The organism is Lysinibacillus sp. NPDC096212, from assembly GCF_044763105.1.
In the GTDB taxonomy this organism is placed as follows: domain Bacteria; phylum Bacillota; class Bacilli; order Bacillales_A; family Planococcaceae; genus Lysinibacillus.
This window is the reverse complement of sequence record NZ_JBIWFQ010000006.1, coordinates 57,672-171,160: the sequence shown is the minus strand read 5'-3', so window position 1 is coordinate 171,160 and position 113,489 is coordinate 57,672. Positions and strand designations below refer to the sequence as shown.

The window sequence follows — 113,489 nt, the reverse complement described above, 5'->3', positions numbered from 1 at the left end:
AAATCAGCATCTTGAATGGCTGCATAGGAAAAATCAACATTCCCTAAGCTACAATCTACAAAACTAGTACCGACGCAAACGCTTTGCTTCAATGAAGCCCCCTCTAAGTCACTGCCATTGAAATTCGCATAAGAAAAGTCCATTTGGTTGAAGTGTTTTTGCTGTAATGGTAGGCTCGAGAAATTTTCAAATGTATAAGATTTATCCGTCTCGTTTTTCTCTAACCATGAGAGAAGATTTTGTTCCTCTCGTTCCCGGTCATCGATGACCCCAACATCTTCACTAAATCCTTTATATTCCCCGACACGAAATCGCAAGCAAACTGCCCGTTGAAAGTCTATTTCAGGCACTCTTTCTTTTTCATAACGGAAGAGATAGCGTACCAATTGAATAATATACTGATGAAACAGAATCACAGTCTGTTGAATAATTCCTCGAACGTCAGCTGCTTGGATAGCGAGATATGGTTTTCTTTCTTTTTCAAGCGTTTTGTGTAAATCTATAATCGCTTCGCTGAGCCATTCCGCTTCATACTGTGCCGTACATTCTCCCCAGTCGTAGTACCATTTTTCTCCATACGCTTCTAGCAAATACGTACACTTGTTATCTAGTAATGATGTTCGTAGCAATGAAAAATGAATAAAGGCAACTGGCGCTAACCTTCCTTGCTCTTGTTGATTTCTAATATTTTCAAACAGCTGCTCAAGTGAAGTAATGATTGGTTGTAGCAAGACTTCCTTCTCTTGGCGAAACTGTCGATCAATCTTCTCTTGTAATCGGCTGACATGAACCGACACGCATTCATCCATAAAATGCTGTAATGCTTCTTCTCGTTTCATGCGTCCACATCCTCACTAATTTGCTCGTACTTCTGTTCCTTTAATCTCCATTTTGTCTTCCATCTTGATTGAACTGTCTTTACAAGTCATCTCTATTTTCTCGCTCGCATTAATCATAATTTGCTTCGCATTGATGGCGACTTTATCTGTTGCTTGTAAGGTAATATTTTTATCACTTATGATGGAGATTCCATTATCATCCATAAGCGAAATCATTAATCCTCCACCAGATATGACAATCCGATCAGGTGCAAGTAGAATTTGTTTACCGTGCTTCGTTCTGAGCGTTTTGACATCTGGATCAGCCATCCTCGCTGGATCTTGGCGACTATCCTCTGGTGGTGCAGGTCTTGATCCGCCGCCACCTCCGCCACCGCCACTAGCACTTCCACCACCGCTTGGACTAGGCGGATTCGTCGCTGCTAACATCGAACCAGATTGTGGAGGCGCTTTTGATACGGAACTAATCGCAATCCCTTCATCCTCACGATTGCCTGGGAAATAGATTCTAACGTTATCAGAGAGCTCTGGCATGAAGTACCAGCCTGTATTATCTTCTGATGCATAGATCGTTGAATACGGAAACCAATACGCTGTATCTTTATCTTGACCTTCGTCGAAATCGACATGAATACGAATTTTATCCCCCGCAACATCAATTACTTTGCCTTGAATGGAGGCACCAATAATAGCTTGATTATAAGTAGTGTGAACACTGAAGCCGTTCTGAGGTGTTAACGTGTAGATGTGCTTGAACAAGCCATCTTTTAAAGTTGAGAAGATTTTATAGACAAATAATTTTTTTGATTGGAACGTCACTTCATTGCCTATTTTGAATAGTTGAAACGATTCTACTTCATAGTACATATAGTCACTATCGGTAATACCGTCGAGATGATTTTTACTGGACACAAGGAAATTGCCGATCGCCTTTTTAACTCGATAATTAATGGCCTCCATTTTCTGCGTACCCCCAGCTTGAAATGGTACGCCGAAGTAAAACTTTGCGGCTGGGTGAACCGTATCTGGCACCAGACCTGTATGGAATCTTGATGCCATACGTTTAAGAAACTCCCAATCTGTCTCTATATATTGCATCGTGAAACGGCCAATAGTAGCGCCCTTTGAGGCATAATCCATGAAATCTGCACCTTTTTGATCGGCAATACATGCATTTATTAATTCACTATAGGGCATACTCGCATTTTGATAGGTTTGGTTTATCTTCTTCACATCTAACACATACGTATGTGAAACGGCTTTAACCTCCAAATAATAGGTACCCAAAACCGATTTCACTTGTACATCTAACGCCAGCCCATTAAAAATAGGAATAGTTTGTCCACCACTACCGATTTGCAATACTTCAATAGCCGTTTCGGCATCGGTCATATATACATAGGAATCTTCGAGTTCATCTGGAATCACGCCCGTTAAATGCAAAGTAGCATGCTCATTCATTTGTTGCGTAATTTCGATTTGATTGACGCGAATATTATAGGGCATCACGATGATATCTTTATACGTTAAGGCTGTTTCCTTATTCATTCGACAACACCTTCTCCATCTAATAATTTGTTTTCAACCAAGATAGATTCCATCATGCCGTAAGCAATGGGTTTCCAAATATTCATCTCTTTTTTCAAACAATTAACCGAGCCCATCGTCACATTTTCGCCTACAATAAACAAAAACATTAAATTATAAATCTTGTTATCTAGTGCTGGCGAAATAAAATCAAAGTAACCAATTTGTAAACCGTTAACTTCATTCATGCCGCTATCCAACATTTTCGTAGTTGGCTGCGTTTTTTGTAGGATGTTCCTCATGGCCTCTGTGAAGTCTTCTAATTCCTCTTCTTTTACCTGTTGTTCCATGATTTTCAGCGTGACATTGATGGACGTACTTTCGCTTGTATAAATATAATCGGGTCTACGACTGGAAGGATATTTAATATCCATTAATTCAGTCTCCATCACGTCAAATGTTGCAGGCATGCACATCCGGATTTGATCCTCATAAAAACTTATTTCTTTAAACTCAATCGTTTCATCTTCAATCATGAGCTGACCATCTTTAATCGCTTTCACAATATCAGTATGTAATAATTGGCTTTCGATGTTCTCCATTCGTTTCTTCTGCCTTGCATGTTTCGTCATCTCGATAACTTTTTCATCCATAAATTTCATTGTTTTCGCTCCTTTGTTTCGATTCTTTTTTCTCTATCTCATAGCCCTGTAATTTTTTGCTTTCCTATTAAGGCTAACTCAGATGACATGATCGAAAATAGCTTCGGCGTTCAAAACGAAATCTTTCCTTCCATGACATGCTGAATCAATGACTGAAATATCCTGCTCATCTATATTGACAAAGCCCTAGGAAATGCTCCTCATACGGTGTTTATCATTCTTATAAAGCCGCTTCCTTGTGAGCTATTTCACGTTGTCCATTTCTTGAACGTTCTTCATCTACAGACCATCAGCTAGTCAACAATCATGCGCTTTGGTCGCCCTTGACTGTGCCCTGTCATACGACCACCACGCTTTGATTCCACTAAAATACGGTTCAAGTATTTATGAATCTGACTATTAGAAAATGTTTGGTAATCAAGCTCTAGTCGATTGCAAATATAGAAATCGATTGCATCTCGTTGAACGCGCTCCTGATTTAAGCACTCTAAAGCAAAAGCGACATCATACGGATTGGCTGGTCGATTTTTTAACAGCTCTCGTGCAAAATATTGCAAAATGATTGGATGATATGTGCTTTTTTGAAAACCTGCATACTGACAGTGAAGATAATTGACCGTATTGTATTCAGTAGCAAAATCAAGAAAATCAATATACTCTGAACGCAGTTTGGCACCCGATTTTAATTTAAAGCGCGCTAACTCTAGCTCATTATGTGCAAGCTCTAGCGAATCATCTAGGACTATCTCTGTTGTATGGTTTCTAAAATCTAATTCATTCACTTCTTCAGCAAAACGTACTTTTACAATCGTTTCGCTTCCTGTCGCCTCATAAGGAAGCTCATAGCTACTATGCAGCATATAGAGCTTTCCATTATGCTTGATAATGCCTTTTGTAATGATGAGGCTTGTATCTGCTACAATAATTCTGGCACCGGAAATAATGCCATTAGAATAATCTTGGAAATATAAATCTAAAAAATCTCTTGGGTAATCTCGCAAATTTTCTAGCATTTCTCGCTTTAAAATGCGGCCTTTTTGAAAATGTGGATATTGATTGGCAAACAAGCTGTCACCCACCTCTTTTCTTGTTTTTCACTTTTACTTTAATCCATCAAAGAAATCTAGCTCAGACAAATCGGTTTCGAAGGCAAAGAATTCCTTGTGTCCGATAAACAGCTGCTCGTCTTTTCTTGCTACTGGAACTACATGGAAGCCCCAATGATCTTCGCCTGCAAAGACGAAGAACTTCACTTCTCCATTCGTAATGGAGTCCGTCTCGTCCTGCGGAATTTTATCTTGATAGTGCATGGCGATATTCTCATAAAGAACAGGCGCATAATCCTCCTGACGATTAAAGTACGTGTATTTATACGTTGAGTGATTATCACTGCCCGTTAAGTAAAACTCCACCTCTTTTACACCCCATGGGCGAGAAATCGTCCCGTGAATTTGATTCAGTCTTTCTAAGCTACTAATCAGTAATTTTTCCTGACGATTATGTGTAAAGGCACTGACAGCATAAGGGACAACTGGTGCATGATTCGTCACTTTTGTTTCGATCATGCCGATTTTCTTGGCATTTAAATAACGAAGTGCTCCTCTTAAACAAGCAAGCTTTAACTCTGGAACTTTCCCAATATTTTCAGCCTTTTGTCTAAACTCAATGCTGCGTCCTGGTACAAATTCCTTTAAAGCCTCGCGAAATGCGTCTATTTTACAGGATTGTCCCGTCAATTTAATGATGGAATAGTCACTCAGTATGCCAGTCTCATAAAATTCTTCTAAAAACTCTCGTACAATATCATAAATATCAGCCTTAATGAGATGATTGATTTCTTTAATGTTGAAAAAGACATTTGGGAAGTCATAAACTTCTTTAAATTGATTGTTTTCTACTAACGACAGGCACCAGCGATCTACTGCTGTGACATTTAAATCACTATCGTGCTGCATATCGCTATCCGCATAAAAACGACTTCTTAATATACCTGTTTTGCGGAAAAATTCCTTCTTCATCTCTTCTGCCATTTCCCATAAGAAATAATAATTATTGCGGACACGGAGGTACTCATCACGTGTTCGATTTTCATATTCCTTAAAACGGGTAGGGATAATATATTCGGCATCTACAAAGGCTTTTTCGAATTGTTCGTACACTGCTTCAACGCCATGGTCGTCTACATAGCGATAAATATCCTTACCTGGAATGTCAATTAATGCATCGATATCATAATCACTTTTTCCTCGACTATAATAGTTTGCAAAGACGATTTTCATAAATTGGAAAATACGATAAGTAATATTGTTGCCACCAAAATTCGTATCTCCATTTTCATAGGTAGTATGAATATCAATTTTGTAAGAAATATGTCCGTCCTCTATGCGAAACTTACAAGAAGAAAGGTCTGTTGTTCCACCACCACAATCGATTACGAGTGCTTTATATTCCTTGCCATCGAGAAAACTATCATTTTCTATTTGATTGGCGATTGTATTATAAAGAACCGACATCCCTTCATCGAGGGCATGCTCCGTTTCAATTTGATATTCAGGTAAAATCGCACGAAACATATCTAAAAATTGTGTTTTCAGCTTAACGGGACTGGAGATATGTAAATGCTTGAAACGACATTTAAATTGGTGCTCCGCCATTTGAATAATATAAAGTATAAATTCTCTTAAAATTTGGCTCCGTGGAACAAGTGCTGTATTTCCGTTGGCATCCATCACCTCTTCCAGCTTGGCATAATTACTAACCCAGCGTTTAATACCTTGGAATTTCGTAGCCAATGATGTATAGCTATTTTTTTTCATCATTTTTAACGCTTCATAGCCGTAGTGATAGTTTACTTGGTCTGCATTTGAGCAATCTGCGACAGTCATGACCGTCGGCACTACTTCAATCCATTCGTTTTGATGAAGTGGATCTGGAAATTGCACAAAATTGATGCTATTTAGCTGAATTCTGTTATTTAACAAATCATGACTGCAAGGAGAGGACACATAATCGCTCTCTAAATACACACCAGCTGTTGTATTTGTTGTACCAAAGTCAATCGCAAGAATGGCATTCGTTGTTTCCAGCTGTTTCATCTCTAAATCTGGTATTGGAACCTTATAATAATGAAGATTTGTTGGCGGAAGTGGGGTTTCCTGATAATACGTCTTACAGATATACTCGGAATCTTGCTTTCTTAAAAAAATAAAGCTGTAGTTTTTATTGTTTGTCTTCCGAATACCTATTGCTTGATCAGCAGCGAAATAATATTGATTTGGGACTTCGTCATCTTTAAGGATATTAAGAATGCCACAAAGTTCCAGCTGCTCATTGACTAGTAGTACATTGGATTCAACAAGAAAGCCGCCTGTTTCCACGAAATACTGATCGGGTTTATCGATCTTCATCCCGCTATATAAGCTCATTTTGGCAGGAATTTTAATGTCACCATTGTCAGACATCGGTGTTTTTAAATACTCTTGCATGGCCGCTTCTACTCGTTCAAAGCCCCCATCTTTTTTTTCTCTAATAAGAGGGTTTTCTTCAGAGCCACGATATCTTAAAATCTTGTCGATTAACTCGTCTCTTGTCAGTGTATTAATTAGACCAGTTACAAGCTTTTCCTTATAGCAAATATTTCTAAGCTGGAAGGTTGTCATTTCCATTAATTCTACTCGTGTATAGGTCATATATTTCTTTTCTGTATTACGCTTATTGGCATACAGCTTATATGAATATTTAGTTGTCATTGGAATCCCTCCTCTGCTCTGTTTAGTAAAGAGCTATTCGATCTAGCTTCATTGTTTCCTCTGCATCAATAATGCCAAAGTGATATTGCCAATAAACCTCCATATGAAAGCCTATTGGCAGAAAAATTTCTTGTACAAGCTGGACCTTTTGCTGATTTTGTTCTGTCTGCTTTTGACGAATGTATAAAAGCAGCTCATCCTGGTCTTCCGATTTCACATAAATCATGCAATTTTTAAAAAGCCTTTTCAGCGTATCCTTTAATAAGTAAATTTCTTCACCTGTCCGGTACAGTCTTAGCATGTTGAGCGCAACTATTTCTTGCTCCTTTTTCGTAAAGGCATGAATATTGTCACGCACTAATTTACCAAATACATCGGCCTCGATTTCTCTTAAGATAAAACGAATATAGAACTCTCGTTTATTCATGCCCTGCATACGATCAATTTCAGCTAAAAAATGCAATACGGTATCTAAAAGATAATTCCTAAACTCAATATCCGCAAAATTATCTGGATGGAAGAGACCATTAAAAATCCCGTAATAGCGATAATATGGATTTACTTCAACGTGCTGTTCAACATACTGTGCATTTAATAGTTGTGGACTAAGTTCCATATAAGGTGAATAGGTTTCGGCAAGATGAAAATAGATATCCTTTTTAGAAAGGCCTTCATCCTCAGCTTTAATGAGCAAATCCCAAATATAGTTCATAGCCAAACACCTACACATTCATATTCAAAGAAATGCCGTTGCACTTCTGATACGAGGAAGCTTAAAATATCGTTTGCAATAAAGTTTCTCTCCTCATTCGCCTTAAACTTTAGTAGCATCGTTTTTTTATGATTATTTTCGCCTATCATTTCCGTTAAGAAAGTGTTCGCAGAATGAGTAAAGCTTGTTCCAGAATAGGCGTCCACTATTTCGACATCTACAAGTTCAAAGCTGTCAGCAGCCTCGAAAGAATTAATCATACGCGTAATTTCGCCCTTCGTTTTAACATTAGCCGTATACTTGTTAGCGAATTTGTGTATAAAATGCTCAATTCTTCTATTTGATACAAGCTCGTAATTTAATTTCCCGATTTTCTCATCTTCCATTTTTGCAATTTTTATTAACTGCCAAACCCCTGACTTATCTCGGGGTGAAACAATTGTTAATTCATTGTCTGAACGTTTAACGTAACGAACATTATCCTCTTCGGCCTCAACAAGATAGCCATGCTCGTTGCCGATTTTACGTATGGAAAGGACATGTTCATAATTCACCTTATCGATTGCAGGAATGGGAAAACCGACATTTTTGACTTCATGACGTTCAATATTCCATAGTGGAACCATATTCAGTCGTTTTACTTGCTCATACTCCTCTAAGTCAACAATTATTTCTGTAATTTCGGCATCCTCATTTAAAGGTGGACAATCTACTAAATTGATATTAAAAAATTTATAGACGAATGGATGATTAATTGTTTTCCATGGTAAGCCATTTATTTGGAAAAGCGGATAAAGCTTGTTAATCTCTTGTAAATAGTCCGTATTTTGTGTAAGACTGACCTTAATCTCTACTTGTCCTTCTGTCGTTTCTAGCTTTCCACTAAAGAGTCGCTGCTCCGTAAGTAACTGTTGAATTTGCATGGAATCACATTCTAAAAATAATGTGAACAGTTCTGCCGATCCATTGTTTTTAAACGCTTCAAGCATTTTTTTAATACTGATTGAATTACTTTCTAAATCAGCTGGTCGCATCGGGAATAAGCATTCATGAATAGGGTCAACATCCTCCTTAGAACTTAGCGTCACATAAATATCAAACCTATTCTCAACATCATCCATTTCGTTGAATATGCGCTCCTCGAGCCTTTTGTTCATTTCATCCTGATAATCGATTAAATTTACAAAAACGCCACTGACAATATCCTTTAGCAGTTGACGTTGCTCTAAATCTTCTATTTTGCGTAACCGTTCAATCATGAGCTCTTTCATCAATTTATTTTCCCTCTTTCATCACTTCAGCATTAGATGGCTCACTGGCAGCTGTCCCTTCATTCGTAGGCGGTGTTGCATTATCAGCAGTTTGCGGTTGAGGAGGAGGATTTAATTTATCATTGGTATTCATAACCTTTCGCTCAAGACCTAAAACCTTCGACAGTAGCTCTGTTTCCTGATAAATTTCCTGTGCAAGTGTATAATATTCAATCGCTTTCCCAAACTCTTGGCGTGCATAGCTCTGATCTCCGCTTTTTTCTAAGCCCTCAGCCTTTAATTCCTTCTGGGCCTTTTTTAATTCAGCAATTTTAGCCTCTGTATCTTCTATTTTTGTCTTTATTTCAGGTTCCCCAGTATAGGCAATTGTCAGGGCTTTTTTTCTTGCCTTTTGATACGTTTCAAGAGCCCCATTGTAATCCTCTGCCTCAAATCGGAAATCTCCATCTTTCACAGCTTCAGCAATTTGTACAATAGTATCCATATTGGCGATTCTTTGTTCAACTACTCCTTTCCCAAAGTCTTTAATAAGCTTTCCTTCTTTTTTAGCCTTTTCATATGACTCAAGCGCATCGTTAAATTTACCTTCTTCCGCGGATTTATCTCCACTAATAATCAGATCGGTAACTCTTAATTTTCTAGCTAGTATATTTCTATGTATTGGATCCTTCAATTTTTTAGCCGCATTCCTGCCCTCGCTATATTCCAGCAGTGCCTTATCATAAGTTCCATCTTGAAAATACTGGTTTCCGCTCTTTTCATGATCTTTCATCTCTACGGTTAATTCAGCCATTTTTTTAGCTTGTTTTGCCTGATAAAAAATCGTGCCTCCACCTACGACCAAAGCTAGCACTAATGCAGCTGCAATCATTTTGATGTATTTCATTCTTTTCTTATTTGTTTCCTGATAAACCTTGTTAGCAAATATAGCTGCAATTGTGTAATTATTAACAACTTTCTTTTGCCTACTTAACAAAACCTCTTCTAATAAATCAATGTATTGCTCAGGCTCTTTTGCTTCTTCCAACGCATCTGCCATTTCAATTTCATTGACATCTTCCCAAAAGCCGGCTGTACAAAGCACTAGTACATCGTCATCCATTAACTTCATTTTCTTAGAAACAAAAGGCTGAAAATCTTTTGGTTTACCAAGATAATTTAGTAAATTGGTTCTTTCCTCATGCTGGCTAATGTCGAGCGAACGATTCCTATTATTCACGATCTCTTGTGCTAAGCTTTGGTCTGTGCTTTTATACGATAAAGTACCATTACGGAAATGATACAGTCTCGAATTTCCGGCAACTGCCACAATCATCTTTGAGTAATCTGAGACAACCATGACAATACTAGCTTTCAATCTCACCCTTAAGCTTTGAGCTTGAAGTATGTCTTGCGCATTTTTCAAATATTTTTTAATGCTTCTTCTAGACATAGATGGCTTTTCCATAAATTTTTCTAAAATTGCCTTTACAGCAAGCTCTGCACTACTTATTTCCTGATCAGAATCTAACCCTTTTATAGCTACCCAGCAGGCTATATCGTCCAGCTCTGTATAGGCAAAGTAATCTTTATTTTGCAAAAATGAGCCCGCTTCGGATAAAAAGCTTGTTTTAAAGTTGCTATTTTCCTTTCTCATGATTACTCCTCCTTATTTACTGACTCATTTAAAGACGACAAGTAAAATGATTACCATGTTTTTTCTAGAATAACGATGGTTGCATTATCTTGATTTTTTAAGCGTTTATGTTCAACGGCTTTAATAATGTCTTGAGCAATATCATAGGGAGTAGCTTGCTGAGAGAGAATTTTTTCCATTTCAACCTCTGTTAAAGTATCATAGACTCCATCACTAAATAGACATACCTTATCCCCTCTATTTAGTGGAATCGGACTTTTTCCTATATCCATATTTTTAAAGCCTTCATACCCTAAATAATTGATAAGTCTCTTTTTCAAAGGATTTTCCTGCACCTCAAGCTGAGATATTTCACCAGATATATATCGCTCAGTTAACACTGATTCAAAAATATGCTTTTGATTGATTGCCTTAAATTCTCCGTTTCGAAAAATGGTTATGACACTATCTCCAACGGCTCCCCAGTGAAGAAATCCGTTATCATCAATAACGGCTGCCACTAATGTAGTACCACCATTCGAGCCATTTAAATTTTCGACAATCATATGATTACTTGCAAAAGCTGCCTCCTTAAAAAATTTTTCTAGCGTATTTAGACCGCTAAGCTTTTTAAATTCTTCAATAAATGTATTGACAGCAACCGTGCTTGCCATCCTACCATTTGCTAAACCACTGATACCATCTGCCAGGACAGCAATTGTCCCATCATTCGTTTCAGCTGTTGAGAAATAATCATCTTGCTCATCACGTCTGCCAATTGTTTGTCCATTTCCGATTTCTATTTTGTTTTTTTCATTTTGTTGCGCAAGCATGTTTCGAATGATTAATAAGGCAACGAGTACAACGATAAAAATAAGCGAAATTATGTAAGGCAGTAGTTTCGGATCCATTTGTCATCATTCCTCACTGTTGTTGTTTTCCCATTCAAAATGAACACCACATAAGGGAATAAAAAGAAACATACTTCTGCCTAACTGAATAACATCATACGCAGCAAGCTCTGTTGGCGTATAAACCGCTTCATTATTAAGATAAGCTAAGCCTGATGCATCTCCTGGAAGTAGATAAAAGTTTCTTTTTTTAGGATCATAAACAATGACTGCATGGTTACGCTGAGAAATTGAATTATCTCCAACAATACGAATGTGCATATCCTCGGCTCTACCAATAAAGTTTTTTTCCGATAAAATCCGATAGTCTCGACCCATTTGTGGCCCTTCAATACAAACTAACCATCCCGTTACCGGATCAATGCCATCCATTTCTCCGAGATATGGCATTGTTTTATCATCTACCTCAGCTACAGCTACTTGCTGACTGCTTGGTCTTTGCTCTTGTTCCACCATTACATTGCAATATGGACAAACATTTCTATGTCTTCTTGAACTAAACATGTGACCATTTGTACATCTAATCAAACTCATTTTCGCTATCCCCCGTCTATGTTACGAATTTAGTTGTCTCTATTTCACTAAAATTCGCGTATTTGCTATGTATATCATGTCTCCATTACCGATTGGGTAAGGGCTTTCGTGTTGTATTCTATTTTTAACGCGCTTATGAGCTTTTTTTAGTCCAACACCATTTACAGAATCAATATCCTCTATGTACCATACTCCAGAAACATTGTTTAATACGGCATGTTCATAGTTGATAAGCGATTCATATTCTGTACCGCTTAAATCGATATCTGCCTTATTGTCAGCTGAACTTTTCCCAATAAGTAATGATGTTTGGTCATCTATCTCCCATTCATCTATTTCAGCTCCTCGATCATTGAGGAGAACTAATTTTCGAATTTTTTTGTTTGTCACATCATCTTTTTTATCTCTTGCTTCATACTTAACAGAGCCATAAACAATTGCTAGTATGACCAACATAAGTCCAATAATTGTTTTCAACATAAACTCCTGATTCATGACAAATACGTAAAGAATGAAAAAGAAGGCGATTATGACAATAATGATATCCATAACTTTTATAATCATTTGTTTCTTTGCGTTTTCAGTGTATGCATCCATTGAATTTTGACCATACATGGTATCACACTCCTTCATACTAGCTATGGCTTCGTTTTACTTGTTAAAAAAACGTTCAAATAAATCTGTTGTATCTAGTGGATTCTTCTTTGCATTCTTGTTAAGGGTTGATCCCATTTCTTTCGTTTTAGGATTAAAGCCAAAAAAGTGCTCAAAGTTTTTTTCAATATTGCTCATATTAAAATCTGGCTTTTTTTCAGTAGACTGTTGGCGTGTAGACTGTTTTTCATAAGTTTGTCCATTACTCCAACTTTGACCAGCCCCATCTAGTTGAGCATCATATGCTTCTCTTGAAGTTTGATCCTTCAGTACTTTGTATGCCTCTGTCACTGCTAAAAAAATCTTTTCAGATTCTTTGTTTCCACCGCTCACGTCTGGATGATGTTTTTTTGATAGTTTTCGATAAGCGAGTTTTATTTGTTCTGGTGTAGCATCTCTACTGACACCTAAAGTTTCATAATGCGTTTTCATGTTTTTCATCCCCAGTATTAGGATTATTCAAAATTATCTAAGGAACTATGAAAGTCCCTTAGATAATGTGGAGTGTCTATCAAGCAACAATCTTAGACAGCGTAGCCGCCTTCGATTTTCGCCAAGTCTGTTTTGTCTTTCTTTTGCTTAATGAATAAGAAAAATTCACCAATACCTTCTGTGTCACCATATTTTTCTGAATAGTCAACGACAAAAGCATTTGGGAAATTAATTTTTCTTACTACTTGATCAGCAGAAATAACTTCTAATGTTACTTTACGGTAACAGTCAGCTTTTTCAGCTGGTACTAATGACCACAATCCTAATTTCATCGTATCATCAGAATTGTCACCATCAGTTGCAGTAAGGATTTTACCTCTTATTTTTAAAGTTGCTCCTACATCTGTAGAACGTGCGTTAGAGTCATCTGGAGTGTCTGTTTCATACTGAACAGACATAATGCTATCTAACCCTAGTTCAATTGCTTCTGATCCTTCTACTTTTAATACAAAACCCATTTTTAGTACCTCCTAGTATTTGTTGAATCGTCTCAATAAATTGCTTTAGGTGAATTTATAACTAGCTGTATGCATTTCTCCACGCCTAATGCAAACACATTAAACATGAAGAAATATGTAATGTTTTCACCTTGCAAATTTATGGAAGATTCTATTTATGTTAAAAGATTTATGAGTAAATCTTAAACATACTACATCAATTATGCCTCGGCATAATTGCGTCCGGAATCGGCTTTGTGCTTGCACAAAGAATTCCTTTCCGATTCCGTGACATCCGCCGGAGGCTTTAACTTCTTTCAGCGGGTGTTTGGATACTCGCTGAAAAGTAGCTTAAATTCGCATTCATCTCACCACCTATAGAGGTGGGAGACTTCTGTACCTGCCGCTTCGCTTTCGGTACAAAAGAGATATGCTGAAAGAAGTTAAAAAGTTTTTGATTGTCTGTGTAAACTTGTTAGGCCTTAACAGCACTACTTGCCTTTGTAATCATGACTTCAAGATTCTTCACATTACCGTTAAACACTAGGTCAATCTGACATGTGCTTGTTTTTTCATCGATAATGTAGCCGATGTCATCTCCATCGTGAATAATGGAGTTTACATAGCCTTTTTCTTGAAGCCATTTGCTTTTTTGGCTACTTGGATTATTACTAAAGAATCGAACGATATTTTCGTGCTTAAAGTCGCCTGATTGGAATCGTAAAATTCTCTCAATATACGTACTAACTTGTGTTTTGTAGATTGAATCAAATCCATCTTCTTCCATCGCTAGACTTCTAGCTTTATACACAGTAATACGTTTAATATCTTTATCTTGCAGCTGCGCATTTTCCGAAGAGAATACAAAGCCAAAGCTTCTGCTGTTAATAGCATCTTTAATATTATTAGTAAATCCTGAGATTTCTTTTGCCATTGTTGTAACGGCTTTAAGTGAGTTATCACCCGCTTCGATATCGAATCGTACACCAGGATAATTTCTCTGAACATTTCTGAATGAGTCTTTCAAATATTCTGGACATTGATAAGCTGAAACGATACCTGCTGCTACATAGCTAGCACCAACATAGACGCCCTCTATCCAAAGCTTTAAAATATCCTCTTTCTCTTTAGATAATCGTGCTCCATTTTCTGTTGTCTGCATTCTTGTATCAATGATTACACCTGATTTATCTTTAGGAATAATAGTGAAGTTCGGTAAACATGGTATCGCAAACTCACTATAATCTTTTCGAACAAGCACTGAGCATTTATCGATTAGGCGATCAATACCTGCAGTAGCAATTCCACTGAAAGTCGTTTCTTCTTCCGCCATGAAGTTGAAGAAGATCTGTACTTTATAATCTTTCACAGTATCTAAAAGAATAGATAACGATTCCATTGTATTGCCTTCTTGCTTGGCAACCTTATCGTTCCCTTTAAATCTAGCTCTGCTTACTTTCATTTTTCCAGATGCCTCTAGTTCCAGAGCAGGAACAATTCCATACCACACCGTATCTGTAAAGTCATTTTTCGAGTTAACTGTATTTAAATACGTGCGTAATCGTGGTAGATTATTACTTTTAACGAGCATATCTAACTTTGTGTTCGTTACAAGTAACGAAGGCTGCATACCTTTGTTTTTAGTTGCATACTGGTCGAAGTACATTTTTACGCCCAATAGCTTTTCCATTAATGGCTTTACAGTTTTTACAAATTCATCCTTAGCATCCTTATAGAATTCTAAGTATGTATTGTAATTTTGTACTTCAGTCTCTACATCAAATTCTGCCTTCACAGCTGGTAACGGAGAGAAAGTTCTAACGACTAAATCTTTGACATAGGAGGATGGTGATTCTGTAATCGCCTCATAATCCTCTTCAAAAACTGTGCTTAAACCATAGTTACTATTTTCTTCAATAACCATCAGTTCTGAGCTATTATTTTGCGGTGCCTCTATGATTTTTAATTCACCATTATCACCGATAGAAAGTGTCCCAATTTGTAATTTTTCGGATTCATCTTCATCCTGATTAACACCTAACAATAGTCTTGTTTTAATATCCTCAATTGCTAAAGGAAGCATCGCCATGACATTGTTGTAATTTCTACTTGCTACTTCAAACATCAAGTTTAGCTTGTCCCCTGTATCCAATTTTTTTGGATCACCGTCATCTAATTTGTCATATTCACCGTATAGGTAATGGATTTCTTTTCTGACTTGTCGAATGTCGTCCATAACCTTTTTAGGAGAGATCATATCTAGCAAATTTTCAAATTTAAAATCAACATTCGCAATACCCTGACTTCTTTTCGTATCAATTAGAGTAAAGAGCATTTTCAAAAAATCATTATTTTGGTCAATTGCTATTTCAGAAATACAGTCATCTTGAATTCCTTCTGGTTTCTTTAATGTATACATAACCTTTTGGTTAGCAGCATTGTAGAATGAATAAACCGTTGGAGAAAACTTGTCTAAAAATTCATCGAAGCTTTTGACAAGAAGGTATTCATTCATTTCTTTGATCTTTTCATCACTAAGGCTGTCAATTCCTTTTACATCTCCAACAAGCGTAATTAAATCCATTTTTTCCGGATTAATTTCCTCAAAGAGCATGGTTCTGTTTGTTTGACTAATAATCTCCATTCAGTCGGCCGTATGATTATACAGCCATCCCTCCCTTTTGTAACGAATTTCGAGTAAGCATAATCATCAGTGAGCACTAAATAAAAATTGACTATTAAGTAATAAAATGGTAACACAAGATAAAGAATATACAGTTAGAATTGTATTCTTAACCACCTACTTCTACATCACTGATGACAATATGTATCACAAAGTAACTATACAACATCTAATTATATTGTCAATATTTACATTTGAATATTTTGTAAAATAAATGTATTTAATTGGGTGCATGGTAAAAAATAAGCATTGAGAAATTTATGATATTTTAACGAATAAAGTGTATGTATTCATTTTTTTTTATTAAAAAACAGCTTATAGCGTATTTTTTTTACACCATAAGCTGCTTCGTAAGCACCTACCTTTAATTGTAAAATGATAACATAGAATCACATTACCTAAATTATTGGTCAGTTTGAATTATTTTCCTTAAAATGGTTCATTATCCTATTGACAATATCTTCAATAGTAATGACCAATTTCATATATTTTAATGAAGAGCACCTCTTCTTCGCTTGCACGGCCAGCCCCCACATTATAGTTTGAGATAAAAGAGTACTCACCTTATTATTGTATATTCTTACATTCTTAATATTATCCTCTATCAACCGCTGCGATATATCAGGTGGAATAACATCAGTCAAAGAATAATAAAATGTTGCTGCTAAACTATAAACATCTGTATATACACCTTGCTCAGATATAGTCGAATATTGCTCAAGAGGAGAATATCCCGCGCTAGTAAATATTTGATAATTTTCATCTATTTTATAAAAAGTCGCTGAACCGAAATCTAGTAAATATGGATTACCTTCAGAATCAATCAAAATATTATTTGGTTTAATGTCACGATGGAGTATGCCTTTCTTATGTAAATAGCATAAAGCATCAATAAGAGGGAGAAAAATATTAGTGTATAAATGAACTCTATCATTAATAGGATAATCCTTTAAATATTGATCCAATAACGTTCCTTCATAATACTCCATAATGATATAAATCGACTCATTTTCTTCAAAGTGGTCAATATATTTGACCATATTACGATGATTTATTTGCTGCATAATTAACGCTTCATTTAGAAAAATAGCTTTTAAATCCTCGAATTTCTCCTTTGTTGAAGGCAAACGATTAATGACTGTTTTATTATCCAAATCCCGTAAAGCAATGTCATTCGGAAAGAACTCCTTAATAATTAGCTGATTCCCTTCTTGAGTATTTTCTGCAATATAAACAAAGGACAATTTACTAGTAGCAATAACTTCTTTTATTTTATATGTATCATTCAGAACGCTGTTTGCCGGTAAGCCCAATTCAACTTCAGTCGCTTGCATTTTTGATCGATCATCCCTTTCAACACATGAATTACGAACAATTTATTACATCATCACCATAACGTGTGGTTGATTTCGCCTGTCATTTAGTAGGTGTTAGGACACCCACTGATAGGGGATCGCATCCGCACACTTCACCACCTTAGAGATAGGAGTCTTCTACTAGTGAAAGATAAATGGCATACGTTTTAACAACTGTCACCCGCAACTTTTGGTTGCGACCATTATTTTAACTAAAATATAAATTAATGTAAGTATATCAACGTACACCCTTATATTAAATAGTTCTCTTATAGTAGTTCTACATCGTATGGTGGTGTTAGGCACAATGTGAAGCTGTTGCTTTGTTTTTTCCCGGCACTTTGCTGGTGCTATAAGTCACTTCGCCGATTCTAACCATCTTTTTGATAGTTCTATTATAACCGCTAAAATAAAATCAACAGATTTTGCTCATTTCATTTGAACACTTTTTCACCGATAAAGCCAATTCAAGCAAACTAGAATTACCCATTTACAGGGGCTGAACCAATATAGGAAAAGCTTATGTTATACCTAGAAATACATCGGTTACGGGAACGAAAACTTCGAATATCACAGATTGCTAAACAATTGAAATAGCACGAAAAACAGTTTATAAATATATGGCTATGACATTTGAAGAAGCAGTTGAAGAATTTGGTTCAATTGAACGAAAGAAAAAGTTAGATCTTTAGCGCGATTGGATTGTGAACTGGCTTCAAGAATATCCTAGTTTAAGTGGTGCTCAAGTATTTGACTGGCTACAAGACCCACCAATCCCCACATCTATCCAACTATGCTCATCAAAAGGTTTAAATAGTATACTTCATATGCTACTAAACTTCCCATACTATATCCAAGAAGGGCAAATGGTGCATCAGTTAATTTTTCTATAATAGTTATTGCTATATCACTGACCATTTCTTTGAAATTACAATAAAATTCTTTCTCCATGTCCCGAATACTCAAGTGGAATAATTTCAATTACTTCATTGATGTATTTTTCAAGTGAGTTGTACATTACAGCAGATCCACCAGCATAAGGTAAGCAAAACAATTTAATATCTTTCACCATTCATTCCTCGATTCTACTCCACCTTTTGCTTTGTATACATTTACTACTTTTATTTACTCGCTGATACTTTCTGATTGATATCAACTTGTTCAACTGTGCTAAACAATCTTTTTGTCACTAATGCCAATAAGATTGTTATAACTGCTACTGCAAATACTAATGTATATACATAGTCTGCAAATCTATCAATTAATGTACCAAATAATACTTGACCAACAGGTACCGAACAAGTCGAAACCGCTGTTAAAATTGCCATTACCTTTCCTAGCAATAAATTTGGAGTTTGTTGTTGCAGTAATGTAATGATAAATATATTAATAATGGTAATAGCGAACATAATTAGCATTGAACTTAACAAGAAAATAAGGTATTGTAGGGTTATTTCCCCATTATTATTTACAAATTCAGGATAAATGGTAAGTGCCATTGGAATAAATAGAAATCCACTTGCAACAAACCAGAGATACAGATTATTTACTTTAAGTTTTTTTGAAATAATACCAATTGCAATAGCCGCAAATATCATACTCAAAGAAATACCACCTTGGGTTATTCCAAATAAACTATCGCTCATACCTAAAGTGATCTTGATAATATACGGAATCCCTACTAAAAATAGTGGTGTAATAAATAAATTTAATGCTGCAGCTATTAATATTACTTTGGATATAAATGGATTATCCTTTACGATGTATGACACTCCATCCTTAATATCCAGAAGAGTTGTCTTCACTGCCCCATAAGGTTGATCTCTCTTTTCAAATGGGATTTTTATGAACAGCTCTAATACAGCTGAGAGGAAAAAACTGATACAAGTTATAATGACGATCATTTCAATGCCTGAGATACTATATAAAAGTCCTCCCAAAACTGGACCTGCAAAATTAGTTATAGAAGAAACTCCTGACACAACACCATTTGCCCCTAGTAGTTTTTCTTGTTCCACTAATACAGGAATACTTGCCTGTACAGTAGGTTGGTAAAAAGCACTAACTATCATCATTAAAGTCATAACAATCCCAATCATCGGAATAATGGATGTTTCACTAGTAAATAAAAATATTGCCAATCCGCCAACTATGACACTACTAATAACATCAAGTATTACCAACAAATTTCTTCGGTTGGTGCGATCGGCAATAGCACCACCGATAGGCGCTAAAAATATAGTAGGAATTGTTGAAACTGCTAATATTAAGCCAAATATTGTTGCTGATCCAGTTAGATCAAGGATATACAATGATAATGCAAACCTTAAAATGGAGCTTCCAAATAAAGTAATCACCTGACAAATAACTAATACTCCAAAGTTTCTATTTAAAGTAGCCAATTCCAAGAATGCCTCCCAATAATTATTTGTTTAAATTAAGCCATAATTAATAATTGCACTAACAAACGCACAGCATGCAATTATTATCAACCACCAGGCCCACTTGTTGGGTTTCCCGTTCTTCTTACTGACTAATCCAAAAATCCCTACTAACAACACCAATACAGCTACTCCTGTTCCTACTAAAAATGGGATTTCCATGTTTTTTTCTCCTTTATAAAGATGAATTATAATATGTCAAATCAAGTAAAAACTCACTAGACCTTTCTTCTCTTGATACTTACTGAAGTAGCATTCTACTTCAGTTATCACTAGTTGTATTTAAAATTTTTGATATTGAAAAAGAACCGCCTCTAATTTCGGCACTAAATATATTCTTTCCATTTTTGTATATATAAGAATCTCCAGAGTGCATTAAAGAAAAATCGCTTTTAAAGTTTCCTGAAAGTTTTTTTAAATGACACGAAAAACCGTCATTTTCTGGGATCTCTACTTTCAAATTTGCTCCTGTAGAAATCGATTTGATTTTCTGTAACATAGTTGAGGAACTCACTGTAATAGTTCTACCAGTTGCATTGACATTTAGATCCGAAAATTTTCCCGAAAAATCTATTTTAGTTGCTGTCGTCTGTAAGTGTAATTTCTGAATTTCCAAAAAATCTCCCTCTACATTAGATCCGATGGCATGGAAAGTAAATTCCTCCATTTTCCCTGAAAGTTTAGTAGTGCCAGATGTTAAATGACACTTGCATTTTATTGTATCAAGATGATCGACAAACAAATTAACTCCAGTACAGTCAATAGAAATAGAATCAAATTGTTTTTTAGGGAGATATATTTCCAAATTTGTTTTATGAAGATTGAATCCAATTTGTATCTTCTTTTTCCTACCATCTGTAATGGAAAGCTTTCCGTTTTTTACTGTATGATGAAAAAGTTTATGTTCTGGAAACTTTGTATCTGTGATTTGAACAACTTTTATTTCATCATTCTCATTTTCAAAAATATGAATATCACCTGTGATCCAATCTAGTGCAATATCTGATATCGTATGATCTAAACAAACTTTTTTTCTATCAATTAATTCACTATATCCAACCATTTCGTTTTCTCCTTTTCATTTATTTTTTTCATATTTTAGCTATTCAAAAACAATCTTCAACACGTAATAATCAAAATGTCATTTTTTGCAAAGTCATTCCACTTCGATTCTATTAATTTTCCCCATCAAATTCATTGTGGCAATGATTCCTGCAGCTGTAGAAATCGCTAATATAATCAGGCTTAAAGTACTTTTCTCAAAACTGCCTATAACAGCATTTCCAAAGAGAGCACATAACAAGAGAGCTGACACAATGGTGCTAGGAATTGATTTATTGATAAAACCTATTCTCATGGCAATTAAGGTAATTCCATTCATACCTATAGACAAAATAATGATTGTTTTAATGACTGAAAACAGTAATTCTGAGGATAGCGTATCATTAACAATTGGTGAGAAAGATTCAGTAATACTAAAAATAACGATTGGAGGAATATTACTGATAATCATTGAAGCAATTGAAAACACAACAACTACCGCGATTTTAGAAAGTAATATTTTTTTTCGATTGACAGGATAAGAAAATAAAAGTATCATCTTTTTCCCCTTATATTCTTCTATTACAAACCGTGAAAACATAGTTGCGGAGAGGATGGAAAAAAAAAACATACTCATGATACTAGTGAACAAAAAGATATTCGAATAATTTTGAAAATCCGGCTCATTTTCTACTTTTGCTACAATAGCTACAAAATAGATAAATCCAATAAGAAACATACATCCAATCATACTTAACCTCATGTAAGTATTAAGATTATTTCGTCTTAGCTCCAGTTTCATTAATTTAAACAATTTTGACACCCCTATTCATCATTTCAAAGTAGAATTCCTCTATTCCACCAGGATACTGCTTTTTGATATCGGACAACGTTGCTTCTCCTTTAATAACTCCGTCAACAATGATGCTTACTGTATCAGCAATTTGCTCAATTTCACTGAGAATATGACTGGAAATCAGAATGGTCATTCCATAATTATCCACAAGATCCAAAAACAATTTTCTCATATCGCGAATCCCAGAAGGATCTAGTCCGTTTATCGGTTCATCTAATATCAACAATTTGGGTTGATGGACTAATGCTCTTGCAATTCCTAATCGTTGTCGCATCCCTAATGAAAACTTGGAGACTGGCTGTGAACCTGTGTTAACAAGCCCTACCTTTTCTAAAGCTTTAGAAATATCAACCTCTTCTCTGTTCAAATAAGAAAGATGCAAACTTAAGTTTTCTTCTGCTGAAAGATGTTCATAAAAAATAGGCACTTCGATAATACTGCCGATGTTTCTTAAAATCTTATCCCTATTGACAGTAACATCCATACCAAGCACTTCTACTTTTCCTACTGTTGGTGTAAGTAGACCCGTTAAAATTTTAAAAATGGTTGTTTTACCCGCACCGTTCGCTCCCAAAAAACCATAAATAGACCCCTGTCGAACTGTCATATTGCATCCTTTTATTACTTCTACATTAGAAAGTACTTTTACCAGATTTTCTGTTTTTACTACAATTTTATTGTTATTCATTTTGAATGTATCCTCCAATATCAGAATAATGTTCAGATAGTTTATTTATCAGTTGATCACTGACAATATCCGCCCCCAATCCCTTCATCATCTGTTGCAAAAACCTTAAACGATTAACTGTATCATCATGTTCTCGTTCAAATAGAATAGGATTAATCCAAATATTTACTAACAGCATAAAAATTTCTGCACATTCAGTTGGAAAATCCGTATTAATTGACCCATCCTCTTTTCCCTCTAACATGATTTTCGCAATACTAGGTGCATCCTTATTCACACCATTTTTAATTCCTGTCACGACAAATTGGGGATTTTTTATCTGCGTGATCAAGATACTGTCTATGGAATGTGCTTTGGGATCTGCTACCATGTGTTCTAAAATCTTCGTAAGTTTTTCTTTAGAATTAGCTGCTTGAGTATTATTAATCAAATTATCAAACATTTGTGTAGCATAACTAAATTGTTTCTCCATCACTGCAAGTAATATTTCTTCTTTTGATCTGAAGTGGTGATAAATCGCTCCCTTCGACATACCTAACTTGTCAATAATATCTTGTATACTAGTCTTTTCATAACCTTTTTCTTTAAAGAGTACTGTTGATACAGATAGTATTTGTTCTAAAGTTTGTTCTGGATATTTATTTCTTGCCATATTTCTTCCCCCTCTTTAATACCGACCGTCGGTATCTATAACTCATAATACACAACAAATTTTCCCTTGTCAATATAAGGTAATAGCCTTTTATAAAAGGTTAACAGCTACTTCGTTAACAAATTTATCAGCTGATTGCAGGTTATCATGAGGATGATTCGGCAGACTGTTTAACACATGATCTGATTTTTACACAATTGCTTGATACACCTGCACTCACTTCTCAACCGTCGTTATCAAGATTCTTCAAGCGCTTTGACATGCAAGCAACTCATCAATTTCAAATGGCGAATCAGGCGTTACTTGATTGAGTTCATCACATCCGACAATATGGAAAATTTCATCAATGAAGCAAGTATGATGATAAGCCTACTTGCCTATAATTTTACGAACTGAGTACGCTTACTCAGTTTCCAGAAAAAATATAAAGCGATTCAAATCCAAACTATTCGCACACGTCTGATCAAAGTAGCGAGCAAATTGGTGAAATCTGAACGCTCGCTCTATTTCAAAATGTCCTCGAGTTTTGTTTATGAACACTTCTTTTGGAACGTACTGACCTGGGTGCAGCAGCTCCAAAGTGTCTCGACCGTTCCGGTGACGCCCCTCCATTTTGGACGTTTAACCGACATTTCCCCTCTCCTATCCGTCGCTCTCGACTTCCCATCCGTCGATTCGCTGGTTTTGTCCATCACTTTGACACTTCCATCCATCACTATGCAAGTTCTATTCTAAATTCGGCTTTATTGAACCGCCTATTTTTGCCTTTAAAATGGCTAGCAAAAATAAATAAAAAAGCGTCCAACAAGTATTTAAATACTTATCGGACGCTTTAAGGCAGTTAATTATGCTTTTTGATAGCGAAGCACTGGTGTACGAGCAGCGCGTGTTTCGTCAAGACGAGTTACGACTGTTGTATGTGGTGCTTCTTGTACGATTGATGGATTTTCTTCTGCTTCTTTTGCAATTTGGATCATAATATCGCAGAATGCATCTAATGTTTCTTTTGATTCTGTTTCTGTTGGCTCGATCATTAGTGCCTCTTCCACATTTAATGGGAAGTAAGTTGTTGGTGGATGGTAGCCAAAGTCTAACAGACGTTTTGCGATATCTAAAGTACGAACGCCAAGTTTCTTTTGACGACGACCTGATAGTACAAACTCATGTTTACAATGACGGTTATATGGTAGATCATAGAATGGCTCTAAGCGACGCATCATATAGTTCGCGTTTAGTACAGCGTATTCTGTTACAGCTTTTAAGCCATCTGGACCCATTGTACGAATATAAGTGTATGCACGTACGTTGATACCAAAGTTACCGTAGTAAGGTTTAACACGTCCGATTGATTGTGGACGGTCGTAATCGAAGTGATATGTTCCTTCCTCTGTTCTTACTAAAACTGGTTTTGGAAGGAATGGAATTAAATCTGCTTTTACACCTACTGGACCTGAACCTGGGCCACCGCCACCGTGAGGACCAGTAAATGTTTTGTGTAAATTTAAGTGTACGCAGTCAAAGCCCATATCACCAGGACGTGCTTTACTCATAACTGCGTTTAAGTTTGCACCGTCATAGTATACTTTACCGCCAACAGAGTGGATAAGCTCTGCCATTTCGATAATGTTTTCTTCAAATAGACCAAGTGTATTTGGATTTGTTAGCATTAATGCAGCTGTATCAGAACCAACTACTTTGCGTAAATCTTCAATATCTACTAAACCATTATCATCTGATTTAACAGTGATAGTTTCAAAGCCTGCAACAGTTGCCGATGCTGGGTTTGTACCGTGAGCAGAGTCAGGAACGATAACTTTATTACGATGGCCTTCACCGTTTGCTTCATGGTAGGCACGAATCATCATTAACGCTGTCCATTCACCGTGAGCACCTGCCGCTGGTTGTAATGTCACTTCATCCATACCTGTAATTTCAACTAATGAAGTTTGTAGATTGTAAAGAAGTTCCATCGCACCTTGAGCTGTTGATTCATCCTGTAATGGGTGAACATTTGCAAAACCAGAAATTCGTGCAACAGCCTCGTTAATTTTAGGATTATATTTCATCGTACAAGAACCAAGAGGGTAGAAGCCAGAGTCTACACCGTGGTTGCGACGAGAAAGTGCTGTATAGTGACGCATAATATCAAGCTCAGATACCTCTGGTAATTCCGATGCTTCCGAGCGTAATAAGTTTGCTGGCAGTAAATCTGCAAGATCAACCTCTGGTACATCAAGTGCTTCTAAGCTGTAGCCTACGCGATCTTCTTTGGAAATTTCAAAAATGAGTGATTGATTTTCGTTATGCATTAAGAGCCCCCATTTCCGCAACAAGTGCATCAATTTCTTCCTTCGTGCGTAATTCTGTTACTGCGATTAGCACGTGATTTTTTAGAGAGTCATATGTTTGACCTAAAGGATATCCACCGATGATTCCTTTATCAATTAAGCCTTTATTAATTTCTTTCACACATTTATTTGTCTTCACGACGATTTCGTTAAAGTGAGCACCTTGGAATGCTACTGTGAAGCCTGCCGCTTCAAAAGCATTTTTAGCATAGCGAGTTTTCGCGATATTTTGCGTTGCCATTTCACGAACGCCCTGTTTACCTAGAGCAGTCATTGCTACAGAAGCAGCAAGTGCAAGAAGCGCTTGGTTCGAACAAATATTAGATGTTGCTTTATCACGACGGATATGTTGTTCACGCGCTTGTAATGTTAAAACATAACCACGACGACCTTCACCGTCTACTGTTTCACCAACAAGACGACCTGGAACTTTACGCATTAGCTTCGTTGTTACGGCAAAGAAACCACAGTGCGGACCACCGAATGCTTCAGAAATACCGAAGACCTGTGCGTCCCCTACACAAATATCAGCACCTAGCTTACCAGGAGGTGTTAAAACTCCTAGTGAAAGTGGATTTGAAGATACGACAAATAAACTTTTTGCTTCATGTGCAATATCGCCAATTACTTGTAAGTCCTCTATTTGACCAAAGAAGTTAGGATACTGTGTAATAACAGCTGCCGTATTGTCATCAATTAGTTCTTTTAAAGCTTCTACATCTGTCACACCATCTTTTTGTGGAACAGTAACAATTTCAATGGATTGACCGTATGCATATGTAGCAACGACATCACGATACTCAGGATGAACCGCCTCAGATACTAAAATTTTCTTACGGCGTGTATGTCCAGCTGCCAGCATACCCGCTTCCGCTAATGCTGTTCCTCCGTCATACATAGAAGAGTTTGCAAGATCCATACCTGTAAGCTCTGCAATCATCGTTTGGAATTCAAAAATTGCTTGTAATTCCCCTTGTGAAATTTCTGGTTGATATGGAGTATACGCTGTGTAAAACTCTGAACGAGAAATAACATGGTCCACGATAATTGGTTTATAGTGGTTGTATACGCCTGCACCTAAAAACGATACGTTAGCATTTGTATCTTTATTTTTCGCAGCAAGTGCCGTTAATTCTTTTAATAAAGCTGATTCAGATTTTGCTTCTTTAATATCATATAGGCCTTTAAAACGTACTTTTTCTGGAATATCCCCAAATAACTCATCAACTGAGGATACGCCAATTACGTCTAACATTTCTTGTTTATCTTGCTCCGTCATTGGTAAATAACGATGTTTCATAAATGTAGGTCCCTCTTTTCAACTTTTATTTTGAACGTTTGTAAAACGGTGTTTCAACTGTTACTACCTTTAAGTGCTTACCACGAATTTCGATTTCTAATTCAGTTCCGATAGTTGTGAATTGGCTGTCAATTAACGCGTGACCAACATTACGTTTAGAAGAAGGAAGCTGTGTACCAGTTGTTACTTCACCGATTTCCTTACCATCCTTAAACACTTTGTAGCCATGACGAGGAATTCCTTTATCGATCATTTCAATACCTACAATTTTACGTGAAAGTCCATTTTCTTTTTGTTCAGCTAATGCATCATGACCAAGAAAATCCTCTTTATTTAATTTCACAGCAAAACCAATACCAGCTTCTAGAGGTGAAATTGTTGCTGATAGCTCTTGCCCATATAATGGAAGACCTGCTTCAAAACGAAGTGTATCACGGCAGCCTAAACCTGCTGGAACAACGCCTTTGTCTTTTCCAGCCTCTAAAATTTCATTCCATAAAGCTTTAATATCTTCTGGAGAGCCGTATAATTCAAAACCATCTTCTCCTGTGTAACCGCTACGAGATACTAATGCTTTATGACCAGCAACTTCAACGTCTGCTTGGAAACGGAAGTATTTAATTGTTTTTAAATCAGTGTCTGTTAATGTTTGAAGAACCTCTTCTGCTAATGGTCCTTGCAAGGCAATTTGTGCATAAGCATCTGATTGATTGTCAATCGTCACATCATATTGATGTTGATTTTCCATCATCCAATCATAATCTTTTTCAATATTTGACGCATTTACGCACAATAAATAATGATTGTCTGCTAATTTATACGTTAATAAATCATCAACAACGCCACCATCTTCATAGCACATTGCATTATATTGCGCTTGACCTACTGCAATTTTTGAAATATCATTTGTCAAAAGATTTTGTAAAAAATCTAGTGAATTAGGTCCAGTTACTAAAATTTCACCCATATGTGATACATCAAATAAGCCAGCACGATTACGTACTGCATCATGCTCTTCTTTAATAGAAGAGAATTGCACTGGTAATTCCCATCCACCGAAGTCGATTGTTTTACCACCATACTTTGCATATTCTTCAAATAGAGGTGTACGCTTTAATTCATTCGTCATTATTTTTGCCCCCTTAATGGTAGTTACATTTTTTACTGGTAGTAGTTCGTCTGCTTTTATTAATGCATCATGCTTCCCCTGTTTGTTCATTCAATTAAGAAATAGGAACTAACATCATTAGCAAAACATTTAGACATAAAAAAAGACAGACGAACCCCTTTTCGGGATTCTCTGTCCTTAAACCTGAAAGTTACACCAGACTGGCTCGCATTACTACAATGCCAATCAGCCGGCTTTCCCCTTTGGTGGCTGTAGTACTACAGCTCTCTCCAGAGTTGCGTCTTGTACGAGTCCTTTTACCTGAGAGATTCATAACATTTTGTTATTTGCTCCTTCGGTGACGTCTACACGTGCTCTCCCCGCACAATCATCCGCCCAAGATTCATCTTGGTACTATTTAGTATTCAATGAACATTCAGTTACTTATTTGTCTATATCCTAACATTAATTGCATTGAAAAGGCAATCATTTTTTAATCTATATCAAAACACGAACATTCAACTCATTAATTTTTATCAATGTTCGCCTTTTAACCTTTTGACTTGGAATACTAAATACTCAAGAATTTGGCGGAGTGTTCTGCCCTCTGTTAACACTTGTATATGTCCTGTTTCACGATAGAATCTTCTTCTATAATGATACAGCTTCTCTAGCTCCTCTTTCGTTGAACTCTGTACTATTGGTCTGTTCGGATCATGCTGTATTCGTTTGTATATATCTTCGAATGTCGCATCTAAAAAAAACACGAGCCCACTGCGTCTCATTATTTTTCGATTTTCAGCATTGATCGCTACCCCACCACCTGTTGAAATAATACAAGCTTCGTCTCGGAAATTTTTCAAAAATTCTGTTTCTATTTCCCGAAAACGTGCTTCTCCATATTTTTCAAATATCTGTGGAATTGTCATTCCCTGCTGCCGAACAATCTCATGATCCATATCATAATATGGCATCTTTAACAAATAGCTTAAACGTCTTCCTAACGCACTTTTGCCGGAGCCCATAAAACCAACTAAATATATTTTTCGCATTCGAATCACCTTCTTATAACTACGATTCTACACTGTCTGACAAAATTTGTCCTAATAAATTTATCGTAGCTCGAATATTCAGCTTTTCTAGGTCATTATATGTTCGAAACTGAATCTCATAAGACGTACAATACGTAAGAACAAAAGTAGTTACAAAAAATAATAATGCAATTGCGATTAAAAAAATAGCCCCTCTGTCATTTTTCAATAACTGGAACATAGAAAGTTCGCTCCTTTTTGATACCACTTGGAAGTTCAACAGCTACTGTTAACATATCTTTTTCAAATTGGAACCTACATTTATTAATACCAATTAGCATTGGTACATGACCACCATTTACTTGATCACGAATTAAATTGCTATAACAATCAATAGAATGAATAGTAAGTCCTTCCTGGAAGGTTATTCTCTTTTGGTCTTGTCGAATCGTAAATGAAGAAATATCATTTAAATACATATTCAAATCATAAACAAAAAGCTCCCACTTTGATTGTTCATCAGATAGTACTGTTGTTTTCATTTCTGCAAACCAGAGCATAATAAACACAACAAGGTGTGCAATAAGCACAAAAACAACTAATTGAAATAACGCTTCTAATAATGTATAGCCTCGTTCATTCATCTACTTCACCTGTCAGTTGTATACATTTTTTACGTAATTCTCGTGTATTTTGAAAACTTACACATATCCCCTGTCCATTCATAGACCATTGAAAATCTACATTTTCAACGGTGTTAGTGCCTTCCATTTGCTGTAAATAGCGATAACGCTTTAAGCCTTCATAGGCCGTTTCAGCTGCGATAACTTCTAACTTCTTGTTATAAAGAGTCGATTTCATCATATAGCTGATCGGTATTAATGTCGTGCATAATAACATAACAATGACGATTGATAAAATTGTTTCTACAAATGAATAACCAGATTCATTCAACTCTCGATCTCCCTCGCCCTAACGTAATCACAACCTTTTTAGTGCCTTGAGGCGTTTTAAAATAAACTGTCCCTGGGGTCATAACGTTTCCATTGTAATTGTAAATAATCGTGGTAATTGAACTTGAAGAAAGAATGACTTCAACCCCTTTAGGAAAAGGACGTTCATATAATTCTGTATAAAAATCCTTTTTAATGATATATCTTTTTGATGAACTCTCAAACTTCATCGAAATGTATTCCCTTTGGTGCATGCTATACGTTTGTATATATTGCAGATCTAATTGAATTTGTGTAAAAAATCGCTCAAGCTCCCTAGTTTCCTCTGCTTTAACCGAATACTTTACGACAACCGCTGACAAACACATAACGATAAACAAAACAATGATCATTTCAACAAACGTAAAGCCACGCTCACTTTTTATAGTATCCATTAGTTAAGAGCCATTATTGGAAGAAGTCTTCGCCAAACGTACCTCTCCATCATTAGTAATCATTATCTCTTCTTTATTAGGACAAGTCGTTACATTTTTCTTTAAATAGCCTTTTGCTACCAAATCTTCAATTGTTGGATAAGCCATAAAATCTACTCGATAGGCCTCTACCTGCCCCTGCACCATAGAGATATACGCTTTGCAGCCCTTCTCATCGACGGTGGCAAAATGTTTCGTAACATTTGGGATTGTTATTAAAATTAATACCGAAATAATTAGCAAAACGATGAGCATTTCGATCAATGTAAATCCAGCTTGCTGCTTTAGACGTTTCATTATTATCCTCCTATACTAGTTCAATCATGTGATATATCGGTAATAATAAACTTACATATGCAGCAACTATGCACATTGCAATAATGATAAAAAAGGTTGGTTGCACAAACGCAAGGATTCTATGCAATAGTTGCTCTTGCTTTTCTGTCAATAATTCGCTGTACAGTACCAGCTCTTTTCCTAGATAACCACTTTGCTCTCCATGTTCAACAAATGTTGAAAAGTCCATCTGCCAAACCGTCATCAAATGAACAGCTTGTGTTAGCGTATCACCAAAAACAACACGCTCCTTTATACATCGTGCCAGATATTGTAGAAACGGTTGAAGCCGCTGTTCCTCTAAAATTTGTAGACTTGCCTGTAAAGAAAAGCCACTTAGGAGTAGACTTCCTAAATAAGCAGCAAATTGTCTCGTCAAAGACATTCGTATATAAATTCGAATCAATGGCGTTTTTAAAATAATATTTAGCCGGTGAGCAATCGGACGGCGTTTGAGATAAAGGTAAAAAAAGAAAATACTACAAATTACGGCTATGCTTACGACAATTAAAGCATCAGGAAAATGCAATAATACTTTTGACAAAGCAATGCTTGTCTCCTCTGTGCCAGCAGTTCGACTTGCCACCATTTTTTCTATATTAGGAAAGAAAATGGTGCGAAACACTAAAAACAACAGCATCAAAAATATAATGAGCACTACTGGATATAAGAGTAGCTTCATTAATTTTTTCTTCGTCGATTCACTTAAAGCCATTTGCTTTGCCACACCTTTTAAGGTCTCAATCATATGTCCATTATTTTCGGCAACTGCAATAGCTACTAAATGCTGCTTTGGAATTTGTAACGCTTCAAAAACTCCTAAAACACCGACACCCTGCCTCAGTCTTTCATTGACTAGCTTTTGTATTTCTTCATGCGCTTCAATATGATGGGGTAATAGAATAGAAATAGCTTGTGGGAATAAGTAGCCTTCCTGCATTAACACGCTTAATCGACTAAAAAAATGAGCTTGCTCCCTTACTCGCCATTTTGTTGCCTTTTTGTAATTTAATCGAACTCTTTCAATAAACTTTCGTATTCGCATAGATCTGACTCTCCATCAATTCTTTTTGACCTGTAAGCGTTAAATCATGTGGTAATTCAAAGCTAGTTTTTTGCATAATTGCTTTGATGGCCATTTGAAGATGAACATCGCTTAATATTTCAAACAATGCACGGCGTTCTTCTTGAACTATTGGTGATTGGAAAAGTGTTTGAGCAACAATACCGACCACAGTTTGACGAAGTTCTTCAACTGAAACGCCTAAGTCAATAAATCGATAAAGGCAGTTTATCGAATCTTTCGCATGAATAGTCGAAACTACTAAATGACCTGTTAAAGCTGCCTCGATTGCGATTTTTGCAGTCTCTTTATCACGTATTTCACCAATCATAATGACGTCAGGTGAGTGGCGCAAAATAGCCTTTAATCCTGTAGCGTATGTAACGCCAGCTCGTTCGTTTACTTGAATCTGCAAAAGGTTAGCTTGATTATTTTCTACAGGGTCCTCCAATGAAATGACATGTCGATTTAGCTCTGTCGAACAGTAATGGATTAGAGAATATAAGGATGTTGACTTACCAGAGCCTGTTGCACCTGTCACGAATGTACAAGTTCCCAAAAGCATTTCCTTCTATTATATCTGTTATTATCCAAGCCAATTATAGAAAGGCGCATAGTTAATTACAAACACAATTAAGACCACCCATCACGGAGTGGTCTTTTATGGTTGTAGTTTATGATTCTTCCACAATATAAACTTTACTAACTGTATTATCTTCGTTAAAAACATAGATTCTATCGCAATGAATACATCTCCATACTTCTTTCTCAGGATCAGGTATAGTTAACACATCTATTGTGTCGCCCATATTTATAATATCGTCCCATTCCTTGTCTGTATAAACATGCAGTTGAACATCGTTCGGTGCTTGTACAGTAGATAAGGTTTTTCCACACTTACATTTCATTCTAGCCAAATTTTTAATCCTCCTAATTCGTTACTATTTCTTTTATCCATATCTCTACTTTTCCAGGAAGTTGCTTATCAGGGTAGGTTCCTTTAGCACGTGTAAGAATCTCTTGCGCTTGTTCTCTCGTAAGCCCTGCCTCTCTAGCATCAATAATAACTGCTTCAGCATTTTGTTTAAATGCATCTTTTATCCTTCCTACCCCAGTATTGACATTCGGATTTTTAAGAGTTTTAAGTTCCGTCAAAACTCCATCGACTTTAAAATCAGGTGTCTTTTCCCCTGGAACAGTTGATCTTGGAATCTGTTCAACTATCTTGCCCTCTGCGACTAATTCATTAACAACTTTTCTTTCATCTGGTGTTAACTCGTTAAGATTTCCAATAAATTTACCAGGCTTATCTATGTCCTCTCTAGCCTTTTCCTCATCTTTTGCTCTAATCAAAACATATTCAGCGGTTGATTCATCAACACCTGTCCCAGATACTATTTCAGGTACTGTAGCATCACGTATCTTTTTACCTGTAGCAACATCTATCCAAGACCCAACAGCCGTATCTAAAACCGCGGTAGTACCATCTACGGTATTTAATAATGGTTGTTTCCAATCAGCTGTTCCTTCCCACGGAATACCGTCAGGGAGCTTTAACAACGTTTGCCCGTCAGTTGATAAACCAAGTCTATAGCCATCCGGTGTATATGCTTGAGCACCAGGATTATAAACACCTAATTGTCCGTTTGGTATAGCACGTTCACGTATCCATTCATCCAAGCGATTGTAAGTACTTGCACCAGGAGTAACAACAGTACCATCACGATATTCCATACGTATTTTAGACCCAATACCAATAGTAGCCCCAAGTGAAATCATATCTGCAGGAGTTTTAACATTCCCTGCTTTTTGCACCAAAGTAGCATAACTAGCATTTGATAATTCACCAAAATCTATGGTACCTCTTGTATAACCATCAACATAAATTTTTGCATAGACAGTGTTATCCCATTTTCCTGTGAGTATAGCAATTGAAAAAGAGCTAAATGCATGATTGTGAAAGTTATCAGAATCGATATATGTTAATAGCAGACTATTAATAGTGGCATTTTCAACAGTTAATATCGCATTACCACCGCTAGATTTAGATATATAATTTACACCACCTATACCAGTACCAGTGTTATCACCAAACTTAGGTTTAAGCGCATCCAACGCACCTGTAATCCAATCACCAACCGTCACAATACCGTCAGCCATTTGATCTAGACTAGATAAAAAATTAGCTTTCATATCAGGGGCCATCGTTTTCCAAGATTCTTTGGCCGTCTGATACATTGCGTCCACATTGTCCAACAAATATTCCTCTGTATGCATTGCTCCAGTAGCCAATGCCATCGTACCCATGACTACACCGGCGTAAGATGCTGCAGCCCATTCTTCAAAAGTTGCAGTCAATACATTGGCATGAGCTTCTGAAGTTTTAAAAGCACCATAGTTCGTATTAAATAAAAGTAACAGTGCCATTAGAGTAATTAATATTTTGTTTAATAACTTTGTACTATGTAACATTTCTAACTCTCCTTTATAAAATTAAACATACATCGATATACCAAAACTACCATATATAACCTTAAAAAGGAATGTACCCTATACAAAAATACCTCATTACGACACAACTAATTACTCATTCTATTATTTTGATTGTGGAAGGCTATCACGCTCGTTTAACCAATTATAGAAAGGCACAGGACGTTCACTGTGCGCTTTGTCCTCCACAGATGATGATTTAGTTGTCTTGCTACTTAAACGCTCTACAGCCTTACTATATGCTCCTACAAATACAGCTCTTAATGTACTAGCAACCGTCAGTACACCTTCTTTAATATCCATAGCGATTTTAAATAGAACGTTCTTAGCTTTGATAAAGTCTTCCGCAGAATTTACATGTGAAGCTATTACACATTTATGTAATTCATCTTTCAATGAATCAGTCAATGGCAAGCTATTCATAAAATCAAACAGCATAATCTGGTACTCATTCATGTATTCTTTTTTCTTTTCAGCTTGCAAAGCCAATTCATTTTCTAGACTCATAATATTATTTGCTTGTTTAGAACTTAAAAGATTAAAAGAGTTAAATGCTTGGTTTTCAGATTGTGGATGGTAAACAGCGTCATTACTGGCTTCATCGACTGTCTCTCGTTGGGACACACTCGATGGGACATAAGGTAATATGCGATAAATACTAGCCCCTTTTATGCCGTTTAATTTAGTAGATGCTACCTTCTCAATGATGCCTAACTCAACCAATTTCTTTACGCTACGATAAACTGTCTTTGTGCTGATCTCCAATGATGTAGCAATTGTGGAAGCTTTTAAATGACAAGCCCCTGGATGTTCCAAAGCGTGACTAGCAAGTTTAAAAACGATGGCACGTTCTGATTCTGTTAGGTCATAATAGTGAGCCGCTATATGGTCCTCCACACTATTATCCATATCTGCTACTGATTCAAATGTTTTGTAAGTTGCTAAGTATTCAAATGCCATCGTTTTCACCTCGCTTTCCAATTCACGAACATTCCGGATCCTTAAATGTTAGTTTTGTTCGTTATTTCATTTTTGTTCAGGAAACTTATCTTCTACAGCTGTTAATCCTTCGTCGATGATGCCCAATAGTTTAGTTGCGAACTTGACAACTTCACTAGATTCGTCGTACTTGATAGTTCCTTTCAAGTAACCTTTTACGGTAGATAATACGAGCGTTTGCTCTAATAAATAGTTAGATCGTTCTTGTTCGAGTTTGAAATAATTGTTCACGAATGTTCCTCCTAAAAAGTAATTTAATAAAACTTATTAGTTATAATATAAACCCTAAAATTTATAAATACAACTCTTTTTATAACTTTTAGGTTATTTTTTATTTCATTATAGGTTTTAATCATATATAATAAGTTCAAGGAGTAATTACAAAGCGAGGTGTATAAATTATGATGGCCGAAAAAATTCGAATGTTATTAGCGAAGAAGGATATGAAACTTACACAATTAGCAGAATTGTTGGGAACGTCTCAACCTAACCTGTGGAAGAAAATGAAGCGTGATAATTTTAGCGAAAAAGAGCTATTGGAAATTGCTGAAGTGCTTGGAATTAAATACGAAGCGAATTTTATCTTAGAGGACGAAACGAAGATATAAAAGCTAAGGAATGAAATTAATTGAACAGATTAGAACAAACAACTCAGGAATTACTAGATGCGGGTTATACGATTGAGGAAATTAAAGCTGCCTTTGAGGAAGTAATTGAAAACGCTAAAGATGATAAGACAGATAACTAATTACAGTTGTCTGTTTTTTATATGTACTTTTATCTTTCGATTCCCTAAAATGGAAATATAGAGGGAGGATTTTGTAAATGAAAAAATTATTCTACATAGGAGCTATGTCAGCATTACTACTTGCTGCGTGCGAAGAAGCTGAAAAGCCTATTCCTGAAAATAAAACTATTGAGTATCCTAAATCTAGCGAACAAAAAGATGCTGAGGAAAAAGCTCTAGCTGAACTGGAAGCGAAAGAGGCGACTGGAGACATATCTGAAAAAGAAATTACGGTAAATGAAGTAAAAGAGATAGTCGAGTACGATGGTATGGGTGAGAATGACAAATTAATTAGTTTAACCATAGAACATGGTGAGATTAAAGCAGTAATAGATTTAGCGCCAAATAAATTCAATTTACCACCAAAAGATATCGCTGTGTCAAAGTATAGCCAAGTGTCTGATGCGTTGCTAGAAGAAGAAGGTTGGAACACATTAATGATTGAATATGTCGGTGTTGGAACAGTATCTATGGATATATCCGAAAAAGAATCAAATGAGCTCGGTATGTATTATTTCCCGGTAGCAACCATAACTGAAAAGTTAAAGTAATAATTTAGTCACTCAAATGAGTGGCTTTTTTCTATCAGCATATAAATCATTTGATTTATATTACATATGATTTATAATTGTATTTAAAAAAGGAGTGTTAGGCATGAAACTTACAGAAAAAGTAGAGGCGGTTGTAATGGCTGCACAGGCTGCTAAAAATGGTGAGGGCGAACATACATCGTATCGAATCTTTAAAGAGTGTGGGCTTACACAAGGAGCGATTAAACGCTATGTAGATGGAGTAAGTGACATCAGTCGTATGGGATTAGGCGTAGCTGAAAAGCTTGGTGAATACTATGATAATCACCTTGCAAAATAAATAAAAAAACTTTTATAAATCACTTGATTTATATACATCACTTGATATATAATAAGAGTATAGAAAGGAGGTGAACAAAGTGGATTATGATAAGATTCTAGCTTATCTAGTAGCTATCGCAACTGTACTTAACTTACTAACAAGTTCAGCAAAAAACATTAGCGATATGAAAAATAAGCCAAAACAAAAGCGACGCCCCCCTCGCAAAGGTAAACGTCGCAAGTAACTCTTAGAAGGAGGTTAGCGCCTCCTTCCCTATAATCTTATCACATCCATTAAATTATGAAAAATATCGGATATGTGGCTGCGTTAGCATTTGCTTTGTATATCTTAACTGACATGGTTAACTGGAATGACCCAAAGTTTTTTGATTACTCAATGATAGTCATTTATTCATTATGCTTAGTTTTAGTCATTGTTAACATCGTTGTATATTTTAAAAAGAAAAGATGCAGCTAAGGAGCTTCAATCGAAGTATAAACCGTATGACGAATAAACAAAAAAGGACCAGGTACTCATATTAAAATGAGCGCCTGGTCAATTTTTATCTTACTTAGTTAAATACAGTTACTTTTACCTGGGAATTTCTTTTCCATTTTTTTAACACAATCCAGATGAATACCAGAAAGTGTTACAACAATTCCTAATATATTGCCTCTAATACCTGCTTTCACCAGATGGCCAGCTGCTAATTTAAATTCCTTATCTGCTAGCAAATTAGCTAACGTAGATAAAACTGTTACAGGTCCATAAGCAGCTTTTATTCCTGCACTTAAACATTTATTCGATGCAGATGTATACTCTGGACTATTTTTCATTAAATGCCACCCACAAGCTGCTAGCCTTGGAGCGATTCTTATGTTATTCTCGTTTTCTTGATCAGCAAATAAATTATTAGCTTCCATACCTTGAATAATATCCTCGTAGATAGGACTATCTTTTAACTCTTGCTCAAACAATTCTTTGTTATACCCAAGAGTCTCACCTTCACTATCAGTAACGATTCCGTTTTCAAATATCAATTCCAAAGCTTTTTCAATATCTGCAATTTCCTCTTCACTTTGAATAACAGATTCATTTTCTATTGCATACACTTGATTAATCGGCACATTTAAGCACAGAAGGCTTAATGTCAAACATACTGCAATGACTTTATAACATTTTTTAAACCACATTTTTACAATCTCCTTTTATAAAAAGTATTTCCACATAAACATCTTAACAAATTTTAGTATATTTGGTATACGAATACATGTAAAATATTGCTCATTTTTCCTATTATCTTGTCAAACTGTATACTCTATATTTTTTTTTAGTATATTATTGCTTAGGAGGTTGATTATATTGAGTAACATAAATATTAAAAAGTTTATTATAAACAGAAAATTATTATCGTTAATTGTATTTTTCTTTGGGTTGTTAATTATCTCATTATTTATTGCAGAAAACCTAAGTACCATGGAAAGGTTATTTTATATTCTATTCTTAACAGGAGTTTATGCTTTTGTTGATTGGGCATTGACATCTAAAAAAAGTTGAAAATAAAAAAGACCAGCTCGGCTAAATTAGCTTCGCTGGTCTCTTAACATGGGTTGTGTTTTCAAATTCTATTTAAAGCATGATCTAATTCATTTAGCCAATGCTTCCCACCATAAACGACAAAGATTGTTTCGTTTGCTTCTTCATCAAAAATATGAATTCTTTGCGTAATAAGTAAATTCAAACCGAGTTCAACTCGATCTACATCCTCCAAACTAACTTCCCAATATAAATTAGGATTTATATTTATAGCATGGGCGCAAAAGATTAACCTTTGATTTGTTAATAACAAACGACCTCCATCAGATTTCGTCGCACTGTAATACATGTTTGCTACACCTGAGCGTATCGGAAATTCATTTGTATTCATTTCAATCTCATGAAAGAAGATTTTTTTATTTGAGAGTTTGAATTCATTAGAATCATAAGTAATTTGTTTTGCTTCTGATGTAATTATATAACTACCACAGTACTCACAAACATTTTCTTTTGGATCAAATGTTGCAGCACAGTTTGGACAATTTAAAGCTTTAACCATAGCTTCATCGCTCCTAATTATGTATATATTCTTTAGTATATTATACTTCCAATTACTGAATATACCAATAAAGACAAAAGAAAAAAGCCCAGGCTCAAAATTAATTTGAGTACCTGGGCTTTAGTATTAGGCTTGAATTGCCTCAGCATACGATAAAACGCCAAGACGTTTCATTTCAGTAATGGCATTATTAGCTACTACATGAGTTGCGTATGTGCCAGTAATAAATCTCCATTTACCACCATCTTGGACAATTCGTACATAATCAGCATTTGCAATTTTGTATTTACCTAATGCTTGTTTAGCTGCATTAACTTGAGTTTGCGTTGTATAGGTGCCGGATTGAACACGATACAACTTTCCATCATTCACGCCTTCCACGGCTTGTCCTTTGTCTTTAACAATAAGTTGAACTTTTATTTTGCTATTACTCGGGACGATAACTGTACCCTCTAACTCGTAGCCTGTAGGAGCTTTCCAATTAGTAGGGATTTCAAAGTGTGGAGCGTCATAGCTACTAATCGGCCAATAACCCCCCCAAGTGATACCAAGCTTTTTAGCAATCGCTCCTACTCTTGATAGAGTAGATATATTATATAAATCTTTAGGAGGTGCCACGGCAATATCCCATGCTCTACGCGAGGTATGATTGCTAGTAAGTGTCCATGTTACCTTTGAGCCTGGTCGAGTACGACCTTGCTCATACAAATAATTTTGGCGTGCTTGTGAACGATATGTTTCTGTGATAAAGATATCATCAATCCCAGCTTTTACACACTCCTGGAATAGCAATCGACACGCTAATTGCGCAGCTGTAGTTAATTCGCTTAAATCTCGACATGTTTCTGTTACGCTAACCATTACAGTTCACCTACCTTTTTGGAAGCCTTTAATAAATCGAACGTCCCGGAAGCTGTTAATCCTGCAATAAATCCAGCCATCAGCATCATATAAAGTGGATACTCTGATAGCGGCCAACAAATAACGCCAACAAAAATACCAATCACAACCGAAGTGATTGGCATGTATCGAGTATTAATTTTGAATGTGTTTTTAAGTACCTCTGCTACCGCTAAAACAATAGCCACCATAACCATTGCAATCATAAAAATGTTTGTTAAATCCATTATTCATCATCCTTTTTTAAGTATTTTTGTTTCTCATCGATACGTTTTTGTGAGCGTGCAATTTTATGCTCAATTTCATCTGCAACATAATTTAGTGCCCAAACGGGTACCCATACATCCCAACCACATCTAACCACATTTGCAGTCATGGATTTCCAAATGTGTAACCCAAATGAAAATAAAACAAAGGCAAATATAACGTTTGGTAAATTCATCATTACATCTGCTCGGTGTGCTAGTGCTGGCACAATTAATAAGAAGGCTGTACGAAACCCTCCATCTATGCCGTATTCACTTGCATAACTTCCATCTCTTTTGCTTGCCCGATACCCTGCAATCCAATCGAGAGCAATTGCACCTGCATAAATCAAAATAGCTCCTATTGCAAACTGTGTGCCACCATAAACATAAGAAAAAATTGCAGTTAAAATAGCTCCAATTGATCCTGCTACTGGGTGCCCAGTCATTAAAGATAAGTAATTCTTTAATTGATCCATAAAGCACTTCCTTTTATCCAAAATAAAAACCATCCACACTGTGGAAGGCAAATTCCCAAACGTTTAGGATTATGACGTTTGTTCACATAATTTCTCTGCAGCATCTTCAATTATGGTTATTGCTTCTATAATTCTTTGATACTGCTCATTATTTTGTAACTCTGGATAACGTTTTTTTATTTTATTGGTAACCCACCAAAGGTCACCTAATTCATTGCTTAATAAAGAATCAATTTTAATTTTTTCGTTTTGACTCACGTTATCACCAATCCTTTGCCTTATAAGTAGCGCTGTCAGAAGCATCGAGAATCAATAACCTGTACCATTGCTCATTTTGATTGCTCTCACAGCGCTAAAAAATCATAAAAAATAACGCTAAGCTTCTGCTCGCGTTACATTTAATTATTCAGCTAAAAAGCCGACTCCTGATTCTACAAGAATTTCTTTTACGCCTTCTTGTAAAGTTGCAGGTACTTCATTAAATTTTGTTTTACCTAAAATTACACGTTGTGCGAAAAACATTGCCATCATAACCTCACCTCCTTTAAAGTACAAAATTATCCATCTTAAAAAACGCATCATTCATACACCTTCATTGCTATTTCCGCAATTAGGTCCTCCATAAATTCCATGCGCTCTGCGTTTGCCTTGTTTTGTAACTTCAGTAATTTGTTTTCTTTCTCTAAACGTGCAGTCGTTTCAGCTAAAGTTTCCTCGTTTCCAAGCTTGACAGGATCGCCAAGTGTGCCATCTTCATTACGCGGTTTATATTCCAAAGCCATTACTCAACCGCCCCCGATATTAGATGTATTTTGTGATTTACAGTTGCGTCTGGTCTAGTCGAAGACAACTTTAATATGATGTTATCCTTTGCCTCTGTAGACTCATGGTAAAAAACATCTTCAACAACTCCGACCATGTTTGTCATCGGTACTGTTTTAGTAGGTTCAAGAGTTTCATATTGCTCTTGTTCACCAGCTAACGTCATCGATAATTCGACTTTTAAATCCATTTCCTCGTCGCGTTCAATGAATAATAAAACGCCCTTTGCGGATCCGGCCGGAGGATTAATTTTGTACCTCGCTACCGAATGCAAAATAGGCGTTTTAACGTTATTTTTATTAAGTTTTATTGTCTTGTTTGTTTTAGCACCATAGTTATCGATGACCTCAACAATAATCGTATTTTCTCCGATTTTGAGTTGGCCAAGTGAAATATCAAACTCCCATTCACCACCTGGGCCACTGTAAATTTCAACGGCATTTCCATTGTTAATACGTCTAGTCACTTTAAGTGTTGAATTAGCATCTTCATCTGATGCTCTACCGCTAATTTTAAATTTATCAGCATCAACTACACCAGACGGAACAACGGCATCCACAGATAAAATTGGCGCTCGGTTAGGAATAACATAGAATGATTTTTCAACGATTGCTGAAGATGCTTTTTCACTGTCCTCAGCCCATACTTTTAATTTGTGGGCTACTCCAGCTGCTAAATCGCCAGTTAAAACGTTGTCACCATCATATAACTTACCACCATTAAATTTGAGTTGTTTTGATAATGGAATCTGTATTTTACTTAGGTTTGTTGCTAATACTTTTTTAGGTTCGTTATTTATTTGATAATAAGCTGTTACTGCTTGGTCTGGATCAGCATCATAAGCTGTGCCTGCGATGTTTAAAGTGTCATTTTCGTACAGTGTTACGTTTTCAGATGGACTGGTTAATGCCACAGTTGGAGCTACATTGTGCTCGATTGTGAAAGCCTCCGAATATACATAGTCAGAATATACATTACTTGTATCTTTTGCACGTACTCGGAATTCGATGGTTTTTAATGCTTTATCCGTTGTAATAGTCAAACTACGAGTGAGCGTGTTATTGTACGCTAATTGAGCCCATGTCCCGCTGTTGTATCTGAAATCTACTTCATAAAGTGATAGATTAGCAGCACTAGAAGCTCCAAAAGCAATATTTGCTACCTCGTTAGGTTTGAATTTCTTACCTTGTGATGGCGAGGTAAATGGTGAAGGTGGCGCGATCGATTGATTTACACGACTACCTCTTACATACCAATAACCATCAGCGTTTTTTGCATCGGTTGTATATGTGTTGTACTCGGCTATAATGTTTGATTGTATTAACGTTCCTTTGTCATAAACAGGACTTCCTTCGACCAATTTATAGACCGTTGAGCTGAATGCTATGTTATACCCATCATTTAATGCAACTGTAGCTTTCGCTAGACCTCCACTATTAGCATCAAAATAGACAAGATTTCCAACACTTAACCCCGCTACTAATGGAACTGGTGACGTAAGCTTAAATTTACCATTTTCGATAGTATAGCTATAGTACACTCTGCCTTCGTAACCTGAAATTGAACTTGAACTAGAACCATCCCATGGATATGAACCAACAAACTGTTCGTTGAAAGGTCTTGTTTCTGTAGTGGAATACTTGCTCCAATAGTATTTGGCCGGTGTAACTGTATAGGCACTACTTTCACGATATGCACTTTCTAAACCGCCTGTGTCGACCGCCTTGACTCGCATTTTTAAGCTTGTTGCCGTGGGAATAGTGTACGTAAAACTAGGTATTGTCGTTTCTCCAACCTTTGAATACGCCGCATTGTTTATAGAAGCTTCCCAAATGTACTTTGATAAATTACCTTCAGCATCGGTTGAAGCACCGATAGAAAATACTTTTGCATCGCCAATTTCTAATGAACCGGACGGCTGTGTAAAGGACCCAGGTTGCGTTGGCGCAGTATTCACAATTGTTCCTTTAACGTACCAATAGCCGTCAGTATGGCGACCGTTTGCCGGGTATGCGCCGTCTTCTGCCGTAATGTTGGATTGTACTAATGTGCCTAAAGTATAGTTTGTCGTTGTTGTGTTTTTTGTCCTTACTTTTTGGTGTAATGCGTAGCTAAGTTCGCTACTAGCTTGACCACTATAGGTTGTTATAAACCTAAAAAGGTAGTTGTCGTCATTCTTGCCATAGGCGACACCATCTACCGGAACCATGTCTGAATAGTTCCATATATCAGTTGGCGTGTACGTATTAGTGGCATTATTGAACGTATATTTTTTATATGAACCTTCAAATTTCCCTCTACTAGTATTAAGATACTCCCATGGCGCGTCGTCGATATATACTTTATTTTCACTAGCAGTAAACTTGTTATAATAATATAAGGCCATCCTTATACCACCTCCACTAATTCAACGTTGTAAGTATGCCAATCCCCGACACCCATTTCAGCATTGACTGTATCGATTTGGACGTTACTACGAGCCACTTTAGCGCCTTTTTTGTATGCGTTTTTAAGAGCTTGTACTTTAATTGTATCTTTACTTACCTCAGTGATAACAACGTCCTCGCTATGCATATCATCAAAAATAGTGACTTGCGTAAATGGTGTGAATCCATCAACACTAGCCACTTTTAAAGTAGTAGTACCTATTGCTACAGCTTCAATAATATCTGTCATCGCTTTATCCAAAACAATTTTATTAGTGTTACCATCGAGCGAATCAACGAATGTTACACTGTTGCCTGGTACACGTCCATCGAGCTCCATTTGGATTTCCATACGTCTAATCTTTGCTTGCATCTCTACAATGAGATCATGGGCCATATAGATACCTTCATCCATATGGTTTAAGCGTTTAGCATTGACACGAGTGCCGTTTTCAAGATATTCATATTCAGGTTGACCTGTAATAGGATTGTATTTGATCTGATCATTTTCATCCCTTTGAGGAATCAACTTGCCATCAGGACCAATTTTCCAAATACGATCCTTCCACTTTAACAACTCATATTTATTTGAGACTACCAAGCTCATATTTGCAACTCTCCTTTCGGAATGCCAGAGATTGTAAAGACAATCATAAGACCCTCTTCACTGGGTTCTATAGATGTGGTATAGCGATCTAATTCAATACCTTGGGCATCTACTAATTTAGCTTTGGTTACTTGACCATGACCATCATCTAAAAAAACATATGTCTTTACTGTGTCTCCTACAATTTCTTGTGAGTGAAAAGATTTAATCACATCTTGGCCATCTATAGTGACAACCGCATTTTTCATCATATCTTTCCAAAATTGAAGTGTTCGGTCTATCATAATACGAGTTACCATGTATCTATCACCTCATTTGGATGAATCTGACCACATATCGGCATATAGACTGGATATGTGAAATTCTCCGTTTCTAATTCAATATTTTTATTTGTGCTAACTCCTGGCATACCTTCACAATAAAGCTCACCACAAATAGGCAAGTAGACAGGATAATGATATTTGTTTGATTCTATTTCAATGTATTGTGTTTGTTTTATTTTGACAGCTACATATTCAAGCCATGAACGTTTGTTTTTTGTGGCTTCAACCATTCTTTTTAGACGTTTCATGTCCTCGTTAGCGATAAATGGCTCTTCTACTTCGATTTTAAATCGATACTCTTCGCCACCATATTCGAACCATTCAAAGACTTGTGCATTTTTATAAATAATAGATACAACATCTTCTACAGCACCTCTTGTACCTTTCTTTCTGTGCCATTTTCTCGATGCTTTCACAAGTGCTCTTTTTTGTTCCACAGGAAGATCTACTTCGTAGAAATCGACATGCTTTTCGTATGCTAATAAATCTAACAGTGCCTCTGGCATTTTATCGATGTCGACTAGGTTATAAATCGCCTCTGCTTCTTGATAAGCTTGTTTCAGTTGTATTTCAGCAGCTTCAGCAATGGCTACAAGTACTGAATCTTGACGTAAACTGTGGGGCAATAATTTTAATAGATCACTAGTCATTCGATAGCCCTTTGAATGTAATTTCAGCTGTCATTTCTTTAGCTACCTCTGTTTCTCCAACCTCGATAAACATTGGTGAACTTGTGGATACACGCGATGCCCCTGCCTGTTTTAAACGCGCTATAAGTTCTGAAAAATCTACGTCACGGCCCATTTTTGAACGCTGCCATACAAGATAATCTTGAAATGCTTGATTGACTTGCTTTTCAATAATTGAGGCAACGGTAGCACTTTTGTTCGAAATCCAATACTCTACTTTCACTGAGTAATTAACAACGGTTGCTGCTTTAGTAAGAACCCTATCTGTAAGAGGTCTTGTCTCTTTGTTCATCAGATTTTCTTCTACTAATGCAAGATCCTCTGCACTCGGTAATTCTCCATTGGCCATCAAAATATATACATCAACTACGCCTTCTTCTGTAGAATCCACTTTAACATCTACAATCTCTTGACTAGCTGCCTTCGCCCAATAAATATAGGCACCCTCAGGACCAGCAACAGAAAAACTCTCTGGTGCAAGTCGAATTCTTTCAGCGTAAGCATCGTCGCTTTCCTCATCCGCACCACCATTTGTTATTGTTGTATTTTGAACAGATTTTACGTAAGGCAATGGCTCCACTAAAGTAGATATTTCACCTGGTAAAAAGCCGTTTCCTATTTCACCTGGTAATTCACAAGTAGCATCTACAGCAAATAAATGAGTTCCTGATGGAATAACATGTGTCTCATTAGTTACAAAATAAATATCACCTACAAGGTATCTTGTTCCTTGGTGAATAGGTAAAGCATCCACACGATCTTCTTCTAATATAAAAGCCATCGTTGTACCTGCATATTTTGAAGGTAGGCGTTCTGTAGAATTTTCTGTACCAAAGTGATCTAACATGTCATCCTCTGCATACGACAAGCGATTTTGACGTAATCCGTGTTCTAACTTGTTTCGCTCAATGGACACGAATACTGCAATAGCCTGTAAAAATTTTAGTCTTGGATCTGCACGTTGCAATGTTAATCCTGTTTTTTCTCTGACATGGAATAACATTTCACTTTCTATTTGTTCTGGTGCCTTTTCTAAAAAATAAAGATCCGGTAAATTAAACCGACTCATTGATTTTCACCTTCACTTTCGGCTTTAAGCTACCAACCAATCCATCTCCGGTTACTTCGATAGACTCTATAAGTGCACGTGGTTCAAACTTGTTGATTGCTTCGGTTAATTTTGCTGTTATTCTAGCTTTTGCAATATTGATAGGTGTATCGATAACGGTCATATCCCATCCAAAATCACGATCTAGTGGGCAACTCATCATAGCTGTAGCCATAATAAAAGCGACATTCTGTAGTATCTCTTCTACACCTGTCGCTCCAAAATCTATATTTTGCATTGGCTCTACATCATACATGCTAATCACCCTTTCTTTAAAGTAGAATACGATTTATTGGATGTAATGTATTTACCACCGCCAAGTGAGTACCAACCATTCTTTTCTTCATAAACCGTCAACTTATCATTTTTCATGGCATAACCAAGCACCTTATTATTTACACCTGGTCCATTTCGGATATGTACCGATTTCACAATAATAGTTAGGGTGCCAAGTGCTTTTTTTGAACTGCCTGCAGCTGCTGTCTGGTTTCCATTTGTAGTTGTTTTTTTTACTGGTGTCTTGCTCTCAACATACTCTTTTAAAGATACAGTCACTTCTATTGTAAAAACATTACCTTGTTGATCAATGTTACGTAGTTTTTCTGTAAGATCCGTTACGACCAATTTATTTATCATTATTGGCTTTTGCCCTAAGATGAAATGATGAGCTTCTCCTTTATTTTGCATCCTTTCTAACCTGGACATTTCTTTAATAGGATTAATACCATGTTCAGCACGTAGCAAAATATTGTAATTTAATTCTGCTAGTCCTGGTCCATCAAATTCTAGTTTTGCCTTATTCCCACTGATCTCATGCTCATTCCACTTAGCACTACTTTTCTTTTCTAAATCATTAAATGTTAGTAATTTGTCTGCAGACACTTCAAAAATGACATCACCAAAACTGCCGATTGTGGCCATTTCAAATCACTTCCTTTATTCCGATGTTGAGTTGTTGCCACCAGGTGAAAGTAATTGCCCATTAACTGTTACAGGACCTTTTGTTTCGATGTTTATTTCACCATCTATGTTTAAATGTAATTTATGTGCTTTAGTGTCATATTCGATAAAGCTTCCATCTTCAAATTCCATGCACCGTTTTTCTGGATCGGTACGTGGTGGAGGTGTTCCATCCGGATAATAGGAACCTAAAATAAAACCTTCGCTCCGTTTTGTGAAAAGGCAAAGTACTGGCTCTCCAATCTTCGGCATCCAATAGTCTTTATTTTTTAACGTGCCTCGATATAAAATGAATAACGGGGCCGATACCTTGTCGTCTTGCTCTTCTATTTTAACGCGAGCTGTCCCTTTTGCTGGATCAACAGTTGTTACTTCACCAACTTGAGTCCGCATTAATATCCCTCCAAACATTTGCGTAAGTCTATGGAAATTTCACTTTTGTTGTGTGTTACTCTCGTTGCGATATATTTGCCATTTAAACGGCCAAATCCAATTAAATCAAAAGTCATTCCAGCATCGATATGCATTTCACTGATGACCGTTAATTTAATTGTCGTGGCGTCTTTATTAGCCTCCCTCAATCGCTTCTTAGCTAATTTTTGAGCCTCTGCAACAGATTTAACTTCTTCCTTCACAACTAGTGTACGGCCTACTTTCGGAGACTTTTTAGGCGTAAAAGTTGCTTTTATTGTTTGCTTTTTACCTGCGTTGTGAGATTGTACACGGCAATCTTTATAGGTGCCTGTGAGTGTTGTATTAAAACTCCAGTCAAGCACCTGTATTTTTGATGTTTTTTTGCTTGTACGCAAAATGGTTTCAACTGTTGGTTTTGCTTCGTAATCTGCTTCATCTAAAACGACTATAGAGCTATTGGACAGTTTGAGACATAAGCCCTCATCTTTACATAATCGATACAAAAAAGCTAAATCTGTTTCAGATTCTTGCTCATAGCGATCATTTTTAGGATCTTCTTTCGTTTCCCAAAATAGCTTTAATTTATTTGCTTTGGCGATATCGCTAACCACTTGTTTAAGCTTCGCCTTTTCCCAGGCTTTAGATTTAAATTGTCCACGTATAGAGGTAGACTCCGGCACAGCTAATGCTTTAATTGTCATTTTTGTAGGCGGACCACTGCCATCTAATTCATCTACTTCAAATTTCCCTAACTTAGTTTTCACATCGTTTTCGGTCCAGTGTTTCCGTACTATTTCAGCCTCTATAAGAGAGCCTTTTGCTGGAAACCAATCATTTATCCAATGGACATCTGCATCTTGTAAAACAAGCTGTAAATCGTCTATTTCTCCACTTAAATTGTCATTATATGTCCAGTCAATTAAGTCCCCACCTAATACTTGAGTTAAAAGCGTTTGATTATAAGTTACATTTAATTCTGTACGTCTGGCTAATGTCATAATTCATCATGCTCCCCAAGCCAACTAGGGCGTTCAGTATAGATTGCTGTATCAATTTCAGGGACGTTTAAAACAACATCACCTGTGAAAAAAATAGTATTGCGATGTTTCTGATTTGCCTCAAGTAAAAGAGGGAGCAAATACTCGCTCCCCCATAACTTATATGCAATTAAATCCCACGTATCGCCTTGTATAGTTGTATAACTATTCATATTGCGTCCTCCTTGATGTAGCTCCTCCGCTATTAGGTATCTGCACATTATCAATACGAGTCTTAAGAATATTTAAAGCTGCTATAACACTTTGAACAGCCGGTTGAATACCTTGTATCGATGCAACCCATCCAGAAGCCTGTCCAATGGTTGATGCTAAACTAGACATATTTGAACTCGATAGATCAGTAGCTGTTTTCAACGAGTAAAAGGACGTGAAAAAGTTTGTACTTACTTGTCCTGAATACATCGTCAAATTATTCAAGTTAGCAGCTGTTGTACTCGTGCTTGTTTGAAGCTCTGTAAATGAACCAAGGATAGTTGTACTTGCGGTACCAATACCAGTCGCTAAGGTAGTCATATTTTGACCAACTAACGGCGCGCTTGTAGATATTGTTGTAAAGGCTGTATTAGTGGTTTCTAAAGTTGTTGCAAGTTTGTTGGCAGATTCATTTAACTTTGTTGTATCGACGGGTTTAGCAGCTTCAGTACTCGCCTGTTTTGTTGGAGCAGATACTGGTGTCGGTTTCGGTGCCAGTGTAGGTCTTGGTGCCAGCGCTCGCATTGGTTCTGGTGTAACCTTAGCAGCTTCACCACTACTTCTTGCTGTATCAACAGCTTTTCCACCTAGCCATTTACCACCAAAATATCCAGCTGCACCACCAAGGACTCCTCCTATTGCTGTACCAATACCAGGAGCGATAGCTGTACCTAATGCAGCTCCTGCTTTCGCACCTCCCCAGCCACCAATAGTACCACCAGCAGTTTCTCCAGTGGTTTTTACTTTGTCTTTCGAGCTAAATATATCCAAACCGCCTGATATTAAACTTAATGGTACAAGGCCTTTGCCGGCCCATTTGCCTGCGGATGATAAAGCTTTGCCACCACTTTTAAAATTTCTTTTCCCTGTTTCCCACATTGATGAAAAGAAAGACTTCTTGCCTCCATTACCGCCTTTGGAGGATGATGTATTCTTGCTAGGACCTTTGTTAGTTCCATTTTTCTTTTTTCTTTTTTCCTTTTTGGATTCCGAAGCTTCAAAAGATGTACCTGATGAATCTTGGTCTTTTGATGATCCTTTGTTGGTACCTTTCTTGCCACGTCTCTCCATAGCCCATCTACCTGCACCAACAGCACCTTTGGCAAGTGTACCGCCACCCATCATCCATGCAGCAGCACCTAGTCCAAGGGCACCACTAAAATTACCTTCTAAAGCACTAGAAACAGCACCACCAGCTGCGCCAGTTAATGCGGCAACAAACGCTTTCCCTGCAATTGTACCGAGTTTTGTAAAAATCCGTCCCATCGCTTCACCACCTGGACCGCCTAACCAGGTTTCTGCTTTTTGGATAGCAGTATCTAACATGTATTCAATTTTTTCACCAAAGCCCATATCATTGAACATGTTGTATTTTTGTAGGTCTTTGCTGTATTGAACCATCATCTTTTGTGTATCTGCAGGGTCCATATTAGGTTTGATTTTTGGTTTAATTGGCTTTTGTGTGCTGAATGGTGCTGTAATTTCACTTAGGACTTTTGCTGTAGCTTCACCAGCTTTTTCAATACCGCCCATATTTTTATCAAGGGTCCCTGTTATACCACCGAAAAACCTTTGAAATACTGGCAAAACTGGGGTCATGAATTTGATTTGGGCACCCTCAATACTACTCTTTAAAAGTTGAAGAGAACCAGCATAGTTATTTACCATTTCTGCCGACATTTTTGCTGCAGTTCCATCTGACTTCTCTAATGACGTTGTCATTTTTTGAAGTTCATCTGACCCAGTTGAAAGTAGAATAGCCCAATGTTTAAATGCTTCTGCACCAAATAGTGTTTGCAACGTATTAACTCGCTGTTTATCACTCATTCCTGCTGTCCCTTTTTCTATCTCTTTTATCAGGGCAGGTAGTGACTTCATTTTTCCTTGAGCATCAAAAAACTCCATGCCTAATTTTTTTGTTTTTTCCGCTATTCTACCTTTGTCTTCGGCTAATCGACCCATTGAGCTTGCAAATGCTTGACCTGCAACCGAACCCTTTAAACCTTGATTAGCAAGTGCCATCATTGCTGCAGTTGTTTCTTCGAGTGACCATCTAAATTGATTTGCGGTAGGAGCTCCATATTTCATAGCTTCACCAATCATCTCAACGTTTGTATTTGCATTAGCTTGAGCATAAGCAAATACATCCGCTGCATGTCCGGCTTTATTTGCGTTCATACCAAATGCTTGCATCGTATCACTTGTTATATCTGCTGCTCGACCTAAATCCATAGAACCTGCTGCCGCAAGATTTAGCATGCCGGGCATTGCCGAAATGATTGCATCTGTTTTCCAACCAGCTAATGCAAGGTATTCCATACCTTCTGCAGCTTGAGTAGCAGAAAATACTGTTGACTTACCGAGATTTTGTGCCTCAGCGTTCAGTTTTTCAAGATCTGTCCCAGTTGCACCAGATATAGCAGAAACTTTAGACATTTGTTGTTGGAAATTTGCTGCTGTATTAAGCGAAGACATTGCTATACCTGTGGCAGCTGCAGCAGTGCCAACAGCTCCCACACTTGCCACTGTTTTAGCCGTATTCATACCACTTGAAAAAGTGGATTTTAAAGCACCGATACGCCGTTGGCTACCCTCTAGCTGTTTTAGCTCGCGAGAGAGTTTTGCTGTACTTTCTGCATATTGCGATTGATGGATCTTGCCGTTTTTAAAATCACGTCCTAATCGATCTAGTTCGCGTTGTGCTTCACGAGCACGGCTTTTTAAATCGCCTAAACTCGTTGTAGCTTTTGAAAAAATATTGTTGAAGGAGCTACCGACTTTACCATTTATCTCGAAAGTCATATCAAAACTTTTAGCCATCGTCTTTCGCTCCTTCCTCGTTCATTACCTCTGTCCATTCTTTTAACGACGAAAAGGGTTCTCTTTCCCAATATTCGATTGATGTATAGGAATTAGATGCCAATGCCAGGAGTAACTTTCTTATTTCTTTGCTCCCACCATCTACACCTATTATTGGAAGAAAAAATTTCGAGCTGAGAATGTAACTTCGGCAAAGTCTACTAGTCCTAATCGCTCTAAATCATCTACTAAAATTCCTGATGCTCTGGACGCGATTCTGACACAAACTTGCTGATCTCCAACTGAGTTAAAGCCCTCTACGTGCCCTTCTGCTTTTAATTCCTTATCAATTTTTAATACATCGGCACCTGTCATTTTTCCAAAATCCAATTTAATTTCATTTAAAAGAGCCCCATCGATATTGATAGGACTCTTTAACTCAATAATTTTCACATTTGGATTTTCAACAACGTTTGTTTTTTCTTTTTCTTTTACTTCTGTATTGTTTTTAATTTCTGGATTTTGACTCATTATAATTTGCCCCTTTTTTGTTTTATTGTCCTAACGCTTCTCGAAGTCTCGCACCATAATCTATACCATCAACTTTATAAATGTAATTATGACGATCATATTCAAAAAGAACTTTACCTTTATCTTCAAGCTTTAAATAATGAATCTCTACTTCAGAAGACCCATCATAAGTAGAACCTTTTTCAACCTTACCTAGTGAGTTTTTTGTGACAGAACCTAGAACAAGCACTCTGGATGGTGTAAGCTCATGTTTACGTGTTTTTGTATTAAAATGTTGATTGGCCATTCGACAATCGACTTTAATGCCGTCAGGTTTATAAAAGTCTATTAATTCATGTGTAATAGAACGCCAATTTATCTTTAATTGCATAGATTCTAAGTGGCCAAAGTTTGGGCTTTCGTACTCACCAAAAATACCCCCACCGTTAATCGTTTCACTCATGGAATTTAAATCTGGCAATTCAACATCTGATACGCCCAGTAAATCAGGTTTATCATTAGCGTATATCCGGAACTCATTTAATTTTTCTGGAAAAAGCATTGTATTTTACCTCCTATTCACTAATGAATAGTGATTTATAGTAACTTGCATCAAATTCTAAGATATTTTCAATGTCTTGTGCTGGTGTCGGTTCTGCAACCGCATAACGGAAACGTATTTTTCCACTTAGTAAATCCGTTATTGGATTATCCTCTTCTCGAAATTCTACACGTCCTCCAATAAGAACTCCTTCAGATTGCAAACCATTCATCCACATGTTCATCGTATCCAATACGTTATCAATTAAGCGACGTCCAATTGGGCCATCAACCTTATCCCAAGTAGTAAGAATAATTGTATTCCCTAACCAGTTGTGCGTGATACGTACGGGAATAAACATATCTTTAACATCTGTACTAGCCGGAAATGCACCAGTATAGTTGCCCCAAGCGCGCCAGCCACCGATAAAATTAATGGCCGTTGTAATACCTTGGTTGTTTAATAACTCTGCTTGGTCTGGTGATAAATCAATTTCCTCGTGTCCATCTTTCGTTTCCACTAACAATTTTGTCATTGGTAACGGCTTGTTGGATGGTGATTCGTGAGGATAATCTCCGTTGTCATATGCTGTTTTCATAATGCGACAAGCAATATGAGTGGACATGTGATATACCTTATCGCCTATACCTGCCAGTGGCCAACAAACAACTTCATTGCTACCTGTGTAGCTATTTTTGTTTTTCCACTCGTTAACCTTTGTGTAGGTATTAGCATCTAATGTGTCTACATCATCTAGCGCTTGTGCCTTAAAGTACGTATTAATAGATGATGCTTTTGCTTTCATGACAGATGCAACGGTTGGGTCTTTTGAAAACTTTGGTGCAAGTACAAGACCTGGTACCATACTAAGTTTAGGAAACACAGAATTGAGTAATTCTAATCCTGTGCTTTTTCCAGTATCAATGTCATAACCACCAATAATATGGTTATTTTTAATTGCATCAGGCTTTAAATGATCGTATTTAACATTTACAGTTGTTACCTTTTCAATCAAAAACGCAATGACTACTCGGCCATCTTCATTAAGCGATGCAATGTAGTCTTTATCACTTTCCAATTTATTATCAGCATTACTAATTTCTAAGGATTGTAGTAAAATGCCTTCAGTTTCAATCACAGCTTTTTTATTAGTTACTTCAATAGATTCTTGTTTATTTTCTTTGTGCTTTTCAGGATCTAAAACATTAACAAAAACAATTGGACCAACATTACATTGTCTAAATGCTGCATCAGCCATTTCACACAATGTATAGTCTTTCCAGTTGTCTGAGTATCCTAGAGCTTTTGCAAACTCAGAAAACGAATACGCTAATACAGGCTTATTTACGTTTTCCAGCGTTTCGGCTAGATTGATTGGTGCTGTACCAAAGACAACTGGAAGAGTGGCTGTTGCTACAACTGGTGCAGATAGTGAAGTCGGCTTTTCAGTTACTCTTGAGCCATGTCGTGCCATTTTATTTCACCTCGCTAAAATATTCTTCTGTCTTTTTAAACAACATCGATTCCACTGAATAAGCATCTAACATGCTCTTTTGAAATTCTGTAAGCTTCTCTGGTTGAATAAACATCTTTTTAAATGCAGGTGATTTATCCAGATGATCTTTAAAATGTTCTGGATAACCACCTACAAAAGAGCTAAATCGTTGTAACCCTTTAATAGGTGGACCTACGTAGAGAAGTATTTCATGTTTAATACTTCCCTCTAATACCTCGCCAACTTGTTTTACGGATGCTTGTTGATTTTTAATAGTTGAAGTCATCCCCCAACACACTCCTCTCTAATTGAACTGGTGGCGTTGCAAAGTCTACTTCCATGACTCCATGCCACAATGGTTTTGGTTGTTCTTCAAAAAGGGCTGATTCAATTTCCCCTGTCAATATACCAGGACCAACGCTATTCACTTCTTTTAAAGCAAATTTAATGTGGTTCATCACATCTAGAGTTTCACGCCATCCTTGGCGTTCATCTTTGCTATAAGTACCTATTACGAATCTAAATTTCATGACGTTTTCATCTTTTAAGTTATCTTTTTCAAATAAAAAACGGACAATTACAAAGGGATAATCGTCCTGTTCTGTATCTTCTTCACCACGTCTTACATTCTTTTTCGGTGGTGAATAACCGTCATATATAGTTGGTGCTTTTAATATATTTTCATCCTTAGTTGGTAAACGCATATCTGCTAATGAATCTGTTAAAAAAGCAACCAATTCATCTGTCATGTTTAGTGAATCCATTAATTATCCTCCATATAGTAATCGATTCATTTCATGCTCCATACGCTTATCAAGCGTTTCTTGGGCATGAGTAGCAATACTTTTAATCACTGTATCTTCACCCATCATCTGTGCTATAGATGGTCCGTATAGTCCCTTGATAGGCAATCTACTTTTACCTACACGTGTAAATACATTAGTGTGTGAATTACTCATCCCGGCAATGAATCCATGTGTAATCGGCTTCCTACCGCCACTTTTTTTAACACGTGCACGAATTATTGCATTATTAGATTTTGTAGGTGTTACATCGAATTTCATCAATGGGGTAACAGGTCCACTTGCACGAATTTGTGCAGAAAGTTTACTTGCATTTGCTTTATTTATTTTAATAGCACTTTTTGCATCAGAAGCACGAATAATATATTTCGCTCTTATTTCTTGACTTGCCTTTGATCGTGCAGTCACAGCCGATCTATTAATTGCCCGAGCGAATACTGTTCGTGCCTCTTTTGGTGTTTTGGAGAACAATTCTTCTAATTTTTCTACATGATGCAATTTTAATTCAATCATATAGACACCTAGCTTTCATTTGCGCTGATTAAAATACGGATAATCCCCATATCTTCTGCGGATTCTTCTACATAATATTCATTCCCGTTCAAAACTAAAATACTGCCAACTTTCGGGACGTAAAAATCACTACTTCTCACAAAAATTGTTTTGAAATGTGAAAACACTTCTTGTGCAGCACTTAATTGATCTTTCCCATAGCCTTTTAGTTCTTCAAGGCTAGTATCTTCAACTACTAAGTCTAACGTTTCCCCTTCTAATTCATGTTCTTCTGCAAATTCATTGGCATTAAAAAAAACACTAGAAAGGTCTTTTTCTAATGCTTCCTTAAAATTCATATTTCCACGCTCCCTTAGTCCTCTAATTGATCTAAGAAATATGCCGTCTTCTCATTTTCAACAATTAAAGCAATAATGTTTGACTTGCTAATATTACCTTTCCATTCCAAACCCTGTTGTTTAGCACCATCTTTTAACTCGTCTAAATCAAAGTTAAGATCCAATGTCTTTTCGATAGGTTCATCTTCTAGTTCATTGGTTTCATCTGGTTCTTTAACAGTTGGAATTACTTTCTCATCCTCTTTTACAACTGCAGTAACAACACCTAACTTTAAAAGTCTAGCGCTCTCTTTTTCTGTAATTGCAGATTCTGCGAGAAAGTCACCTAAATAATAACGTTCACCATTATGACGTAATGGAGACAGTACTTTGTATCCTTTCATACAAACCCTCCTAGACTACTTTTGAAGTTAACCATGCATCTACATTTCCTGGCTTTGGAATAGGACGAGATGCAAGACGAACCATTTTTTGTTCATTCTGATGATCTGCCCAAATTTTCGGCACTAGTTGACCTTCATAAGTCATGAACTCATCATTCTTTTCCATTTGTGTAATAGCACCATACGCAAAGCCAGCAAAATTTTTCTTCGCTAAAATAGCCGTATCTACAGGGATATATGGTTGCTCTTTTCCATCATCATCTAAATACCAATCATCATAAGTATAGATTTCGACACCTAACCCTGGTAACTTACCAATGAAAGTTACAGCATCGCTTTTAATGCTAGGTTCAATATTCCCGAAATTCATATTCTTTTTATCAAACATTTCTTTAATAATTGGATGATTAATAAATGCTTTCTCTGCATTTTCTCCAAGAATTAATGTGTCAGGTGCAACACCCGATTTTTTTGTTACTTCTTTTCGCCACTCTTTAATATCTTGGTATGGATTTGAAACATATTCTTCATCGGTATTTTTAGTATAGTTATCCCACTTGTCAGTACCTGCTAAAGTGACACCTTGAGTAAAGTTAAAATCAAGTTCCTGTTCTACATAACTATCCGGACCTTCACCAGTGTAACCCTTCATGATAACTTTACCGTTAATCAATGTTTGAGCTGCAAGCCACTCTTCACGACGACTAATCATTTCATTTAATTCAATCAAATCATTTGCTAAAAGCTCACGTGCTCGTTGAGCAGGTGTTTTTGTACTAACTACACTTTCACCGGCTAGTCGCTTTGTAATATCATCAATTGTTAATGATTTTTGTGGAGCAATACGTGGAGCAACGTATTTTTCAGTACGGTAGCCATCACGTTTAACTGTTACACCACCTGTACGTGGTGCCACAAAAGGTGCCATTTTGCGTTTACCTTTTGTATAATCAATCAGAACATCTTCAGTTGGGAATGTTTCAACTGCATTAAAAAAAGTGTCACGCAAGAATGTGTGTACTTTTGGCATTTGGGTAATAGCTTTTAAGATTGTAAGAGTTTTATATAGTTGCATGTTTGTTCCTCCTTAAATTGATGCCTTTAAATAAATTCCTTTAGTGCGTAAAACATCATAATGAACAGAAACTTTATCTGTCCCATCCGTTAGTAAAGCATCTGAATTAAATGATCCTGAAATATAGGTTTCAGCAAAAACAGACTTTCCAGGCTTACTACCTGTGTCAACGTCATCCGTCAAAATAGCATCTGCAAGGATAGGTGTTGTAGCAGTTGTACTAGCTACTAAATATTCCCCATCACTGTTTTTACCAATGATTGTGCCTTGTAATAAAAGACCTTGGCCAGCTTTTAATTTAACTGATCCTGTTTGAATGGGAAATGAAGTATCATAGATTAAATTGTTTGGCTCATAAGTACCTACTTGTCCATTTAACTTCATTATTGTTTTCCTCCTTTTGCAAAAATATTAGCTAACGCTTCAGCTTCTTTTTCTACCTCATCCTTAGGATCGGATTGAACCGGCGCATTAGAACCAGGAATTTTGTTTAATGGTGCAGCATCTTTTTGCATATTAATTAATTGATTTTGAGCTTGTTCTTTTTGAGCTTTTAAAGCATTAATTGCAAATTGTGCAGCTGGAATAGGATTTTCATATTTCGCATTGTTAACTAATGCTTCATTCCCTGGCACTGCAATATCTTCAATTGCTTTGATTCTAGAGTTTTCAGCTTTTACACCTTCTGTATACCCAATATTCTTTACTTGCTCAAATAGCTCTGGATGTTCATTTTGTAACGTCTTTAAGTCCATAACATCATTTCCTCCATTATCTTTATTTTCATTTATTAAATTGTTAGCTTGATTTACAACATTCGCTGCAGGATCTTTTGCCATTTGTTGCCTTACTTTATCAATGACTTCTTGAGGTATTACACTGTTAATGCCTAAATCAGCAACCGCATCAACCTCTTTTTCAAACATAATTGCATCTATAAAACCATGCTCTTTAGCTTGTTGAGCTGTCATCCATGTTGTTTTATCCATCATAGCTTTTAGTTCATCACTAGATTTGGCTGTTTTTGCAGTATAGGAATTGATAATAGAAGCATTTACATTTTTCAAGAACTCACTATTATCATCCATTACTTGATAATCACCATGCGCGCCATTCGCTGCATTATGAATCATCATTTGTGCAGTAGGCGACATGACAACATTCGTTCCTGCCATCGCAATTACAGATGCAGCACTTGCAGCAACCCCAACAATTTCTACATTAACTGTACCGCCAAAAGATTTTAGTGTTGTGTAAATTTCAGAAGCACTAAAAACTGAGCCACCTCCACTATTTATCACCACTTGCAACTCTTTATGGCCATTTTTAATAGCTTGATCGATTGAGTTCAATACCTTCCCAGGACTCACAGCTGGTATACCAAAATAATCGTATACCCATTGATCACCATCGTTAATAACAGGTCCTTTAATGTCGACTCTCATTATTCTTTCTCACCTCCTTCATCGGATTTATCAGATTGAATATTTATATTTACAGGTGCATTAAAACCTGCTTCCTTTCGCAACTGTTCCTCACGTTTTCTTAATTCATGATTACGGAAGAAGTCAGTTCCTGTTAATTCTTGTGCTTCTCGGGTACGAGTGCTCAAATCTGATTCAATACGTAAAATTGCTGCTTCTACTTCTTTTTTAGGATCTAATTGACCTTGTGTTGGTCCATTCCATTCTGCACTACAATATGCTTTTCGAATTAAAGGATCATCAAAAAAGCCTGGTGCATGTATGCGTCCCTTTAAAACTGCTTCCACAAGAAACTCTTCATAAATAGGCTGGCAAAAGTTTTTCGCTAACCATATTCGACGCTTTTTAAACATTTTCCAAGCCTCAAGTAACGCACCTCTTGATGCTGAATAAGAAGAGGTAAAATGTTTCATTAATACTTCATAAGGAATCTCTAATGCAACCCCTATTTGGCGAAATATAGCTGTTGTAAAAGCATCAAAATTTGGGTTTGGTCTACCCGGATTGGATTCTTGAATTTTTTCTCCCTCACGAAGAAATGTGACTGATCCATTTCCGATATTTATTTTTGAATTATCTTCCTCAAAATCATCATCTTCTTCTCCGAAGCCTCCACCAAACTCACCCTGTTCAGAAGCTTCTGTTGTAATAAATACCGAATACATACCACTTATTACAGCTGCCATTAATTCAGCATCAGTATATCGATCAATTTGTTTTAAGCTTTCGATAACAGGTGCTAAAATCGGTATTCCTCGGCGCTGTTCTGGACGTTCAATATCTAATAAATGAATAACATTTAAACGTCCAGAGAGCTTTCCATACTTTTCAATTCGCTTCCAATCATTTTGCCCAGTCAAAGAGCTATTTGGATGTTTATCTGCAATGTGATAGGCAATAACTTCACCTGTTGAATCTATCTCTACACCATTAATTAACCGTTCTTCATAAAATGTATTGATCACTGGATTACAAATCCTATCAGCTTCAATTAATTTCACTGTAAGTTCATACAGTGAACCAACTCGTTTTTTATAAGGCAAAATTGCAAAACAGTCCCCAGAAGCCAAAGTTGATAAAAGTGCCAATTGTTGCAATTGACCGAAGTCGCACATACGATTTGCATCACAATTTTTAGAATCAGCCCAATATTCAAATTCACGCTCAATTTTATCCTCAATAGCTTCGGCTTCTTCTTGTGAAAGGCCTAAAAAATCGCCGTCAATTTGAGCATTTAATTTCAGCTCATAACCGACGACGTTGGTTACTATAGATTTTAATGATCCACTAGCAATAGGTGCACCCATATATAAATCTCTGGAACGTTCGCGCATTTTTTCAACATTACGCTCTATATCATCAATTGGATCACTTAAAGAACTAATCCAACCAACAACAGCACGTTTTGTACCACTTGCAGCATGATTGCCGTAACCTGTATTTGTTGGTACAACAGAATTTATTGGTGATTTTTGATCAGATTCTTTTTTTATGCTCTCAGCTTCCACACTTTTTCACCTACTTTCTAACTATCCCAGGGAATAAATTGTTTTGTTCTTCGCATCCGTTTACCCTTTTGAGTCATTTCAAACTCAGCAACTTTATTTTCCCAATAGCTAATTCGTTTAGCGACTTCAGACAAATTGGCTTTTGTTAAACTTCGATTACTTATTGTATAACTTTGGGCATTTGCAATAGTACGCTCAGCTTCTAACCAAATCCTTAGATTTTCTTGAGCTTCCTCTAATGTAATAGCCATTAATAATTTACCTCCTTACTCTTTTTCTTTTTTTAACACCATAGTTACCCGCATACTCTTTTTCAAAGTTCGGATTTACTATTTCAATTGCTGCTGTATTATAGACTCGTAAATCAAATGGTTCATTCCGTGCGCGGATTTTTATCCATGTTTGATATGGAACACCTTTTTCATGACGAGTCTCTAACTTTTCGGCAGTCAAGCCAAGAAAATAATTTAATTCATAACCTTGCCCTCTTGGGAAATGGCAATAGTTTGGTCCAGGCTCTTCTACTTTCAAACTTGACATGACACGGGCCTTCCCATCGTTTACACCCAGCCGTACAAGCAATGGTTTTAATGGCTTAGGTCGTGAAGTACCTGCTAATAGCGGTACATACATGCCTTTTGCTACGTTCATACCCTTGATCGCATAAATTCGTCGTGCTTCTCGAGCCTTTGTAAATCGATAAACCTCTTGTGTATAATGTCCACCACTATCAATACATGTGCAGGCAATCCCAAACTGCTTACCGTTTGCCTTGCTCCATCGCTTTTGAAGCCATAAATCAAGTTGTTTCCATGTTTCTTCCCGCTTCAAGTCCCCATATAAAACATGATATTCAATTCCCCATGACTCACGCCCAGCACCCCAGCCAACTACTTCAATTTCAAAGCGGTCATCCTGAACATCCACAGCTGCAGTGAGTACTTTAACTTGTTCAGGTACTTCAGCATCATATTTTTCACGACGCTCGAATAAAATTTCCTCATCAACTTTTGTGCCGCTTTCTTCCCATGATTCACCAAGGACAGTATTAACCCATGTTTTTAACTTTTCTTGGCCATCTCGTTTCGCTTCCAAAAAATCTCGCACGATTTTTTCCCACGTTACCCACGGACTCGAAAATTGATTCAAATGAAAGCCACGACGGCGTGAATGTTTCTTTTGTGCAACCCACTTACCTTCAGCACGTTTCCATTCACGTTCACTATGTAAGCAGCCACATTCACTACATGCATGATTCACTTCGTCCACAATAAATTCGTTATCCTCAGTTTTACGATACTCGAATTTTATTTGTCCCCATTTGATTGGCTGGTAGGTATCACATGACGGACAAGAAAATGACCATTGTTCCATCGTACTATCTTCATACAGCTGCTCAATTCGTGAAGTACTCTTATCAAGTGGCGTCGATACATAAACATGCTTTCGGTTAGATGGGAAAGTTGTTGTACGCATTTTTGCTAAATTGATCGGATCCCCTTCCTTACCAGCTGACACTGGATATCGGTCTACTTCATCACATAGCAAAATCCGAATTGGTCTACTTGATAAAGATGTCGCTGCATTTGCACCAATAATTGCAATTGAACCACCCAAAAATGCTTTTTCATCAATTGTGTTACCTGCATTTTTTGCTACTTTATCACGTAACGCCTCGCTTGCTTCAATCATTGTGGAAAGCCTTGTTGTTGAAAAATATCGAATTAATTTTTTGTTTGGTAGCATGAACATAATTGGACATGGATCATAATCAATGTGATAACCAACCATGTTCAACATAAACTCTGTTTTACCAACCTGAGCTGACGCCATAATTGCTACTTCTTCAATGTTTGAATCTGTAATACAGTCCATAATTTCACGCATGTACGGCGCTCTGCTTGTTCGCCAAGGACCTGGCTCTGCAGATGTGTCGGATGTTAATGTACGATATTGGTCAGCCCATTCTGAAACAGTCAAGTTAGGTCGTGGCGACCACAATTGCGCTAAATCTTTAAATAAATTGATTGTTTTTTCAACAGCCAATTTTATTCGCTACTTTCTTTCACAAACATTTGTGGCGAATATTCCACTAAAACAGTCAAAGTATCTTCAATTTCGGTTCTTAATGTTTGTTCGATTGTTTTAGTGGACTCACCTTCCAATTGTCCGGCTATACGTGCAGGTAACGTCAATAATTTCGATTTAGCGCTTAAAATCATGTCACCCATAACTAGCCGTACATCTTCTGCTGCATGCAACTGTCCACGTAGTTGCTGAAGCTGCATCTCTGTTTTTTCCTTCTTTAAAATTTCATGTTCGGTTTTGGCATCTACATAACGGGGCTTACCATTTTCCTCTTTTCCTCCCGAGATATGTTCAATATAAGCAAGTATATTTTCTCCCAAATTATATCTACCACGGCCGCATTGTGTGAGCACACCATCACGTGTTAACTGACGAATCCATTGCGGTGTTTTTCCCACCAATTTTGCAAATTCACTTGTTCCAATCTCCAAAATATAAATGTCATCCACTTTCGCTTTAGATTTTGTCATTTCTCACACCTCACTTTCGCTTTTATGCTTAGATCCTTGTTTCCTTTTCCAAAACATTAGATGAAGAGATTTTTTCAAAGTTGTAACTTTCAGCTCCCACAAGCGAAAGCGAAAGTGAAATTTTTTGAATAAAAATAGACCACTTTTGGGGCTCGCAAGCCCCGCATGCAATAAAAGTCCTAGAAGAACCTAAAGAATTAAATGAATACGTTTGTGGACTGCTCACTCCTGCCTTCCAAACGTGTTGGCAATTCAATATCTTCTGTCATACGTACACCATTCTTTCTATCCTCAGCAATACGTTTATAAATTAAATCGCATGCATCATTGATCTCTTTGTCGTATCTATAATGGTATTGAATCCATTGCACCTGTGTTAAAGCATGAGTGAATTCATTCGGTGTCCAATACATTGTTCATCCCTCCACAATTTATAATTGAATGCATAATAAAAAGCTACATCTATTGGATGCAGCTAGAGTTTTAGTAAATATTAAACTTTCAGTTCCTCTAATTGTTCTTTTATATATTGATCAAAACTATTTAAACTCTCCTCTAAACTAGATAATTCATTAAAAAAACCTGCCAAATTATGTGGCTTTTGTTCTTCTGGTAATTTATTAAATGATATAATTTCATTATAAATATGATTAATAAAATGATTAAATCTTATATAATCAAGCATAAACCCTTCATTTAACAATTCATCGTTAACATCATTTACACTGTTTGATATCCATGATATTGAAGTCTCAGACGACTTTAATTTATAGCTCAATTCTTCGCTATACGGTTTATTAAATTCCACTTCAAACGAATTAACAAATCGCTTTGCAAATTCATTTAACAGTTGTAATTTCTTTAGCGTTTTCTTTATTTGTGTAATTTTAAGTGCTTCCTCTTTTTTCTTTTCGTATTCAAATTGTTTATTCATTTGATAAGTAGCAACAATATAAGCGCCTAAAGCTCCTATTGCTCCTCCGATCATACCTAATATTCCACCAATAATTGAGGCTTTATTAGGACTGTCTTCTCCAATTACTTGAAAAGCAATCGCTATAACTCCAAATAAAAATACTCCTGCAAAAATACAAAAAATTACTTCTATGACTCTTCTCATTTTGATTCCTCCAAGATTTACTAGGATTATCTTACCATTGTGAAATCCAAATGAATACTTGCATAGTAAAAAGCCACACCTGTTAGATGTGACTTTGTAAATCAAGTAAATATATATTTGCTATTAATTAAAGAGTTTATTGTTAACTAGTTCACGATACTCTTTTTCCATAAATAACATAAAATCTTCTAGATAATCTTGATCTTTAAAGGTAAATGTTTTAATTATTTCACCTTCAAAATCTATAATAATATCTATTTGGTTAATAACGTATTTGCATTCGATATATCCAATTTTTTCAAATCTTTCTACAGGCATTGGATTATTTTCTCCAAACGCTGCCAGTTCTGAAATAAAATCAGGTTTACTAGTAATTTCATTAATCTTTTTAAGGTATTCTGATTTTTCTTCTTCATTTTCTACAGGACATTGAATTTCATATTTTTTATAATGTCCCATATCCACAACCTTTGAAAGAAAATAGAAATTTTTCATATCTCCTGAAAGTGCATCTACAACAATATCTATACCATTAAACCTATCAATTAAACTATTCATAATAATTACACCTCCCTCCACACTAATCATAGTATGGATGGAAATGTATGTCACTATTAGAAAAGTAAAACATGAAAGAGACTACCAATTTAGTAGCCTCCCAAGCTTGTTTGCTGAACAAACGTACAATCTACTATTTCTCCATCTTATTTATCTTCTTAAATTGCATTTTAACTACATGATCAAGGGATATAAGACGATCTTGAATATACAAATACTTTTCCCTATTTTTTGTTGCCGCTAACATGTTGACCCGAAAGGCTTCTGAAACCTTTAAAACATCTTTTTCACCAGTTGAGTAGGTAATAGTTACTTCAAGATTTTTAGGTAATTGTTTATCACCAATATCTTTTAGCAATTCTTCAAGCTCTTTAAAGAAGTTCTCTTTATCCATTGTGATCACTCCATCATTCTCTGTTATAAAATATAATACCACACAACAAGAACAAGTGTTTGTATATCTTTACAAATCATTTCTTGTGATCACAATTTTAAAAATGAAATTCTTCCTAGCAAAATGCATTTGCTAGTTAGTTTTCTTTATTGTTTTCTTTATTGTTTTCTTTAGGAGTTTCGCATATATAGAAGAAACTCGTTTCACTAGACGCTAATTAGCGACATTACTAGACGCTAATCCGCGACATAAGTAGACGCTAATTAGCGACATAAAAGATGACGCTAATCCGCGACAGTTAATACCATGACAATGAAAAAGGAATCAACTAAGGTTGCCCTTAATCAATTCCCGATGTTATTAATTTAACATGTATAAAACAAAATGCTTCATTTTATATTTCTAATGTTTTCATTTATTTTTTCTATTATTTTTCTACTTTTTTTCTATTATTTTTCTACAGTACGAGCAATGTTTAAATCCAAAGCGAGTTTGTAGAAAGCTTTCCAACGTATTTTGTCATAAGTAGTCGCTGAAATAGGTGGCTGAAACTTAAAACAATAGACTTTCATATCTGTTAAGTATTCAGCATCATCAGCCATGTATCTTGTTTCAATCAAGAATCTTTCCATTGATGGCAGCCTCTTTACAGCACGTTCTACACGTTCACAATATCTTCGCCTTGCACTCTTTTCATCAACGTTGTAAATAGCTACTGAGCCTGTTTGGTTACTTGTCAAATTACCCTTTCCTCCACCAATGTCATTAATATGTGATGTGGTAGCAGCTTCCTTTTCCTCAAAAGTTAAATGTTTAAAAATGCGGTATTTTTCTAATTCTTGCTCTACAGCTGCTTGCGTTGCTTTTCGATCTAGTTCTGGCAATTCAAAGTCCAAATGGATTCCTCCTTCTATAACAAGAAAGATACCCTGGCACCAACCAGGGCAATTGATATCAATCTAGTAAATCATCTTCATTTCCCGTTTCATCGACTTCATCCATACTCATCTGACCAGATGGCACCGATACACTACCATCTCCATCAACATTATATTCAATACCATCATGCTCTTCCTCAAATTCTTCAATGCTCATTTGGCTTTGTTCAAGAGAAAGTTTTACATTGAAACCTGCCTTCGGATATAGTTTAATAGTTTTTTCTTCACTGTCACCCTTAGCTTCAAATTTTAGTACGACTTTCTTGCTGTCTCGTTGAATGGACTTAAACTCTGCAGACAGTTTAACATCTCCAATTTCAATTATTACAATGCTGCCTGCCATATTAATTAATTCAGATTTATACTGAACATCGTCCCCTAAGATATGAAACTCTAAAACTTCCTTCTTATCGTCTTTCTGGATCTTTTTAAATAGGACATCTAATTGAACATTAGCCATTTTTCACACTCTCCATTTCAATATTTTTATTTCCTAATATCGATTTGACTACTTCTACTTGGTAAGAAGGGCAATCAATAAATTTCGTTCTATCAAACTGGTACATATTTCTTGCAATTTGAGCTAAAATATATGCATCTACAACGTTGTCACTTTTATGTGAAAAGCCATAGTGATCTTTTACTGCTTTCATAACGGCTTTTTTCTTTTCTACACCAGTAAGGCGTTTTTTGTTCCCAACCTCACCAGTGAAGCCTGTTACACCTACGAATTTCTTAACAGCATTAGGTGCAACTTCGTAGTATTTAAAGCCTCGTCTAGTTAGTGACATTCGCATACCCCAACCAATCCCACCAAGTTGTATGCCTTGCTGTGTTGCAAATCCAAATCCTTCTACAGTAATGATGTCGCCTTTTTGCATGTGGGCCATAACTTCGTCAATAAGGGTAATCATGCGTAGAGGATCTTTATCGCCTACCCCTGTTAATTCTTTAGCTCTAAGCACCTGGCCACTTTCATCAAGTGCGACAAATCCCGTTTTAGTTGAAGGGTCTATTCCTAAAAATCGCATTTACCTTCCTCCTACCTTTCAACGAACTTAATTAAATATTTTTAAATTTGAAACTTCTTCTAGTAGTTGAACGTATAAACCGTATTACAAAAAACTAAAGCGAGGTAATGATAATGTTCAACACAACTGAGTTAGTTGACAAATTAGGTTATGAAAAATGGGTTATTAATGAATCTTTACTTACTGTAAAACAAGCAAATGGCACTGTATCAGATAGAACCATCCAATTTAAAATTGACGGACTGATAAACCACTCGTTTATGATAAAGGATAGTATGGGATCAAACAAAAGTGTTAGTATACTAGAAAAATTAAGTCCTCTTGTTTTTGTAACATCCTATAAAATTCTTGATATGATTTTCGAATGGATACTAAAAGAAAATTGCGGCAGAGTCCCGTGGCAGTTTGCCCAGAAAATCAATCTGTACAACGAATTAAAACAAAATTCCAATTTACGTTTACCAGAATTAATACAAGATGAACAAGAGCTCTTGGACATATTGTTTTTACTTTATGAGCAATTGACTGTTTATCGAAATCAAATCATTCATGGTTCATGGGGCTCAATCATCAATAATGGCGATTTATCATTTTCATTTACAAAATCTGATGTACTCTATGAAAAGGAAATTTCATTTAAGGAAATTTTAAATTTTTCTGAAGCTGTTACATTGTTTGCAAATGAATTAACGACACCGTCACAAAATAGTCCATTTGTATTCACAACTACAAAATATTTACTAGATAAAATACCGAACTTACACTTTGGAACATTATTTGATGTTCATAAACCCTTCCATTATAAGGTTGAATATGAAGCGAATGAGATAAAAATTGTTGATGTACAAAAAATTAATGATCATCTCCAACATCAATCTTACAATTACCCTTACTCATTTGAGTTAATTGTAATTTCCCCCCAAAAAAGATGGGCATTCCCTTGGAGTTACCTGAAAGATGTAACTAAAGAAATAAACTTAGATTCCCAAATGGATCAATATAGCATATAGTAATATTCTTTGCGCCTTAAAAATTAATTGAGGCGCATTACTTTTAATTAAGCTCCACAAACTTCTGTTTCCACCCCATAAACAGCAACTTAAATTCATTTATGCCAATATCTCGACCTTTGGCAAAAAACTGTTGAATGACTTTTCCTTGTGGCATTTTGTCAGCTGGATCGTGCCATAAAAATTCCACAACGTCAGCGTCTTGCTCAATGGAAGATGATTCTTTTAAGTGTGACAGCTGAGGCTTTTTAACATTGTCGCTTTCCCTGGTCATTTGCGATAACATCATGAAGCAACAATTCATATCACGCGCTATTTGCTTGGCAGTAGTCGTTACATTGCCAATAGCTTGCGCCCTGGTCTCGTTTTTCCGTTGGGGAATCTTCATAATTTGCAGGTAGTCCACCGCAATCATGGCAATTTGTCCGTATCGCTTTTTAAAACGCCTTGCTGTGGCCCTCACTTCCTCGATTGTTACACCCGATGAATCCTGTACAAAGATTGGTAACTTTTCTAACTCTTTATAAGCATGCTCTATAACACCAAGCTCTTCTGGATTTAGGTCTTTGTTTTTAATACGGCCATATTGAATGCCTGTTGAATTTGAAATCATCCGATCAAACAATTGGTACTTGTCCATTTCTTGTGACCAAATTAATACAGGACCACTTTTGGCAACCCCCATAATTCTTTGAAGCAGCATAGCTGTTTTACCAACACTAGGACGTCCAGCACTAACAAACAACCAACCTCTCCAAAGACCGTGCGCCCATTTGTCATATAGTTTAAATTCAGTTGGAATAAATTCAGCTCGTTTTAAAAGATGTTCAAAATAGCCTTGCCGTGTATCTTTCAAACTTTGCATTTTTCCATCATCTTCGGGCCTTACTTCTGAGGCTAGTTTTTCAATTTCTGCAAAATAATCATCATCCGTTTCAAAATCCTCATGTACAAGATTCATAATTTTTTGCCCTATATCTGTTCCGCGGCGCCTTATTGCCCTCGAACGAACAATATTGGCATATGAAACAACATTCACTGCAGTAGGACACGAAACAGCTAATTCAGCTAAATAGGAAATACTTACTTCTTCCATCTTGTTATGCTTCATGTACAGTTCAGTAACGGTTGTAATGTCAATAGGTTGGTTTCTATCATCCAACCATTTCATTACTCTGAAAATTTGTTGGTGGCGTGCGCTAATAAAATCCCTTGCTTCAAGGAAAACAATGTCATCAATTACACTTGGTTCAAGAAATATTGCACCTAACACCGATTGCTCGGCTTCAAGTTCATATTCAGTTGCTCCAATCAAAGTCATTTGGATCATTCCCGTCTTGTATCCAACGCTGGAACTCTATTTCTTTATCTCTTGGGTCATATTGCGGTTTTTGTTTTGGTTGAACAAGTTTCTTTTCAGCATTCATTTTTATTGCTAGTTCCATAAACTTATCTCTAAGTTTTTTTGCTGATAAAACATTGGTGCGCCAAAATGAATCTTGTGTCACCCAATCCATGACTTGTTTAGCCAGGTGCTTATCAACCTGATCTATTTCAATAAGCTTTCGCATATCATCAGCCCAGGTTTGCATGTTAGACTTTTTAATCAAATGAGAAATTCCAGCCTCATTTGCAACTGCAGCCACTTTCTCATGAAAGTAGACTGCCATTTTGTAATAAGTATTTTCTTCATCGTATTTTAGCTTTTTAACTTGCTTAGTTTGATCAGGGATTTTAGGAACTACCTCTTTGGATGGCAGCTGTTCATCCCACTCGTTATATTTTTTATTAAATCCCATGATTCTCGCTCCTTTTGAACCAATCCCAATAACTGAGATTATGTTTCTGTCAATCAATGCTGCCAGTTCTCTATTTATTTGGGTTCTATTAGCATTGATTGCTTTTGCTAAAAAGCTTGTGGACATTTCATTCGTTTTACGTTGAAAACCATACGTATATCTCCAAATGGCCAATACCAAACGGAATTGTGTGCCATTGAGATTGGTCTTCATGATATGATCGAAGATTTCATTGGCAATCCGTGTATGCCCATTTTTGAGTTGTGGACTTGCCATGATCACTCACCCTATTCATGCTTTCAATTGGCTATGGATGTACTTACTAATTTCTTTTGCAAATATTTCAATGTCCTGACGTTCATCTTCGCCCTGGTAAAGTCTGCTTAGCCACTCATCGATAAGGTTTGCAACAGCTGCTAAAATATTTTGTAGCTTCATGATTTCAATTTGTCGTTTCAGCTCATCATTTTCTTTTTTTAACAATTCCAAAGCAGCTAGAATCAAAGTATATGGATGCATTAAATGACCTCCAATTCATAGTGCATACCTGAATGGTATCCTTTTTTCAATAACTCTCTTTTGACGGTCATTTCTGCAAGCATAGGAAGGTTGTTATTGCTACTTAAATGAGTTAGATAGATTCGTTCGCTTTTACCTTGTACAAGCTCAGAAAGTGCAACTGCTGTTTGCTCATTGGATAAGTGACCAATATGGCTCAATATCCTAGCTTTCACGCTGTTTGGGTAAGTAGACACTTCTACCATTCTCGGTTCATGATTGGCTTCAATAATATAAATATCTGATCCTTTCATGTGCTGCAGCATTTCTTTATCCACCTTGCCAGTATCTAAGCAGATAGAAGCTTTAAAATTATCTAAAGTTCTTACAACATATCCCCTCGGATCGATTGCATCGTGATGAACTTTAAAGTCAGTTACTAGAAAGTCATCACAACCAAAAAGACCACCAACACCAATTTGTCTAATTAATTCATCTTCAACACAAGTGATGTTTTTCCATTCACGTTCACCGGCATAAACGGGAATTTTGTATTTATTGGCCAAGGGTAGACCTTTAATATGGTCACTATGTGCATGTGTGACAAATATTGCTTTAACACTACTTGGTGTTATGCCCACTTCCAATAACCGTTTCTCTATCTTTGTTTTGGCAATACCTGCATCGATTAGAATGGTAGTTTCATTGGTTGTTAAAGCTATACAGTTTCCACTTGAACCACTTGCTAAGATGTCAACTTTCATTTTCTACCCTCCAATTCCTTATGGCACCGTGAGCATATTTCTAGCCCACGGTACAAGTTGTATTCATTTTCATTCATTTCTCGCCCACACAGCTTACAATCCTTATTTCTCTCATAAACTATTGTTTGTGGTAGTTTCATAATTTTTACTCGAGTAAATCGTCATTATTGCTTGTCTGTGTTGTAAGCATTTCAATATTTAAATCTAGCAATTCAATCAAGCCAACCATTTCAGCCTCTGTTGCTGTCTCAGGGTCGATATTAGGGGCATTTTTATCCAGGTATTCTTTCAAAGCCTTTTTCGTTTTAATGCCGAGTTGTTTTAACTTAGTGTTAATTACCTCGCGTAATTCGTCAGCGCGGGTTAATACATGCTGTTCAACTGGCGGCTCTAACTGTTCTTGATTAGGTGTAATATCCTTCCGTGCTTGCGTAACCGGTTGCGGTACATCATTTTGTGTAATCGTTACATCTTCAAATGACAATCCATATTGTTTTTTCAATGCACGTTGCTGAACATGTTTGCCAAACATGTCACTTGTCCATTTGTTCCAGTTATCTTTGTTTTGACCTGTGAACATATGAGACACTTCATCAATGTCCATAATGACTGTAACTGGTGGATAGCCGTCACGATAAGCAACTGAATAGGCGCCAATAATCTTCCCACGTGGGAAGCCGATTTCATGTTGAACCACTTCCATTTGCTTTGTTTCTTTATTCATTGCGATTTTAAATTCATCGTTCTCATGTACCATTTGTGTATCAGGTGGTATAAAACCTTCCTGTTCGCGCGCTTTAGAAAGATAAGCCTCAGCCGCAAATTGAATGCGTGCTTGACTACCATATTTGATGAAGAAAATCTCATTTTTGAATGGGTCTAAGCCATATGATGCCGCCTTGTGAGCGAATAACAGAAATTCTTGATCATTAGCTGTAGGTGCAATCGAGTTGCGAATGACCTCTAATACTGCAGGTTGAAAAGCTTCTGTAATTTCAGGTGTTAAAGTTGGTAGGTTTCTGTTCATAATTAACGTGCCTCCGTAAATTTATTTAGGCCATTTTTGACCTGTTTTTTCATGCTTTCATATGCTTTGCTGTAGAGTTCGTCTTCATTTTGCCCAGGCTCTACAGAAATAGTTACTGCAGCATCTACTTTCACATTTTCAAAGTTTCCTAGGTTTTTGGTATATGTGTAGCCTACTGTGATTTCTTTAACAATCATCCTTGACTACCTCCCTCATACTCAATTGTGTTTTGCAGATTTTGCAGGAGCTGAGGTATATTTAAACGTTTCAACATATCGGCATGTAATTGTTGCTGTAAATTTTCTTCTAAGTTTTTGATTAGCGACTGCTCTGCTTTTTCTTTAGCGTCACGGATCATATCACTGACTTTTGAGTTTAGTTCTTTAGCGATATACCCTTGTGTTAGATACTCGACAATTGAGTATTTTTTGTCTCCATTATAAGAAGTAGCTTTTCCGTACTGATCTAATGTTTTTTCTTTCATTGCGTTTTCAAATTTATTGCCAACATATTCAGATAAGGACATATATTCAATTTCTGAACCCCATGAACTTTTTTTGATTGGAATTTTGATACTAGCTATGTTATCTTTCATAATTTTTGTGATAAATTCATCAGCAATAGAATCTACTTTTTCAGTAATAACAGAAGAAAGTTGTTGTTCCATTTTTTCTTCTAACTTTTTTGTTAAACGACTTTGTATACCTGAAATAATTTGTCGTTTAATTTCATCATCCAATGTCATTTCTTCATCTAGCCAATCTAATTCCACTTCGACAGTAAATTTCGCCATTACTTTTCCATCCCTTCAATTTGTAATTCTTGCCCTTCAACAACTTTGGTGATTATGAGTTGTCCATTTGGTTCTTGGAATTTGGTAATTGTTTCACCATTGTCTACAAAGCAAGGTGCAATTACACCACTTTGCGTTGAGAGTACATCACGCACTTCAAGACCAGCCCTTGTTTTTTCGCTAAAAGATAATTGTGAATAATCTATTCCATCCATTTGGACAACAAAAGTCGCGCTTTCTTCATCTTTTGTTTTCAATTCTGCAAACAATTTAATTGTTAGATTTGTGAACAAGTCTTGCACTTTCTTAACTTGTAATTCTGCTTCTTTGGTTTCAAAATCTTTAATGGCATCTAGGATAAAAATGGACTCATTAAGTGATTCAAGTGTTTCTTTTTCATTTGCTTCTGCAGCAATAACTTGTTCCTCTAAGCCCTTATACTGTTTATGCTTAGAAATCTCGTATTCTATTGGATTTATCTTCGCTTGAAGTAAACGTGCTTTTTCCAATTGCTCCGATACATCCACATATTCAAGTGTTTTAAGTTCTTCCTCCAACGCCTTTCGTTCATCTACAACTTCTTGGAATTTCAACTTTACTTGTTGAATACGTTGCTCTTTATCTACCTCTACAGCATTGATAGCTTCATCTTGTAACGTTTGGTGACAAACACGGCAAGTATCTTGTATTGGTTCGCTTTTGAGCTGATTAAAGGTTTCTTTGATATGATCACGCTCTGTTGTCAAAACATGAATTTTGCTATGAAGCCTGTTTATTCGGCCATTTGTATCCTGTGCCTTATCTGTCACTTCTTCTATAGCGTTTCGTTCTTTAACAAGCTGTTTCAATTCCACATTTAGCGAGTCTAATGGAACTGTTGGAGCATTTTGTTCTAACTGCTCTCGTAACGTCTTTGTGCGACTCTTAGCAGCGATATATTGTTCATTTAATTTGTTCTTATTTTTTTTGTGAATCTCTCCCAAATCTCTCAAAGAGTACTTTTTAACCAACACTGATAACTTGTCTGATTGTGGCTTAGGCAGCTCTTTTAATACCTCTTTATTTGCAGGTGCAGTCGTGTATTTTAAGATCATTTGACGCTGCTGTTTCCAATTAAATGTGAAAAAGTAATTTGGACTAAACAATGACAAAAATAAATGTTTGTCAAATAGCTTCTCTACAACCTCTTTAAATTCGGTAGCTTTTGAGGGAACTTCATTAACATAGAACTTATTGCTCCCTTTATCGATTTCACGACTCAGTAGTAAATCTTCTCCATCAACGCTTAAATGTAGTGTTACTAACGTATTATCTGCCTGATACGTTTTCGGTGATGGTTCTAATTTGCCACCTAATAAACCGAAGCCGTATAATAGCCATGTAACAGCTTCACCAATGGAGCTTTTACCTTTTGTATTATCCGCAAGGATCTTAGTCAGGTCGCCAAACTTAACTTCGAGATCCTTGTGGCTTTTAAAATTCTGCAAGTTTAATTGAATGAATTTAATTTCCACTATTTTTACCTCATTTCGTGATATATTGACTGTATAATTTTTAATATCGGAGCTCGAACCGTTGCAGCGGTATAGGGCTCTTATTTTTTTGCCATCACTATAGTTCCTCGTTGCCATTCGGTTACAAACTCATGAAACTCCCAACCTTTGTTTACTAGATTGTTAGCTACAAAGTAATCGCCTAGGACTTCTAAAAGACAATCGTTCATGTTCTTCACCTACTTGGATTGCTCAATTTCAGCAATTAATTTTTGGGCACCATCTGGACTTAGAACTAATTTGCCACCTAGTAAACTGATATTATTGTCTGAGACTTCACCAGTAACAGCACACGTCATGTTAGCCATGTATTTTTTGAGAATAATTCGATCACCATCGATAAAGATTTCTAAAGAATCCTTTTCTCCAATTCCTAATGTTCTGCGTAACTCGATTGGAATAACCACACGACCTAAATCATCTACTTTGCGTACAATACCTGTTGATTTCATTTTGTCTTCTCCTTTCGTTTAAGAGCTCCCATTTTGCCGTAAATATCAGCAATAATTAATCCCGTTTTAGTGAGCTCAGGATCCTGTTGGAATAATTTATTTTGATTCATCCTAGCTAATTGTGCTTGAGTAATTAACTGCAAATTTTCAATCGAAATATTAAGTTTGTTTCGATCAAGAAAAATCAACACATGACCTTTTGGTATCGGTCCATTTACTTTTTCCCATATCACTTTGTGCTTATGTCTCCAACGATGATGCCAAGCACCCGTGTCAGAAACTTTAATCAATACATAGCCATCACGGTCAATACGCTCAGTACCTACAGGTTTGTAGTTCTTTGGTTTGTTACCTTTTTTAAACGATGTTTTATTTATTTGACCAGGAAATTTTTTACCCTTATTAGCAGGTGAACTGCCTTTCTCAAAATATCCAGTACGACCACTAGTAATATTGTGATTTTTTAAGCAAGCTGTTAATTGTCTAAGATTGATATTTAATTGAAAATGTTGATTGAATAAAACCAATAAATCGTTTTGACTATTTGACGGATAATGCTCACGTAAAAATTCTTTTTGCTCATGCGTCCAGGTATGTCGCAATAACCTCACCCTTCCAACATTTTTGGTTTGTGAAGATCTTTTGATTTGTACTCAGTATGAAACTTTTGAGCTTGTAAAACTAATGTGCCATTTGAAATAATTTGATTTGCCACGCTTGTAACAGCCTTCGCTCTTTCGATTTCCTCTGCCAATTTGTCACCATCTAAATCTTCATCACTCAATCGCTCGAGCTGTGTAAACAAATGATTGTTTAAATCACCTAATGTGTTTCTCATCCTATCTCACCACCTTTTAAAGCTACATAAACTTTCTGAGCATACGCGACTTGTTGCTTAATGTATGGATCAGTTTCTTTCCCACCACTTGCTAGCCAGTCACCTATACGCTGTTTAACATCTGACAGAACGTTTAAAGGTAATTCGCAAGCAATTTGGTGTAATTCATACAGTGGGCTAACAACGTTTGTTAAAACTTGACCAACTAATTCAACTGGTACTGGTTTAATTTTCATTGTATTAACCTCCCACTCGTTTATTTAAAGCAGCCTGTTTATCCTTATCCGACATTGCATTCCACTCTGCTACTTTGATTTTCATTTAGTTCACCACCTTTTCTTTTTGTTTCGCTTGTTCTGCTAATATACGAGGTATTGATGTCTGCATGAAAAACTCTTTCATACGTTTGTATGTGTCTGGCGGAATCTCCGGTGGTTTAACTGGTTGTATTTTTAATCATCTCCTTCTTTCGATTTTTAACGTTGCTACCGTCACATAAGCTATAAGTCCGAATACTATACCGTCATTGGCTCGGTATCACAGCGCACTTTACTTTTAATCTAGTTCAGTTCCCTATATTGACATTTCGGCACCATTCTATACACAAATTCTCTCATTCGTTTCCATTTCGGCAACATTAATAGTAAAAAAAATCACAATATTTTCTCGTTCAATTCCAAACTTATTTGTAATTAAAGAAAATTCATCAACATCAATTGGTAATTTTCCGTTTTCTTTTTTTGAATACGTCCCTTTTGATACACCCAAAACTTCGCCCATTTCTTGTACTGTCAAACCTCGTGCGACTCTTTCAGCTTTTAAACGATTATGGTTGAATTTCATATTTTCACCTCCAACATTTGTTAACCAAATAATAGCACCGATGTTTCCATTCAGTCAACAAAAATATATTAATAGATTAAAAACAATACTTAATTCCTCCTATTGTTTCCTATAAGGAAACGTGATAGTATATTTATAAAGGAGGTGCTATTAATTGAAATCCATAGAAGTAGCTAAGAGAATAGAGAAAATTGCAGAAGAAAAAGGAATCAGCGGTGCTGAACTCGCACGAAGGATGGGAACAGATAGAAGTACCATTACAAGATATTATAAGGGTATCCGTAAAATATCTATGGAAGAGATACCGAAGTTTGCTGAAGTATTAGAAGTAGATGTGATAGAGTTACTTTTTGGACCTGATATTAAAAACAATAATATTGTAAGCGAAGAAAAAGTTGCTGTTCCTATTCTAGGAAAAATAGCTTGTGGTGAACCTATTTTAGCTAAAGAGAATATAGAAAACTATATTTATAAACCAGCAGATAGTTTACCAAGTGGAGATGTCTTTGCATTACAAGCTAAGGGTGACAGTATGGAGCCAACAATACCTGATGGCGCAATCGTTCTTTTACGAGTTCAACCAGATGTCGAAAATGGTGAAATTGCAGCTGTACTAGTAAACGGTGACGAAGAAGCAACACTTAAAAGAGTTAAAAAACAAGGTGATACCGTTTTCTTAATGCCGGAGAATCCTAAATACGCTCCTTATATCGTTGACGAAAATAACCCAGCACGAATTATTGGTAAAGCAATAAGTTACGAAATGCTACTTTAATTACAAAACGTTTTGAAATTAAAAAGTTAAGAGCAGACTCATCCGTCTTGCTCTTTTCTTATATACAAAGAGGTGAGAAATATGGTAGTAGGTTTATATGTACGAGTGAGTACACTTGAACAAGCTAATGAAGGTTATTCTATTGCAGCGCAAAAAGAAAGTTTAGTAGCATATTGTAAAGCTCAAGGTTGGTCAGATTATAAATTTTATGTAGATGAGGGTGTATCAGCAAAAGATACTAAAAGACCAAAATTACAACTGCTATTAGAAGATATTAAACAACAAAAAATCAGTATTATTTTAGTGTATCGACTTGATCGTTTCACCCGTTCTGTACGTGATTTACATCAGATGCTCGACTTACTAGAAGAGTACAATTGTAAATTCCGTTCTGCCACTGAAGTTTACGATACAACCACAGCGATGGGCAGAATGTTCATTGGACTCGTTGCTCTATTAGCCCAATGGGAGACGGAAAATTTGTCAGAAAGGATTATCATGGCATTAGATGAAAAAGCAGCAGATGGTGAATGGTCAGGTCAACCACCATACGGGTACGATGTAGATAAAGATGATAAATTAGTGAAAAATGACAAAGGTAAATACGTGATTGATATTATAAATAAATTAGAAGTTGGATGCTCTTACAATAGCATAAGTAACCATTACAAAGTCATAGATCAGAGTAGAGGCTGGAGTGCTAATGCGGTATTACGCATAGCAAGAAATCCCGCATTATATGGAGCATCAAGGCGAAAAGGAGAGATACGAGAAGGCACACACGAAGGTTATATTACAAAAGAGCGTTTCCTACGATTACAAAAGATGCTTGATGATAGAGGGAAGCAATTTAGAAAAGATATTGAAAGCACAGGTATTTTCAGTGGCATTTTAGTTTGTCCTAATGATGAATGCGGGCATAGATTAGTGGCTACAAGATTTATAAGAAAACGCGCTAACGGTTCAGAAAGAGTTGGTTACACTTATAGATGTAATTACTGTTCAAAAAATAAACGGGCTCAAAAAAGACCTGGCGAAAGATATTTTATCGAGGGACTTACAGAATACTTGAAAAATATTAATTTCACTGATTTAGAAGCGCCTGAGCCAGTCCACCATATCGAAACAGAAGAAATTATACAGCAAATCAAACAAGTAGAACAACAAAGATTGAAGTATCAACGTGGATGGGCTGCTGACCATATCGACGACGCTGAATTTGAAGAACTTATGCATGATACTAAAATTGTCCTCAATAAACTACAGAAACAATTAGATGATTATGAAGAGCCCGAAAAAGTTGATATAGATGCTATAAAGAATGTTGTAGTCACATTCAATAATTGTTTTACACAGTTAAATCAAGATGAAAAAAGTGAATTCGTACAACGCTTTATACGAAAAATTGAGTATCGTTACGAAGATCGCCCTCCAACAAGCAAAAAACATAAAAAAGGGCGACCTAAAATCATCATAACCAATTTAGAATTTTATTGACTAATTTACTTGTACTCTTATGACAAAATCAGTTGCACCTGTGAAACATAAAAGTCCTTGTTGATGTTTCACTAGTTCCATTAACAACTCTGCTACATATTTGGAATAGGATAAGGAAGTAAGTGGGAATGCATGATTTTGTAAAAGTAGCCGGATAATTAGGCTTTCTTTTAAAAATACTGAGGGAAGTGTAGAAACACGAAAGGCATATTGATCTTGTTCCATAGCTTTTTGGAAGGAGCCGCTTTGGGGTTTGCGTCGCTCGCTAATATCTAATGCCGCTAAAAATTTATAAAAGGAAATCATTCGTTCCGCAAGCCCGTTTGGTAATTCACCTGCTTGGAGTAGCTTATCATATTTTCGAAAATAAATACGATATTGTTCACGTTCTGGAACTAATAATAAATCTGATGCATCGAAATGGTAGGCTTTTAGTAAAAGTTGCTCACATTTTTGCTCAACAACCGTTTCAAAATTTTGCATATTCGCACCCCTCTTCTGGTTCATTCGAATATGACCGCTCTATTCGTTATTTCCTAGTATAGATAGGAAACGATCACGAGAAAAGCCCTTTTCTTAAAATAATAATTTGCTATAAAATTTCCTGCCAAACATGTTTTTTGCTATAAAAATGTGGATAACATGCAAATTTCCACTAAATATGAACATAATCTTATGAAAAAGTTAATATTTATGTCTAAAGGAACTGTATCTTTTTCAATAATGCAATATAATAGAATTAACATGATTTTTTTCCTACACTTGGTAGAACAGCTAAAATTTCAAAAAATACATAGAGGTGAAGCAAATGATCAATCCATTAAAAATTACTAGTACATTGGCCGATGAAACTAGATACTCTATTTATGAGTACATTCTGCAAGAGAAGAAAACTGTAACGGTCCAAAATATCGCTGATAGATTCGGCATCCATCCAAATGTTGCACGTCTACATTTAACAAAACTCTCAGAAATTAATATAATTACAGCTGATTTTGCCAAAACTGGGAAAGGTGGTAGACCCGGGCGTGTTTATAAGGCCTCAGATAAAGGTGTATCATTAACGTTCCCGAGACGTGATGAAGATCGACTATTAAAATGGACAATCCAATTAATTCAAGAATTCGGACCATCTGCATTAGAAAAATGCAAGGATATAAGCTACCAAGACGGCTACCAACAAATGAAGAATTATGTAAATGCTGAGTTACAATTAAATAATACCCTTTCCTTCGAACAAAAGCTTCAACTATTAACTGACAATGCAGCATTAATTGGCTATATTCCGCATGTACAACAAACAGAGCATGGTAAAAGTGTGACTTTCTCCATTTATAATTGTCCATTCCAGGAGCAGCTTTCTACCCATTCAGAAATTGTTTGTTCTTTACATGAATCCTATTTAAAGGGACAGGTTGATGCTTTATATGCAAGCAATGAATTTGTACAATTTGATAGCATGATACATAATTGCGATTTATGTAAGTATGAAATAAAAGTGACAGAAATTGATAGTTAATTTTTAAATATCCAATTGTTTGTCACAAAGAAGAAGAAGTTCCAGTTTACAGATACCTTTCATATCATTTATAATGAGTAAGAGATTATTGTGTCGTGGGCAAAAGGAGGGGAAATCTTCATGGATAATATGTATAAAGTTATGGCATTCTGGACAGGTATTTTTGCAGTCATGTTCTACCTTGGTGGTATGAACGAAGTATCGCTATTATTCGTAGGTAATACAGGTTTATTCTTATTATTAGGCTTCTTAAACCTTTCAGAACGTATGTACATGTACATTTTCGGAGCATATTTAACTGTGTTCTTTGCTGGCTTCACGTACTATACAACATTTATTCACGTACCTGGTGGCGGTCATTAATACAAAGAAAAACGCGTGTCTCACCAAAAGTGAGACATGCTTTTTTTATGTAAACTTATTCACCAAATGCATGATCATATATCAAGACATAGTAAAATCCCCCTTTGCAATTACATGGTTAGATTTTGGTTATTTTATCTATCCAACGAATTGCAAGGGGGATTTTTGTATTTTATGAAGTTAATTTAGGCTTTAATTTAATCAATTATGCCTCGGCATAATTGCGTCCGGAGGCTTTAAAACGGAAATCAACCCACGCTATGACGAAGAGCCATTTTTAACTATCGCCTAACCTTAAAAACCATTCAAGAAAGGATTTGTCTCCATTTCTGCACCGACCGTTGTATAATTGCCATGCCCAGGGTAGATAATAGTATCCTCAGGTAGTGTCAATAGCTTATCATGAATGGATGTAAGTAATGTTTTTGTCGAGCCTCCAAGTAAATCTGTACGACCTACACTTTGTTCAAATAGTGTATCTCCAACAATAGCGAAGCCATCATTTTCAAATATATATGAAATACTACCTGGTGAATGTCCTGGCGTAAAAGTAGCTTTAAAATAAAAATCACTTATTTCAAATAGCTGTTCTTTTTTAATAATATTATCTTCAGCTGGGGCACCAACAGTATAATCTGGTAATGCTGCGTATTTACTAGAGCCATTTTTTGTTGGATCTCCTAACCAGCTTACTTCTTTTTCATGAATCCATACTGGAACATTAAAAGCCTCTCGGACGGCATCCACGGCACCGATATGGTCGAAATGTGCATGTGTTAAAAAGATGGCTAGTGGTTTTAGATTGTTACTGCGAATAGCCTTGATGATGCGATCTGCTTCTTCTCCTGGATCAAATATTAAGCATTCCTTGTTTTTATTCGATACGATATAACAATTCGTTTGGACGGGTCCAAGTGAATAACTTCGTACGTTTATCATTGTTATCACCTCTATTTCAATTATACAGCCTTTGCCACAATTTGACGATAAATGTTCATAGTTTAGTCTATATTAGTTCTCGACAAAAACAGGTAGAACGTTTACAATTAAGGAGGAATATTGTTTACGACATTCATTTTCTGATGTCGAAAGGAGTGTCAATTTCTAATGAACTTATTAATGGTTATTTTTGGTCTAGTTGCTATTTTAGCTGTAGTTGGTACATTCCAAGCACTTAAAGAAAAGAATCTTTTAAGCGTTGTTTTCAACTTATTAAGTGCTGCAGTATTCGGTTGGTTCGTAATTATGACTGTTATTAATAGCGGATATCCACCAAAATTACACTAAAATTTAGACAGAAAAAAGAGCAGCCTCCATTCGAGGCTGCTCTTTTTCTATCGTTTTAATTTCACTATTCTTCGCTTCTACTTTGTAGCGATTTGCGGCTAATTGCTTAAAAGCTTTTGTATTTTGAAATGCCTCTTGTTCGGCATGTGTATCCGACTTAATTGTGACAGAATACGTTTTACTTTTTGCGCCTTCTTTATAACAGCCCTCTCTCATTGGACATACTTGCATTTTTCAATATCAAAATAATATGTCTGACTTCAACTCTTACTCGTTCCTTTTTTACCCGTACGTGTTTTTCTTGTCGCGAGATGGCTGGCCTTACAAACAAACATTCCAGCATCTTTATTAAACTCAAACTTGTCTTCTTCTTTTCGTGGTCCTTGTGTAAGAATAGGATTCAACTTTGCCACAAGGGCGATTTTCTCTTCTTTAGTATATTCGATATTTGCCTTTTCAGAGTAAGCTGCGTCTCCAATAACTGTATTAATTTTCATACCTGCTTGTGTGCTTTTTTCAATTAATTCTTGAAGATATTTCCATCGCTTTTTTCACCTGTTGTAATGGACAGCCGCTGTAATAATACGTTCATCACTCATCGCGATATGTGTCTTGTACCCAAAGAAAGAAGATTCCACCGTCTTATGCCCTTTTCGAGCATCCGCATCAGAAAAGTAATTTAGATGTTCTTGAAAATCTTCTACGACTTCTTTTAAGACATTCAACTTCTCTTTGACAGCCGGTATTTGTGCAATTTGTGGTTCCTTTTCAATGACTGAAATGACTCCCTTACAGTAAGCTAATTGATCCTTCACAAAGGAAGCGTGACTAAAATAATAGTATGATACATTGCGTTGTTTGGAGAAGCATCGCTCGACTCCTGCGGGAAAGCGTGACAGACGAGACCCCGCACGAAGCGAAGCGTAGGAGGAGGCTCGGCGCTCGCCCGCGGAAAGCGAGCGGAATGCTTCGGAAAACAACAGTAGAGTCACAGTGCCAAATGAAAAAAGCGAGGTATTCAACGATTTAATCGTTGAATACCTCGCAATGTGAGAGATATGGACTTTTTCAGTGCCATCCATTAAATGAGATCTCACTTTTTGTTACTTGGCTACCCCTTGCTTCAAGTTACCTGTCTTTTGGTCATAGAAGCGGAGTAAATCACCGTTAATGATGGTATCCGAATTCTCAAGTTCTTTCGTAGCTCGATCAGCGTATGGCTGACATGGCTCACCATCAATTTCTTCGCCAGTTGCTTTGTCATAACAAGCTTCACCAGCATATACATATTTATCTGTTACAAAACGACCGTCGCGGAAAATAACGAAGTCTTCATGCTCTGGTGAGAATAGGTCTGCACCAAGCTGCATATCTTTTGAAGTTTCAACACCAAGAAGGTGTAAAATTGTTGGACGTAAATCCATTTGTCCAGAAACCTCTGTCATTTCTTTACCGTCACCTGATCCAGGGATATGGATGAATAACGGTACTTCTTGTAGCAGTGCATTATCAAATGGTGTAATGCTTTCTTTTCCTAAATATTGAGCCATCGCTTTGTTATGGTTTTCTGAAATACCGTAATGGTCACCATACATTACAATAATAGAGTTATCATATACACCTTGATCTTTTAAACCTTGGAAGAAGTCTTTAAGAGCTTCATCCATATAACGAACTGTTTGGAAATAACGATTTAATGTACCTGAGTTTGACGTATATTCAGGAATCATTACATCTTCTGGGTCCAATGTGAATGGATAGTGGTTCGTTAAAGTAATTAGTCGAGAATAGAATGGCTGTGGCATATCTTTCATTAAGGCTGCGGATTGCTCTAGGAATGGGACATCTTTCATACCCCAGTTAACAGCTTGCCCTTCGCCAATCTTATATGAGTCTATGTCATAGAATTTATTAATGTGTAATGATTGATACATCATGTCACGGTTCCAGAATGATTTATTATTCGGGTGCATGACATTTGTAAAGTAGCCATTATCTCCAAGGCGCTCAGCCATTGAGTTATACGTATTTCCACCGTGCGTGAAGAATACCGCACCTCGACCTAAGCCGAACAATGAGTTTTCTGTAATAAACTCTGAGTCAGAAGTTTTCCCTAATCCAGTTTGGTGATAGAAGTTACTGAAATAATACGTATCTTTATCTTTTGTTAAAGAGTTTAAGAATGGTGTAATTTCATGACCATCCATTTGGTTATTAATCACAAAGTTTTGTAAAGATTCCATTGATACAACAATCAAATTACGACCCTTGTATTTACCAAACATTTGAGGGTTAACTGCTGCTTGATTAGAACGAATATAGTTGTTCACTTCTACTAATTCACTGCCATCCGCTAATGCACGTTGAGCAGAAGATTTTGATTGAATATAAATGTCATATAAATGGTAGTTATAAGTACCGATGTTTTTTACAAGTAATTCACGATCAAAGCTACGTGTTAACAATTGTGGACGCTCTGTTTCAGCTAATCCTAAGTTTAAGAACGACACAGCAATCGCTAATACGAAGTACGCACGACGGAATTCCACGTTTACTTTTACTGCATTTTTCATCATAGGCAAATATTTATTAGCTAAAATTAGAATAAGTACGTCAACGAAATATAATAAATCCCAAGGGCTAACAATCGCTGCTACTGAAGTTCCTAAATCACCAAAGTTATTTGTTTGGAATAATACCGGTAATGTAATAAAGTCGTTGTAGAAACGATAGAACGCGACATTCCCATATAAGACGATTGACATAATAACACTGACAGTTATTATATAACGACTTTTAACTTTTGGCGATTTAAAGAATAATGATATACCATAAGCAAATAGTACGAAGCTTAATGGATTAATAAACAAAATAAATTGTTGCATCGCATTTTCGATTTTCATCTCAAAGCTTGTGTGATAAACAATGACCGTTTTTATCCAAGTTGCTACAATTGCTAGTATCATAAATGAATGTTTAGGCCACTTTATTGATTTCATCCCTAACATCCTCCCTACTTTCTTACAAAAAAATAATATTTTTAACAATTTGTTACTGAAACAAAATATATCTTAATCCATTTTTTACAGATAATCAATAGATATATTTTTGGAAAAACTGTGCTCCTTGTTCGTACATGGGCCGGATAGTAATATATACGTTTTCGTTTGTAAAAAGTTTCGTAAATCATAAAAACAGTGGAAAACCACTGTTTTTTTAAGAATATTACATACATGTTACATTATCTTTACAATACCACAAATGAATTATATTTAAAACATTACTGATTATTTTCCTTCATGCGAAGCTTTGTTGTTTCTTGTCGAATTAGTAATAATGCCATTTGGTAATCTTTAATATCTAGTACATTCGCTTTATACAACTCGCGAATTTCATCCTCCATTAACATCAAATCACCAATGGGATCTCGTGTGTAAATATAAGTGCCATATGTTTTTAATAATTCATAAATATCTAACATTTTGTCCATTTTAGTTCGCTCCTCGTTGTGTTACACAGTCAATACGCTTTGTCGGTGTCACAATGATATCTACTGGGCAATCGTGCACTTCTGTAGGTACTCGTTCATATAGCTGCTCATTAAATAGCAGAGACATGAGCTTACCCTTTTTATAGTTTAATACATAGCGATCATAATAACCACCGCCATAGCCTATTCGATAGCCGAACTTATCAAAAACAACTCCTGGAACAAGTATGACGTCCATTTCATTTGCGTCAACAAACTCACACTTCTCTGGAATTGGCTCACGCAAATGCATATAAACAGTTTCTAGCTGGGCAAACGAGTCAATGGCGTAAAATAACATTTCTCTTGTTTTTGAGTTGCATTTAGGCACAGCGACTTTTTTACCAAGTTGCCATAGTTCTTCTATTAATTGAATTGTGTCGACTTCTGGCTTATTGGAAATGGTAATGCCAATTGTAGTTGCTTCTATTATATATGGTTCCTGTAGCACTTTTTTAACTACAGCATTTGATTGATCGTGGTAAGCTACTTCGCTCATTTTCGCAAGAGCTTCCTTTACCTCGTTCCGTAAAGTTGTTTTATCCATGCTAAGCTACCTCCTAAAATGTAGAAAGCCAAAACCACAAGTGGTTTTGGCTTAATGAGCGATTACTTAGTTTCACGGTGAAGAGTGTATTTCTTCTCGCGAGAGCAATATTTTTTAAGTTCAAGACGCTCTGGATTGTTACGCTTGTTCTTTTTAGAAATGTAGTTACGTTCGCCGCAATCTGTGCAAGCTAAAGTAATGTTTACGCGCATTATTAACCCTCCCACTCTATATCAAGAATTTAAATTTTGAGCATGATTTATACGACTAACCTATTATAACATAAAACAAAAAAAAATCTACCTTCATTTCATATTAAGTTTGCATATGGTAAAATACCTTATAATTACATACTTAATGAGGTGAAACTATTGGATTTATCCATCATACTTATGATTGTAGGGATTCTCCTAATTATTACTTCGTTCTTTTTCAAAAATAGCGCGAAAAAGGTCGAACAAGATGTAGAGGAGCTATCCATCTCTATTTTTCAAGAAACAAATAATTTAAAACGTCGTCTGAAAATTGTTGAGGAAGAGCTGTTATTAGAGCCAGAGTTTCAGGTTAAATCACCGTCAGCGCAAAATAACGCTATATCAGATCCAAAGGTTCAACAAGTTATGCAAGCTGTTCAACAGGCTGCTCAGGCATCGAAAACAGGACAAGCTGCTCCAAAAACGAAACCTATACATCAAATTATTGTAAGTCAGGTGCTTGAACTAAATAAGCAAGGTCTTTCTGTAGCAGATATCAGTATTCGTTCAAATTTAACTGAAGAGCAAGTCCGCCAAGTAATTGCAAACGGAGGTCGGTAATTCATGAATATGTCCGCTATCCGTGCATTTGGCATTGCGCTTTTTCTTGTCGGAGCTTTGCTTGCTTTAGCTGCGCGTTTCGATCTTAATATCGGTCTTCCAACTAAAACTTCCCCAAATACAGAAAATGTAGAGGAGTTGCAAAAAAAGCTCGAACAGGCAAATAAAGAAATTGCATTGTTAAAGGAACAAGCTAAGCAAGCTTCAAAGGAAACTAATCAGAAGACAGATACACCTAAAACAACGACTAAAGAAAATCATAAATCGGCAGATGCACCGGCAAAAGATACAACTATGACACTCCAAATATACAGCGGTATGGAACCATTTATTGTGGCACAAAAGCTTGAAAATGGTGGCGTCATCGAAAATAGTGTTGAAATGGAACTGCTCCTTGCTAACCCTAAATACGCGCGAAGCTTACAAATTGGCTCTTACGAAGTCAATTCTTCGATGTCTTTAGAGGAAATTGCAAAATTGATTACAGGGAAAAAGCAATAATATTACCATCCTATTTCATATAAAAATGGCTGTCATCAAATAATCACAACTACTGATTTTTGATGACAGCCTTTTTAATTTAAGAAATTAAGAAATTTGTTCTAAGAAAGCTCGCATCATTATAATGCCCTCTTTTGTCCCAATGGATTCTGGATGAAATTGCAGCCCAAAGAGTGGGTATTCTTTATGTTGAATCGCCATAATTTCACCATCATCACTGGACTTTGCTAAAATATTAAAATCCTCATGCAACGTGCTTTGCTCAATGATGAGAGAATGATAACGCATTACTTCGATTTTACCGTCTAACTGAGCAAATAAGCCTGTTTTTTCATATTGAATTGTTGATAATTTTCCATGCATTATATTTTTAGCTTGAACTATGTTTCCTCCAAATGCTTGCCCTATCGATTGGTGCCCAAGACAAATGCCCAAAATCGGAAACTTCGTATAAAGCTCTTTGACAACATCCACTGTTATTCCTGCATCAATTGGCGTACCTGGGCCAGGCGATAAAATAATGGCTTCAGGTTGCATTTTCTGAATGTCTTCAATTGTTATTTCATCATTACGTACTACTTTTACATCTTTCCGAAGCATTCGTATTTGCTGAAATAAATTATATGTGAATGAATCATAGTTATCGATCAGTAAAATCATTTTTTTACCTCCAATAGCGCGCGAGCTTTATTTAGCGTTTCCTCGTATTCAGACAAAGGCACCGAATCGTAAACAATACCAGCACCTGCTTGCACATGGGCACGATGATCCTTTATGATCATTGTTCGAATGGCTAGAGCTAAATCCATATCCCCTGTAGCAGAAATATAACCCACTGCACCTGCATAGACACCACGTTTCACAGGCTCGAACTCATTGATTAGCTGCATAGCGCGGATTTTCGGCGCACCTGATACTGTACCAGCAGGTAAGCAAGCTCGAAGAACATCCAAGACATGTACATCATCACGTAATTCGCCGATAACCTCTGATACAATATGCATAACATGTTTATATCGCTCAATACTCATATATTTTATCAGCTTCACTGAACCCACTTTGGCAATACGTCCAAGATCATTACGCCCTAAATCCACTAGCATACGATGTTCAGCAATTTCTTTGTCATCATTTAATAAACCTTCTGCGATCGCATTATCCTGCTCCACTGTTTTACCTCTTGGCTTCGTACCAGCAATAGGATTAGTCGTTACGTTTCGATCCTTCACCTTAACGAGACTTTCAGGAGATGTTCCTAAAATGGTATACGTTCCGAAATCCATATAGAACATATAAGGTGAAGGATTAGAAGTACGTAATTGACGGTATAAAGCGAAAGGATTTCCTGTATATGGTGAAGTGAAGCGTTGTGATAAAACAATTTGGAAAATATCACCCTTCCGAATATGCTGTTTTGCACGTTCAACTAGTGCTACAAAATTTTCTTTGGCGATCATCGGTCTGAAATCTAGCTCTCCAAACGTCGTGTCGTCAAATGTTGTTCCAGCATATAGCTGCTCCTTCATCATAGAAATAGCCAATTCCATCGCTTCAAGAGACCGTCCTCCCTCAAATAAATCGATTGCCGCTAGTGTGATCTCTTGCTTTAAATGATCAAAAACGATAAATGTATCATAGAAAAAGATATGGACATCCGGCATTTCTAAATCATCCTGCAAGTATTCACCTATTTTTTCTGTATAAAATGCTGTTTCATAACCAAAGAATCCAATTGCTCCTCCAAAAAAGGCGAACGGATACTGTGCCTTATGCAATGGCATTACTTGCTGTAATTTTACTAATACATTGGTGCTCGATTTTTCTGTTTCTCCACCTTTGGAAAAAGAATAACCATTCCTATCTCCAATAAGTTCTGCAATTGGGTTGACGGCAATAAACGAGTAACGCCCACTTTCTTCATGCTTCGCAGACGATTCGAAAAGCATCTTATGCTCCCCTTCAAGTGATTGATAAACGGAAATTGGCGTCATCATATCACCCTGTAATGCCTTCATAGCAAACTTTCTAAGCTCAACTGTCATTCTCTTTCTCTCCTTTTCTATGCTCTGCTCTTCTACACCAAAATTAATCAATTATGCATTGGCTTAATGGACGCTACCGCTTCGTGAGCATTTCACTTACATAAACATCGCGTCCGGGTTTTGAACATTCGCCAAAGCATATAAAAAGGCCTTCCCATCACAAAAGGACGGAAAAGCCGTGGTGCCACCTTCATTGGTCTTCATCAATTATGCCCCGGCATAATTACATTCAGCTGATGTTTGGATACCCACTGAAAAAGTTAAAAGACCCTCTCTATACCTTATAACGTAGGCGCACGCTAATCCATACTTTATTACTTTATTCAGGATTAGAGCTCCGAAGTCCATTCACTATTTATCTGTACTAGTTTCCACCAACCACTAGCTCTCTATAACAAATAATAATAGCTACTACTCTTCATCAAAGCTGATAACATGTATTCATTGTAAAGTAAAGAAACTAACAATTCAATTTATTTTTTATTACGAAGCCATTCATCTTCAGCTGGATTTGCTAGTATAATATTTAGTTCTTGAAAAATTTGACGGATAGCAAATAAAATATCTTGTCGCACATTTAGCATCTCTGCCGTATCATTTGTTGTCACATAGAAACGCACAAGGACGCGATAAGAGGTTGGATAAAACTCATCTATAAATACATGAATCATTTCTTTTTCTGTTTGAGCATGCAAATAAATTTCTTTTTGAATGGTACTTAAAGCACTTCGTAGTTTTTCCTCTTCATTTTCAGCAGCTACAAATAAAAATTGCTCACATTTTCGTTTTTCTCGTCTCGATAAATTATAGATCGGTCGATTTACCAAATAGGCGTTAGGTACATAAACAAGTCCTTTATCCCCCGTTTGAATTAAAGTACTTCGAAGATTAATATCTTCGATGGTTCCTTCAATTTTTTGGTCCTCCGTTGCTATCCAATCGCCAATTTGAAATGGGTTATCTAATGCGACTGACATCCCACCAAAAACATGTGCTAGTGTATCTCGAATACCAAAAGCAATCGCGACACCAGTTAAGCCAATTCCGGTTAAAAAGCCATTCAAATTAAAATCCCAGAAAGAAGCAATCGTAAACATCGCCAATATCATAATGAGCACTTTTCCTATACGAAGAAAAAAAGGTAACAGGACATTTGGTTCCTCATCGTTATTCAACGGTAGTGGCTGCTTTGTATAATAATTTAAAACATCGTATACGCCTTTGAAGGCAAAAAAGACCATAATAGACAATACAAAATTTTTAGTTGCTACATGTGTAAATAAAAAGATTTCTAATAATATTGATAAGCTGAGTACAATCACTGCAGACATAAATGCATAGCGAATCGCTTTATTAAATTGCGCGAGTACTGTTGCCTGAAAGTTACGCTGACGATTTTTCAGAAATGTAACAGTACGATTAATAACTTTCTTTATAACAAACTGCTGAAAAAGCCAACCAATTACACAAAGTGCAACGGCAATAATAATTTCCATCCACGTTGGGGTTGAAATATCAGGTAATATCCATTTCAATGAATTCAAATTTCATTCTCCTCTAACTACTATGTATATTCACAGAAAAGGAGCCGATCAACAATGACGATCAGCTCCGTTTTTATTGAATTGCATCATCCGCAAAAAAAGCCTTATTAGCAAACCAAAATTGCTGCTCATTAAAATTATGTTCATGCATAGCGATCACCGAAAATTCAGCATGGTACTTACGCTTCATTTCCTCAAGTACAGCCTTCGCTTGCTTTCCAACGAGATGCTGTCCATCAATTGGAGTGCCTTCAGTAAAAATAATAATATCCGCTTCTGTACAATGTTGATTTTCTTGAAGCAAGCCCTTTACAAAATGGAGCACAGGCAGAACCGCAGCTTCTCCCTTTGCCTTATAATCAATAAAATCCTTAAAATCGGATAAATTTAAATGCCCGTCTTCAAATCGAAAATGTACATGAACTTGACAGTCATATGGAACGATATATAAATCTCGACGTTCACGGTGCGCGCTCATAAATAACGGTAAAATTATGCTTTTACAAAGCTCAGAATATGCCGCCATACCAGTTGTTTGCTCAAGGCAGATTATAATTGGACCTGTTTCTTTTTTATATTCATCAAACGGAACATATAGGATATTTCCTTTTTTTATTGTTTGACGATTAAGCTTTCGACGCCTAGCTACCTGTCGCTTTCGCTCATAATACAAGCGCTGCTCTTTTCCATTAGCCAATCGTTCGGCTTGCTCAACAGCTGGTATATTTTCATAAATTTCATGCATGATATCTGCCAATTCAAGTGCAAATGCTGCCATATTTCGTAAGGTTTCACTCTTGTAAAAAAAATCTATAAAAAAATGTTGTTCCTTGTTACTTAATTCCTCAAGATGTAAGTTTTCATAAAGAAAACGTAAAAAGTCACATTGTTCTGACGTAAATTCCAGAGCAAATTTCTCTAAGAGTGATTCTACAGCGTCTTTCACGAAGCAGCACCTCCTCAGCACATTTTTTTCGGATAATGTCTATAGTATAACCAAAATAATTTTTTGACAATACAATAACGTTTGCAGTATTTTGACGCTATTTTTATTAATAATGTTGCCGTTATTTTGTATTAATAAAATATGGCTCTTTGGCAGAACGTGTGGTTGATTTCCGTTCCGGCTGGGCGCTTTGTTGCTGACGCTTCGCTTTCGCACAGAGCAGAGCTTCCTGGGGGCGTCCGATGAGCCGCTTCGCTTCGCTGCAGGGTCTCGGGCTAGCACGATGCTGGTCACGAAGGCGTTATCACAGGACGTGATGGTTTTAGCCTTCGTTCCTCTATTGCTGATCCCCGAGGAGTCGCCCAGCCTCCACTCCAATCAACTATTTCACTTAGTATGTATCTTCTAGCATGACACTAATTTATAGTGATAAAACAAAACTTCAGCAATGTTTTTATGTGCGAAAATGAAGCGTCAAAAGCATTGATTACTTGTGCAAAAACGGAGTGTTAACAAAGCGGCTCGACACTTGCCCACAGGAAAGTTAGTAGCATGGAATCACCCTTATTTATATTGACCACCATATTTACAAAAATTTCTTTAACTGTTTGTATTCCTCCACCATGAAAAAAAGAGCCTATAATTGGCTCTTATCAGACTGCAAAACAAACGTTACTCCTAATTGAATATAGTTTATAGAGATTTAATTACGGGACCAAAATATTCAGTATTTTGTAAGAGCATTGAAATCGGCTCGCTTTTTTGGGCGGGACTTTTTTTAAAATGCAAAATAATCAAACATATGCCATTCTAATTTAGGCTGGATCTTTTTAGTACTTTAATCATCGTTATAATACCATTTTGGTTCAATAGGTTTACTCATACTTTCGATAGGAACTGTTGATTTTCAAGGAGAGTGGCGACTCCTACGGGATGAGCTTACGCTGAAAGCCCCGCAGGAACGTAGCGACGAGGAGATTGATCAATTATGCCTCGGCATAATTGCGTCCGGAATCGGCTTTGTGCCTGCACAAAGCCGATTCCGTGACATCCGCCGGAGGCTTTAACTACTTTCAGCGGGTGTCCAAACACCTGCTGAAAGTAGTTAAAGCCAAGCCCGCGGAAAGCGCCAACTCGAAGTGAAAATCAACCTTTGTTTGATATACACTTTATTCTTATGTCGGCAAACAGAAAAGAGCCTATCATCGGCTCTTCCCTTACTAATTATTTAATTCATAATGTTTACCTTTGACTAAGTAAAATAAGTGTTCAGCAATATTTGTTGCATGGTCAGCTGAGCGCTCTAAAAATCGGCAAACAAAGGTTAAGTGTGTAATTTGAGAAATATGTGCTGGATTTTCTGCTCCTGCGCGCATCAATAGCGTAATTGTCGCTCCATATAAATCATCGACGTAATCATCTAGTTCAGCAATTTCCTTGGCATGAACAGTATCTTCCTCTGTAAAAGCTTTGATAATACTCTCTAGCATTTCTACAGTCTTGTTACACATCGTTTGCAAATTTGTTGTAGGAAAGATAAGCGGCTCTTTGCCAATTCGAATTGTCTCTTTGGCAATATTCACTGCATAGTCCCCTACTCTCTCCATATCAGATGCCGCTTTGACAAGCACCATGAGACGACGTAAATCAGTAGCTACAGGCTGCTGCTTAGCAATCATTAAAATAACACGGTCATTGATTTCTTCTTCAAGACGATTGATGATTAAATCGTCCTCAAGAATCTTCAAGGATGTCTCTAAATCCTGATTTAATAATGCTTCAAAAGCTATTTTAAGAGCGTTGATACTACTATTGGCTATCTCGACAAATTGTTCTTGGACTTCTTTTAATTCCTGTTCAAAACGTTCACGTACTACCATCTACTGCTCCTCCTTAACCGAAACGGCCTGAAATATAATCTTCAGTACGTTGATCTGCTGGTGTTTGGAAGATAACGTCTGTTTTATCGTATTCAACAACCTCTCCACTTAGGAAAAATGCTGTACGATCTGAAATTCGTGCTGCTTGTTGCATATTATGTGTCACGATAATAATTGAATAATCTTTTTTCAGCTCTTGTACAAGCTCCTCGACTTTTAATGTAGAAATCGGATCAAGTGCAGATGTTGGTTCATCCATTAAAATAACATCTGGTTCAATCGCTAAACAACGCGCCATACAGATTCGTTGTTGCTGACCACCTGATAAACCATATGCATTTTGATTTAAGCGATCCTTTACTTCATCCCAAATTGCCGCGCCGCGTAAAGATTTTTCAACAATCTCATCAAGAATCTTCTTATTTTTTATACCGTGGATACGTGGGCCATAAGCAATATTATCGTAAATAGACTTCGGGAATGGGTTTGGCTTCTGGAATACCATACCTACACGAGTGCGCAATTCTTCAACAGCATAGCTTTTATCTAAAATATTGCGCTCACGATATACTATTTCCCCTGAAGTTCGAACACTTGGTACAAGCTCTACCATTCTATTTAAAGTTTTTAAATAAGTAGATTTCCCACAGCCAGATGGCCCAATTATAGCTGTTACTTCATTTTCATAAATGCTTAAATTGATGTCTTTTAAACCATGATGATCACCGTACCATAAATTTAAATTACGTGTATCATATACTACTTTTTTGGCAACATCAGCAGATGGCTTTGTAGCCGTATGAATCGATTTGACAACAGATTTTTCCTCTTTTATACCCAGTACCATAAGGTCACCTCATTAATAACGTTTTTGGAATTTATTTCGAATAAAGATGGCAATAGAGTTCATCAGTAAAAGCACTGTCATAAGAACTAAAATACCGGCTGCCGCTACATATTGAAATGCCTCTTGCGGACGTTTTGCCCAATCGTAAATTTGCATTGGTAAAGCTGTGAATTGGCTTAACAAACCATTAGGTAAAAACTGTAAAATAACAGGAATCCCAATAACAACAAGTGGTGCTGTTTCACCAATCGCGCGAGACAACGCTAATATACTTCCTGTTAAAATTCCAGGAATGGCCGCTGGTAGCACAACATGCAATATCGTTTGCCATTTTGTCGCACCCATACCGTAAGAAGCTTCACGCTGTTCATTCGGTACTGCACGAATCGCCTCCTGCGCCGCAACAATAATCACTGGTAAAATTAATAAACTCATTGTTAATCCTGCTGCTAAAACACTTTTCCCTAGTCCCAACATTCGAACGAAAATTGTTAACCCAAGTAAACCAAAAACAATGGAAGGTACACCTGCTAAGTTAGAAATATTCATACGAATAAAGTCATTAAGTCTATTTTTCTTTGCATATTCCTCTAAATAGATTGCAGTTCCTACACCTAGAATAATCGACACCGGAGCAACAACTGCCATCAGCCAAAGTGAACCTATTAAAGCTGCCTTAATGCCCGCTTTATCTGCAAAACGCGAAGCAAAATTTGTTAAAAAGTCGATTGATAAATAGCCGACACCTTGTGTTACTATACGATAAAGCAAAATAGCTAGTGTCACTAATGCAAAAGTCGTTGCTAAGAAGAAAAAGAACTTCCAAACTTTATTGAATGTAATACGCTTTGTCATTCGTTTCATGACGACCGTGTCATCAATATACCGCATGCTAGTAAACCTCCCTGAAGCGTTTCGAAATATATTGAGCAAGTAAATTCATCATTAAAGTAAAGATAAATAATGTGAATCCTACTGAATAAATCGAATAATAAATTGTCGTACCATAGCCAGCATCGCCTGTTGCAACTTGTACTATATACGCAGTCATCGTTTGAATCGAGTCTGTCACATCTAAATCGAATTTAGGTGTAGAGCCACCAGCAAGTGATACGATCATCGTTTCACCAATTGCCCGGGAAATAGCGAGGACAATTGAAGCAATAATGCCTGATAATGCAGCTGGTAATACTACTTTTATAGCTACTTCAAACTTTGTTGCTCCAAGAGCTAGAGCTCCCTCACGCATACTATTCGGGACAGATGACATCGCATCCTCTGAAAGCGATGTAATCATTGGTAGAATCATAATCCCTACAACAATCCCCGGACTAAGCGCATTAAAAAGTTTCAGCCCTGGAATAATTTGCTGCAACATCGGCGTTACAAATGTTAATGCGAAGAATCCATAAACGATCGTTGGCACACCTGCTAACACTTCTAAAATAGGCTTAACCGTACGTCTTATTTTTTCGCTTGCATATTCACTTAAATAGATAGCAGAAGCAATGCCAAATGGTACTGCTACGACAACTGCAATAAGTGTGACTTTCAATGTTCCAGCTATTAAAGGTAAAATCCCAAATAATGGTTCCTTTCCTGAAAACGGTAGCCATTGTGTACCAAATAGGAAATCCGTAATCGAAACACGTTTAAAGAATTCAAACGTTTCAAAAATAAGGGTGAAAACAATGCCAAATGTCGTCAATATAGAGATAAGTGCCGCAGAAAATAATAGAGTTGGCATTGCTTTTTCCACTATTTTCTTTGTTTTTTGATTGCGCGAATTTGCAATTAATTGCTGCACAGATGATGTCTTGTTTTCTTTTTGAGAAACCATTGGGTGCTCCTTTCAAATAAGAGAGGGAAAGAGCATACATCTCTTTCCCTCTATGCATGTCTACTTATTTTAAGCCTTCTAAAGTTTTTAAAGCTTCACTGTATTTATCTTCAGGTAGACTGACATAACCAACAGCGTCTGCCATTTCTCCCCCGTGCTCAAGTGTAAATTTAATGAAATCATATGCCGCTTCGTTTTCTTTCATAGCACTATTTTTCACATATACAAATAGTGGTCGTGAAAGTGGTGCGTATTCACCAGATTCAATTGTTTTATTTGTTGGCTCAATGCCGTTTACTTTCACAATACTTAATTTATCTTTATTTTCTAAGTAGTAAGCATAGCCAAAGAAGCCGATTGCGTTTTTGTCACCTGCTACACCTTGAACTAGCATGTTATCATCCTCTGATAATGTTGCTGATTTTGCTAGATCAGCACCGTCTAAAATCGTTTCATCAAAGTAATCGTACGTCCCTGAGTCAGTACCTGGTGAATAGTAGACGATTTTTTCATCTGGCCAAGATGGATCAATATCAGACCATTTTTTAGGTTTCCCATCTTCAACCCAAATTTTCTTTAACTGCTCAACTGTTAGATCCTTCGCCCAATCATTTTCAGGGTTCACGACAACCGAGATGCCATCATATGCTAAAGGAAGCTCTGTAAAAGCAATTCCTGCTTTCTCTAATTTTGCTTTCTCTTCATCTTTGATATGACGAGATGCATTTGAAAAGTCTGTCTCACCTGCGATGAATTTTTCAAAGCCACCACCTGTACCTGAAACACCTACCGATACTTTGACATTCGGTTGAGTCCCTGCATATTCTTCAACAACTGCTTCAATAATTGGTGCGACTGTTGATGAACCATCCCCAGCTACAGCCCCTTGCAGTTTTTTGTCTGCAGCGTCTTGTCCTGAGCTCGCCGGTGCGTTTGTTTCTGCATTGTTACCCTTTTGTGCAGAGTCACTACCACATGCACCAAGCATTAATGCTGAACCCATTACCGCTGTCATCGTTAAGTACTTCCACTTTTTCATCTCATTTGCCTCCGTCATTAACATTTTTATAGTTATTTGTCTTACAATCTTTACTATAATGACTAAATGTTGAAGTCGTATAAACAGTTCGTAAAAGAGACGTAAAGGAATGTAATGCTTTGTAAATGATTGTAAAGATGAATTTACAATTGTAGCTGTCGCACAGATAAATAATGCGTCCAGATTTTTTGTGCCTAGGCTGCAAGAGGTCCGACACGTTGTCGGCCATTTCGGTAATGCCACACAACATGGCGTTTTTACCGATGCAGATCATATAGCCGTTTTCCTTTAAAAACTTGCTTCCTTTTGGAAAGATGCTATAATAAGCAATTGTGTCAGGAAATAATCTAAGAGGAGTTTGACTTTGTGATTAAACATACAAAAGTACAAAATACCGATTACTTTAAAACGTATTTAACACTTATTATGGAACATCGTGAATATACTCTACAGGAAGCTGTTGATTTTATGGTAGAGTCTTATTTCTGTAATAATATAGAGCTTTATGGATTAAAACCGAAACAACAATTTGAAATAGCTATTCAACAATTATCTGTATTATAGGTCTTTTATATAAAAATAAATAAAACACGGTATGAAAATGGTGATCTTTCATACCGTGTTTTTTTCGCGGGTATTCAATAATACTCTAAAACTGTAAAAAAACCGCTAGGCATGTATATGCACTAGCGATTTCTCTTATTCTTGCTCATCTTCACCAATTTTGTCTTTTGTAATAGCCGGTAAAATTGGTTGTTTTACATTACTGTCAGTCACTTTTTCAGCTTGATATTTTGCTTTTAACTCAAAATATTTATCAACAGCTTCTCGAGCAATAACATTATTATTAGTTAAATGTGCACCTGTGTTAGTCGTCGCCCATGGAATGACAACAGCATAAGCAATTTCAGGATTTTCATAAGGAGCAAAACCAACATGTGTAAAAGTAAGTGTTTGCGTACCATAATACTCTTTTAACGGTCCGAAATACACTACCTCAGCTGTTCCTGTCTTCCCTGCCGCTGTATATGGAGCATTTGCAAATTGAGCTCGTGCAGTACCATTCGAACCTGTATAAACTAGACGTAATCCTTTTTTCACATAATTTATTTCTTCTATAGGATTATCGATACGATTTAAAATTGTTGGCCCTATTTCAGTCACTAATTGACCTAACTGTTGCCCATCATTTGATGGCTCACGTACCTCTTTCACAACATGTGGCTGAATACGATAGCCGCCATTTGCCACAGTTGAAATATACTGTGCTAATTGTAATGGCGTATACGTATCATATTGTCCAATCGCTAAGTCGAGTGTTTTACCACCCATCGTTGGACCAGATGGACCCTCTACACCACTAAATTCATTCGGCAAGTCAATACCTGTTTTTACACCTAAGCCAAATTGTGCATAATTATTACGCATTTTAGGGAATGTATCTTCTTTTAAACGAAGTGGCATCCCATAGCTATATGGTGTTCCATTAATAAGCATAGCAATTTTAAACATATAAACATTTGACGAACGCTCTAGAGCCATTAAGTCATTCATTTGAATATAACCACTTCGGTTAAAAATTGAAGTTTTCGCTTTTGTACTAGCTAATACAATAGGTTCATCTCCCATTGTAGTACCCATTGAAACAACCCCTTGATTATAACCAGTAAGGAGAGTTGCTGCCTTAATTGCCGACCCTGCCTCATAAGCTGTTGTAAAGGTACCATATGAATAATCGACGACTTCATTTTTCCCTGTTTCAGGATTTTTCTCAATCTTCTTACCAACCATTGATAAAATATCGCCTGTATTTGGGTCCATCATTACTAAAAAGGCACGATCAAGTAAACGGGAACCCCCTTGTGATTTTAGCTTAAGTAATTCACGCTCAACAATTTTTTCAGTTTCTAATTGTAGCTCACTATCAAGTGTCAGTTTTAAATCTTTACCAGGCTCACCTTCATAGGTCGTAATGGTATCGACTACCTGCCCTTTTTTATTCGTAATATTTTTAACAACTGATTTTTGCCCTTGCAGTAAATCTTCATATTGCGCTTCAATATAACTTTCACCAACACGGTCATTTCGTGAATAATCACGAGCTAAATAATAATTCAGCTTTTCTTTCGGAATCCCTTTTGCTGGTACTGTTGTGCGTCCTAAAATAGCGAGTGATGATAATTTCAAACGCTTCCAGTCAGTTGTTGTGTTAACGCCTGGTAATTGAGTTAAACGCTCAGAGACACGCGCAAATTCATCGGCAGATACATTTTCACTCTTAATAATTTGCGGTGATAAATTGTATCCTGATACCATCTCTCGATAGATTGCTAGTACTTCTAAGTCTTTTTCTGTCAATTGCAATAATTCTTCGTTTGTGATTCGTTCACGAACAAGTTTATCTATCTGTGCATTGATTTGACTTTCAGTTACATCTTCTTGTGCCCTAATTTTCTTTTTTTCTTTATCTGTTACTTTTGCATAGGCAGCGTCATGATTTTTTATAATCCAAAAATCTTGTTTGTCACGTAATGTAACGCGGTTCGTTGGCTGCTCAATTAATTGTGCCAGCTTTTCGGCTATGTCTAGCATATCCTTTGTTGTTGTCGTCGACATTTTTGTATACGTAATGGCATTTTCTGGTTGGTTATCCACTAAAATACGACCGTATCGATCATACATACGTCCCCTTGGCACACTTGTATTGACAGCTACCTCCTCTTTACGCTCTAAATCACGTACATAATCTTCCCCTTTTACGATTTGCATATAGCCAAGTCTAAAAATTAGCATTGAAAATACGAGAAATATAGCAAAGAAAAGGACATTCATACGAAATGTTAAATTAGAGTGATGTTTTGCTTTAACACTCGTCGCGCGATTTTTTCCCGGTGCTTTGCGCATATGTATTCCCCTCCTCATCTAATTACAATTTAAATACACACGATATTTAGTATACCATTTGAAGGTACGACAGGAAAGCATGCACTTGCGAATTTATGTTTTGAAAACATCATTTATTTGACGGCACTTTAAGATGAAAAGTTGCTGTTTTTTATCGATTGCTAGAAAAATAGTTTTTATATTAAAGATTGAGGGGGATGACGGCCATTCGAAGCACTCCAAACCTTCCGGCGACCGCATCCCTTTTAACCCAACCGACTGCCAATTTTTTCAGTTGGCGTTTGGAGCATTCACTCTACCTTTCATTGTATTGAATACCTCAAAGATTATAGAACCAGCAAAAAAGGCTATGCCTCGGTGAGTAATCACCTTTGACATAGCCTTCTATTAAACATTAATTATTTTGCAGCTTGGAATTTAGCTTCTACTACATCCCAGTTTACTACGTTCCAGAATGCACCGATGTAATCTGGACGACGGTTTTGGTAGTTTAAGTAGTAAGCATGCTCCCAAACGTCTAAGCCTAGGACTGGAGTTTTACCTTCCATAACTGGAGAGTCTTGGTTTGGAGTAGATGTAACAGCAACTGAGTCACCATCAACGATTAACCAAGCCCAACCTGAACCGAAGCGAGTTGTAGCAGCTTTTGCAAATTCTTCTTTGAATGCATCGAAAGAACCGAATTTAGCATCGATTGCTTTTGCAACTTCGCCAACTGGAGTTTTTGAACCGCCTGGAGCGATTAATTCCCAGAATAATGAGTGGTTAGCATGTCCGCCACCGTTGTTACGTACAGCAGTTTGTTTGTCAGCTGGAAGAGCATCAATGTTTGCGATAAGATCGTTAATGTCTTTTTCAGCAAATTCAGTGCCTTCTACTGCTGCGTTTAAGTTTGTTACATAAGTATTGTGGTGTTTAGAATGGTGAATTTCCATTGTTTTTGCATCGATATGTGGTTCTAATGCGTCATAAGCGTAAGTTAATTGTGGTAATTCGTAAGCCATTGTTAAGTTCCTCCCTAAAGTAAAGAAATAATTAATACATCCTTAGATTATCAAAATTGGTCAAACCATTCAACGAAAAATACTTCAAATTGAAGATTTTCAGCCTTTTGACTGAAAAGCCAATACGATTACTATACTACCCTGTTTTCCAAATGGCTAAACTACAGAGGAAATTATATCGCTATAAAGAACACGACAATCATAACGATTTGAATAACTGCTTTTGCCAGTGTTGATGTTAAGAAGCCAACAAGTGAGCCAACTCCGCTTTTCACAGCCTCTCCAAATGTACGACGCTCTACGATTAATTCTCCAATCACAGCTCCTAAAAATGGACCAACTAATATACCTACAACCGGAATGACGAACGGACCAATTAATAAACCAATGGTACTACCCCACATACCAGCATTTGAACCACCAAATTTTTTAATACCAAAGGCATTGGCCACAGAATCAGCAACAAATAAAATGACAACAAATATAATTTCACTCGCCCAGAACAACCAGCTTAGCTCCGCAAATGAAAAAAATAATCCATATACTAAAAAACCACCGATTAAAAAAATCACACCTGGAATTATCGGGTATACCAATCCAACAAATGAAATGATAAAGCAGGCAATCACTAAGATCCAGCCAACAACTTCCATGAAAATTCTCTCCTTTTATCGTGCATTGCCTTTCATACGGATTTACAAAGCTGTAGGTTTCATTTATTTTCATTCAGCAGATGTATTTGTATCGTAAGTGCAACTTCAGTTACACATGTCTTCTGCGCGAAAGAGAAACGTCAGCTACAAATGTTTTCTGTAGCGAAAGCAAAGTAGCTACAATTACCCCAAGCCGCAATTGATCTAATGTCTAATTCCTAAAATAGAGTCAGCTATATTTACAGCATGGTCTCCTATACGCTCTAAATTGCTAATGATATCCGTATAGACGATTCCCGCCGCTCCATTACATTCGTACGTATTTAAGCGCGCAATATGCTTTTGTCTTAGCTTATCTTCCATATCATCTATCAAGCTTTCGAGCTCAGTTACTTCCTGCGCTAAGCTCAAACTTGCTGTATCCAGAGCCGCTATGCTCTTTCGTACAGCTTCAATCGCCAAGCTAAACATGCCTATTAAATCTTGTCGCGCTGACTTACTTAAACTTACCTCATGATGATCTTTATATTGTAAAAGCTCTAAAATATTTTCAAAATGATCACCAATACGTTCTATGTCTCGTACATTTGTTAGAAGTGTATGGTGTCTTACTGAGTCTGCTCGAGAAAGTGGCTGCTTAGACACCATCACTAAATAATTCGTGATTTCCTTGTCTAAATGATTGAGCGCTACTTCTAATTGTAAAACTGTAGGAATATGAGCAGCATCACCTGTTTTCATATATAAAAATGTTTCTTCTAAACCATGAAGTGCATGTTCCCCCATACGTAACACTTCCTCCTTCGCTTGCCCGAGTGCAATCGCCGGAGAGGAATCAATGAATGATGGATCTAAATGCTTCGTTGTCACATCAATATTTCCATCATGCCCTGGAACTAGCTTTGTGACAAGTGCAGCCAACCCTCCGATGAATGGCAGCTGAATCATCATATTAATTATGTTAAAAGAGCCGTGCGCAATCGCTATTTGCATTTTCGCTTCTAAATGGAATAGCCCACTAATCCACTGTACGTAATGCATAAAGGGTGTAAAGAACACCATGAAAATGATCGTTCCTATAATATTAAATAGCACATGTGCCGCCGCTGCACGTTTAGCATATATAGAAGCACCCAGTGAAGCTAATACTGCTGTAATGGTCGTTCCTATATTTTCACCAAATAAAATAGGTAAAGCACTATCTAAGCCAATCAAATGCTCAGCATATAAGCCCTGCAGCACACCGACAGTTGCTGTTGAGCTTTGGACAAGCAATGTAAAAACTGCCCCTAGAAAAATCCCTACAACGGGCAGATCCTTTAGAAGAAGGGTTAATGATGCAAAGTCCGCTAATTGATGAAGTGACTGCATGCTTGCACTCATTAACTCTAAACCTAAAAATAAACCCCCGAAGCCAAACAATATTTGCCCGATATACTGATACGTCGCTTTCTTAAAGAAAAATAACAACCCTGCACCTATTGCCAATAACGGATAAAAATATATGCCGATATTAATACCAATAATAAAAGCGGTTATGGTCGTTCCAATATTCGCCCCCATAATGACACCGATTGCTTGACGTAATGTTAAAAAACCTGCACTCACTAGCCCAACCGTAATCACCGTCGTTGCAGAGCTCGACTGGATACAAACCGTCACAATTATGCCCACTAACACGCCCATTAAAGGATTTGTTGTAAAACGATTCAACCATTCACGCAGTCGATCATCTGCTGATTTTTGAAGCCCATCCCCCATAAATTTAATGGAAAATAAAAAGACTCCTAAACCGCCTAAAAATTGAAACAGTATGCTTTGCCAATCTATTGTCAATTGTATTCGCTCCAATTCCTACATCTCTACTTCTCTATTCCTAATCTTTAAATGATAGTATAGAAAAAGTAAAGAAAACCTTTAACTTCTTTACACAATATTAACATTTCATTATCGTATTCTCAGTTATTATTTCTTATTTCATATCTTGTCAAAGTTGAACATGGTAGAATAGCGATTGGAGGAGATATGCTTATGAAACACTCACAACTATTTATCGATAGCTTAATTCATCCAAAAAAACTTGCTGCCTATCGTTTATTACCGATCGGAAAGGTCATTCAATATACCTTTCTTCTAATTACTGTTGTTACAGTTTTCTCTTTTGGTCGTTTTACGGCTGGAATGTCTGTTGATGCATTTGATATGAATAGTTTAAATGGTATTACTGAATACATAGAAGACGTTAAATGGGTATTGTATCCCGTGACATTCATTATGCTTTTTGTTTTTACTACGATGCTTATTTTTGCACAAATTGCGCTCTATGCCGTAGCAGGTCTACTGATTTTAAAAGTCATGAAGCGTCGCGGTGAATACCGTCACATTTGGCGTACTACGACGTTTGCCATGACTTGGGCAATTCTAATAAGTATGCTAGCAGATTATCTACCGATTAACAGTACAATTATCTCTGTTTTTTCTTTATTTTTAACTGTGACTCTACTAATCGTAGCCATTACAAAATATCCAAAACAACCAATCAAAAAATAATGTGCATGAATCCCCTCTCTTCTAAATATAGTGTAGAAAAGGAGGGGATTTTTTGCGTGCTTTTGTGTTAACAGCTATCATTATTATTTTTGCTTTTGTTGTAAAAGTAGATTTAACAGAAGGTTCATTACACCTTGCTGCCATTTTTCCGAAAGAAACTGAAAACGCCCTTTGTGAGAAGCAGCGAGAGCCAAATTATATAACTATACAGACTATTCAAGGCGATACTATTCACAGTTTATTTGCACTTCATCCCGCCAAAGTACCAATGACCTTCCCTGAACGCTTACAACTATTTTATGAATTAAATCCACACTTACAATTACAGGCTCTTGTTCCTGGTGAAAATATTAAGCTTCCGCTGTCATTTGAATTTGAAAACAAATGCGGAAAATGAAAAGTTAACGTTTCTTCCTTGTCCTTATTTTCTTACACTGCTAAAATAAATGTCAGTGACGGTCGAAAGTATGGCCCGAAAAGGAGAGAAAGTTAATGAGTGAAATTTGTCACCGTACAAATACACGTCCCGTGCGTGTCGGTAATTTAACAATTGGTGGTAGTAATGAATTATTCATTCAAAGTATGTGTACAACAAAAACACATGATGTCGAAGCAACAGTAGCAGAAATTCTTCGTCTTGAGGAAGCAGGCTGTCAAATCGTTCGCGTAGCAGTACCAGATGAACGTGCAGCTGATGCGATAGCGGAAATTAAAAAACGTATCAATATTCCATTAGTAGCTGATATTCACTTTGACTATAAATTAGCATTAAAAGCAATTGAAAATGGTATCGATAAAGTTCGTATTAACCCAGGTAATATCGGGCGTAAGGAAAAAGTTGAAGCTGTTGTTAATGCAGCTAAGGCTAAAGGTATTCCAATCCGTATCGGGGTAAACGCTGGTTCATTAGAGCGTCATATTTTAGAAAAATATGGTTACCCTACTGCAGACGGTATGGTAGAATCTGCTCTTCACCATATTAAAATTTTGGAAGACTTGGACTTCCACGATATTATCGTATCCATGAAGGCATCAGACGTAAATTTAGCGATTGAGGCCTATGAAAAAGCGTCTAAAGCCTTTGATTATCCTCTACATTTAGGAATTACTGAATCAGGTACATTATTTGCTGGTACAGTAAAATCAGCGGCTGGCCTTGGCGCAATCCTTTCAAAAGGTATCGGTAATACATTACGTATTTCACTATCTGCAGACCCTGTTGAAGAGATTAAAGTAGCACGTGAACTATTAAAATCATTCGGTCTTGCTTCTAATATGGCAACACTTATTTCTTGCCCAACATGTGGTCGTATCGAAATTGATCTAATTTCAATTGCCAATGAAGTAGAAGAATATATTTCTAAACTTAATGTACCATTAAAAGTAGCTGTTCTTGGTTGTGCGGTAAACGGTCCTGGTGAAGCACGTGAAGCCGATATTGGTATTGCTGGTGCTCGTGGTGAAGGTTTACTATTTATGAAGGGCAAAACTGTTCGTAAAGTGCCTGAAGAAACAATGGTAGAAGAGTTGAAAAAAGAAATCGATAAATTAGCAGCTGAAATGGCAGAAAAACGTGCTGCTGAAGAAGCAGAAAAAGCGAACGCCTAAGGAGGTGCTAGTATGAAAAAGCCTCGCTTTGGTATTGATATCGATGGAACAGTGACATGTCCTAGTACTCTCATTCCACATATCAATAAACAATACAATATAAATATTACACTCGACGATGTGTGCGAATATGATTTTTTATCAGCATTTCCCCACCCTGTTGATCGTGTAGCATTTAATACATGGTTTAAAGAAAATGAGCCATATATGTATGAAGTATCTGAAGCAGCTAAAGATGCGAAAGATATTTTAAATACGTGGAAAGAAAACTACGAACTTTATTACATCTCTGCTCGTGGTGAGAATGTATCAGATGTTACGGTAAATTGGTTTAAATCACAATCTATTCCGTATGATCATATCGAGCTCATCGGTAGTCACGATAAAATTTCCGTAGCAAAAAACCATGGTGTTGATGCATTTTTTGAAGATAAGCATGATAATGCGGTTATGCTTGCGGAGGAATTAAAAATACCGGTTGTATTATTTGACACTCCGTATAATCGCCTTGCTGTTCCAGACAATGTCGTACGTGTTTATAACTGGCAAGAAGCCAACCATTTTATCACAGATTATTTTAAATAAATCAATTGGAGTCGTGTTCATGTATTGAACACGACTCTTCTTCTTTTATACATCAAGTATCCCTCGTAACCAACGCTCCACAAAATTCTCAAAGGTAATGCCATAATTTTCGTAAACAGCATGGTACACGAAATAAGTTCCTAATCGCTCAAGTAATTCATCATTAATCTTCATCACAAACCGCTCCCTTTCTTCGGAAAATTTACTAAATTTTCAGATTTTTAAAACTCCAATTTCTCGACATTCAAGTGGAGGTCGCATCGTTGCAAAACCGTCACAATCTGCCGCCTTCATGCCCTTTTTTCATAGTTTTCTTTTCGTTACTATAGTAGTATCAACTTGCAATACTGGAGGGACTACTTGTGAGATGGATGACAAAGGTAGCTTGTATAACATGTCTTTGCGCGTTGCTAACTGGCTGTGGTAATCGATTATCAGAAATTAAAGACGCGGTTTCAGACATAAACTCAGCAGCAGAAACTGCAGCCAGTGCAGTTAGTCGTGATGTACATGCTGTACGAGCAATTGCCATTAACTACAAAGATACATCTTTTACGGTTAATGACCTATTTAAAACTATTTTACGTGACGTACGCTGGGATTATGACGCCGAAAAAAGTGAGCTTCATGTGAGAGGCACATGGCAAGCACCACTATTTTCTGAGCAACCGTGGGATGATACGATGAAAAAACAACTAGCAGAAACAGGCGTAGTAAAGGTTACATGCACTATTAACAACAATAAAATTGATAGCGCCCTCACAAATGTAACACTTATTTTTAATGACGAAACGATTCTAGAAATGACTGGTGAGGATGCACTTCATCACCTATATGATACATATTTACAAAAATAAACTCCGTAGCTTTTAAACAAGGTTGTTTTCTCAAAGATTGTTACTGTAAAAAAAGGCAGATTTTATCTACAAAACGTGTAGAATAAATTCTGCCTTTTTTTCTGATATAATCGGAAATTTAACTAAAGCTCCCTGTTTGTTTAAGTTTATTAATTCATACGATAAGACTATTTATTAGCAAAAAGTAGGCAAGATTAATATCTTTTACTTTCCCACCGTAAGCCCTTGCGTTCATAAAAATGGTACCGCCAACTGAACCAGGGATACCATAAGCGAATTCAAGCCCGTTAAAGAGTTTGTCTATGCGAATTCTGATACGTCAATAATAGCTACGCGGATTGCTCGGTAATAGTGTTCTCTTCTCAACTAATGGCTGTGAGGTACGTAAGGAATAATACAACCCCACGGATACCTCATTCCTTTAAGATCAAGTTAGAACCGTTCCCTAAGACGGTTCTTCCGTATAGCAATAGTTCAAACGTTTACGATTGGGCTATATAAATGACTATATCGGCTGAACCGCCTGTTTTTGTTTAATTGTTAGTGTTATTGTCTGGCAGCTTCTTCTAGGCTGTTATTCTGTGATGCTAGGTGAGGATATGTATTTTTTCTAAATAATACTTCACGATAGCTAAATATTCTCTGGAGTAATACTTAATACGAAATTCAGATGGTGTTGCAGCCGGTAAGCCGGTTACGTTAAGTCCTAAATCTTCAGCAATGGATTCGGCTCGATATAGATGGAATCGGTTTGTTACAACTACAACTGTGGAATCTTTGTCTATGTAATCCATTGAATACTGAAAGTTTTCAAGAGTTCGAGTAGATTTGGATTCGGTGATGATTCGTTGTTCATTAATACCTAATTGAATTAATGATTCTTTAATTACAGAAGCTTCAGACACAATTTCGTCCTGCCCTTGGCCACCAGAAGCTATTGCAATTGTATTTTGATTTTCTTTTAAGTATGCAGCTGCGGTTGAGATGCGCTCGAACAGCAGACTAGACGGTTGATCCCCCGATAAACGAGTACCTAAAATAATGAGGTAATCTGCATTTTCTTTCGCAGTATCTTTGCCTTGAGATACGATAAGTAAGTGTAGGCAAAGGAAAAAAACAAGTACTGCCGCGAGCAATATAGTGATATGCTTGAATATCTTCTTCATAATAACCTCCTTATATACTGTAACGATTGACATTATATAAATTATCGGTAGCAAATTTCAATATATGAGATTGTTTTAAGGCTTTTCTAAAAGATCGTTGCTATTATTTAGTCTGTGGAACTCCTTTTAATCTTAATAATCCAATCAGCTTTATAGTAAGACGAACGGAATGGTGTGATGTTCCAACTTTTCTTCACCTAACCTGCACTATTAAGTGAAGAAACAACAATCTTTAAGAAAGCATCCTTAAATGCTGACGCTTCGCTTTCGCACAGAGCAAAGCTTCCTAGGGGCGTCAGATGAGCCGCTTGGGGCAACAGATGTTTTTTGTGCGAAAGCGTAGTGTAACGTAGCGGCAGCAACAGGATGTTTTTTGTGCGAAAGCGTAGTGTAACGTAGCGGCTGGATGTTTTTTTGCGCGAAAGCGTAGTGCTAACGTAGCGGCAGCGGCTGGATGTTGGCCACGAAGGCGTTATCACAGGACGTGATGGTTTTAGCCTTCGTTCCCTACTTGCTTCAGGGTCTCATCTGTGACTGTTTAACATGACATTTTATTGACTAATTTATTTTCCAAGGATATACAGCTTTTCTAACATTTAGTTGTTAAGAAAGCTATTTTTATGTTCATCCATAAATAAGCCCCTCCCCGGAAGAAATCTTACAATTTTGAAATATCGGGCTCTTCTAATTGAAACTGACTAAACTAGCAAGTTATAATCAAAGTATCACGTGTTGGTTTGGAGGTGTTTGCATTGGGACAGAGAGATTAAAAATTGGCGAGCTTGCAGAAAAAACAGGCATTACCAAAAGGACAATCGATTATTATACAAACATTGGCTTATTAGAAGCCGAACGTTCTGCATCCAATTATCGCTACTATGCCCCTACAATGATTGAACGACTTCATATTATTGAGCAACGCAAACAACAAGGTCTTTCACTCATAGAAATACAACATGAACTAAACACTTCGCATGAAGAAATCGATGTGCAATTGCTACGTGTAAAAATGCAGGATGTAACTTCTCTACTTGAACAAATAAACAAACAAGACAATAAATATATCGAAAAGATTAAAAAAAATGTTTCACCCGAAAGTATTGCGCTCATGCAATCTTTATTTTTACTTATTCATAATTAGGAGGTGACGTTCTGTTCATACAGAACGACTATTTGGAGACCATACTCAACTTATCGATTTTCACCATTTTATTAGCTTTAACTGGCTTTTTCGTAGCAACGGAATTTGCTATTGTAAAAGTACGTTCCTCAAGACTTGACCAATTAATTGCAGAGGGCAACAAGAAAGCCATTTCTGCAAAGTATGTTGTCGATCATTTAGACGAGTACTTATCTGCCTGTCAGCTTGGTATTACTGTAACAGCGCTTGGTATCGGGATGGTCGGTGAAAAAACCTTTGAATTTATGCTACACCCTCTTTTTAACTTGATTGGCATTTCAGATAAATATATGACGATCTTTACAATTGGTAGTGCTTTTGCCATTGCAACATTTTTACATGTTGTTGCCGGGGAGTTGGCACCAAAAACTGCTGCGATCCAAAAGGCTGAAACGATTACACTCCATTTTGCCAAACCTATTATGTTGTTCTATAAAGTGATGTATCCATTTATCTGGTTCCTGAACGGCTCAGCTCGAGTATTAATTGGCCTATTTGGTATGAAGCCTGCTTCAGAGCATGAGTTATCACATACAGAGGAAGAATTACGATTACTGCTATCTGAAAGCTTTGAAAGTGGTGAAATTAATAAAACAGAGCTAAAGTTTGTGAATAATGTCTTTGAATTTGATGAACGTATTGCTCGTGAAATTATGGTTCCTCGAACAGAGATTGTTGGAATTGAAAAAAATGAATCTTTTACAAATATGATTCAATTTATCGCCGATGAAAAATATACTCGCTATCCTGTTTATGATGGTGATCGTGATAATATTTTAGGCTTTATCAACGTTAAGGAATTGTTTACACACAGTTTGCTTGAACAACTTACAGACGATTCATTAATCCTTGAAGATTTCATTAATCCTGTTATACGAGTAATTGAAACGATGCCTATTCAAGCATTACTTGTGCGTATGCAAAAAGAGCGAATTCATATGGCTATTTTAATGGATGAATACGGCGGGACATCAGGGCTTGTAACAGTCGAGGATATTTTAGAAGAAATAGTAGGTGAGATTCGAGATGAGTTCGATGATGATGAAATTGCAGAAATCCGAAAAGTAAGTGACAATCACTATATTTTAAACGCAAAAATTCTCATTGAAGATGTTGAAAAACTATTAAATGTAACACTTGAAGCAGAAGAAGTCGAAACATTGGGCGGTTGGTTTTTAACTGTAAATAACGGCATTAAAGCAACTAAAAATATTGAGTTGGCCCCTTATATATTTAGTATCTATGAGCAGCAAGGCCATCGTATTCATTACATCGAAGTTCGTCCCCTTCGCAACATTTTGCCTGCTGTATTAGAAGCATAATCTGACTAATACGGTTTTCTTAATAGTTTATAACAGTTTTAACTCCATTACTATCATTTAAATGGGCCTATTCTAGTTTTTCCAAATACTTTTGTCTCATTCCATTATTAGGCATATCCATATATAATAAATATATGGATATGATTCTATTTTCAGGGGGCAATACATATGAAATTGTTTAAACTATATCATTCGGACGGTATTCATATCATTACTGACGTCAAAAAACACAAAACTAACATTGAATTAAAAACAATTACAGGTGAAGTATTATATATTATCGTCGTAACAGATGAAAACTACACAGTATACGATGATCGTTTTGCTGGTGCTTCAAAGCAATTAAATTCTGTGGAGGCATTTGATATTGACGGAAACTTCCGTAGCCTAGATTTTGATAATATGCGTTCACTCTTCAAAGAGGCATTTACGAAGCTATTACAAGAGATTGCAGAATGTGTCAATGAAAATGAGGAACTAGTAGATATTGATACACTACGTCATAAAGTAAGTGCTCAAATTAAAGGTATCCATTTCCGCGTTATTTCTGACACAAAAAAATATGAGATTTAAATATCTAACAGGCTGTCCAATCAATAGATTGATGGGATAGTCTGTTTTTTCGTTTCAATATTCAGTACTTTACCCGTTAATTAACCACAGTTACCCGCGAAACAACAAACATCTCATACTACTTTCATGTATAATGGTATTTAATTATCTGAAAGAAAGGGTGTTTTGGATGAATCGTGAACAATTAATCACACTTATTTCGGAAAAACTGAAATTAATCCGTACCGAAAAAGATTTAACACAGGATCAGATGAGTGATTTACTAGGACTCTCTAAAAAAACACTTGTTCAAATTGAAAAAGGTCGTATTTATACTGGCTGGACTACAACGGTTGCAGTTTGTGCATTATGCCGAGAAAGCACAATTTTACAGCATGAGCTTGGCGGGGATCCACTTGAGGTTGTCGACTTAATCGCTAACAACGGAACATTACATCCTAAGGAAAAGACGATGGGTGGATACATATGGTGGAAAAATCTTAGCGAGTACAAAGGTTATCGTCTACAACAAAACGTCATTAGTCAGCATTTTCGAATTTTAGATACAAACAACTATCGCCTACTATCAACATTCGACGAGTCAATAGTTAAGCAAGCATGGGAAAACTTTCAAGAATAATCAATTATGCCTCGACATAATTGTAGCTGTCGCTTCGCTTTCGCTACAAAAAACATTCGCTGAAAGAAGTTAAAGTACTGTACTTGCACATAACGTAGAAGCATTGCATCCAAATACTTCTACGTTATACACAAGTAGAAAGAACCTTTATAAAAGCTGTACGATACCGCCAGTAATGGACTAATTGTAATTTGGGTCTCCTGTTTTTGTTGTACCACTTCACCTCTCCTTGCTCTTTTCATTTACACCACGAGTCTTAAATTTCATTTAAACCCTATAAATGATGTGTTTTCCATAATTCCGTTAAAATAGCTGTAGCAAATTCACTCTTCCTCTATTCCAACACTATAGACGAATGAATACAGAAATGAAATCACTTCGTCATATGATAAAGTGTAACTAGAAACCGATAGTATGGAGTAATAACATTACAACCAAACTTTTGGTTAAAAGTTACATTAGTCGAAATTTGTAAAACTATTCTCTATACTAAATAATAGCTTCTCTAATACTGGAAAGGATGCTCTTTTATGGATCGAATACTAGCAATTAGTGATATACATGGGGAATTAGAACTTTTTGAAGAATTATTATTAAAAGCTAATTATGATACTGTGCAAGATCAGTTATTTTTACTTGGTGATTATATTGATCGTGGGCCTGCATCTTGTGGCGTTTTAAACTTAGTCGGAGAA

136 protein-coding genes, 3 pseudogenes, 1 riboswitch and 1 other annotated feature (2 of these 141 cut by a window edge) are annotated in these 113,489 nt (G+C 36.5%); of the genes and pseudogenes, 25 read left to right on the top strand and 114 right to left on the bottom strand.

Going from position 1 to position 113,489, the window contains the following annotated elements:
* From ACIQ7T_RS08690 to ACIQ7T_RS08580, 23 genes are all read right to left on the bottom strand, one after another.
* Positions 1–839, bottom strand: the 5' portion of a protein-coding gene (locus ACIQ7T_RS08690; RefSeq protein ID WP_402869786.1) for a pentapeptide repeat-containing protein. Its footprint begins 259 nt before the window's first position; only the first 839 of its 1,098 coding nucleotides appear in the window; the start codon lies at positions 837–839; the stop codon falls past the left edge of the window.
* A gap of 15 nt (positions 840–854) precedes the next feature.
* Positions 855–2,387, bottom strand: a complete 1,533-nt coding sequence (locus ACIQ7T_RS08685) for a phage baseplate assembly protein V (RefSeq protein WP_402869784.1) — start codon at positions 2,385–2,387, stop codon at positions 855–857.
* Entirely contained in the window at positions 2,384–3,028 is a 645-nt protein-coding gene (locus tag ACIQ7T_RS08680; protein WP_402869782.1) for a hypothetical protein, read from the bottom strand. Before ACIQ7T_RS08680 ends, ACIQ7T_RS08685 begins: the two co-directional genes overlap by 4 nt.
* A gap of 293 nt (positions 3,029–3,321) precedes the next feature.
* Positions 3,322–4,095, bottom strand: a complete 774-nt coding sequence (locus ACIQ7T_RS08675) for a DNA and RNA helicase (RefSeq protein WP_402869780.1) — start codon at positions 4,093–4,095, stop codon at positions 3,322–3,324.
* A gap of 33 nt (positions 4,096–4,128) precedes the next feature.
* Positions 4,129–6,777 (bottom strand): molecular chaperone, encoded by a 2,649-nt coding sequence (locus ACIQ7T_RS08670; protein ID WP_402869778.1) that lies wholly within the window; start codon positions 6,775–6,777, stop codon positions 4,129–4,131.
* A 22-nt stretch (positions 6,778–6,799) separates the two neighbouring features.
* On the bottom strand, positions 6,800–7,495 hold the full coding sequence (locus ACIQ7T_RS08665; protein WP_370080659.1) for an iron-dependent peroxidase: 696 nt from the start codon (positions 7,493–7,495) through the stop codon (positions 6,800–6,802).
* Positions 7,486–8,760, bottom strand: coding sequence for a normocyte-binding protein (locus ACIQ7T_RS08660; RefSeq protein WP_370080727.1), 1,275 nt, complete (start codon positions 8,758–8,760; stop codon positions 7,486–7,488). Before ACIQ7T_RS08660 ends, ACIQ7T_RS08665 begins: the two co-directional genes overlap by 10 nt.
* Before the next feature lie 4 nt (positions 8,761–8,764).
* Positions 8,765–10,396 (bottom strand): serine/threonine protein phosphatase, encoded by a 1,632-nt coding sequence (locus ACIQ7T_RS08655; protein ID WP_370080657.1) that lies wholly within the window; start codon positions 10,394–10,396, stop codon positions 8,765–8,767.
* Positions 10,397–10,446: 50 nt separating this feature from the next.
* Positions 10,447–11,286: a PP2C family protein-serine/threonine phosphatase gene (locus ACIQ7T_RS08650; RefSeq protein WP_370080655.1), complete on the bottom strand. Its 840-nt coding sequence runs from the start codon at positions 11,284–11,286 to the stop codon at positions 10,447–10,449.
* A gap of 6 nt (positions 11,287–11,292) precedes the next feature.
* Positions 11,293–11,820, bottom strand: a complete 528-nt coding sequence (locus ACIQ7T_RS08645) for an FHA domain-containing protein (protein ID WP_370080653.1) — start codon at positions 11,818–11,820, stop codon at positions 11,293–11,295.
* A gap of 39 nt (positions 11,821–11,859) precedes the next feature.
* On the bottom strand, positions 11,860–12,435 hold the full coding sequence (locus tag ACIQ7T_RS08640) for an FHA domain-containing protein (RefSeq protein WP_370080651.1): 576 nt from the start codon (positions 12,433–12,435) through the stop codon (positions 11,860–11,862).
* A 36-nt stretch (positions 12,436–12,471) separates the two neighbouring features.
* Positions 12,472–12,906 carry a J domain-containing protein gene (locus ACIQ7T_RS08635; protein WP_370080649.1) on the bottom strand — a complete coding sequence of 145 codons (435 nt, stop codon included), beginning with the start codon at positions 12,904–12,906 and terminating at the stop codon, positions 12,472–12,474.
* Between the two features lie 92 nt (positions 12,907–12,998).
* The gene (locus ACIQ7T_RS08630; protein WP_370080647.1) at positions 12,999–13,424 is read right to left on the bottom strand and encodes a membrane-associated protease 1; all 426 of its coding nucleotides are present in this window, start codon (positions 13,422–13,424) and stop codon (positions 12,999–13,001) included.
* Between the two features lie 454 nt (positions 13,425–13,878).
* Positions 13,879–16,047, bottom strand: a complete 2,169-nt coding sequence (locus tag ACIQ7T_RS08625) for a transcriptional regulator (protein ID WP_370080645.1) — start codon at positions 16,045–16,047, stop codon at positions 13,879–13,881.
* Between the two features lie 449 nt (positions 16,048–16,496).
* Positions 16,497–17,420: a serine/threonine-protein kinase gene (locus ACIQ7T_RS08620; RefSeq protein ID WP_402869774.1), complete on the bottom strand. Its 924-nt coding sequence runs from the start codon at positions 17,418–17,420 to the stop codon at positions 16,497–16,499.
* A gap of 804 nt (positions 17,421–18,224) precedes the next feature.
* Complete coding sequence (locus ACIQ7T_RS08615) at positions 18,225–18,392, bottom strand: thioesterase domain-containing protein (protein WP_370080641.1); 168 nt, start codon at positions 18,390–18,392, stop codon at positions 18,225–18,227.
* Positions 18,370–18,510, bottom strand: a complete 141-nt coding sequence (locus ACIQ7T_RS08610) for a thioesterase domain-containing protein (RefSeq protein ID WP_370080639.1) — start codon at positions 18,508–18,510, stop codon at positions 18,370–18,372. The genes ACIQ7T_RS08615 and ACIQ7T_RS08610 overlap by 23 nt, the downstream gene beginning before the upstream one ends.
* A gap of 52 nt (positions 18,511–18,562) precedes the next feature.
* Positions 18,563–19,843, bottom strand: a complete 1,281-nt coding sequence (locus ACIQ7T_RS08605) for an MFS transporter (protein ID WP_370080637.1) — start codon at positions 19,841–19,843, stop codon at positions 18,563–18,565.
* Positions 19,844–19,873: 30 nt separating this feature from the next.
* Complete coding sequence (locus ACIQ7T_RS08600; RefSeq protein ID WP_370080635.1) at positions 19,874–20,044, bottom strand: hypothetical protein; 171 nt, start codon at positions 20,042–20,044, stop codon at positions 19,874–19,876.
* A gap of 100 nt (positions 20,045–20,144) precedes the next feature.
* Positions 20,145–20,945 (bottom strand): DUF4097 family beta strand repeat-containing protein, encoded by an 801-nt coding sequence (locus tag ACIQ7T_RS08595; protein WP_402869770.1) that lies wholly within the window; start codon positions 20,943–20,945, stop codon positions 20,145–20,147.
* A gap of 93 nt (positions 20,946–21,038) precedes the next feature.
* Positions 21,039–21,746: an ABC transporter permease gene (locus ACIQ7T_RS08590; RefSeq protein WP_402869768.1), complete on the bottom strand. Its 708-nt coding sequence runs from the start codon at positions 21,744–21,746 to the stop codon at positions 21,039–21,041.
* On the bottom strand, positions 21,730–22,467 hold the full coding sequence (locus ACIQ7T_RS08585) for an ABC transporter ATP-binding protein (protein WP_402869766.1): 738 nt from the start codon (positions 22,465–22,467) through the stop codon (positions 21,730–21,732). Before ACIQ7T_RS08585 ends, ACIQ7T_RS08590 begins: the two co-directional genes overlap by 17 nt.
* On the bottom strand, positions 22,460–23,119 hold the full coding sequence (locus tag ACIQ7T_RS08580) for a TetR/AcrR family transcriptional regulator (protein ID WP_370080627.1): 660 nt from the start codon (positions 23,117–23,119) through the stop codon (positions 22,460–22,462). Before ACIQ7T_RS08580 ends, ACIQ7T_RS08585 begins: the two co-directional genes overlap by 8 nt.
* A gap of 122 nt (positions 23,120–23,241) precedes the next feature.
* Between ACIQ7T_RS08580 and ACIQ7T_RS08575 the strand changes: the two genes are divergently transcribed.
* Together ACIQ7T_RS08575 and ACIQ7T_RS08570 are read left to right on the top strand one after the other, a co-directional pair.
* Positions 23,242–23,430 carry a transposase gene (locus ACIQ7T_RS08575; protein ID WP_402869864.1) on the top strand — a complete coding sequence of 63 codons (189 nt, stop codon included), beginning with the start codon at positions 23,242–23,244 and terminating at the stop codon, positions 23,428–23,430.
* Positions 23,431–23,461: 31 nt separating this feature from the next.
* A pseudogene (locus tag ACIQ7T_RS08570) lies at positions 23,462–23,698 on the top strand (transposase); the annotation flags it as partial.
* 266 nt (positions 23,699–23,964) lie between these two features.
* Here the strand turns inward: ACIQ7T_RS08570 and gcvPB are convergent.
* From gcvPB to ACIQ7T_RS08500, 14 genes and pseudogenes are all read right to left on the bottom strand, one after another.
* Complete coding sequence (gene gcvPB / locus ACIQ7T_RS08565; protein WP_402869765.1) at positions 23,965–25,428, bottom strand: aminomethyl-transferring glycine dehydrogenase subunit GcvPB; 1,464 nt, start codon at positions 25,426–25,428, stop codon at positions 23,965–23,967.
* On the bottom strand, positions 25,421–26,767 hold the full coding sequence (gene gcvPA / locus ACIQ7T_RS08560; RefSeq protein ID WP_402869763.1) for an aminomethyl-transferring glycine dehydrogenase subunit GcvPA: 1,347 nt from the start codon (positions 26,765–26,767) through the stop codon (positions 25,421–25,423). Before gcvPA ends, gcvPB begins: the two co-directional genes overlap by 8 nt.
* 25 nt (positions 26,768–26,792) lie before the next feature.
* Positions 26,793–27,896, bottom strand: a complete 1,104-nt coding sequence (gene gcvT, locus ACIQ7T_RS08555; RefSeq protein ID WP_402869761.1) for a glycine cleavage system aminomethyltransferase GcvT — start codon at positions 27,894–27,896, stop codon at positions 26,793–26,795.
* A gap of 278 nt (positions 27,897–28,174) precedes the next feature.
* Positions 28,175–28,267, bottom strand: a riboswitch (glycine riboswitch).
* A 144-nt stretch (positions 28,268–28,411) separates the two neighbouring features.
* Positions 28,412–28,927, bottom strand: coding sequence for a shikimate kinase (locus ACIQ7T_RS08550; RefSeq protein WP_402869759.1), 516 nt, complete (start codon positions 28,925–28,927; stop codon positions 28,412–28,414).
* Positions 28,928–29,124: 197 nt separating this feature from the next.
* Positions 29,125–29,550, bottom strand: coding sequence for a competence type IV pilus minor pilin ComGF (comGF, locus tag ACIQ7T_RS08545; protein WP_370080617.1), 426 nt, complete (start codon positions 29,548–29,550; stop codon positions 29,125–29,127).
* Complete coding sequence (locus tag ACIQ7T_RS08540; RefSeq protein WP_370080615.1) at positions 29,543–29,860, bottom strand: hypothetical protein; 318 nt, start codon at positions 29,858–29,860, stop codon at positions 29,543–29,545. Before ACIQ7T_RS08540 ends, comGF begins: the two co-directional genes overlap by 8 nt.
* A complete protein-coding gene (comGD, locus tag ACIQ7T_RS08535; RefSeq protein WP_370080614.1) occupies positions 29,853–30,293 on the bottom strand; it encodes a competence type IV pilus minor pilin ComGD in 441 nt (146 codons plus the stop codon). Before comGD ends, ACIQ7T_RS08540 begins: the two co-directional genes overlap by 8 nt.
* 3 nt (positions 30,294–30,296) lie before the next feature.
* Positions 30,297–30,629, bottom strand: a complete 333-nt coding sequence (comGC, locus tag ACIQ7T_RS08530) for a competence type IV pilus major pilin ComGC (RefSeq protein ID WP_402869756.1) — start codon at positions 30,627–30,629, stop codon at positions 30,297–30,299.
* A gap of 10 nt (positions 30,630–30,639) precedes the next feature.
* The gene (gene comGB / locus ACIQ7T_RS08525; RefSeq protein WP_370080499.1) at positions 30,640–31,713 is read right to left on the bottom strand and encodes a competence type IV pilus assembly protein ComGB; all 1,074 of its coding nucleotides are present in this window, start codon (positions 31,711–31,713) and stop codon (positions 30,640–30,642) included.
* Positions 31,691–32,275, bottom strand: a pseudogene (locus ACIQ7T_RS08520) (ATPase, T2SS/T4P/T4SS family); the annotation flags it as partial. The gene comGB and the pseudogene ACIQ7T_RS08520, both read right to left, overlap by 23 nt.
* Before the next feature lie 130 nt (positions 32,276–32,405).
* Complete coding sequence (locus ACIQ7T_RS08515) at positions 32,406–32,639, bottom strand: hypothetical protein (protein WP_402869863.1); 234 nt, start codon at positions 32,637–32,639, stop codon at positions 32,406–32,408.
* A gap of 22 nt (positions 32,640–32,661) precedes the next feature.
* Entirely contained in the window at positions 32,662–34,203 is a 1,542-nt protein-coding gene (locus tag ACIQ7T_RS08510; RefSeq protein WP_402869754.1) for a CdiA C-terminal domain-containing protein, read from the bottom strand.
* Positions 34,204–34,326: 123 nt separating this feature from the next.
* Entirely contained in the window at positions 34,327–35,181 is an 855-nt protein-coding gene (locus ACIQ7T_RS08505; protein WP_402869752.1) for a helix-turn-helix domain-containing protein, read from the bottom strand.
* Between the two features lie 66 nt (positions 35,182–35,247).
* Complete coding sequence (locus tag ACIQ7T_RS08500) at positions 35,248–35,451, bottom strand: hypothetical protein (RefSeq protein WP_402869750.1); 204 nt, start codon at positions 35,449–35,451, stop codon at positions 35,248–35,250.
* A 170-nt stretch (positions 35,452–35,621) separates the two neighbouring features.
* Between ACIQ7T_RS08500 and ACIQ7T_RS08495 the strand changes: the two genes are divergently transcribed.
* The 4 genes from ACIQ7T_RS08495 (at position 35,622) to ACIQ7T_RS08480 (ending at position 37,103) form a co-directional block, all read left to right on the top strand.
* Positions 35,622–35,828, top strand: a complete 207-nt coding sequence (locus tag ACIQ7T_RS08495) for a helix-turn-helix domain-containing protein (RefSeq protein ID WP_402869748.1) — start codon at positions 35,622–35,624, stop codon at positions 35,826–35,828.
* 217 nt (positions 35,829–36,045) lie between these two features.
* The gene (locus tag ACIQ7T_RS08490) at positions 36,046–36,558 is read left to right on the top strand and encodes a hypothetical protein (protein WP_402869747.1); all 513 of its coding nucleotides are present in this window, start codon (positions 36,046–36,048) and stop codon (positions 36,556–36,558) included.
* A 103-nt stretch (positions 36,559–36,661) separates the two neighbouring features.
* Positions 36,662–36,877 (top strand): hypothetical protein, encoded by a 216-nt coding sequence (locus ACIQ7T_RS08485; protein ID WP_248717116.1) that lies wholly within the window; start codon positions 36,662–36,664, stop codon positions 36,875–36,877.
* A gap of 79 nt (positions 36,878–36,956) precedes the next feature.
* Complete coding sequence (locus ACIQ7T_RS08480) at positions 36,957–37,103, top strand: hypothetical protein (RefSeq protein WP_402869745.1); 147 nt, start codon at positions 36,957–36,959, stop codon at positions 37,101–37,103.
* A 331-nt stretch (positions 37,104–37,434) separates the two neighbouring features.
* Here the strand turns inward: ACIQ7T_RS08480 and ACIQ7T_RS08475 are convergent, their stop codons facing one another.
* From ACIQ7T_RS08475 to ACIQ7T_RS08275, 41 genes are all read right to left on the bottom strand, one after another.
* Positions 37,435–38,052, bottom strand: a complete 618-nt coding sequence (locus tag ACIQ7T_RS08475; protein ID WP_402869744.1) for a hypothetical protein — start codon at positions 38,050–38,052, stop codon at positions 37,435–37,437.
* A gap of 425 nt (positions 38,053–38,477) precedes the next feature.
* Complete coding sequence (locus ACIQ7T_RS08470; protein WP_402869742.1) at positions 38,478–38,954, bottom strand: PH domain-containing protein; 477 nt, start codon at positions 38,952–38,954, stop codon at positions 38,478–38,480.
* A 126-nt stretch (positions 38,955–39,080) separates the two neighbouring features.
* Positions 39,081–39,815: a M15 family metallopeptidase gene (locus ACIQ7T_RS08465; RefSeq protein WP_402869740.1), complete on the bottom strand. Its 735-nt coding sequence runs from the start codon at positions 39,813–39,815 to the stop codon at positions 39,081–39,083.
* The gene (locus ACIQ7T_RS08460; protein ID WP_402869738.1) at positions 39,815–40,081 is read right to left on the bottom strand and encodes a holin; all 267 of its coding nucleotides are present in this window, start codon (positions 40,079–40,081) and stop codon (positions 39,815–39,817) included. Before ACIQ7T_RS08460 ends, ACIQ7T_RS08465 begins: the two co-directional genes overlap by 1 nt.
* The gene (locus ACIQ7T_RS08455; protein ID WP_402869736.1) at positions 40,081–40,578 is read right to left on the bottom strand and encodes a phage holin family protein; all 498 of its coding nucleotides are present in this window, start codon (positions 40,576–40,578) and stop codon (positions 40,081–40,083) included. The genes ACIQ7T_RS08460 and ACIQ7T_RS08455 overlap by 1 nt, the downstream gene beginning before the upstream one ends.
* A 69-nt stretch (positions 40,579–40,647) precedes the next feature.
* Positions 40,648–40,836 carry a hypothetical protein gene (locus tag ACIQ7T_RS08450; protein WP_402869734.1) on the bottom strand — a complete coding sequence of 63 codons (189 nt, stop codon included), beginning with the start codon at positions 40,834–40,836 and terminating at the stop codon, positions 40,648–40,650.
* 144 nt (positions 40,837–40,980) lie between these two features.
* The gene (locus tag ACIQ7T_RS08445; protein WP_402869732.1) at positions 40,981–41,109 is read right to left on the bottom strand and encodes a hypothetical protein; all 129 of its coding nucleotides are present in this window, start codon (positions 41,107–41,109) and stop codon (positions 40,981–40,983) included.
* Positions 41,110–41,156: 47 nt separating this feature from the next.
* The gene (locus ACIQ7T_RS08440; RefSeq protein ID WP_402869730.1) at positions 41,157–41,360 is read right to left on the bottom strand and encodes a hypothetical protein; all 204 of its coding nucleotides are present in this window, start codon (positions 41,358–41,360) and stop codon (positions 41,157–41,159) included.
* The gene (locus tag ACIQ7T_RS08435) at positions 41,360–43,786 is read right to left on the bottom strand and encodes a hypothetical protein (RefSeq protein WP_402869728.1); all 2,427 of its coding nucleotides are present in this window, start codon (positions 43,784–43,786) and stop codon (positions 41,360–41,362) included. The genes ACIQ7T_RS08440 and ACIQ7T_RS08435 overlap by 1 nt, the downstream gene beginning before the upstream one ends.
* Before the next feature lie 2 nt (positions 43,787–43,788).
* Complete coding sequence (locus tag ACIQ7T_RS08430) at positions 43,789–44,433, bottom strand: hypothetical protein (protein WP_402869726.1); 645 nt, start codon at positions 44,431–44,433, stop codon at positions 43,789–43,791.
* Entirely contained in the window at positions 44,430–44,732 is a 303-nt protein-coding gene (locus ACIQ7T_RS08425; RefSeq protein ID WP_402869724.1) for a hypothetical protein, read from the bottom strand. The genes ACIQ7T_RS08430 and ACIQ7T_RS08425 overlap by 4 nt, the downstream gene beginning before the upstream one ends.
* Positions 44,726–45,406 carry a phage tail protein I gene (locus ACIQ7T_RS08420; RefSeq protein WP_402869722.1) on the bottom strand — a complete coding sequence of 227 codons (681 nt, stop codon included), beginning with the start codon at positions 45,404–45,406 and terminating at the stop codon, positions 44,726–44,728. The genes ACIQ7T_RS08425 and ACIQ7T_RS08420 overlap by 7 nt, the downstream gene beginning before the upstream one ends.
* The gene (locus tag ACIQ7T_RS08415) at positions 45,399–46,514 is read right to left on the bottom strand and encodes a baseplate assembly protein (RefSeq protein WP_402869720.1); all 1,116 of its coding nucleotides are present in this window, start codon (positions 46,512–46,514) and stop codon (positions 45,399–45,401) included. Before ACIQ7T_RS08415 ends, ACIQ7T_RS08420 begins: the two co-directional genes overlap by 8 nt.
* Entirely contained in the window at positions 46,501–46,809 is a 309-nt protein-coding gene (locus tag ACIQ7T_RS08410; protein WP_402869718.1) for a GPW/gp25 family protein, read from the bottom strand. Before ACIQ7T_RS08410 ends, ACIQ7T_RS08415 begins: the two co-directional genes overlap by 14 nt.
* A 5-nt stretch (positions 46,810–46,814) precedes the next feature.
* Complete coding sequence (locus ACIQ7T_RS08405) at positions 46,815–47,474, bottom strand: phage tail protein (protein WP_402869716.1); 660 nt, start codon at positions 47,472–47,474, stop codon at positions 46,815–46,817.
* Positions 47,475–47,489: 15 nt separating this feature from the next.
* Positions 47,490–47,906, bottom strand: coding sequence for a phage baseplate assembly protein V (locus tag ACIQ7T_RS08400; RefSeq protein ID WP_402869714.1), 417 nt, complete (start codon positions 47,904–47,906; stop codon positions 47,490–47,492).
* Positions 47,906–48,925 carry a phage late control D family protein gene (locus ACIQ7T_RS08395; protein ID WP_402869712.1) on the bottom strand — a complete coding sequence of 340 codons (1,020 nt, stop codon included), beginning with the start codon at positions 48,923–48,925 and terminating at the stop codon, positions 47,906–47,908. The genes ACIQ7T_RS08400 and ACIQ7T_RS08395 overlap by 1 nt, the downstream gene beginning before the upstream one ends.
* Positions 48,922–49,137 (bottom strand): tail protein X, encoded by a 216-nt coding sequence (locus ACIQ7T_RS08390; RefSeq protein ID WP_402869710.1) that lies wholly within the window; start codon positions 49,135–49,137, stop codon positions 48,922–48,924. Before ACIQ7T_RS08390 ends, ACIQ7T_RS08395 begins: the two co-directional genes overlap by 4 nt.
* Positions 49,130–51,997 carry a phage tail tape measure protein gene (locus tag ACIQ7T_RS08385; RefSeq protein WP_402869708.1) on the bottom strand — a complete coding sequence of 956 codons (2,868 nt, stop codon included), beginning with the start codon at positions 51,995–51,997 and terminating at the stop codon, positions 49,130–49,132. Before ACIQ7T_RS08385 ends, ACIQ7T_RS08390 begins: the two co-directional genes overlap by 8 nt.
* A 150-nt stretch (positions 51,998–52,147) precedes the next feature.
* Positions 52,148–52,507: a phage tail assembly protein gene (locus ACIQ7T_RS08380; protein ID WP_402869706.1), complete on the bottom strand. Its 360-nt coding sequence runs from the start codon at positions 52,505–52,507 to the stop codon at positions 52,148–52,150.
* A 22-nt stretch (positions 52,508–52,529) separates the two neighbouring features.
* Positions 52,530–53,048, bottom strand: a complete 519-nt coding sequence (locus ACIQ7T_RS08375) for a phage major tail tube protein (protein WP_402869704.1) — start codon at positions 53,046–53,048, stop codon at positions 52,530–52,532.
* Between the two features lie 13 nt (positions 53,049–53,061).
* Positions 53,062–54,501, bottom strand: coding sequence for a phage tail sheath family protein (locus ACIQ7T_RS08370; RefSeq protein WP_402869702.1), 1,440 nt, complete (start codon positions 54,499–54,501; stop codon positions 53,062–53,064).
* Between the two features lies 1 nt (position 54,502).
* The gene (locus ACIQ7T_RS08365; protein WP_402869700.1) at positions 54,503–54,808 is read right to left on the bottom strand and encodes a hypothetical protein; all 306 of its coding nucleotides are present in this window, start codon (positions 54,806–54,808) and stop codon (positions 54,503–54,505) included.
* Positions 54,792–55,286, bottom strand: coding sequence for a hypothetical protein (locus ACIQ7T_RS08360; RefSeq protein ID WP_402869698.1), 495 nt, complete (start codon positions 55,284–55,286; stop codon positions 54,792–54,794). Before ACIQ7T_RS08360 ends, ACIQ7T_RS08365 begins: the two co-directional genes overlap by 17 nt.
* Before the next feature lie 3 nt (positions 55,287–55,289).
* Entirely contained in the window at positions 55,290–55,838 is a 549-nt protein-coding gene (locus ACIQ7T_RS08355) for a phage tail protein (RefSeq protein ID WP_402869696.1), read from the bottom strand.
* Between the two features lie 8 nt (positions 55,839–55,846).
* A complete protein-coding gene (locus ACIQ7T_RS08350) occupies positions 55,847–56,176 on the bottom strand; it encodes a hypothetical protein (protein ID WP_402869694.1) in 330 nt (109 codons plus the stop codon).
* A 14-nt stretch (positions 56,177–56,190) separates the two neighbouring features.
* Positions 56,191–56,559, bottom strand: a complete 369-nt coding sequence (locus ACIQ7T_RS08345; RefSeq protein ID WP_402869692.1) for a hypothetical protein — start codon at positions 56,557–56,559, stop codon at positions 56,191–56,193.
* A 10-nt stretch (positions 56,560–56,569) separates the two neighbouring features.
* Positions 56,570–57,634 (bottom strand): major capsid protein, encoded by a 1,065-nt coding sequence (locus ACIQ7T_RS08340; RefSeq protein WP_402869690.1) that lies wholly within the window; start codon positions 57,632–57,634, stop codon positions 56,570–56,572.
* 12 nt (positions 57,635–57,646) lie between these two features.
* Complete coding sequence (locus ACIQ7T_RS08335; RefSeq protein ID WP_402869688.1) at positions 57,647–58,018, bottom strand: head decoration protein; 372 nt, start codon at positions 58,016–58,018, stop codon at positions 57,647–57,649.
* Positions 58,018–59,079: a head maturation protease, ClpP-related gene (locus ACIQ7T_RS08330; protein WP_402869686.1), complete on the bottom strand. Its 1,062-nt coding sequence runs from the start codon at positions 59,077–59,079 to the stop codon at positions 58,018–58,020. Before ACIQ7T_RS08330 ends, ACIQ7T_RS08335 begins: the two co-directional genes overlap by 1 nt.
* Complete coding sequence (locus ACIQ7T_RS08325; RefSeq protein WP_402869684.1) at positions 59,079–60,626, bottom strand: phage portal protein; 1,548 nt, start codon at positions 60,624–60,626, stop codon at positions 59,079–59,081. The genes ACIQ7T_RS08330 and ACIQ7T_RS08325 overlap by 1 nt, the downstream gene beginning before the upstream one ends.
* A gap of 17 nt (positions 60,627–60,643) precedes the next feature.
* On the bottom strand, positions 60,644–60,877 hold the full coding sequence (locus ACIQ7T_RS08320) for a DUF6148 family protein (RefSeq protein WP_402869682.1): 234 nt from the start codon (positions 60,875–60,877) through the stop codon (positions 60,644–60,646).
* A 7-nt stretch (positions 60,878–60,884) separates the two neighbouring features.
* Positions 60,885–62,672 (bottom strand): phage terminase large subunit family protein, encoded by a 1,788-nt coding sequence (locus tag ACIQ7T_RS08315; protein WP_402869680.1) that lies wholly within the window; start codon positions 62,670–62,672, stop codon positions 60,885–60,887.
* Between the two features lie 2 nt (positions 62,673–62,674).
* Entirely contained in the window at positions 62,675–63,184 is a 510-nt protein-coding gene (locus tag ACIQ7T_RS08310; RefSeq protein WP_402869678.1) for a hypothetical protein, read from the bottom strand.
* A 197-nt stretch (positions 63,185–63,381) separates the two neighbouring features.
* Positions 63,382–63,597, bottom strand: a complete 216-nt coding sequence (locus ACIQ7T_RS08305; RefSeq protein ID WP_402869676.1) for a hypothetical protein — start codon at positions 63,595–63,597, stop codon at positions 63,382–63,384.
* Positions 63,598–63,677: 80 nt separating this feature from the next.
* Positions 63,678–64,304, bottom strand: a complete 627-nt coding sequence (locus ACIQ7T_RS08300) for a hypothetical protein (protein WP_402869674.1) — start codon at positions 64,302–64,304, stop codon at positions 63,678–63,680.
* 123 nt (positions 64,305–64,427) lie between these two features.
* A complete protein-coding gene (locus ACIQ7T_RS08295) occupies positions 64,428–64,862 on the bottom strand; it encodes a hypothetical protein (protein WP_402869672.1) in 435 nt (144 codons plus the stop codon).
* 133 nt (positions 64,863–64,995) lie between these two features.
* Positions 64,996–65,256 (bottom strand): hypothetical protein, encoded by a 261-nt coding sequence (locus tag ACIQ7T_RS08290; RefSeq protein ID WP_402869670.1) that lies wholly within the window; start codon positions 65,254–65,256, stop codon positions 64,996–64,998.
* Positions 65,257–65,705: 449 nt separating this feature from the next.
* The gene (locus ACIQ7T_RS08285) at positions 65,706–66,152 is read right to left on the bottom strand and encodes an ArpU family phage packaging/lysis transcriptional regulator (protein ID WP_402869668.1); all 447 of its coding nucleotides are present in this window, start codon (positions 66,150–66,152) and stop codon (positions 65,706–65,708) included.
* A gap of 58 nt (positions 66,153–66,210) precedes the next feature.
* Entirely contained in the window at positions 66,211–66,654 is a 444-nt protein-coding gene (locus tag ACIQ7T_RS08280) for a hypothetical protein (RefSeq protein WP_402869666.1), read from the bottom strand.
* A complete protein-coding gene (locus tag ACIQ7T_RS08275) occupies positions 66,647–67,225 on the bottom strand; it encodes a hypothetical protein (RefSeq protein WP_402869664.1) in 579 nt (192 codons plus the stop codon). The genes ACIQ7T_RS08280 and ACIQ7T_RS08275 overlap by 8 nt, the downstream gene beginning before the upstream one ends.
* Before the next feature lie 113 nt (positions 67,226–67,338).
* On the opposite strand from ACIQ7T_RS08275, the gene ACIQ7T_RS08270 reads away from it, so the two are divergent.
* On the top strand, positions 67,339–68,235 hold the full coding sequence (locus ACIQ7T_RS08270) for a hypothetical protein (RefSeq protein ID WP_402869662.1): 897 nt from the start codon (positions 67,339–67,341) through the stop codon (positions 68,233–68,235).
* Between the two features lie 43 nt (positions 68,236–68,278).
* On the opposite strand, the gene ACIQ7T_RS08265 is transcribed toward ACIQ7T_RS08270, so the two are convergent.
* The 14 genes from ACIQ7T_RS08265 to ACIQ7T_RS08200 form a co-directional block, all read right to left on the bottom strand.
* Positions 68,279–69,556 carry a replicative DNA helicase gene (locus ACIQ7T_RS08265; RefSeq protein ID WP_402869660.1) on the bottom strand — a complete coding sequence of 426 codons (1,278 nt, stop codon included), beginning with the start codon at positions 69,554–69,556 and terminating at the stop codon, positions 68,279–68,281.
* A complete protein-coding gene (locus ACIQ7T_RS08260) occupies positions 69,534–70,310 on the bottom strand; it encodes a replication protein (protein ID WP_402869658.1) in 777 nt (258 codons plus the stop codon). The genes ACIQ7T_RS08265 and ACIQ7T_RS08260 overlap by 23 nt, the downstream gene beginning before the upstream one ends.
* A gap of 15 nt (positions 70,311–70,325) precedes the next feature.
* Complete coding sequence (locus ACIQ7T_RS08255; protein ID WP_402869656.1) at positions 70,326–70,553, bottom strand: hypothetical protein; 228 nt, start codon at positions 70,551–70,553, stop codon at positions 70,326–70,328.
* Positions 70,553–71,296, bottom strand: a complete 744-nt coding sequence (locus ACIQ7T_RS08250; RefSeq protein WP_402869654.1) for an MBL fold metallo-hydrolase — start codon at positions 71,294–71,296, stop codon at positions 70,553–70,555. Before ACIQ7T_RS08250 ends, ACIQ7T_RS08255 begins: the two co-directional genes overlap by 1 nt.
* A 145-nt stretch (positions 71,297–71,441) precedes the next feature.
* Positions 71,442–72,323, bottom strand: coding sequence for a RecT family recombinase (locus ACIQ7T_RS08245; RefSeq protein ID WP_402869652.1), 882 nt, complete (start codon positions 72,321–72,323; stop codon positions 71,442–71,444).
* Between the two features lie 2 nt (positions 72,324–72,325).
* Positions 72,326–72,520 carry a hypothetical protein gene (locus tag ACIQ7T_RS08240; protein ID WP_402869650.1) on the bottom strand — a complete coding sequence of 65 codons (195 nt, stop codon included), beginning with the start codon at positions 72,518–72,520 and terminating at the stop codon, positions 72,326–72,328.
* On the bottom strand, positions 72,517–73,116 hold the full coding sequence (locus ACIQ7T_RS08235; protein ID WP_402869648.1) for a hypothetical protein: 600 nt from the start codon (positions 73,114–73,116) through the stop codon (positions 72,517–72,519). The genes ACIQ7T_RS08240 and ACIQ7T_RS08235 overlap by 4 nt, the downstream gene beginning before the upstream one ends.
* Positions 73,116–74,630, bottom strand: coding sequence for an ATPase (locus ACIQ7T_RS08230; protein ID WP_402869646.1), 1,515 nt, complete (start codon positions 74,628–74,630; stop codon positions 73,116–73,118). The genes ACIQ7T_RS08235 and ACIQ7T_RS08230 overlap by 1 nt, the downstream gene beginning before the upstream one ends.
* Positions 74,631–74,710: 80 nt before the next feature.
* Complete coding sequence (locus ACIQ7T_RS08225; protein ID WP_402869644.1) at positions 74,711–74,839, bottom strand: hypothetical protein; 129 nt, start codon at positions 74,837–74,839, stop codon at positions 74,711–74,713.
* A 9-nt stretch (positions 74,840–74,848) separates the two neighbouring features.
* Positions 74,849–75,121 (bottom strand): transition state genes transcriptional regulator AbrB, encoded by a 273-nt coding sequence (locus ACIQ7T_RS08220; RefSeq protein WP_402869642.1) that lies wholly within the window; start codon positions 75,119–75,121, stop codon positions 74,849–74,851.
* Positions 75,118–75,732, bottom strand: a complete 615-nt coding sequence (locus ACIQ7T_RS08215) for an HNH endonuclease signature motif containing protein (protein ID WP_402869640.1) — start codon at positions 75,730–75,732, stop codon at positions 75,118–75,120. Before ACIQ7T_RS08215 ends, ACIQ7T_RS08220 begins: the two co-directional genes overlap by 4 nt.
* Positions 75,729–75,959 carry a hypothetical protein gene (locus tag ACIQ7T_RS08210; RefSeq protein WP_402869638.1) on the bottom strand — a complete coding sequence of 77 codons (231 nt, stop codon included), beginning with the start codon at positions 75,957–75,959 and terminating at the stop codon, positions 75,729–75,731. Before ACIQ7T_RS08210 ends, ACIQ7T_RS08215 begins: the two co-directional genes overlap by 4 nt.
* Complete coding sequence (locus ACIQ7T_RS08205; RefSeq protein WP_402869636.1) at positions 75,956–76,195, bottom strand: DUF6877 family protein; 240 nt, start codon at positions 76,193–76,195, stop codon at positions 75,956–75,958. Before ACIQ7T_RS08205 ends, ACIQ7T_RS08210 begins: the two co-directional genes overlap by 4 nt.
* A gap of 361 nt (positions 76,196–76,556) precedes the next feature.
* Positions 76,557–76,802, bottom strand: a complete 246-nt coding sequence (locus ACIQ7T_RS08200; RefSeq protein WP_402869634.1) for a helix-turn-helix domain-containing protein — start codon at positions 76,800–76,802, stop codon at positions 76,557–76,559.
* A gap of 154 nt (positions 76,803–76,956) precedes the next feature.
* Between ACIQ7T_RS08200 and ACIQ7T_RS08195 the strand changes: the two genes are divergently transcribed.
* Positions 76,957–77,577, top strand: coding sequence for a LexA family protein (locus ACIQ7T_RS08195; RefSeq protein WP_402869632.1), 621 nt, complete (start codon positions 76,957–76,959; stop codon positions 77,575–77,577).
* A gap of 81 nt (positions 77,578–77,658) precedes the next feature.
* Positions 77,659–79,074 (top strand): recombinase family protein, encoded by a 1,416-nt coding sequence (locus tag ACIQ7T_RS08190; protein ID WP_402869630.1) that lies wholly within the window; start codon positions 77,659–77,661, stop codon positions 79,072–79,074.
* Here the strand turns inward: ACIQ7T_RS08190 and ACIQ7T_RS08185 are convergent, their stop codons facing one another.
* Entirely contained in the window at positions 79,075–79,557 is a 483-nt protein-coding gene (locus ACIQ7T_RS08185; RefSeq protein ID WP_402869628.1) for an ATPase, T2SS/T4P/T4SS family, read from the bottom strand.
* Between the two features lie 325 nt (positions 79,558–79,882).
* On the opposite strand from ACIQ7T_RS08185, the gene ACIQ7T_RS08180 reads away from it, so the two are divergent.
* Both ACIQ7T_RS08180 and ACIQ7T_RS08175 read left to right on the top strand, forming a co-directional pair.
* On the top strand, positions 79,883–80,593 hold the full coding sequence (locus ACIQ7T_RS08180) for a helix-turn-helix transcriptional regulator (RefSeq protein ID WP_370080495.1): 711 nt from the start codon (positions 79,883–79,885) through the stop codon (positions 80,591–80,593).
* Between the two features lie 120 nt (positions 80,594–80,713).
* Positions 80,714–80,956 carry a DUF2626 family protein gene (locus ACIQ7T_RS08175; RefSeq protein ID WP_024361272.1) on the top strand — a complete coding sequence of 81 codons (243 nt, stop codon included), beginning with the start codon at positions 80,714–80,716 and terminating at the stop codon, positions 80,954–80,956.
* Between the two features lie 294 nt (positions 80,957–81,250).
* Here ACIQ7T_RS08175 and ACIQ7T_RS08170 read toward each other — a convergent pair whose 3' ends face one another.
* Positions 81,251–81,895 (bottom strand): MBL fold metallo-hydrolase, encoded by a 645-nt coding sequence (locus tag ACIQ7T_RS08170; protein ID WP_370080493.1) that lies wholly within the window; start codon positions 81,893–81,895, stop codon positions 81,251–81,253.
* A gap of 168 nt (positions 81,896–82,063) precedes the next feature.
* Here ACIQ7T_RS08170 and ACIQ7T_RS08165 point away from each other — a divergent pair, with 168 nt between their 5' ends.
* Complete coding sequence (locus ACIQ7T_RS08165) at positions 82,064–82,243, top strand: DUF2759 domain-containing protein (protein ID WP_132356740.1); 180 nt, start codon at positions 82,064–82,066, stop codon at positions 82,241–82,243.
* A 54-nt stretch (positions 82,244–82,297) separates the two neighbouring features.
* On the opposite strand, the pseudogene ACIQ7T_RS08160 reads toward ACIQ7T_RS08165, so the two are convergent.
* The 5 genes and pseudogenes from ACIQ7T_RS08160 to rpmG all read right to left on the bottom strand — a co-directional run.
* Positions 82,298–83,058, bottom strand: a pseudogene (locus ACIQ7T_RS08160) (transposase); the annotation flags it as partial.
* 288 nt (positions 83,059–83,346) lie between these two features.
* On the bottom strand, positions 83,347–85,242 hold the full coding sequence (locus ACIQ7T_RS08155; RefSeq protein ID WP_402869626.1) for an LTA synthase family protein: 1,896 nt from the start codon (positions 85,240–85,242) through the stop codon (positions 83,347–83,349).
* A 281-nt stretch (positions 85,243–85,523) separates the two neighbouring features.
* Positions 85,524–85,733: a YqgQ family protein gene (locus ACIQ7T_RS08150; protein ID WP_049663926.1), complete on the bottom strand. Its 210-nt coding sequence runs from the start codon at positions 85,731–85,733 to the stop codon at positions 85,524–85,526.
* A 1-nt stretch (position 85,734) separates the two neighbouring features.
* Complete coding sequence (locus tag ACIQ7T_RS08145) at positions 85,735–86,319, bottom strand: 5-formyltetrahydrofolate cyclo-ligase (RefSeq protein ID WP_370081618.1); 585 nt, start codon at positions 86,317–86,319, stop codon at positions 85,735–85,737.
* 62 nt (positions 86,320–86,381) lie between these two features.
* Positions 86,382–86,531 carry a 50S ribosomal protein L33 gene (gene rpmG / locus ACIQ7T_RS08140; protein ID WP_008408521.1) on the bottom strand — a complete coding sequence of 50 codons (150 nt, stop codon included), beginning with the start codon at positions 86,529–86,531 and terminating at the stop codon, positions 86,382–86,384.
* Between the two features lie 150 nt (positions 86,532–86,681).
* Between rpmG and ACIQ7T_RS08135 the strand changes: the two genes are divergently transcribed.
* Together ACIQ7T_RS08135 and ACIQ7T_RS08130 are read left to right on the top strand one after the other, a co-directional pair.
* Positions 86,682–87,134: a hypothetical protein gene (locus tag ACIQ7T_RS08135; protein ID WP_370081616.1), complete on the top strand. Its 453-nt coding sequence runs from the start codon at positions 86,682–86,684 to the stop codon at positions 87,132–87,134.
* Positions 87,135–87,137: 3 nt separating this feature from the next.
* Positions 87,138–87,635 carry a hypothetical protein gene (locus ACIQ7T_RS08130; protein WP_370081615.1) on the top strand — a complete coding sequence of 166 codons (498 nt, stop codon included), beginning with the start codon at positions 87,138–87,140 and terminating at the stop codon, positions 87,633–87,635.
* Positions 87,636–87,722: 87 nt separating this feature from the next.
* On the opposite strand, the gene ACIQ7T_RS08125 is transcribed toward ACIQ7T_RS08130, so the two are convergent.
* The 9 genes from ACIQ7T_RS08125 to ACIQ7T_RS08085 form a co-directional block, all read right to left on the bottom strand.
* The gene (locus ACIQ7T_RS08125; protein WP_370081613.1) at positions 87,723–88,295 is read right to left on the bottom strand and encodes an anthranilate synthase component II; all 573 of its coding nucleotides are present in this window, start codon (positions 88,293–88,295) and stop codon (positions 87,723–87,725) included.
* On the bottom strand, positions 88,292–89,677 hold the full coding sequence (gene trpE / locus ACIQ7T_RS08120; protein WP_402869624.1) for an anthranilate synthase component I: 1,386 nt from the start codon (positions 89,675–89,677) through the stop codon (positions 88,292–88,294). Before trpE ends, ACIQ7T_RS08125 begins: the two co-directional genes overlap by 4 nt.
* 160 nt (positions 89,678–89,837) lie before the next feature.
* Positions 89,838–90,111: a binding site (T-box leader), on the bottom strand.
* A 39-nt stretch (positions 90,112–90,150) separates the two neighbouring features.
* Positions 90,151–91,221, bottom strand: a complete 1,071-nt coding sequence (locus tag ACIQ7T_RS08115; protein WP_402869622.1) for a mechanosensitive ion channel family protein — start codon at positions 91,219–91,221, stop codon at positions 90,151–90,153.
* Between the two features lie 73 nt (positions 91,222–91,294).
* Positions 91,295–92,167 (bottom strand): vWA domain-containing protein, encoded by an 873-nt coding sequence (locus ACIQ7T_RS08110; RefSeq protein ID WP_402869620.1) that lies wholly within the window; start codon positions 92,165–92,167, stop codon positions 91,295–91,297.
* A 1,220-nt stretch (positions 92,168–93,387) separates the two neighbouring features.
* On the bottom strand, positions 93,388–94,047 hold the full coding sequence (gene phoU, locus ACIQ7T_RS08105; protein WP_402869618.1) for a phosphate signaling complex protein PhoU: 660 nt from the start codon (positions 94,045–94,047) through the stop codon (positions 93,388–93,390).
* A 13-nt stretch (positions 94,048–94,060) separates the two neighbouring features.
* Positions 94,061–94,894 carry a phosphate ABC transporter ATP-binding protein PstB gene (gene pstB / locus ACIQ7T_RS08100; RefSeq protein ID WP_402869617.1) on the bottom strand — a complete coding sequence of 278 codons (834 nt, stop codon included), beginning with the start codon at positions 94,892–94,894 and terminating at the stop codon, positions 94,061–94,063.
* 12 nt (positions 94,895–94,906) lie between these two features.
* Positions 94,907–95,785 carry a phosphate ABC transporter permease PstA gene (pstA, locus tag ACIQ7T_RS08095; RefSeq protein ID WP_402869615.1) on the bottom strand — a complete coding sequence of 293 codons (879 nt, stop codon included), beginning with the start codon at positions 95,783–95,785 and terminating at the stop codon, positions 94,907–94,909.
* Position 95,786: 1 nt separating this feature from the next.
* Positions 95,787–96,734 carry a phosphate ABC transporter permease subunit PstC gene (gene pstC / locus ACIQ7T_RS08090; RefSeq protein WP_370081606.1) on the bottom strand — a complete coding sequence of 316 codons (948 nt, stop codon included), beginning with the start codon at positions 96,732–96,734 and terminating at the stop codon, positions 95,787–95,789.
* A gap of 64 nt (positions 96,735–96,798) precedes the next feature.
* Positions 96,799–97,773: a PstS family phosphate ABC transporter substrate-binding protein gene (locus tag ACIQ7T_RS08085; RefSeq protein WP_402869613.1), complete on the bottom strand. Its 975-nt coding sequence runs from the start codon at positions 97,771–97,773 to the stop codon at positions 96,799–96,801.
* Positions 97,774–98,139: 366 nt separating this feature from the next.
* Here ACIQ7T_RS08085 and ACIQ7T_RS08080 point away from each other — a divergent pair, with 366 nt between their 5' ends.
* Positions 98,140–98,337 carry a hypothetical protein gene (locus ACIQ7T_RS08080; protein WP_370081602.1) on the top strand — a complete coding sequence of 66 codons (198 nt, stop codon included), beginning with the start codon at positions 98,140–98,142 and terminating at the stop codon, positions 98,335–98,337.
* A gap of 135 nt (positions 98,338–98,472) precedes the next feature.
* Here the strand turns inward: ACIQ7T_RS08080 and ACIQ7T_RS08075 are convergent, their stop codons facing one another.
* The 4 genes from ACIQ7T_RS08075 to ACIQ7T_RS08060 form a co-directional block, all read right to left on the bottom strand.
* Positions 98,473–100,677, bottom strand: coding sequence for a peptidoglycan D,D-transpeptidase FtsI family protein (locus ACIQ7T_RS08075; RefSeq protein ID WP_370081601.1), 2,205 nt, complete (start codon positions 100,675–100,677; stop codon positions 98,473–98,475).
* Positions 100,678–101,075: 398 nt separating this feature from the next.
* Positions 101,076–101,681 (bottom strand): superoxide dismutase, encoded by a 606-nt coding sequence (locus ACIQ7T_RS08070; RefSeq protein ID WP_402869611.1) that lies wholly within the window; start codon positions 101,679–101,681, stop codon positions 101,076–101,078.
* Positions 101,682–101,854: 173 nt separating this feature from the next.
* Entirely contained in the window at positions 101,855–102,334 is a 480-nt protein-coding gene (locus ACIQ7T_RS08065; protein ID WP_370081597.1) for a DUF456 domain-containing protein, read from the bottom strand.
* A gap of 204 nt (positions 102,335–102,538) precedes the next feature.
* Positions 102,539–104,170 (bottom strand): Na/Pi cotransporter family protein, encoded by a 1,632-nt coding sequence (locus ACIQ7T_RS08060; RefSeq protein WP_402869609.1) that lies wholly within the window; start codon positions 104,168–104,170, stop codon positions 102,539–102,541.
* Positions 104,171–104,365: 195 nt separating this feature from the next.
* Here ACIQ7T_RS08060 and ACIQ7T_RS08055 point away from each other — a divergent pair, with 195 nt between their 5' ends.
* The 4 genes from ACIQ7T_RS08055 to ACIQ7T_RS08040 all read left to right on the top strand — a co-directional run bounded on the left by ACIQ7T_RS08055 (position 104,366) and on the right by ACIQ7T_RS08040 (position 107,077).
* Positions 104,366–104,884 (top strand): DUF1189 family protein, encoded by a 519-nt coding sequence (locus ACIQ7T_RS08055; RefSeq protein WP_370081593.1) that lies wholly within the window; start codon positions 104,366–104,368, stop codon positions 104,882–104,884.
* A gap of 52 nt (positions 104,885–104,936) precedes the next feature.
* The gene (locus ACIQ7T_RS08050; RefSeq protein WP_370081591.1) at positions 104,937–105,281 is read left to right on the top strand and encodes a hypothetical protein; all 345 of its coding nucleotides are present in this window, start codon (positions 104,937–104,939) and stop codon (positions 105,279–105,281) included.
* A 95-nt stretch (positions 105,282–105,376) separates the two neighbouring features.
* The gene (gene ispG, locus ACIQ7T_RS08045; RefSeq protein WP_370081589.1) at positions 105,377–106,492 is read left to right on the top strand and encodes a flavodoxin-dependent (E)-4-hydroxy-3-methylbut-2-enyl-diphosphate synthase; all 1,116 of its coding nucleotides are present in this window, start codon (positions 105,377–105,379) and stop codon (positions 106,490–106,492) included.
* Positions 106,493–106,504: 12 nt separating this feature from the next.
* Entirely contained in the window at positions 106,505–107,077 is a 573-nt protein-coding gene (locus tag ACIQ7T_RS08040) for a 5' nucleotidase, NT5C type (protein ID WP_402869606.1), read from the top strand.
* A 45-nt stretch (positions 107,078–107,122) separates the two neighbouring features.
* Here the strand turns inward: ACIQ7T_RS08040 and ACIQ7T_RS08035 are convergent, their stop codons facing one another.
* Positions 107,123–107,251 (bottom strand): hypothetical protein, encoded by a 129-nt coding sequence (locus ACIQ7T_RS08035; protein ID WP_256469430.1) that lies wholly within the window; start codon positions 107,249–107,251, stop codon positions 107,123–107,125.
* Between the two features lie 197 nt (positions 107,252–107,448).
* Here ACIQ7T_RS08035 and ACIQ7T_RS08030 point away from each other — a divergent pair, with 197 nt between their 5' ends.
* A complete protein-coding gene (locus ACIQ7T_RS08030) occupies positions 107,449–107,934 on the top strand; it encodes a hypothetical protein (RefSeq protein ID WP_370081626.1) in 486 nt (161 codons plus the stop codon).
* Between the two features lie 587 nt (positions 107,935–108,521).
* Here ACIQ7T_RS08030 and ACIQ7T_RS08025 read toward each other — a convergent pair.
* The gene (locus ACIQ7T_RS08025) at positions 108,522–109,100 is read right to left on the bottom strand and encodes a YdcF family protein (protein ID WP_370081585.1); all 579 of its coding nucleotides are present in this window, start codon (positions 109,098–109,100) and stop codon (positions 108,522–108,524) included.
* 688 nt (positions 109,101–109,788) lie between these two features.
* Between ACIQ7T_RS08025 and ACIQ7T_RS08020 the strand changes: the two genes are divergently transcribed.
* The 5 genes from ACIQ7T_RS08020 to ACIQ7T_RS08000 form a co-directional block, all read left to right on the top strand.
* Positions 109,789–110,241, top strand: coding sequence for a MerR family transcriptional regulator (locus tag ACIQ7T_RS08020; RefSeq protein ID WP_402869604.1), 453 nt, complete (start codon positions 109,789–109,791; stop codon positions 110,239–110,241).
* Between the two features lie 32 nt (positions 110,242–110,273).
* Positions 110,274–111,602, top strand: coding sequence for a hemolysin family protein (locus ACIQ7T_RS08015; protein ID WP_370081583.1), 1,329 nt, complete (start codon positions 110,274–110,276; stop codon positions 111,600–111,602).
* 168 nt (positions 111,603–111,770) lie between these two features.
* Positions 111,771–112,175, top strand: coding sequence for a hypothetical protein (locus tag ACIQ7T_RS08010; RefSeq protein ID WP_370081581.1), 405 nt, complete (start codon positions 111,771–111,773; stop codon positions 112,173–112,175).
* A gap of 169 nt (positions 112,176–112,344) precedes the next feature.
* Positions 112,345–112,794, top strand: a complete 450-nt coding sequence (locus tag ACIQ7T_RS08005) for a helix-turn-helix transcriptional regulator (RefSeq protein ID WP_370081579.1) — start codon at positions 112,345–112,347, stop codon at positions 112,792–112,794.
* Between the two features lie 530 nt (positions 112,795–113,324).
* Positions 113,325–113,489, top strand: partial view of a metallophosphoesterase gene (locus tag ACIQ7T_RS08000; protein ID WP_402869601.1) — the start only. It continues 570 nt past the right edge of the window; the window shows 165 of its 735 coding nt (coding positions 1–165); its start codon is at positions 113,325–113,327; its stop codon lies beyond the right edge, outside the window.

Excerpts from the sequence above, each read along its gene's own strand:
- comGD (WP_370080614.1), bottom strand. The coding sequence starts at position 30,293 with ATGGATACTATAAAAAGTGAGCGTGGCTTTACGTTTGTTGAAATGATC.
- gcvPA (WP_402869763.1), bottom strand. The coding sequence starts at position 26,767 with ATGAAACATCGTTATTTACCAATGACGGAGCAAGATAAACAAGAAATG.
- ACIQ7T_RS08290 (WP_402869670.1), bottom strand. The coding sequence starts at position 65,256 with ATGGATAAAGAGAACTTCTTTAAAGAGCTTGAAGAATTGCTAAAAGAT.
- comGF (WP_370080617.1), bottom strand. The coding sequence starts at position 29,550 with ATGAATGAACGAGGCTATACATTATTAGAAGCGTTATTTCAATTAGTT.
- ACIQ7T_RS08075 (WP_370081601.1), bottom strand. The coding sequence starts at position 100,677 with ATGCGCAAAGCACCGGGAAAAAATCGCGCGACGAGTGTTAAAGCAAAA.
- ACIQ7T_RS08455 (WP_402869736.1), bottom strand. The coding sequence starts at position 40,578 with ATGGATCAATTAAAGAATTACTTATCTTTAATGACTGGGCACCCAGTA.
- ACIQ7T_RS08650 (WP_370080655.1), bottom strand. The coding sequence starts at position 11,286 with ATGGATCCGAAACTACTGCCTTACATAATTTCGCTTATTTTTATCGTT.
- rpmG (WP_008408521.1), bottom strand. The coding sequence starts at position 86,531 with ATGCGCGTAAACATTACTTTAGCTTGCACAGATTGCGGCGAACGTAAC.
- ACIQ7T_RS08470 (WP_402869742.1), bottom strand. The coding sequence starts at position 38,954 with ATGGTTAAAGCTTTAAATTGTCCAAACTGTGCTGCAACATTTGATCCA.
- ACIQ7T_RS08280 (WP_402869666.1), bottom strand. The coding sequence starts at position 66,654 with ATGGCTAATGTTCAATTAGATGTCCTATTTAAAAAGATCCAGAAAGAC.
- ACIQ7T_RS08380 (WP_402869706.1), bottom strand. The coding sequence starts at position 52,507 with ATGAGTCAAAATCCAGAAATTAAAAACAATACAGAAGTAAAAGAAAAA.
- ACIQ7T_RS08475 (WP_402869744.1), bottom strand. The coding sequence starts at position 38,052 with ATGTGGTTTAAAAAATGTTATAAAGTCATTGCAGTATGTTTGACATTA.
- ACIQ7T_RS08465 (WP_402869740.1), bottom strand. The coding sequence starts at position 39,815 with ATGGTTAGCGTAACAGAAACATGTCGAGATTTAAGCGAATTAACTACA.
- ACIQ7T_RS08395 (WP_402869712.1), bottom strand. The coding sequence starts at position 48,925 with ATGACATTAGCCAGACGTACAGAATTAAATGTAACTTATAATCAAACG.
- ACIQ7T_RS08445 (WP_402869732.1), bottom strand. The coding sequence starts at position 41,109 with ATGATGGCAATGTTTTTCGCACAACGTGTAATTTTAGGTAAAACAAAA.
- ACIQ7T_RS08175 (WP_024361272.1), top strand. The coding sequence starts at position 80,714 with ATGGATAATATGTATAAAGTTATGGCATTCTGGACAGGTATTTTTGCA.
- ACIQ7T_RS08640 (WP_370080651.1), bottom strand. The coding sequence starts at position 12,435 with ATGTATGGTCAAAATTCAATGGATGCATACACTGAAAACGCAAAGAAA.
- ACIQ7T_RS08200 (WP_402869634.1), bottom strand. The coding sequence starts at position 76,802 with ATGAAATTCAACCATAATCGTTTAAAAGCTGAAAGAGTCGCACGAGGT.
- ACIQ7T_RS08415 (WP_402869720.1), bottom strand. The coding sequence starts at position 46,514 with ATGAGTCGGTTTAATTTACCGGATCTTTATTTTTTAGAAAAGGCACCA.
- ispG (WP_370081589.1), top strand. The coding sequence starts at position 105,377 with ATGAGTGAAATTTGTCACCGTACAAATACACGTCCCGTGCGTGTCGGT.
- ACIQ7T_RS08235 (WP_402869648.1), bottom strand. The coding sequence starts at position 73,116 with ATGGCGAAATTTACTGTCGAAGTGGAATTAGATTGGCTAGATGAAGAA.
- ACIQ7T_RS08305 (WP_402869676.1), bottom strand. The coding sequence starts at position 63,597 with ATGTATTGGACACCGAATGAATTCACTCATGCTTTAACACAGGTGCAA.
- ACIQ7T_RS08310 (WP_402869678.1), bottom strand. The coding sequence starts at position 63,184 with ATGACAAAATCTAAAGCGAAAGTGGATGACATTTATATTTTGGAGATT.
- ACIQ7T_RS08385 (WP_402869708.1), bottom strand. The coding sequence starts at position 51,997 with ATGGCTAAAAGTTTTGATATGACTTTCGAGATAAATGGTAAAGTCGGT.
- ACIQ7T_RS08485 (WP_248717116.1), top strand. The coding sequence starts at position 36,662 with ATGAAACTTACAGAAAAAGTAGAGGCGGTTGTAATGGCTGCACAGGCT.
- ACIQ7T_RS08680 (WP_402869782.1), bottom strand. The coding sequence starts at position 3,028 with ATGAAATTTATGGATGAAAAAGTTATCGAGATGACGAAACATGCAAGG.
- ACIQ7T_RS08330 (WP_402869686.1), bottom strand. The coding sequence starts at position 59,079 with ATGAGAGTCGACATTAAAGGACCTGTTATTAACGATGGTGATCAATGG.
- comGB (WP_370080499.1), bottom strand. The coding sequence starts at position 31,713 with ATGCGAATACGAAAGTTTATTGAAAGAGTTCGATTAAATTACAAAAAG.
- ACIQ7T_RS08335 (WP_402869688.1), bottom strand. The coding sequence starts at position 58,018 with ATGAAGTTAAATGGACAAGTAGGTACTTATGAGCCAAACAATTTAATC.
- ACIQ7T_RS08165 (WP_132356740.1), top strand. The coding sequence starts at position 82,064 with ATGAACTTATTAATGGTTATTTTTGGTCTAGTTGCTATTTTAGCTGTA.
- ACIQ7T_RS08375 (WP_402869704.1), bottom strand. The coding sequence starts at position 53,048 with ATGCTTTTTCCAGAAAAATTAAATGAGTTCCGGATATACGCTAATGAT.
- ACIQ7T_RS08130 (WP_370081615.1), top strand. The coding sequence starts at position 87,138 with ATGAATATGTCCGCTATCCGTGCATTTGGCATTGCGCTTTTTCTTGTC.
- ACIQ7T_RS08620 (WP_402869774.1), bottom strand. The coding sequence starts at position 17,420 with ATGCAAGCGACTGAAGTTGAATTGGGCTTACCGGCAAACAGCGTTCTG.
- ACIQ7T_RS08260 (WP_402869658.1), bottom strand. The coding sequence starts at position 70,310 with ATGGCAAGTCCACAACTCAAAAATGGGCATACACGGATTGCCAATGAA.
- ACIQ7T_RS08440 (WP_402869730.1), bottom strand. The coding sequence starts at position 41,360 with ATGGCTTTGGAATATAAACCGCGTAATGAAGATGGCACACTTGGCGAT.
- ACIQ7T_RS08630 (WP_370080647.1), bottom strand. The coding sequence starts at position 13,424 with ATGGGTTTTGTATTAAAAGTAGAAGGATCAGAAGCAATTGAACTAGGG.
- ACIQ7T_RS08580 (WP_370080627.1), bottom strand. The coding sequence starts at position 23,119 with ATGGCAAGAAATAAATATCCAGAACAAACTTTAGAACAAATACTATCT.
- ACIQ7T_RS08180 (WP_370080495.1), top strand. The coding sequence starts at position 79,883 with ATGATCAATCCATTAAAAATTACTAGTACATTGGCCGATGAAACTAGA.
- ACIQ7T_RS08670 (WP_402869778.1), bottom strand. The coding sequence starts at position 6,777 with ATGACAACTAAATATTCATATAAGCTGTATGCCAATAAGCGTAATACA.
- ACIQ7T_RS08635 (WP_370080649.1), bottom strand. The coding sequence starts at position 12,906 with ATGAAAACGCATTATGAAACTTTAGGTGTCAGTAGAGATGCTACACCA.
- ACIQ7T_RS08460 (WP_402869738.1), bottom strand. The coding sequence starts at position 40,081 with ATGGATTTAACAAACATTTTTATGATTGCAATGGTTATGGTGGCTATT.
- ACIQ7T_RS08495 (WP_402869748.1), top strand. The coding sequence starts at position 35,622 with ATGATGGCCGAAAAAATTCGAATGTTATTAGCGAAGAAGGATATGAAA.
- ACIQ7T_RS08085 (WP_402869613.1), bottom strand. The coding sequence starts at position 97,773 with ATGAAAAAGTGGAAGTACTTAACGATGACAGCGGTAATGGGTTCAGCA.
- ACIQ7T_RS08065 (WP_370081597.1), bottom strand. The coding sequence starts at position 102,334 with ATGGAAGTTGTTGGCTGGATCTTAGTGATTGCCTGCTTTATCATTTCA.
- ACIQ7T_RS08660 (WP_370080727.1), bottom strand. The coding sequence starts at position 8,760 with ATGAAAGAGCTCATGATTGAACGGTTACGCAAAATAGAAGATTTAGAG.
- ACIQ7T_RS08190 (WP_402869630.1), top strand. The coding sequence starts at position 77,659 with ATGGTAGTAGGTTTATATGTACGAGTGAGTACACTTGAACAAGCTAAT.
- ACIQ7T_RS08595 (WP_402869770.1), bottom strand. The coding sequence starts at position 20,945 with ATGGTTGGATATAGTGAATTAATTGATAGAAAAAAAGTTTGTTTAGAT.
- ACIQ7T_RS08155 (WP_402869626.1), bottom strand. The coding sequence starts at position 85,242 with ATGAAATCAATAAAGTGGCCTAAACATTCATTTATGATACTAGCAATT.
- ACIQ7T_RS08185 (WP_402869628.1), bottom strand. The coding sequence starts at position 79,557 with ATGCAAAATTTTGAAACGGTTGTTGAGCAAAAATGTGAGCAACTTTTA.
- ACIQ7T_RS08645 (WP_370080653.1), bottom strand. The coding sequence starts at position 11,820 with ATGAGTTTGATTAGATGTACAAATGGTCACATGTTTAGTTCAAGAAGA.
- ACIQ7T_RS08225 (WP_402869644.1), bottom strand. The coding sequence starts at position 74,839 with ATGAACGATTGTCTTTTAGAAGTCCTAGGCGATTACTTTGTAGCTAAC.
- ACIQ7T_RS08615 (WP_370080641.1), bottom strand. The coding sequence starts at position 18,392 with ATGGAGAAAGAATTTTATTGTAATTTCAAAGAAATGGTCAGTGATATA.
- ACIQ7T_RS08370 (WP_402869702.1), bottom strand. The coding sequence starts at position 54,501 with ATGGCACGACATGGCTCAAGAGTAACTGAAAAGCCGACTTCACTATCT.
- ACIQ7T_RS08055 (WP_370081593.1), top strand. The coding sequence starts at position 104,366 with ATGAAACACTCACAACTATTTATCGATAGCTTAATTCATCCAAAAAAA.
- ACIQ7T_RS08220 (WP_402869642.1), bottom strand. The coding sequence starts at position 75,121 with ATGAAATCAACAGGTATTGTACGCAAAGTAGATGATTTAGGTCGTGTG.
- ACIQ7T_RS08360 (WP_402869698.1), bottom strand. The coding sequence starts at position 55,286 with ATGGATTCACTAAACATGACAGATGAATTGGTTGCTTTTTTAACAGAT.
- ACIQ7T_RS08210 (WP_402869638.1), bottom strand. The coding sequence starts at position 75,959 with ATGAGAAACACATTAGGTGATTTAAACAATCATTTGTTTACACAGCTC.
- ACIQ7T_RS08025 (WP_370081585.1), bottom strand. The coding sequence starts at position 109,100 with ATGAAGAAGATATTCAAGCATATCACTATATTGCTCGCGGCAGTACTT.
- ACIQ7T_RS08250 (WP_402869654.1), bottom strand. The coding sequence starts at position 71,296 with ATGAAAGTTGACATCTTAGCAAGTGGTTCAAGTGGAAACTGTATAGCT.
- ACIQ7T_RS08585 (WP_402869766.1), bottom strand. The coding sequence starts at position 22,467 with ATGAATAACAATAAAATTGTAGTAAAAACAGAAAATCTGGTAAAAGTA.
- ACIQ7T_RS08035 (WP_256469430.1), bottom strand. The coding sequence starts at position 107,251 with ATGAAGATTAATGATGAATTACTTGAGCGATTAGGAACTTATTTCGTG.
- ACIQ7T_RS08275 (WP_402869664.1), bottom strand. The coding sequence starts at position 67,225 with ATGCGATTTTTAGGAATAGACCCTTCAACTAAAACGGGATTTGTCGCA.
- ACIQ7T_RS08320 (WP_402869682.1), bottom strand. The coding sequence starts at position 60,877 with ATGGCTATTACATTAGAGGAAGCTCAAGAAAATCTAAGGATTTGGTTA.
- ACIQ7T_RS08295 (WP_402869672.1), bottom strand. The coding sequence starts at position 64,862 with ATGAATAGTTTAATTGATAGGTTTAATGGTATAGATATTGTTGTAGAT.
- ACIQ7T_RS08425 (WP_402869724.1), bottom strand. The coding sequence starts at position 44,732 with ATGGTAACTCGTATTATGATAGACCGAACACTTCAATTTTGGAAAGAT.
- ACIQ7T_RS08435 (WP_402869728.1), bottom strand. The coding sequence starts at position 43,786 with ATGGCCTTATATTATTATAACAAGTTTACTGCTAGTGAAAATAAAGTA.
- ACIQ7T_RS08365 (WP_402869700.1), bottom strand. The coding sequence starts at position 54,808 with ATGACTTCAACTATTAAAAATCAACAAGCATCCGTAAAACAAGTTGGC.
- ACIQ7T_RS08150 (WP_049663926.1), bottom strand. The coding sequence starts at position 85,733 with ATGGACAAAATGTTAGATATTTATGAATTATTAAAAACATATGGCACT.
- ACIQ7T_RS08515 (WP_402869863.1), bottom strand. The coding sequence starts at position 32,639 with ATGAAATGTAAGTGTGGAAAAACCTTATCTACTGTACAAGCACCGAAC.
- ACIQ7T_RS08685 (WP_402869784.1), bottom strand. The coding sequence starts at position 2,387 with ATGAATAAGGAAACAGCCTTAACGTATAAAGATATCATCGTGATGCCC.
- ACIQ7T_RS08600 (WP_370080635.1), bottom strand. The coding sequence starts at position 20,044 with ATGGAAATCCCATTTTTAGTAGGAACAGGAGTAGCTGTATTGGTGTTG.
- ACIQ7T_RS08355 (WP_402869696.1), bottom strand. The coding sequence starts at position 55,838 with ATGATTGAATTAAAATTGCATCATGTAGAAAAATTAGAAGAATTGTTC.
- ACIQ7T_RS08040 (WP_402869606.1), top strand. The coding sequence starts at position 106,505 with ATGAAAAAGCCTCGCTTTGGTATTGATATCGATGGAACAGTGACATGT.
- ACIQ7T_RS08345 (WP_402869692.1), bottom strand. The coding sequence starts at position 56,559 with ATGAAAGGATACAAAGTACTGTCTCCATTACGTCATAATGGTGAACGT.
- ACIQ7T_RS08270 (WP_402869662.1), top strand. The coding sequence starts at position 67,339 with ATGTTCAACACAACTGAGTTAGTTGACAAATTAGGTTATGAAAAATGG.
- ACIQ7T_RS08170 (WP_370080493.1), bottom strand. The coding sequence starts at position 81,895 with ATGATAAACGTACGAAGTTATTCACTTGGACCCGTCCAAACGAATTGT.
- ACIQ7T_RS08400 (WP_402869714.1), bottom strand. The coding sequence starts at position 47,906 with ATGCGGACTCAAGTTGGTGAAGTAACAACTGTTGATCCAGCAAAAGGG.
- ACIQ7T_RS08030 (WP_370081626.1), top strand. The coding sequence starts at position 107,449 with ATGACAAAGGTAGCTTGTATAACATGTCTTTGCGCGTTGCTAACTGGC.
- ACIQ7T_RS08010 (WP_370081581.1), top strand. The coding sequence starts at position 111,771 with ATGAAATTGTTTAAACTATATCATTCGGACGGTATTCATATCATTACT.
- gcvT (WP_402869761.1), bottom strand. The coding sequence starts at position 27,896 with ATGACGAATGAATTAAAGCGTACACCTCTATTTGAAGAATATGCAAAG.
- gcvPB (WP_402869765.1), bottom strand. The coding sequence starts at position 25,428 with ATGCATAACGAAAATCAATCACTCATTTTTGAAATTTCCAAAGAAGAT.
- ACIQ7T_RS08005 (WP_370081579.1), top strand. The coding sequence starts at position 112,345 with ATGAATCGTGAACAATTAATCACACTTATTTCGGAAAAACTGAAATTA.
- ACIQ7T_RS08255 (WP_402869656.1), bottom strand. The coding sequence starts at position 70,553 with ATGCATCCATATACTTTGATTCTAGCTGCTTTGGAATTGTTAAAAAAA.
- ACIQ7T_RS08420 (WP_402869722.1), bottom strand. The coding sequence starts at position 45,406 with ATGACTAGTGATCTATTAAAATTATTGCCCCACAGTTTACGTCAAGAT.
- ACIQ7T_RS08240 (WP_402869650.1), bottom strand. The coding sequence starts at position 72,520 with ATGATTGTTAAAGAAATCACAGTAGGCTACACATATACCAAAAACCTA.
- ACIQ7T_RS08300 (WP_402869674.1), bottom strand. The coding sequence starts at position 64,304 with ATGAGAAGAGTCATAGAAGTAATTTTTTGTATTTTTGCAGGAGTATTT.
- trpE (WP_402869624.1), bottom strand. The coding sequence starts at position 89,677 with ATGACAGTTGAGCTTAGAAAGTTTGCTATGAAGGCATTACAGGGTGAT.
- ACIQ7T_RS08490 (WP_402869747.1), top strand. The coding sequence starts at position 36,046 with ATGAAAAAATTATTCTACATAGGAGCTATGTCAGCATTACTACTTGCT.
- ACIQ7T_RS08145 (WP_370081618.1), bottom strand. The coding sequence starts at position 86,319 with ATGGATAAAACAACTTTACGGAACGAGGTAAAGGAAGCTCTTGCGAAA.
- ACIQ7T_RS08655 (WP_370080657.1), bottom strand. The coding sequence starts at position 10,396 with ATGAGAAAGGAAAATAGCAACTTTAAAACAAGCTTTTTATCCGAAGCG.
- ACIQ7T_RS08505 (WP_402869752.1), bottom strand. The coding sequence starts at position 35,181 with ATGGCATTTGAATACTTAGCAACTTACAAAACATTTGAATCAGTAGCA.
- ACIQ7T_RS08205 (WP_402869636.1), bottom strand. The coding sequence starts at position 76,195 with ATGAAAATTAAACCAGTACCAGTTGAATTAGTTGGTCAAGTTTTAACA.
- ACIQ7T_RS08625 (WP_370080645.1), bottom strand. The coding sequence starts at position 16,047 with ATGGAGATTATTAGTCAAACAAACAGAACCATGCTCTTTGAGGAAATT.
- pstA (WP_402869615.1), bottom strand. The coding sequence starts at position 95,785 with ATGCGGTATATTGATGACACGGTCGTCATGAAACGAATGACAAAGCGT.
- pstC (WP_370081606.1), bottom strand. The coding sequence starts at position 96,734 with ATGGTTTCTCAAAAAGAAAACAAGACATCATCTGTGCAGCAATTAATT.
- ACIQ7T_RS08405 (WP_402869716.1), bottom strand. The coding sequence starts at position 47,474 with ATGGCCACAATCGGCAGTTTTGGTGATGTCATTTTTGAAGTGTCTGCA.
- ACIQ7T_RS08350 (WP_402869694.1), bottom strand. The coding sequence starts at position 56,176 with ATGAATTTTAAGGAAGCATTAGAAAAAGACCTTTCTAGTGTTTTTTTT.
- ACIQ7T_RS08550 (WP_402869759.1), bottom strand. The coding sequence starts at position 28,927 with ATGCGAAAAATATATTTAGTTGGTTTTATGGGCTCCGGCAAAAGTGCG.
- ACIQ7T_RS08510 (WP_402869754.1), bottom strand. The coding sequence starts at position 34,203 with ATGTTACATAGTACAAAGTTATTAAACAAAATATTAATTACTCTAATG.
- ACIQ7T_RS08410 (WP_402869718.1), bottom strand. The coding sequence starts at position 46,809 with ATGTATGATGTAGAGCCAATGCAAAATATAGATTTTGGAGCGACAGGT.
- pstB (WP_402869617.1), bottom strand. The coding sequence starts at position 94,894 with ATGGTACTGGGTATAAAAGAGGAAAAATCTGTTGTCAAATCGATTCAT.
- phoU (WP_402869618.1), bottom strand. The coding sequence starts at position 94,047 with ATGGTAGTACGTGAACGTTTTGAACAGGAATTAAAAGAAGTCCAAGAA.
- comGC (WP_402869756.1), bottom strand. The coding sequence starts at position 30,629 with ATGAAACGTCTAAAGCAGCAAGCTGGATTTACATTGATCGAAATGCTC.
- ACIQ7T_RS08125 (WP_370081613.1), bottom strand. The coding sequence starts at position 88,295 with ATGATTTTACTGATCGATAACTATGATTCATTCACATATAATTTATTT.
- ACIQ7T_RS08265 (WP_402869660.1), bottom strand. The coding sequence starts at position 69,556 with ATGACTTTGATTGGAGCAACTGAATATGAACTTGAAGCCGAGCAATCG.
- ACIQ7T_RS08245 (WP_402869652.1), bottom strand. The coding sequence starts at position 72,323 with ATGAACAGAAACCTACCAACTTTAACACCTGAAATTACAGAAGCTTTT.
- ACIQ7T_RS08430 (WP_402869726.1), bottom strand. The coding sequence starts at position 44,433 with ATGAGCTTGGTAGTCTCAAATAAATATGAGTTGTTAAAGTGGAAGGAT.
- ACIQ7T_RS08390 (WP_402869710.1), bottom strand. The coding sequence starts at position 49,137 with ATGAATAGTTATACAACTATACAAGGCGATACGTGGGATTTAATTGCA.
- ACIQ7T_RS08070 (WP_402869611.1), bottom strand. The coding sequence starts at position 101,681 with ATGGCTTACGAATTACCACAATTAACTTACGCTTATGACGCATTAGAA.
- ACIQ7T_RS08340 (WP_402869690.1), bottom strand. The coding sequence starts at position 57,634 with ATGCAACTATATAAAACTCTTACAATCTTAAAAGCTATTACCCAAATG.